This is a genomic window from Deinococcus humi (assembly GCF_014201875.1).
GTDB lineage: Bacteria > Deinococcota > Deinococci > Deinococcales > Deinococcaceae > Deinococcus > Deinococcus humi.
Genome location: NZ_JACHFL010000016.1, coordinates 1 through 113,638 on the forward strand (window position 1 = coordinate 1; position 113,638 = coordinate 113,638).

The following is a 113,638-nucleotide window of genomic DNA, read 5'->3' on the forward strand; positions in this document are numbered from 1 at the left end:
CCCCGCATGCTCAAACAGGTGCTGGTGGAGGATGGCGTCATCAGGTGCGGCTTGGCGGCTGACGGTCATCTGCAGTGGCCTCCGGAACGTAGCGGTGTACCGGAGGCGACGCTCGTCGTGCTCTCCTGTACGCTGGCCCTATCGTCCCAAAGGGTCCGTCACACAACCGTCACCCACTCACGTCAATAAAGAGTGAGCAGACCAGCAAATGTGGTCATCAGCATAAAATTCAGGTTGCTGTTTTCACCCCAAACCTGTTATCCCAGAAACAGCTGCCCGCATCTTCTCCCCAAATAAATGCTGGAGTCGGTAAGGGACGAGCCCCTGCGCCTAGCAATCGTCAGGTTTCGCAAGTGGCCGTGCGTCAAGTGGCTCCCCGCCCCGGTGACATGAAAAAGCCGCGTCAAGGGCAGCAGAAGGAGAACTGAGCGGCGCTGAGCTTGTCAGGTGGTCCCTCCGAGGAAGTGAGGGGCGAGAGGTGACTTCAATCCAAGCGCCGCACCAGAGCAACGTGATCGGCTTGAAAGCCGACACGCTCATAAAAGCTTCGGGCACGCGTGTTGTACCAGGAGGTCTTCAACATGATCTCCACAGCCCCCCTCGAGCGGCTCCACCGCTCTATGGCTTCCATCAGGAATCGCGCTACCCCACTACCCTCCGCATCGGCCGTGACAGCCAGGTCCTTGATGAACACTCCACGTTCAGTGGGATGCCAGTACAGCAGTGTAAAGCCCAGTGGTTGGCCCTCCGTGCCCTCTGCCACCAGAACAGCCGATCCTTCTTCGGGTTCGTGGAGTGCCTGCCTGAACAAGGGTTCGTACCCAGCCGTCATCTGCGCTTGATCCCGCCACGCAGGTGCAGTTGAGGTAAGGCGAGGAGCCAAGCTGAGCATGAACGGCAGGTCATCAGGGGTGGCATCTCGAAGAGTCATCTGAGGCTTCACACCCAGAGTGTAGAGAGGGCAGGATGACTGAGAGAGGACACACTTACGGGCATGGCATAGACGATGGAGCAGCTTGGTAGAAGGAGAAACACAGCTCGCGCGCACCAGCGCCCTTATCACGCATGTGACCGCTGGTGACCTTGACTGGCAGATGGACCGTCCACTGCTGTTCGCTTAGGGAGTTGATCAGGGCTAACCAGGGAAGCCCGAGCGGCTTCGGCGTAGGGCATCCCTGTCGCACTTCCTTTTTCCTCACCTGAACCCTCCGGTCAATGCAATGCCCTCCCAGATATGCAGCGGGGGCGTCCATCCCGCGACGCTGGCCGGCCCGTCCAGACTGGTCCGGTCAGCAGGCCAGCCTTCATGGCTTCCGCCAGCCCCGATGCAAGGCGTCCACCGCTTCATGCCCGATAGAGTCCACGAAATTGCCAGACAGGCGAGCAGGGTATTCACCAAGCGCCCTGCTGGGATTCGGCATTCCATGGTGACGGATACCGCTGCCCGGCTGGTCCGGCTTCTCTTTCACGAAGCCGGACACAGTTGCCCCCATGGCTTCACTCACCGGACCAAGTAGGGTTGCCAGGTCTGCCTCAGTGCGTTCTGCGCGTGCCCCAACACCACCCACATCATGCGCTGAGTCTCTTTATCAACAGCGTCCACCAAAGGCCGCAGCCGCAGCGGTTCGGGCCGTATTCCCCTTCCACCAGCAACATCCCATGGGTGGTCAGCGGGGCAGACTTATGGATGTAGACCTTGCACACTAGCACTGGCAGGTCCGCCCCAATGCCTGCGTGAGCACGTTCGGTGGCGTCTAGCTGAGTGGCGATGCGGCCGAACGTACCGAGCAAAATCCCCGCTCCCTTGTATCTGGTGTCGGATGGTCGGGCAGCGGATTGATCGGGTTGCTGTCCGCGTCATACTCCTCGAAAAAAGATGGTTCCGGTCCCTCGGCGCCGACCGGTTCCTGCTAGGCGTGCAGGGTGACCTGCTGGCCCAGCTCGGCGCACAAGACGTCCAGCTCGGGGTGGGCGTCCCCGTGAATCTGCTCGGTCAGGGACCCGGTCACGATTGAGCCTCCGAACCCAGGGGCCAGCTGATCAGGAACTGGGCACCGGTTTGCTCCCGCTGCGCATGGTGGCGAGCGGGGAGCGAATAAGGCCCGTGCGGCGTCTCGCTTCTCGGCTGAGCCGCGCGGCAGCCGCACAGCAGGCTTCACGGAGCGGTAAAACAGGCACGCGAAAGCCCCAAACCTCCATGTCCGGGGTTACCCGTGCCGACTTCACCCGGTCGGTTAAATTGTGGGACAGGAAAAGATTAACCGCTTTGGGGCTATGCCGTGCTGTGCTTGAACCCGAAGGGCACGATGGCCCCGATGGGTCCAGATTCCAGTACCAAGACGTGTTCTCACTTGAAGTGCGTAACGGCTACATCCTCCGATTGCGACTCGTTCGGGATGAGACGCCCTCTGCCACAAGAGGAGCCGCGCCCGATGCCGGCCCCTGGCATCTGGCCGTGGACCTTGAGCACCAGAACCAGACTCATCCGGCCTTCAACTTTCCCAGCTATTCCTCCGCAGAAGAGCGAGATGAAGCACAGCGGCGAGTATGGGCATATATGGATGGACTGCGCCCCAGACCCAGGCAGGTGCCTTCGTATCCGGATCCTTTTGATCGTCGTCAGTCTCCCGCCCCAGAAGGCCCAGCTTCTGACGCAGGATCGCCTCTGAATTGGGATCGTGCGTGATTGCCGCCCACATTCATCAGATTGTCGAGTTGGGCGTTGAGCGTCGCATCCGGTGGTCTGGTTCTAGGCGTGTCCAGGGACAATGGAGTGATCGACCACACTCCCCCCGAAAGGATGCATCTAAGAAATTGCGAATTGTTCAAGGTGGCTCTCCTCTTTACCGTGAAGCAGCCTGATATTCATGGTGATATGGCAACCAAAAACGCGTTCTGGGAACGGCGAAACGGGTATCAAGTGGTGCTGGAACTGTGGCATGATGAGTCGCGCAACGTAGGCGGGGATGTCCCAGATGCCAGGCAGTGGTCATGGATGGCCCGACTGAACGGTAAGGACTGCACAAACGCCGCCCTGGGAGACAGCGAGACGACTTACGCAGACCTGAACGATCAGGAAGTGGCTATCAAACGGCTGAGGGCCTACATTGATTTATTGCCCTCCGGGACTGGTGCCAGGGCCCAACTCTGAGTCCGCCCGCTCGGCGGGCTCAGCTTCTGGGGCAGGCTGGCCTTTAGATTGGGATCGTGCGTGATGCCGCTCGCATTCATCAGGTTGCCGAGCTGCCAGGCATGGCGTCCAGAGCTGCGTCGCTTAGGCCGCCGTGCTCCAACTAAGGCCATAACTCCGGGGCACACCGTTCAAGCGCATCAGGTTGGCGATGCCGAAACGGTTGATCACCAACGCAATGCCGCCCAGGATACCCATCCCAGCCAGTTCAAACTAGCTGGTCAGGCCTGCGCACCTTTACATTCAGATCCGCCCAGCAACAGGCAGTTACTGCCAGGCCGGCCCGCTCAGCTCCGCGTCCTCGCCTTCCTCGGTACGCGCCAGGACGTGCCCCGCCAAGTCATCCGGGTGCCAGCGCGTGTGCGTCAGGACCACCCGGGCGCCGGGAGCCAGGCGAGTCACAAGCGCGGACGTAAACCACTCCCAGACTCCCTCCCGGATCACCTTGGATGCTGCTGCCGTCCTTGAGAGGATCGTCAATGACGGCCACAAAGGCGCCCATCCCGGTGATCGAGCAGCCGACGCCTGCGGCCTGGAAGAAACCTTTCAAGTTGGTGCCCCAATCGGTTGCTCCCTGGGCGTCATCCGTCAGACGCACGTGTGGGAAGAACATTGGGAAGGCCCCCTCATTGCGACTGCTGGTGCGGGCGAGCCGAACTGCGTAGCTGGCATAGATGGCTTCGGCATCCGGATGCTACCCGAACATCCACTCCATCCAGGCTTTCACCATTTCGGTCTTGCTGTTCAATCAGCAGCGCGATATGCGGGGCCAGCTGATAGCGCGGATACCAGGCCTGCCAGTACTGGCTCAGGGTGCGGAGGGTTGCCCCTTCAGTTCGGGATCGGCGGGCGGTTTTCCAGGCTCGAGCCTTGCGCTGGAGCGTTTCCATTCTGGTCAGCATCCCCAGCATTGAGTACCTCCAGGGCCAGCGCGATCTCGCCCAGGTCCTTGCCCGCGGCGATCAGGGTTCGCAGGGCGGGCAGGTTGACCTGCTGTTGCTGGAACCCGCTTTCAGGGTCTCTGACGGTGACCATCGGCTCAATGCACTCGACGATCATGGTGGCCTTGTGCAGGGTGCTCCGCAGGGCGCGGTGGAGCCCCTGATCCAGCTGCCCTCGGCGACGCCCCATCTGCGGGCGAAAAGTTTCGAAAGTTTGGCATCGGATTTCAGCCGGACGCGGTAATTTTCAACTGTCCTGGTAGCGATCTTCGATTTTTTCGCCGCCCTCTCATCTCCGGGGAAGGCCGCGTCCACCAGAATCGCGGCAGCCCGATCAGAGTTCAGGGTATGGGCAATAGGGATCGGCCCCGGTTGTGCTTGGGCGGGTCACCTCCTAAGTTGGGGAAGAGAAGCACCTCCCGCTTCAATGAACAGGCGGTAGTCAATAGGCACAGATGTTGGACACCTTGTCGGGCGTCACCTTAATACGCCCTTTAACGACACTTGAACGTTTAGTCATGGAGGGTGTTGTGATGTGTCTGAAATCACGTCTGACTAGCCTCAATGCATGGGAAAAGTCGCCATTCGTAAGTTTTCTTATTTGGACCACCACAGCGAGATCATCAGAGAACGCAGAAACTTCCCACCCATCTCAACGTTCGAGCCACGGCTAGGCATTCAGGTGCGTTACGGCTTGAAGTTCGACGGTCACATCACGCATTGGACTAATTTTGTGGAAGCCGCGGATGATCAGCTGTCCGCCGAGAGCATTGCGGAGATGGGCGTGCGGCAGGCGCTTGAGCTATACGAAAAGACTGAAAGAGCCTCATCCGCTGCCTGATTGGAGAAAGTGATTTATGGACAAAGAAACACTGGCCGAGTTGAAAGCCCAGACCGAGCACAATGCGGCGGTCCGCACAGGCTGGTTGACCGATCAACCCAGAGCGGAGGCCATGTCCCGTGAACGAGGGGTTGAACGAATGACCAAATTCGTTGCGACGTTTCACCAGGCCTTCTGGAGTCTCGAAGCCATCATTGCCTCCACGCTCAAAGGAAATGCAGAAATCAAGAGCCAGGAGTACATGAGCTACGCCACCGAGGCCCGAATGGAAACCTGGCTGCCTGGACGTGGTGATCGCTGGGTCCATGCTTTTTTGAAAGCAGATTTGGCGCTGAACACCGATATCATTGAGCTTGCGGGTCAATATACCACCGCCAGCCATCCCACGGTCTCCTTGCCTTTCTCTCGCACCTATCACCTCGAGAGTCTTTCGTCGAGACAGATCGAGCAGGATGTCGGCGAACTGCTCAAAGAGCTCCTGACTTAAATCTCAAGTTGATCTCTGGCGGGAGTTCGCGGTTTGCGGTGGAGTCGCCACCTTCTGGTGGGTAGAGTTCCGCTGTGGAAGAGAAGACCATTGGACAACTGGCGGAAGACATCAAAGGGCTCGTCCAACATTTCGAAGCGCTCTGCGCCCGAGCCCTGGCTCACCCGGTGTTCCCTTATCTCCCGGACGCCGCCGAATACGAACAGCTCTTCGTTCTCGGCGAGCAAACCCTGCGTGACGACCTCACGGCAGGCATCGCCAGTCTTGCGCCCGTCATCCAGGAGATCGAAGTGGGGCTGGAGAACATGGAGAAGTACCGAGATCAGGTACCTCAGGAGAGTCTTTCTAACTAACCCCTACACCAGCGACTGGCGGCCTTCACGCTGTAGCGCGAAACAAGAAGGCAGGCTGTCTGAAATTCAGACGGCCTGCCTTCCCAAAGCTCCCTGTTTCCATGACCCCGACCCAGTCAAGATCATCTGCAAGTCGAACTCTTGAACTCCAGACCATGGAGCTCGAGGTCTAGCGGAGCAGTCATGCCACGGCGAACGTGAACGTAAACTAGCCCGAGGCTGTGTCATTGCCAGGAATGAGCTCTTTGCCGTCCTGCTGGTAGGTCAGCTGACCTCCAACACTGAACCCAGCCGCTCTGAAGGACGCTCTGGACGGCAGCAGTTCTTCTATTTCCCATTCTTGTCGTAGATGCCTGGATAGATCAGCACGTCATCCTGCTCGAAGCTCGTGGCTGCCACAGTCTTGCCGTCCGCCTGTTGCACCGCTTTCACCAATGGACTGTTGATCGTGGGGTCTATGACCAGCGGCGTGATAGCAATGCCATCGCGGTCAATGAGGGATTGAAGGGGAGGGTGGTGGGCACTTGAACGCCCAACACAGTTAGGGAGGCGGGGCTGGAGGGAAGGCTGGCCAGAGGAATGGTGGACCGGCTGCAGGAAGACAAGAGAAGGGCGTCTCCAAGCATGATGGCAGCACTCCGCACTTTAACTGACATACTTCTCCTAGGAACATGACAGGACGCGATTGGGAACCGCATGAAAGTTGTATCTGTGTGCTGTCAGCATGGCAGGAGAGAAAAGAGATTTCGCGTCAAATTGATTCTCTTGGTTCTGGTCTAGGGTCATAGCAATGAAGCTTTAGATATAGGCTGAACAGAACAGCGTCAAGAAGCGAAAAACAGCCGATGGTGCTGTTGGGCATCTGGGTTAGGTGGTGATCACGTACCAATAGGTCCTTGTGGGCGGAGCCCCACCGTTGGTGCTCTCGACTTCTCGGGCGATCATGCCCTCATGTTCGAGTTCGTACAGAGCGGCATCAATTTCGTTGTGCGGCCAGCCAGAAAGAGTCTTGGCCAAATCAGCGGCCGTGCTGCGCGTCGAAGGCTTCTGACGAATATGCGCCAGCACGTCATGTTTGCAAGTCGGGAAAGCGCTCATGCAGGAAGTGTATGCCCCTCCTATCTGCGTTTGATCATGACAATCACGCCTTCTTAAAACCTCGATATGCTGCCCACGAACGGCTCTTTGTGCAACACAGTTCGGTCAGGTAGACTGGCTCTCTGACCAGCAAGCGGAATGGGGCAGGCAACCGATCATCAGGTTTCAAGAGATAGACCAGCCTTTGAGAGCAGCGGGCAGCGCGGCTGGTGGCCTTCTTGTTGTGGATCGTTTTGCCTCCCTTCCATAGGGTGGACTGAACGGTGTCTTTTTGATAAGAGAGCTGTAACACAGCTCAATCCCCTAATGGTTACGCTGACGCAATAGACTGGCATTCCATACAGAAGCTCCGTCGTCCGTGCCACGAAACAGAAACCCTCAAAGAGTGCAGGGACGTACCGGGGGAGCTCAACCCAGAAAGCTGCCCAGCCCTTGAAGTTGTTATGGGCCGATGTTCGATGGCCAGATCGAATATTGGAGTGACGTCGTCCGAGCCATAAAGGATAGGTGGTCGCAAGCAAAATCGCGGGCCTGGGCAGGCGACAGGCGCTCCGACTCAGACCAAGAAGAGAGCCGTCCCGCATCTCCAGCCGAGTGAGAGCCACCCTGGTGAGGAGCACCAGAGGGGTTTAGATCTGTTCAACAGTCCGCACCAAAAAAAGCCCCACGCTCTGTGGGACGGTAATTAGGTAGGTCTTGACGCTCGGATCAGTCGGACGTCTCTGCTTTGTGCCGTTACTTGTAAGCGACAGCCTTGGCGCCATCGACGACCTGCATCTTCACGTACATGCCGTTCTGCGCGTGTTTGCCAACCCGGCACAGAATGAAGTAGGTGCCCGAACGGTTGGCGACGAACTTGGCAGGGGCCTCCGTGGCACCGGCGGGTGGGATGACTGGGGTTTGTGCGTTGGCGAAGGCCAGAGGAGCCTTAAAGGGCTCGGCTGGCAACGTGCTGCCGGCGATCACGGCAAAGTCGTGCGGCATACGGCCCGCGTTGTTCAAGTTGACCTCCACGGTCCACCCGAGGGGCACGGTCAGGGTCTTTTCGCCTTTGGCATCGCCATTGTAGTTCAGGCCGTTGTTGTTCATGCCGTGGCCGGCCACGAAGGTCACCTGCACCGTTTTCCCGGCGCTGTCGGCCTTGATGGCCGGGGGCATGTCCATGCCTGTCATGGGCGCCGTGGACGCTGGGGAGGTCTGGGCCAGGGCAGCGGAGGCAAGCAAGAACGCGGTCATCACTGGTTTTTTCATGGTCTTCTCTATTGTGCAGTCTGAGGGCGGGTGCCAGTGTGCCTACCGTACATGGACCTCGCTGATTCGTGCATTGCCTCGGAGTGTTGGCGGCGCAAAGGGGGCCCCAGTGGCGAGTGCTCTGATTACTGGGACGCTCTCGAACCACGTCCGCATCAGTCGTCATCGAGAGGTAACCTCAACAGACCTCCACGCCAGTCCAGATCGCTATTTCTGAACCACACAAAAGTTGTTCCCATCTGGGTCTCTGAGCACCACGAAATCGGGATCTTTGCCGTAGTGCCACGCGACGCGTTGCGCTCCTAGCTCCAGCAGTCGCTCGACTTCTGCGGCCTGATCCGTTGCATACAGGTCCAGATGGTGCCGTTTCGCTTTGTCTGACGTCACCACCTTCAACGCCAACTGCGCTCCGTGACCTGCTTGTGGGATCAGGACGGCCCAATCGTCGTCTGGTTCATTCCGGAGCCGGTAATTTAGCGCCGCTGTCCAGAAGGCAATGGCGCGTTGCAGGTCAGTCACGCCCCAGACCAGTGAGCCAATAGTCAACATGCCTCAGTATGTCGCTGGCTCGAAAATCCTGGTGGCCGCACGAGACGACGAGCGGCTGGCCTTCCCATGAACATAACCGCGGCGAATAGCGCTTCAGTCGTAACTGACGCGCTTGTCAGTAAAGCCCCGCCTTTTGGGTGGGGGGCGTCTTGAAGCTTAAGCAGGGGCAGGAAGCCATTGCTCAGGGTCTTGGGCTCGATCTCTTCACGAGCAGTGCACATTATCTGCTTGCGAGAATCGACTTACCGGGTGGAAGCTCTGCGGCTTGCAAGTGTGCCGACTGGCCCGCGTTCTGCTCACGTTGCCGCTGGACCTCATGCGCTCGCCACCAGCTTTCAAAGTCGGAGGGTGTCAGGGGGGGAGCCAGCAGATACCCCTGAAGATAGTCACAGCCCAGGTCGTGCACGCGCTGGCGCTGTGAGACGGTCTCTATCCCCTCAGCCACCACACTCAGGCCCAGACTATGCGCCAGACTTGTGACTGCCTGCACCACGCGTTCTGTCCCCTGTTCGGAGTTACCTCTTCCCTGAAGCTGCTGCACGAAGCTCCGGTCGATTTTGAGGCCGGTAATGGGGAGACGCAGCAAATATGCGAGGGCCGAATGACCCACGCCGAAATCGTCAATGACGATCCTCACGCCCTGGCGCCCGAGGGTCTCCAGCACGCCGGCGGTCTGCGCTCCATCCTGCACCACGAGGCGTTCGGTAATTTCCAGCTCCAAGGCTTCAGCAGGCAGCTGGGCACGGGCCAGGGCGGCCCACACCTGGTCCGGAAAATCAGCACAAGCGAGCTGGGCAGGCGATACGTTGACGGCGATGCGCAGCGTCAATCCCTGAAGGCGCCACTCTGCTGCCTGACGGCAGGCCTCGCGCAAGACCCATTCGCCGAATGGAACAATCAAGCCCAGATCCTCGGCTACCGGAATAAAGCGTTCTGGGGACACTTCTCCCAGTTCCAGATGTTTCCAGCGCATCAGCGCCTCTGCCCCCACCACCTTGCCGGCGAGGTCACACAACGGTTGGTAGCGCAGCGAAACTTCATTGCGGTCCAGCGCTCCACGAAGGGCGCACTCCAACCCCTGACGAGCCCGCCGATGGGCGTCTAAGTCGGGCGAAAACAGCTGCACATCGTGTTTCCCATGTGCCTTGACGTGATACATGGCGGCGTCCGCGCTGCCAAGCAGCTCCTCGGAATCAGATGCATGGTCAGGCCAGATGCCCACACCAATCGAAGCTCCGACGTTAACGGAGGTCCCATCCAGGATGAAGGGCTCGTCAAGGGCGGCGAGCAGCCGCCGTCCTACCCTTACTGGCGCTTCTGTATCCGGCAAATCAGGCAGTACGACAGCGAACTCATCGCCACTCAACCGAGCGACATGGGCTTCCGGGGGGACGTGGCTGCGCAGCCGGCCTGCAATCTCTTTGAGCGTGGTGTCTCCGGCCGCGTGGCCCAGGGTGTCGTTGATGCGCTTGAAGCCGTCGAGGTCGATGAACAGCACCGCCAGGCGGGAACCGGCGACTTGCGCGCAGCGCACAGCATCATGCAGCTGCATCATCAGCGCACGGCGGTTGGGAAGTTCGGTCAAAGCGTCGTGAAGCGCCAGGTGGGCCACCTGCGCTTCACGGGCAGCCAAGGCGCGATGAAGGCGGGCGTTGTCGGCGAACATCACGATCTGGCGCACCATGACCAGCAAGGTCACCAGGGCGGTGCCCCACAACGCCCCGGTTGCGGCAAGCGAGCGGGCCTCATATACCCTCAGGAGCAACGCGAACGACGATAATAACGCCAGGTAGGGAGCCAACAGTGTGGCATTGAGTTGCAGGGCGCCCACACCGCGCTGTTCCTGAGGTGCACTCCGCATCGCGAGTGCGGCACCGAAGCCCTCAATGACGAAGCTCCAGGCCCACAGCGCGTCAATTGGATTGCCGGTGGCATAGGTGCCCGTGTAGGTGAAGTAGGCAAACAAGTAGTCGCCCACAATATTCAATCCCAGGCCGAAGGCGAACAGCACCTCATGGGGACGCAGCCGCTGCGTGCGAAAGACGGCGAGGAGGAGCAGGCTCAGCAGGAAGAGGTCAAAGATCGGGTAGGCGAGTGACACCAGCCGGGTCAGGAGCGGCTCACCCGGATTGCTGGCGATCTGGGCGAGGAAGAGGTACCAGGAAAAGACACCGACCGCGCCCACCACGATCAGGCTGTCGAGTGCCAGGCGGGCAGTCGACATACTCCGCAAAGGCTGACGTGCGAGCGCCAGAAACGCGCCCCCCTGCAGCAGATAGGCCAGAAAATACAACCCATCCGCTACAGACGGGAAGGGCGGCACTTTGACGATCAGTTCAAGGAAAACCCAGACCGACTCTGCGCCGAAGCGCACAAGGGCGTGTGCGAGAAGCCAGAGGAAGGCCACCCGGAGTCCCTCGGTTCTACGGTGAAACAGCTGAGCCACCACGACCAGAAATAGTCCAGCCACCAGCAGATAATGCAAATCGGAATACCACTCCTGCGCCGCCGCATCGCCCCAGCGAAACACCAGCCAGCCAGTGTGCAGCCCGGCGCTCAGCAGCAACATGGTCAAGCTGACCAGTAACGAACGGGGAAGAGAGGCCAGCATTCAGATTCACTCTGGCTGGGACGACGTGACACGGCTCTGACATAGGCCCGATTAAGAGCTTGTGAACGAAATGGAGCGTGAAAAACAGGCGCGACAGATTTGGGGAGGTCACCGAGGAAATTCGGCCCCGACGAGTCCGTCTCTGCGCCCCCGGTCAAGGGCAGAGACCTGATGGAGATCCTCGAAGGCGTGGCTGACGCCCTGACACAAAATCCAACAGGCTGTGCTTCTGGGACATCTCCACACCCAGAAGCTACTCTTGGAGCCATCAGTAAGCCTGCGTGGTCGTGCATGCCAAGGAGGCGATCTGGAAGCGGCGGGGCGAAGCGTTGGCTTGATCCGGGGCTAAACGTCTGTCAAAGAGCACCTCAAGTCAGAGAGAAGGAGCACAGGGAGTATCAGGCAACACGCTGGGGGCCTGACAGGCAACCCTGAAAGATTCGGTCAGCAGCCCTTCTAAAGCAGCAGTGCGCTCGGGCTGAGCCCGCAGCGTCGCTTGCAAGGTGGCTTTCTCTGCCCTAGTTGCCTCGCGGGATTCCCGCTCACGGGACAGAATTTCCAGTCTGCGGAGGCGCGTGGCATTCGACCACACGTGGTGCAGTTTGGCCGAGATCAGGTTGTTTCTGAAGAAATGCTGTCAAGCCCTCTGCGGAAATGAGGGTGGTGTTACCAGACATCTCCCCTGCGAAACTCGCAGGTTAGAGAAAGGTGCAGATCAACCCCGCCCGCAGGGGCATACACCAGCACTCCATCCTCCTCTTCCGGAGTGGCGCGCAGTCCCAAGGACGTCATCACGCTCAGTGGCCCCTGCCATACCTCCCAGGCGCACGAGCGATAGAGCCCCAGGCCTGCAGCGCTTGTCGATAGTGCCCCGAAGTCGTAGCCCCACGCCACCTGGTGGTTGATTCGCTCCATGATCGCCCGACCGATGCCCTGCCGCTGACAGTCCGGGTGAATGCCCATCGCTTCGAGGTACCCCACCCGTTGAGGGACCTCACCCAGGAGGAAGGCGCGCTGGACCAGGGCCGCGTGCCCCACCAGCCTTTCCTCGAGAAAAGCAAGCGTGTGGAGGCCACCCAGAGCATGATCCCAATCGTCGTCATTGAAGTCACTGTCGAAGGTAAGATCGAGAAGTTCTCGAATAATTGCGCGGATATCAGGGGACAGTTCGGCCGTGTGTGCTACCCGGAGAACCAGGCTGGGGAGCAAAGGCATAGGAGGGGGGGACGGATCCATCCATTTTATTGTGCGCCTGTACAAGAGGAGGGACCAGTGAAGCCTGACAGGATCAAGGTTCGGCGATCAACACTTTCGGCAACGTAAAGCCGAACGTGGCCCCCACCCCCGGCTGCCCCTCGGCCAGCATAGTTCCCCCATGCCGGGTCATGATGCGCCGCGCGTTGGCCAGACTTACGGCCGCCCCCTCGTACTCCTCTAGACGATGCAGCCGCTGAAACATCGTGAACAGCTTGTCGCCGTACTGCGGATTGAAGCCCACACCGTTGTCCCGCACGAGCACCGCCCAGCTCTGCCCACGGTCCTCCGCCCATACCTTGATCAGGGCTCGGTCCCGGGCACGGGTGTACTTCACTGCGTTGTCCACCAGGGCGGTGATCACGCGGCGCAACAATTCGGTGTCCCCCATGACGGTGGGCAGGTCACTGATCTGCCAGTCGATCTGGCGCTGTGGCTGGGCCACTTTGACTTTCTGATGGACCGCTTGGAAGACCCGTCCCAGTTTTACCGGCTCCGCTTTGAGCGGCTGACGCGAGGCCCGCGAGACATTGAGCATGCCGTCGATCATGGTCTCCAGGTGATTGGCGGCGGCCTTGACGATCCCAAAGTACCGCTCAGACTTCTCGTCCAGCGATTCCGGCAGCGAACGGCGCAACAGGTCTCCGAAGCTGATGATATGTCGCACTGGGGTGCGCAGATCGTGTGAAACCGAGTATGTGAACGCTTCCAGGGCCTCGTTCGAGGCCTGCAGCAGCTCCCGCTGGGCCTGGAGTTCAGCGGTGCGGTCTTTAACCTGCTGTTCCACGATGGCCGCTAAGCGGATCCGGCTCAGGGCCAGCGCACACTGTGAGGCCAGGGTCAGCAGGAAAAAGCTTTCGTCCGGGGCGAACTCGTGCGGCTCGTGGAAGTCCAGCACAAGAACTCCCAGCGGAAACCCGCTCTCCTCCATTGGGAACACGGCGCTGGCCACGGCCGCCACCCCGCCCGTGTGTGCCTCAAGGGTTGGATAGGCTGCAGCCAGTTGCCCGCTGTCCCGGAAAAACAGCGGCTGGCCTGAATGCAGAACGTCCGCCGCAGGAGTCGCGTCCCCAAGACGCCCGTCTTGCCAGAGACTGGCATCTGAGTGACCACGCCGCGCCGCGACCAGGAGGTCTGTGTCTTGGACCAGCAGCACGGTGCCACCGACGGCCCCAATGGTGTCCAGGACCTCTCCCAGAATGATGTCAATGGCTGCCTGCTCGCTCCGTACAGCCGCCAGTTGTGCGGTGACCGCCTGGAGGCGAATCATTAGGGCGGAGGTCTTTTCCCGCACCGTCACGTCCATCTGGAAGCCAAAGAAGTGGGTGACGGTTCCCGCCGCGTCCCGGATGGGGCTGATGGTCAACTCGTTGTAGAAGAGGGTGCCGTCCGGACGATAGTTGCGCAGCAGGGTGGTGGTGCTGCGCCCTTCCCTGATGGCCGCCCTAATGGCTGCCCTGGGGACGGGGTTGGGGTCCTGGCCCTGGAGCAAGCGGCAATTGCGCCCGATAATCTCGGACGCCGGATAGCCACTGAGTTGCTCGAAGGCTGGATTGACATAAATGATGGGGAGGTCCGGTTGCTGTGCGTCGGCGATAACGGCGCCGTTGACGCTCGCGTTGAGGGCCTGACTGAGCAGGTGGAGATCAACAGCAGGTAGGGTGGAGTGGGCCATGGGCTTCCAGTGGGCGTTGTAGGTTGGCCGTCATGGAATCAATATAGGGTTTTTGCCCTCTGGCACGATCTAAATCATTGGAAAACATTAAAGGATCTTCCCTGCCCACGTCGGATTCCAGAGGGGTGTAGACAGAGTGCTGTCCATATTGTTGTGTTTCCCTATTTCCCCATGGGCAGCACCTGACTCACTTGTTGAGCCGCGCTGGCGAATCCAATTCCTGGACGTCGCACTCGCTCAGTGGCAAGCGATGGCCCAGGTTTTTGGTTGTGCTGGCTGCTGATCGGAGATCGGTGTCGGTAGGGTTTTGGGGCGTCTCGACGGTTCAAGCTGGCCGGACTCAATTCAGGCAACACAATCCACTTAACACCACATATCTTGCGGATCTCCCTCAATTGCTCTATCAACGCAACATAGGGTCACTCTTATAGGACTACAGAATGTCTTCTTAGCCGAAGCCAGTAGGCTGGCCCCATGTCTTTGTCCATTGGTGACCATGTCCCTGAATTAACCGCGATGCAGGACAACGGGCGGCCGTATACCTCAGGGGCCGGCCGTTGGCAGGTTCTGTTCTTTTTCCCCAAAACAGCCACCATTCACTGCCAGTTGCAGGCTCGGCGCTATCAGGCCGTAGCCGCGGACTTCCAAGCGCTCGGAGTCGACGTCGTGGGCATCAATGGGGACGCCAGACAGGAACAAGCCGTCTTCCGGGACCTGTGCAAGCTCGACTATCCGCTGCTCAATGACCGTGCTCAGACCCTCAGTGCAGCTTTTGGAGTACTAGACGAGCCCTGGCCAGGTGAAGAGGTGCGCCGGCCACGCCGTGATACGTTCCTGGTAGCCCCAGACGGAGTCATCACAGACCATTGGCAGGACGTCAACCCCGGAGAGGACGCCGCCACCGTCCTGGCCCGCGTCCGGGAACGGCTGGAGCTCACCCTGGCCTCGAATCCGAACTCATGCTGACGCCCGATAGCCTGCCAGATGGCCAAGTGACTTGTGGACCGTCCTCCCGACTGACTCTCATGAAAGCGCAGGGCTTTCTTAGATGGAGCGGGAGAGGTAACGCCGCTCTGTGATCCCTGCGCGCCAGCATATGAGGCTGCGTGACCCCCCACTCCATCCGCACCTAGTGCATGACCTTCAGTACCATTTTGACTTAGTTCTCTGCTGATGGAACCCCGACGGAGTTTCCGGTGACAGCTCGACTTTAAGGTATGTGGACGTCAGTGAAGCCAACCTCTGAATTATGGCGGGCAGTCGATGAGCATGGTGTTGGACAAGATTCTTCAGCGTCACTGCGATAGAGGGGCCGCCGTGGCTTTCTTCCGCTGGCTCCTGGGAGAGTACGGCGTACCAGTCAACGTGTAGACCGACAAGCTCTGGGGTTATGGTGTGGCCCTGCGCAAGCTTCACAGACTCCTCGCTGTGAAGCACGTCCGGATCATGGAACGGCCCGATGCAACAAGCTTATCGAGCAATCCCGCCGCCTGACACGTGGACACGAGCAGCGAGAACTCAGATTCAGAGGAAGTGCACAAGGATTTCTGACCTGCACGCCAGCATCACGAATCTGCATCACCCGGCGTGCTCTACTGTTCGCGCTCATCACTAAAACGGGCGTTCATGCTCTGGCACAAAGTCGTGCAGCAGGTGGCCTGAAGTTCAGGCCACCTGCTGCACGGAAACTCTTTCATCACTCTAGCGCCACACACTCGCCACAACTCTGCCTGCTACAGCGGGTTCGAGAGCGGAAATAAGATTAAGTCTTCCTGTATCCAGAGCACCTGCCGCCTGCACAGGGCTTACGCTGAACGCGTACAAATGGAGGTAGACAGATGCGCGCAGAACAGGTGACGGACCCGGTGGCCTACCACGGCGAGGGGCCGGTCTGGTCAGAACGTTGGGGTGGTCTGCGCTGGGTGGACATGCTCGCGGGCGATGTGCTGTCACTGGAGGCGGACGGGACGGTGAGTCGCAGGCATGTCGGCAAGGTGGCCGCCGCACTGCGTCCGCGCCGACAGGGGGGCGCAGTGATTGGGGTGGAGCGGGGCTTCGCGCTGGAGGACGAGGATGGCACGGTGACGCCGATGCCGGAGGTCTGGACCGCCCCCGGCATTCGCATGAACGAGGGTGGCTGCGACCCCGACGGACGCTTCTACTGCGGCTCGATGGCCTACGATCAAACGCCCGGCGCCGCGAAACTGTATCGGCTCGCCCCAGACAGCACAGTCACGGTGGTCCTGGAGGGCGTCACCGTCTCCAATGGCCTGGAATGGAGTCCCGACGGCATGCTGGCGTACTACAACGACACTGCAACCGGCCAGGTCAGTGTCTTCGACTATGCCCGCGAGGTGGGTCTGAGCGGACGACGTACTTTCGTGGACCTCACGAGCGAGGGGCTCCAGCCCGATGGCCTGACGGTGGACGCGCAGGGCGGCGTCTGGGTGGCTCTGGTCAATGGGGGGGCGGTGCGGCACTACACTCCGGACGGCAAGTTGGCAGAGGTGATTGAGGTTCCCGCGCGCAAGGTCACGGCCTGCACATTCGGCGGTCCTGGACTGCAGACGCTCTACATCACCACTTCGCGCGAGGACCTTGATGTGGGGGAAGACCCGCTGGCCGGGTCCCTCTTCCGAGCCGAGGTCGGCGTACGCGGTCAGCCGGTGCGTGAGTTCGCCGGGTAAGTGGGTTTGGGGAAAGAGAGTGGTGGGTGCGGCAACACAAGCGGCGATGGATGTCAAGCCACCCTCAGCTGCCCCGCATTCGCGTGACTTGATAAGGTTATCCGCCTTCCGTCTGCCTCGGTGCTAATACCCCTTCTCCACCCAGTCACGTTTTTCTGGCTTGTCCTGAAGAAAGAAGGGTGGCGCGTGATTCCTCATTTGACTTGTGGGCAACATGCCTTCCTGGCCTGTGCCATCTCGACCCACGCTCACATCTTCCTGCGTGCCGCCGCAAGCGCCCGCAAGACCACCACGCTGCTTAAGGTCGCCTGTCATCTCCACGAGCACGGCGTTAACTTTACTGACAGCAAACATGCGGTCGCCGATTTCCAACCCCGCTTGCCACCTGGGGTCCGCGCCTATACCCCACAGCCACCGTCTGGGTCTCTTCAAAAGTCAGACGGGCGGCCTAAACCTCGTCCGCAACAGGGACACCGCTAGGTGGCCGCCCACAGTGACCAGCTCCTCTCCTCTAGCGCCGTGGATTGAAAGTCTTTATCGGCCCGTTCCTTCTCCCATACAGGAACCTGCCATGCCTGCAGACGGTTCCAAGTCCATCTCTGCTGATGACCTAAGCAGGCTGTTGACTCAAGCGCAGCATGTCTACGACGAGACGCGGGACCTTTGCAACGCAGAGGGAACCGGCCCCCAACTTGAGAACGAATACACTTACCCTGAGTTGATGGCGCCCTGGAAGGATCCTCTCGCCCGAACATTCTGCGCGGCTGAATGTCTGGGCTCGTAGTGGAGACGCCGATCGATTCACCGGAAAATCCCTATCCCTCGTACCTTAGCCTCAGTTTCGAGCTCACCTTCCTTCAGCCGAACCAGGTCAGGCAGTAACCCGCTCAAGGTGTCAACTTACAAATGAGCGTTTATGGACTGCTGCAGACGAACGCCCGCCGCCGCTCGCAATGCCATTGTGGAGGGGAGCCAGCAAAACCTGTTCTGAGGGCACAGGCAAGTCCGGGCCCGCAGTGTTGACGTTCTTACGTTGGGCAGCCCAGAGGCACCGAGATGTTGGTTGGCCCGGCCACGTCATCGCATTGCCAGGAGGGCCCCTTGCGGATTGCCATTTTTGGACGGGTGTTCAAGGTGGCTGTTTGGGTGGATGACGTAACGCCAATTAGTGTCCACATTGAAGATTTGGCGTAGGGTGAAGGCCCGTGACCGCGTCCTCTCAGCCCTGCTCCGCCCGGCCCCTCCCATGACCCTGGTCCGCTCGGGTGACACTCTGGCCCTCACCAACCTTAGCGATCAGGCCCTGCGGGTCCGCGCCGTTGAAGCCGCGAGCACCTACGACGTCGAGACCCTGGTCCAGGTCACTTGGGCGTATATGACCGCCGGCAGTCGCAAGGGGGCCCGAACCAGTCCGAAAACTCTGGCGGCTTACCGCCTGGCCGTGCGCGACTTCGTGCCCTGGGCACAGGAGCATGGTGTGCAACTGCTTCGGCCGGGGCGCCGGGATGGCGGGCGATACGTCGCTCAACTGCAAACGCGGCCCTCGCAGGGGCGTGGGCGCAGGGGAACCCTCTCGGCGTCCACCGTCGCGCAATATGTCGCAGGCGCCCGCGCCCTGTACCGGGCCCTGAGCTGGGCCGGCGCCACCGACGCCCAGCCCTTTCAGGATGCCCACGTCCCGCCGGACCCCACACCGGGCATTGTCAAGAACCCCCCTTACATGCGCGAGATTGATGAGGTGCTCCAGCACTGCGAGCCGCGGCTGGCCACCTTGTTGCTGCTGTGTGCCCACGCCGGCCTGCGGGTCAGCGAGGCGCTGAGCGTCAAGACCGCCGATATTCAGGGCACAACGTTGACCGTGCACGGCAAGGGGGGCAAAATCCGCCGGGTCCCACTGGGGAAACGCGTGCGGGCTGCGATTGCTGGTCTTCCGCCCCTCCGCGCGGACGGCGCCCTGTTCATCTGGACGTATCACCAGGCGAAATACCGGATGTCTACGGCCTTTCGTGCAGCGGGTCAAGGGCACGCTTGGCGGGGTTTTCACGCGGCCAGAAAGCATTCGGGAACGCGCCTGTACCGCGCCACCCGGGATTTTACCCGGGTGGGCCTCTTCCTCGGTCACGCCTCGGTCGATACCACCCGCCGTTACGTGGCATTAGAAGAAAACGACGTCCAGAGTGAGGTGGAAGACTTCTAGTCTTCCAATGTCCCGCTCAGGAGCTGCCGAGAGCGGTCCCATAAGGACACGGCGTGAAATCGGAAAGCAGCGGCAGGGACCCGGCATGATGTCGGCGACACCTGCTTCTCCCCATTACCGTACCGCCTGCTTAGCCCCTAGGATGGGGTTCAGGTTGGTGGGGTGTAGCATCGTCCCCGGCCGCTCAGCCTCATCATCCTGCCTTGGAGAAAGACAACATGGGAAAGGGTGGTGTCATCGGTCAGAAGGTCAGAAGTGGCCACTGTTTGAGGCCCGAATGGCGGCGGCCAGGAGCTTACAGTCACGGCAACCAGCGCTAGCTTGACAGCACGCTTAAGAAGTGGCTTGCCGTTTGAACTGCAAAACCCCTCCGTCGTCCAGCCAGGTGGACCGTGGAGGGGCGTGCCTGAGACGACAGGCGGGTTCAGGAGGAGGGGATGCGCACGCCGCCGCCGATAATCAGCTTCTCGACGGTCTTGATCTGCTGCTGCACCTTGGGCGTGATCAGCGCCTGGTTGTAGCGGTCAATGGCCAGTGAGACCCCGCCGTTGCTCAGGCCGAAGCTGCGGTCACCCTCGTGCCACTCGATGCCACTGGAGACGTCCTTGATGATGCTGTAGACGGCGTTGTCCACCCGCTTGAGCATGCTCGTCAGGCCGTGGTTCATGGTCGCGGGGTTCTTGTCGAAGTCGCCGAGTGCGTTCTGGTTCACGTCCACGCCGATGAAGAATGTCGGGCGGCTTTCACCAGCGCAGGCCTTTTTGTACGCTGCGCTCTTCGGCACTGAAGCGTAGGCATTCGACCGGAACTGCAAGCCTTTGGGCAGGGTCTGCGCTTTCAGGCACGGGCGGGCACGGACCTGGTCGACGGTTCCGACCCCGCTGGCGCCTGCGGCGGTGTAGATGATGTCCACACCGTTGTCCATCATCGCCGAGGCGATTTGGCGGGCGACCTTGGGGTTGTTAAACGCGGCGACGGTGTCGCCGATGTTGGCCGTCCTGACCTGGCAGGTCGGGCAGGCGAACTTCGCGCCAGCACGGAAGCCTACCTTGAAGCGGTTGATCACGGGGATGTCCAGACCCCCAATGAAGCCCACGCGCCCGGTGCTGGTCTGGAGCCCGGCCAGGTAGCCCGCGAGGAAGCTGCCCTCGTTTTCACGGAACCGCAGGCCCATGGTGTTGTTGCCACTGGGCACATCGTCCACGGTCACGAACCTGGTTTTTGGATGCAGCGCGGCCGCCTGGGTGATCGCGTCGTTGTTCGAGAAGCCCACCCCGATCACGAGTTGGTTACCGAGGCTCAGGCCGCTGATTCCGCTGCCGACTTCCTTACGCTCCTTGGGGTCGGAGGTGGTGATTTTGCCGCCGGTGGCCTTGATGGCGCGGAGCGCGCCTTCGTAGGCTCCCTGGTTGAAGCCGCGGTCGTTGCGGCCTCCGATATCGAACGCGAGACCCACGTTGACAGGCGCGGCCTGTGCGGTTCCAAGGGCGAGAATGATGCTGGCGGCAGACAACAGAGGGTACAGTCTGCGGGTAGGTATATTCATACCCACATCATGGTGCGGACGTTTTTCGTTTCTCTGACAACAATCCTGCTTTAGGTCCCCCGTAGCCATCCAGGCCAGCAGATGTCTAGGGGAGTGGCATGCTCACTCTGGCTGAGGCTGGCCGGGCCTACAGTTTGTGTGCTGAAGCGTTCAGATCCATGGAGCTGCGGCACCGAAGATGGATTCAGGACCGCACCCATCACCTGAAACACTCCCGGCTTAGCGTGGAGAGGAGCGCCCTTGACGCCTAGGATTGGCATTCTCGGCACCCGAATGAAGGGCCGTCCGCTGGGCAAACGTTTGGTGGACGCCGGCTACCCCGTGATGTTTGGCTCTTGCACTCCTGAAAAAGCCTAAGCCCTCGTTGAGACCCTAGATTCGCCCGTCCAGGAGCAGTGTGGCCGAGGCGCCCTCCTTTGGTGACCTCGTGACCATAGCATTGGGCTTCGGGCGACTGCCCGCCACGGTAGAGGCCGCCGGGAATCTGGTCAGCAAGGTGCTGCTTGACCTGACCAGTACCTGAGACACTTCCCAGCAACCGGTCCAGCTCGCCGTCGGGCACAGCACGTCTGCGGCAGAGGTAGGGGCCCGGTTGGCTCCGGCCGCGCAGGTGGTCAATCAATCTCCTATACGCCGGAGCGTTGGAACAGCCGACGTTCGATGATGTGGTGACAGACGGGGAGGACATAGGGACCAAACACTGGTTGCGAAGGTCCTGCGTGACCTGTGGTTAGAGTCGCGTGGTGTTGGGCCGCTGTCCAGTTCCCGGTGACTGGAGCTATTGTCGCTGCTGTGGTTGCGTCTGGCACGCTTGCCCGGGGCCGGGCCGTATTCGGCGTTCAAGTTGCTGCACCGGGACGTCCCGGACCCGGTGTGGCCTGGTCCACCGGTATGCGAAGGACCAGAACGCTGCCTCTCACCATGTTCAGTTCTCATCCACAATAGGGAAGGCGACCCGGAGGTCGCCTGTTATTTAACAGAGGGCGGTATGCGCCGAATGTCCAGCTTATGCGTCGAACACACCGGCCATCATCCGAGGCGTTGCCCCTGACGTGATTCGTTGAGGCTTCTGTCGGTTCGGGCCTTAGACCCCAGCAAGATGCTGTCAGACAAGGCCGCAGTCACCCCTGATGGGACGCTGTTTAGCCACTGACCTGACATCAGGTGAAAGGTTGCACTGTCAGACGGTCTGACTGCGTCCTAAAATTCGTGCATGACGACATCTATGCGCGTGTCCGTCTTCCTCGGCCTCAGCCTCGACGGGTTCATCGCCAGTGAGGGTGGGGGTCTGGAGTGGCTTGATGTCGTGCACACCGATCCCCCAGAGGACACGGGTTATCAGGAACTCATGGCCTCCGCCGATGTCCTCGTGCTGGGGCGCTCAACCTATGACGCGGTGATTGGGTTCCCGGAGTGGCCGTATGATGGAAAACGCCTTGTCGTCGTGACACACCGCCCCATAGAAGCGAGGCATGGTGAGCAACGCTTTGAGGGTGAATTGAACGAGTTGTTCAAACAGCTGGCTCAGGAAGGGCACCAGCACGTCTATCTGGATGGCGGCGACGTGGTAAGGCAGGGATTACGGGCGGACAAGGTGACTGACCTGACGCTGTCGTGGTTGCCCATTGTTCTGGGTTCGGGCATCGCCCTGTTTGAGCGTGGCTTGCCGGAACGCCGCTGGCGGCTGGTCAGCAGCCGCGCCTTTCCGAGTGGTCTGATGCAGGCGACGTACCAGGCAAGATAGGTGGGCAACGTTACAGCCCGGTTCGACGAACAAGGGTTGTAACAGCCAGAATGTCGCCAATTGCGGCAGGGTCTACGAACAGGCAGGTTTGGTCCCCGTCATGCGCGGGCGACGCCTGAGCTACGCGCGCACGTGCAGACCAGTGGACACTTTGGTTCTGTGGCCCCATCAGGGCTCCGGCCCCAGCCAGATTGACGCTGCATCTTAAGCCGGGTGGCTTCGGCTGCCGCTCCAAAATCGATCAGGCCTGCCAAGATGTTTTCCACCGTCAGCGGAGGCTGCTTCGTCCCCACTGCACGTCGGGGCAGTATGGATACCAGGCGGTAAAAAGCCGCTGCCTGGCACAGTTCCTCGTAGCGGGCATCTACCTTGCCCGGTAGCCCCTCTGGATTCAACTGACCCACCAGCAGGTATTCCAGGAACGTCGGTTCTCCCCGGTCCTCCACCGGCAGTAGCGTCCCGGCATAGAAGGCGCTGTACGCCCGCCACGCCGACGCCAGGGACCCGCCGGGCCAGTGGGCAAGCTCCGGATGATGGGCGCTCAACTTCTGGAGTTCGTCTCGGGGCAAGGCACTGCGCCCGTATCGTTCTGGATCCAGAGCCAGTGAGGGGCGCACCAGGTCATACAATCCCCGGGCAAGCACACGACACGCCCCTGAGCTTCCCAGACCCGGAGCGTTTTGCGGGTCTGGTGCTGGACATGCGTGGCGCGGGAGCCGTACATCGCCTCGGCCAGTCGCTCCACCGTCATGGGCCAAGCGGCCTGCCGGGCCAGTTGCCAATCGACATCCACCACTTGACCTCGGGTGACCGGACTTGGCACATGTGCAGAGATCAGGTCAGCTGCCGTCACACGGGGTAGGGCGTCAACCGTCTCGACATGGGGTCTTCGATTCAGAGACAAGAAGTGACAGGCGTCATCCAGATGGAGATAACGTGGCGCATTCCGTCCTTGGCTCCGATGTGGTGCGCTCTGGAGATGATGACGACGAATCCAGCGCTTTAACCCAGTGGAGGTCATCCCAGTCAGCTGAGCCAGATCCGCCAGACTGACCCAGCAATACTGGTGGCTCTGAGATCCGTAGAGAAAGTGCGTCGCCTGTTCAAGGGTGCATTCCAGCTACCCGGCGACAAACGCGGGGCTAAGAGGCCCGTAGACGCGTTGTAATTGACGGAGATGTTCTTGAGGCGGGAGAGAGCAGGTGATGTGGTCAGGAATCAAGCTTTGATCTTACCGCTCGGCCAGACCGACTGGCGCCTGTGCCAGTGGCTGCGTCAATCGTTGGGTTCTCCTGGCCCAGGAACGAGGCGCAACCTCGCGCGGGGGATGGCGCAAGGCTACCCCCACCCGCAGAGTATTGAGCCGGTTCAGCTATGGCCAGGATCGCTGTCGTCGCTGGGCCGACCGTGATGTTGGGGTTGCGGTGTCTGGTCCGGTGTATCCGTGCTTGGTGTTTCCGGAGCAGGCTGCTGCTCTACATTATGGTCTGACTCAACCACGCCGTTCTGAGGCGCTTGTGGAGCCTGGGTGGATTTCGTCATGGTGACCTCCTGGAACAAGTGCGGACGATTAGGATGGAAGTTCATAATGTGCCGTCTGGGAGCCCGGTCAGTCCATACTTTGTGAAGCCACCTTGGGATTCAGGTCAGCACCAGCGGCAGGCACAGAAATGTAGACAACGTTGAGCAAACGGTTATGCAACTTGTTTTGGTAAGGTGACGCGGTGCTGGGCAATCAGAAACTGTCGGGCGATCGACTTCCATTAGATGTGTTCGGCCACGCCGCTAATGTGTACCATCGGTTCACGCTGAGTTCTAGCAATGTCGAAGAACTGCTGTTGGAACGCGGAATCGGCGTGACCCGCGAGTCCATCCTCACCTAGAGCATCAACTACAGAGACCTGTTCGCGCACAGCTTAAGCCACAGGGAAGCCGGCCGGAGTTCCCGAAGGCACCTGAATGAGATACACGTGGACGTCGGTGGCATCATTCACTGGCTGGGGCGAACATTCGACAATCATGGAGCCGTGTCGGACATCTTTTTGCAAAACCACCGGGCTCCCGGGGCCGCCCGATTGTTCTTCAGGCAACTGCCGGGCGAAAATGATGTGCCAGAGGTCGTCCATATCGATCAGCTCGGGAGCCACGCCATAGCCCTGAACACCTCTCCCCCTACTCCACAGCGTGAAGCACGTTGGAGTCATCTCAACGGGTCGCCATAGCAACCCCATCGCGCGACACGACGACAGGAACGGTAGCAACCTGGATTCAGGTCACGATAACGGACACAAGGCTTTCTCAACCTGCACGCCCGGACCCACGAACCTGCACCATCCGGCGCGCGGTGCTATTCCCGCTCACAAGAGACATCACCACTAGCAACAGGCGTTTTACTGCTGGCGCGCGGTGATGCAGCAGGCGGCCTCACTTTCGGGCCGCCCGCCGTGCTGCAACTCTTCCGCTTCCCTATTGTCAACAACTTGTCACAACCCAAAGGACTGCGTGGTCCCGGGGTGCGCCTCGGCGACTGGTTGGGTGACAGCCGCCAGCCCTCGCTGGAGCAGCCGAGCCACCGTGCTGGGATGGGCCCCGAACAGGCGGCCGCACTGCTTAGCCGTCCGTCGCCCGGCCTGGATCGACTCGCGGATGTCCTGCTCCTGATGCGAGAACAGTTTGCGGCCCCCGAGACGCCCCGCCAAGCGGACCTTCTTCAGAGCGTCCAATTCGGGTGTCTTGCCCCCTGAGAGCGTCATTTCCGGCAGTTCTGCCCGCCGTCGCACATCTCGCGCGGAGTCCACGGTGCGTCCAGAACACGGTTGGCCAGTTCCGCCGCGAAGGCGGCGGTGTCCTTGACCATCACCAGATCCAAGGTGATGTCCTTGGCGCTGTGATAGTTGATGTCTTCGCCCCGGTACAGGAAGGCCGTCGGGACGCCCCAGCGCATGAACGAGACGTGATCGCTGCTGCCCTGCACATTGCTGGTTCGCCCGAAGGTCACGCGTCTGGGCTGGCCGTCGTCCTTGAACACGCGCAGGTCCGGTCGGATCTGCCGTGCCAGGGCCAGCACCTCGACGTCGCCCGCGACGCCAAGAGGTTCGGCGGCCACGCCCACCATGTCCATGTTCAGCATGGCGCGAGTCTTGCGGATAGGGTACGACGGATCGCGGGCGAAAATGGAACTGCCGTGCAGTCCATATTCCTCAGCGTCGAACAGCACGAACCAGGCGCGCTCCGCAAGGGGGGTGTTCACGGCTCGCCGGGCCAGGTCCACCACAGCGAGGACGCCGCTGGCGTTGTCGTTCGCACCGGGGCTGTCATTTACGCTGTCCAGGTGGGCTCCAAAGACGATCTCAGGCGTGGCACTCACGCGAGCAGCGATCAGGTTGTGTCCCGTGACCTCGCGAAGTTCGACGTTGCAGGTGACGGTGGCCGTCTGTCCGGCCAGTCCGAGCACCTTCAGCCCCTCTGCCCCGCTGATCATCACCAGCGGAAGGGACGTGGCGGCGATTCTTTTGAGCTGTTGAACGGGGCAGTTGTTAACCAACACCAGTCCAAAAGCTCCAGCAGCGATGGAGCGGTCTGCCAGATCACGCCATGAAACCGCGTCACAACTGGCGCCCTCCAGCGCCACCAAAGCAAGCTGCCCACGCAAGCCCGCCGCTTCCATGTCTGCACGAGAGGCGGCAGGAGAGACGCGCACCAGCCGTCCCGTTTGTTCGCCGCCGCCTGCACCGTATATGGCGGCAGCAGACACACTCAGGTTGCCCACTTTGACGGTGCCCCCCTGATCGAAGGGACGTTCCAGGGTCACGGGTTGCCGGGTCACGCGATATCCCAGCGCGGTGAACTGATCTTCCAGCCACGCCACGGCCTGATCGTGACCGGGCGTGCCGACGGGACGCGGGCCAAAGCGCTTGAGGGTACTCCAGTCCTGCACCACGGTACGCCTGGTGGCCGCCGCCTGGGTGGCTGGGTTGCGCGGCCACGTCACAATCCGCCAAATGCCCACCATCAGCAGCACGACCATGGAGATCGCCAAGGCCCACTTCCAGGCGGGCAGCGCGGGCTTGGTGGGCAGACGGCGTGTGCGGGCGTACATACAGGAAAATACGCGGGCGGCGAGGCTCCAGTTTCCAACGGGAGCAAAAGACTCAAGGCATGAATCACAAGACGAGACTGCGATCACGGTGCATCCCGCCCGTCCGGGTCACCCCTGAACCTTGGACCCACTTCCCCTTCCAATGACGTGGAATGGACCACTACTCCCGGAGCATAGGCAACGCCTACCGCGGAGGTTATGGCATCAGAAATCTGGGCTACGGCGGACAGGACTCCGGTGACGCTACGACAGCAAGGGGAGGGCCGACAGGTGGAGCTCTCAGGGACGCGGCGCTCAGGAATGTCTCTCTAGCGTGAGAGCACAGCGAGCGATGTTCTGGCCCACAATTTGAAATTCACCGAACTCAACGGCCGATTGCCACTTTGTCAAGCCTATTCACGGTCATTCAGTCAGAGTCTGTTTCACACGTCCCGATCCGCCGATGTAAACATCCGGCTGGCTGCCGCCGCGTAGCCGGCTGGGGGATGTCCTGGGAAAGCAACAACTTCTGATCATAAGCCAGCGATGGTTTAGGGGCTCCGGGGAAGCGGGCTGTTCGGGCCTCCAACTCCAAAGGCGGGCGGCGGACCTTACCAGTCCGCCGCCCGGGACAGCGCCGCTCAGGGCTGAAGGAGACCCACCAGTCCGTAGATGCCCGAGTCGCCGACGACCACGATGCGGCCGTCCGGCAGGGTCGCCATCCCGCGAATCATCTCGGTGAAGCCGTTGCTTGCGCCCAGCACGCTTTTGCCCCCACTCCCGAAGGCCGCATCGAGCGTGCCGTTCGCGTTGTAGCGCACCACCGCCGCGTCCGTCTTGCCGTCGGGACTGGTTGTGTAGCCCGCTGCGAGCAGCTTGCCATTCGGCTGCATCACGGCGGCATTCGCGCCCGCGTGCCCTGTCCCGACCACCGTCGTAACTTTGCCCCCGCTCCCGAAGGCCGCGTCCACCGTACCGTCCGGGAAGAGTTTTGCCACTGCAAATCGGGATAAGCCCGCCGAATCGAAAATCTGACCTGCCACCCCGATGCGGCCTGCGGAAGCGTTGTACTGCACTGCCCGGGCCACCGTATCGCCCGTGCCGAAGCTCAGGCCGAGGATGCCGTCGCCACCCCCGAAGCTGGGGTCGAGCGTGCCGTCCTCCTTGTAGCGGGTCAGGAACATGCGCTGAATGTTGTTGTGCTTCGCCCACCCCGCAACCAGGGGCCGCGAGTTGACCATCGTGACCGCCGAGGAACTGGCGCCGCCCTCCGAGTTGGGGAGCGTGAGGTAGTGCGCGCCGTCCCCACTGAAGCTCTTGTCGAGCTGGCCTGCGTTCGTGTACGTGGCGATGGTGGGCCGCATCGGGCTGGAGTTGACGTACCCGCTGGTGAACACCCGGTCGGGCGCCACCGCGATGTCGTTGGCGTTACTGAGGACGTTGTCGTTCCCCATCGTCGTCTGCACGATCCCCGTCGAGTTCCAGCCGCCGTCGGCGGAGCCGTCGCTGAGCTTGAAGGCCTCCACGAACTGCTGGCGGGTCCTATACACCGTGCTCGAGGAATCCTCCACCTCCTTTCGGGCGCTGCCCGAGACGAGTACGCGGTTTCCCTGGATCGCCACGCCCGTCACAGTGAACTCGTGCGGGCTGTTGCCAGTCACGATATGGTAGGTGGCCGGGCAAATTGCGCACTGCCACGACGTGCTCTGGTAGATCTCCTGGAGCTTGCGCCAGCCCATCTTGGCAAAGGTGGGGTCGAGCGAGCCGTCTGGCAGGACACGGGCGACAAAGCCGAAATAGCCGCCGTACGCCCCGCTTTCGCGCCCCTCGCCAACGATGAGGATCTTGCCGTCGGCCTGAACCGCCACGTCACGGACGCGGGTATAGAGGTCTCCGAAGTACAGGGCCTTGAGCATCACGAATGAGCCCGGCTTCGGCGTGATGGTTTGGGCGGTCATGTTCTCGGGGGTGCCCTCCTGCACCTGCGAAGCGGGCAGGGCAGGGGACGGCGCCATTGTGCCGCAGGAGGCGAGGGCGGCGGTCAGAGCGAGGAGCGGCAGGGATCTGAGGAGGTGCGGCATGGTCGTTCCTTTTGGGCTGGGTGTGAGGAGGCGGAGAGCCGGGGTCTGTCGGAGGTGGAGACGCGGGAGATTCACCGAATCCCCCGCATGACCGGAAGGGACGGGGGGACAGGAGCCCCCTGGGCAGCCACGCGCATCTCGCCCGAGAGGAGGGCATAGGCGGCGCTCCAAGCCGCCTGAACCTCTGACGTGAACGCCTCGCCAAGTCCCTGCTTCAGCGTCCACAGCAGCGCGCTTCCCACGACCTCGTAGTGCTCGTCGCGGACGCCGTACCCGCCGTGCCGCCGTCCCAGTTCGCGGACGGCTGGAAGAATGGCGTCTGGGGTTCGCAGGCCGCGAACCACCAGACCGAGCGCGGTCATGAGCTTGCGACCCTGCCCGCTCAGGTCGTGCGGAAAGAGGAGGCGCAAGTCTGGGTCCAGCTCGAACAACCGGGCGTAGAAGAGGCGAGAGGCGTCCTCTGCGATCGGTTCTACAAGGCAGAAGGTGGATTGCACGAGGGCGGTCTGGCGACTGTTCATATCGGGCTCCTTTTGATGCGTTCAATGCTGAGGGCACGGTAAGCGGAGTGCCGTCACCGCCCCGTCATCGCGCAGGAACAGCACCCTCACCCGGGTTTGCCCTCGTGTGCGCAGGAGCGGTGGTGCGGCATGTCGTGCCAGGTGCCCTTCACAAGGTTCCAGCGGCGGCCACTTCACCCTTTGGACAGGCGAAAACGCAGGCTTAGAGTGGGGCGGGTTCCAGGGAGAACGTTCCTAGCAAGTGAACGACGTGGAGGGCAACGCTCCTGATAGGGCGCCTGAACTTCAGTCGGCCTGCTGCATGACGTCACCCCAGAGCCGCAGGGCAGGTGTCAAATGGTGTCGCCATGCTGGGGCAGGGACAGTGGTTCGGGTGTGCTGGTGCAGGTTCGAGACCCGGGCGTCCCTCGCCCTACACGCCCGGGTCCGTCGTCCCACCGCGAACAGACGAGTCCCCTCCCGGTGGTGCGGTTTCTCGGTGAGTCAGGGTGCACATTTGATGTCAATTGCCGCTTTTTTCTCGTGGCTGACGGTGATCCCGCACTCAATCAGCACCGCCTGGACGTCTCGCTGGCTGAGGGAGAAACGGTGATCCAGCCGCAGGGCCCAATTGATGACGCCGAGGAAAAACAGTGGCGCCAGCGGCTTCCGGTCAGGCACAGCTCAGCAGCTTACTGGCGTTGAGTTGCCAGAAACCCACCGACTCCTTCAACAGGTGGGGCGGGGCAACCACTTCCGCTTTATACGGCTTACATCCTGTCCAGGACGTCAATGATGCTCATAATCATTGAACTGCCGATCAGTTGCCAAAACCATCTGGCGTCACTGCCGGGACGGCTCGGGACGGGCGCAATGACGGGGTGGTGACGGCCCCCCCGGCACACTCCGGGCAGTCGAATCGACCCGGCAGAGCGCCGAACCGGTTGAGGACACCAAAGGAATGCCTGTGCCACGACCCATCCAGATTACCCCCGTCCTGGTTCTTACCGTCGCCCTCGCCTCCTGTGGAATGAACGCGGTGCCCACGTCCCCGACGCCGGAACTCCAGCAGGAGAGGACCGGCGGCCCCGCGCTGAGCAGCTTGGCCGTCTCCTCCGGCGCTCTCAAGTACGTCAAGTCCTACTCCTTCGGCACTGGCTACACCCGCTTCCGCGATGTGACGCGCCAGAGCGACGGCCGCATCCTCGTGGTGGGCGAGGGGTATGACGCCGCCACAACATCCTCGAAAGCCGGGTACTTCGCCTTCGTGGCACGCTTCACCGCCGCCGGCTACCTAGACACCACCTTTGCCAAGACGGGCTGGCGCAGGCTCAACGTGCCCGTCCGCAAGAAGAGCTGCTACGGCGTCCTGAGCCACGTCTGCACGTCCACCCAGGCGACGCGTGACGGCAATTCCCCCTACGAGTTCCGCGTGGGCGGCGTGGCCCTGCAGGGCGACCGGGTGCTCGTCTCGGGCAGCGTGCGCCGGGAGAACACGACCACCATGAACGGCATTCCGATCACCGGCACGGAGTACGAGGACGCGCACCAGCAGGTCATCGAGTCGTTCAAACTCTCCGATGGCTCTACCGACTGGGCGTTCGGTGCCCAGAACACCGGCTACGCGATGACGGTGATGCAGGACGACCACACCCAGAGCCATATCAACGACCTCGCGGCGACGGGTACCCGGGTGTTCGGCGCCGGGTACGTCAACACCTCGCCCATCCGGGGCATCGCCTCGGTGTACACGGCGGGCGGCGTGCTCGACAAGAGCTTCAGCGGGGACGGCGCCTATGGCCTCAACGTCCCGAACGCCAACGGGGGGGTCAGCCTCGGCGGCGTGACCATGATGAACGCGCGGCCCCTGATGGTCGGCTGGGCGAAACAGAACGGCCGGATGCGCGCGCTCGTCGCCCGCTTCACGGAGGACGGGCTGCCTGATCCCACCTTCGGGGGTGGAGACGGCCTCAAGGGTCTGGAGTTCGGTGCCGGGGACAGCGCCGCCTACGCCGCGCGTTACAACGCGGCCAGCGACCGCATCGCCCTGGCGGGCCGCAGCGTGAACTCTTCTGCCAAGTGGAGTTTCGCCGTCGCCCGGTTGAGGCCCGACGGCACCCCTGACTCGGCCTTCAGCGGGGACGGCCTGGTGACGACCGACTTCGGTACGGGGGATGACAACGCGACGAGCGTACTGATGAACGACAGCGGGCAAGTGTACGCTGGCGGGTACTCCACCCGCCCAGATGGAACGCGGGACTTCGCCATCGCCAAGTACGCGGCCTCTGGCGCCCTGGACACCACCTTCGGCGCAGGCGGCAAGACCACCCTCGACCTGGGTTGGAAGGACGACCTGATCCGCTCGATGGCATTCCAGTACGACGGCACCCTGATCGTGGTGGGTGAATCTGGCCCGAAGGGCATCATCGGCTTCGTGACCCCCTGAGCCTGGCCGACTTGCGCATGGAGGCCGCGCCCCACCCGGGTGGCTGCCTCCCTTACGCCCACTTCCCGATCCGGTAAGCTGGACGACGGAGGTGGGCGGTGCAGGCGAGGCTCCTCGGAACTCCGTTGCTGGTCGTCTCGGGACAGGTGGTGCGCCCCCCCGCGCGCAAGTCGCTCGCCCTGCTCGCCTACGTTGCCCTCGCAGGTCTCACCCCGCGTGAGCGTCTTGCAGGCCTGCTGTGGTTCGACCTGCCGCCGGACGGTGCACGGCACAATCTGCGGCAGGAACTGTACCGCCTGGGCCGCTCGGCCCTGTCGCCCTATGTGGTCGCCACCCCCGAGGCGGTCAGCCTCACACCGGAGGTGCGGGTGGACGCAGTCGACTTCCTGGCGCACGAGGCGGCAGGCGATTACGAGGCGGCTCTGGCGCTGTACGGGGGGCCATTCCTCGATGGCGTTGATCTCGACGGGGCGGAGGGGTTCGAGGAATGGCGGCAATCCCAGCGTGACCGCCTGACCCAGGCGTGGCGCCGCGCAATGAACGCACGCGCCGCCGCCCACGAGAGGGCAGGGAACCTGCGCGGAGCCCTAGACACGCACCTCGACCTGCTCGCCGAGGACGAGTTGCAGGAGACCCACCAGCGGGAGGCGATCCGGCTGCACCACGCGCTGGGCGAGCGGAGACAGGCCCTCGACCGCTTCGAGCGCTTCCGCGACTTGCTTGCCCGGGAGCTCGGCCTGGAGCCGCTGCCCGAGACGGTCGAGGCCGCACTTGCCGGGCCAGTGAGAGTGGGGGCAGAAAACCTGGCATCCACCTCGGAGCCCATTGCGCTACGCCCGCCGCTCGTGGGGCGCGAGGACACCTGGGTTGCGCTGGAGGGGGTGACGGCGGGCTTGGCCCTGCTGGAGGGCGAGGGCGGCGTCGGCAAGACCCGGCTCGCGCTCGCCTTCGCGGCGTCGTTCGGCGTGCCAGTGGTCTGCCGCGCCCTGGAGGTCACCCGCGACACGCCCCTCGCCCCGGTTGCCGGGGCGTTGCGCGTTGCCCTGGAGGACGTTCGCGCCGCCGAACGGCTGCGGGCGCTGCAGGAGCCGTGGTGCGCTGAGGCCGCCCGCCTCGTGCCCGAGCTGGGGACAGGGACGCCGCTGCCCGATGAGAATCGGGCGCGCTTCCTCGAAGGCCTGACGCGCGCCCTGCTCGAGGCGGCCGGGCCAGACGGCGCCCTCGTTTTCGACGACCTCCAGTGGGCGGACGCAAGCACGCTGGAAGTGCTTGCGGGGCTCGCACGGCGAACCCAGACGTCAAACCGGCCTCCGCGGCTTCTCGCCACCGCCCGCACGCCCGACCTCGAACACTCCCCCACCTGCCGCGCGGCGCTCGACGGGTTGAGACGGGACGGCCTGCTCCACATGCTCCCGCTCGACGGCCTGAGCGAGGCCGAGGTTGGCCGCCTCGTGGGGGCGCTGTCCGGAAATCCGGAGGCCGCCCTGTTCCCGGCTCGGCTGCACCGGGCAACCTCAGGCAATCCCCTGTTCCTGATGGAGACGCTGCGGTATCTGCACGCCACGGGCGTCCTGCGGATCGAGGGCGGCGCGTGGAGCACCCCCTACGACGACCAGACGCTTGACTATGCCGAGCTGCCCATCCCCCCCGGAGTGCAGGAGGCGGTGCTGCGCCGGGTCGAGGCGTTCGGACCGCTCGGGCGGCGCTTCCTTGATGCGGCGAGCGTGAGCGCGGAACCCTTCTTCCTGGAGGATCTGGCGGCGGTTGCAGCGGCCTCTGAGTGGGAAGCGTTGGAGACGCTGGAAGGGCTGACGCGCCGCAGCCTGCTGGAGGCCCGTGGGACGGGGTACGCCTTCACCCACGACCTCGTGCGACGCTCGGTGCGGGCGGCAATGTCCTCGGAAAGGGCGCGGCTGCTGCACCGCCGCCTCGCGGATGTGCTGGAGGCGCGGTCAGGCTCCCCAGCACTCATCGCCGAACACCTGGAGGGGGCGGGGCGGCCCCATGAGGCGGCCCGCAGGCATGTCCAGGCGGCGGAAGCGGCCCGCGCCGTGTACGCCTACCGCCAGGCATTCGACCACCTGGGTCATGCCCTGGCCGCCTCCCCGGTGCCCGAAGACGCCTTCGCGTGGCAGCTCCAACGGGTCGAGCTCTGCGTCCATCTGGACGATCGTGAGGAGCGGGGGCGGGAGATCGACGCGTTGGCGGCTCTGGGCGCGCGGCTGGGCACCGCGGAGGCGCAGCTCACCGCCCTGATCCAGCGTGCAGCGTACCTGGAAGATCTGGGGCGGCACGAGGAGATGGCCCGGCTGATGGCAGGGGCGTTCCCACTGCCACAGGTCTCCCCCGAGCTGCGGGCCCACGCCCTGCACCTCGCCGGAACGGCCGAGGCAAATCTGCGGCGGCCCGCGGCGGCGGAGGCGCACCTGCGCGAGGCACTGGAGGTCTCGCCCCTCAGCAACTTGCGCCGCCGGGCCATCCTGGGCTCCCTGTTGCCCGGCCTGCTCGACGCCGGGCGTATGGACGAGGCGCAGACCCTGATTGAGGAGACCCTCGCCCTGGCCCGGGCCGCCCAGGACCGCCAGGCCGTCGCGCTCGTGCTCAACAGCGCGGCCCGCCTGGCGTTCCGACGAGGCGACCTCTCCGGGGCCGTCCGGGATCTGGAGGCCGGGCTGCGCGAGGCGCGCTGCATTCACGATCTGCGGCTGCACAAGGCCTTCCTGATCAACCTCATCCAGGTGCTGGTGCGGGCCGGGCAGCTTGACCCCGCTGTGGCCGCCCTGCAGGAGGGCCTCGACCTTGTGCACGACTCGGCAGATCCCAAGGTGGAGGCGGACTTCCAGCACCGCCTGGGTGACGTACAACTGCTCCGCGGGCGGCTGGGTTCGGCGCTCGGCGCGTATGAAGCCGCCTGCCGCTCGGCGGACGCGCTCGGCCAGCGCACCCAGCAACTCATCCGCCGCGTCAAGCTCGTCCGGTTACTGGTGAGCCTCGGCGACATCGCGGGGGCGCGGGTGGCGGCCGCTGACCTCACCCAGCTGATCGGGGCGGGCGAACACGAGGGGGATGCGCTGACGGGCCGCATCGAGAATGCCCGGGTGCTGCTGGCCGCTGGGGACCCAGGGGAAGCATTGCGCGAGCTGGACGGTGCCCCGGCGCCGGGCTCCTCACCGGAGGGCGCGCAGGAGTGGCACGCCCTCCATGCCGAGGTCCTGCTCGCGCTCGGTCAGGCAGGAGAGGCAGCCCGAACGCTGGACAAAATCACGGAGGGGAGCCTGCGCCCACTTGTCCTCGCGCTGCGGGTCGAAGTGGCGCGGGTCCTGGGGGAGGACGTGGCCACCCCCCTGGTTGAGGTTCAGGCGGCGCTGAACCTCGGCACCCCGCCCCCCTTGGAACGGCTCCGGCTGCACCTGCTGAACCCTGACGACCCGGGCGGTTCCGGCCTCGCGCGCAGCCTGGCAGCGACCCTGCCCCCCGAACGTCGCCCCGCCTTCCTGGCCTATTGGGGTGTGCCCGAGGTGGCGGTCCTAGAGAACGGGGCCCCCGCGTGACCCCCACCCCTTTCCTCACCGAGGCGCAGGAGGCGCTCGTGAGGGCATCGCTCGCCCGGCTCCTCCTCGACCCGGACGAGGCCGCGCGGGACTTTTACAACCGGCTCTTCGCCGCCGACCCGGACGTGCGGGCCCTGTTTCGCAACGGCCTGCACGCCCAGGGCCAGAAGTTCATCGCCACCCTTGACGTGTTCGCCGGGGACCTCTCCCGGTTCGGCGCGCTGCGGGCATCGGTCAGGCGGCTGGGCGTTCGCCACGCCGAGTACGGGGTGCGGCCCGAGCAGTACGCCACCGTAGGCGAGGTGCTGATGGAGACCCTGGAGGCGCGGCTAGGACCCGCCTTCACACCCGAGGTGCGGAATGCCTGGGCGCTCACGTACGCGCTCCTGGCCGGCGAAATGCTGGCGGGAGCGCCCGCCCCGAGGGAGTAGAAGGAAACGCCCTGGGCCCGAGCCGCTCGCTCCTACGCTCGCCTCCCGAACGGGCGAAATCAGAAACGCGCCCGCCTGCGGGCATGCCACCGCCTGCTCCAGACTCAAGACCAGCCTGAGATTGCAGGGAACTCGCCATGTCACGCCCGTGTCACTGAGGCCCTGGCAAGCTGCCTCCACGCTGCGCCCACCGCCGGAAAAGCTGGGACGCGGCTCCTCTCCCCCATTCCAGGAGTCTCAGAAGATGCACCCACTGTCTGCCCTGCCCCCGCGTTCCTCCACCCACCTCGCACGCTGTGCTCTCACCGCATTCCTGTCTCTCTGGTTGGCTCTTCCGGGCGGTGCCTGGGCAACTTCCGGACAGACCCTCCCGGACAGCCTGTCTGGGCCGGACACCGATAGCAATGGAATACGCGACGATCTTGACGTGTTCATCTCGGCCACCTACCCGGCAGCCGAACAGCGCTCCCGTGCCGACGCCCTGCGTGACTATGCGCGCAGCCTCCAGAGGGCCACCGTGGCAAACGAGAGGCCGAATGAACTCTGGCTCGGCGTGCAGGCCCTGGTCGGACTCCAGGCACGGGGAGAGGCGCGCTGGATCTCTTTGGCTGCTGAAGTCCGGTCCCGCACGCTGAACACCACGCCGCGTCTGAATGCCTATGCGGCATTTCAGGGCCGGGTAAGTGCCCAGAGCGGTCTGATCCCCTTGGCGGGCGCTTCCAGTGAGAGTGGAACGCTGGATCATTGCCAGCGCGACTGCACGATCATTCTGTTTCAGAATGGAATCTTGACGCCGGAAGAACGGGCGCTCAGCAGCGTCTGGCAGCTTCAGAAGCTGCTGGGCAACAGCTACCGGGGGCAGCGGCTGATCTACGGTTTGAACTACAACCCCACCGACGGGTTGGCAGACTTCCTGGAGGTGTTCCGGCAGAAGCTGGGCGAGCGTCTAGGGGGAGCGTCCGAGTTCGGCCGCGACTACGGCGCTCCTGATGGGGTGGAGCAGGCGATACGCGACTTTCTGACCTCCAAACTCTCGCAGGCGGTCAAGGTTCCCACGTCTCCCGGCGGACTACTGGCCGCGCTGTCCAATCCCACGTCGCTGCTGCAGCCACAGGCGGCTGTGCCCTCTCAGCAGGAAGTGACAGGAGCCGTCGAAGACTACGCGCGGACTTACCTCGACCGGCTGGTCAAGACGACGGTCAAAATTCGCACGGCCACACAGGCATCCACCTATACAGATGCGCGCATCGCTCCACTGACCGACAATATCGAGACCCTGCTCCGCCAGGGGCTTCCCGTCGTGCTGGTGGCCCACAGTCAGGGCAACCTGTACGCAGAGGTGGTGATCCGGGAATTGCAACGGCGACAGGTGCCGCTGGAACGCTTCCGCATGGTGGGGGTGGCGGTGCCGAACGATCATGTTCCGCTGGGGTCCCGCTACATCACCACGCGCTCGGACCTGGTGATCGCAGCCCTGGGCCTCGTGTTTCCGGTGCTGGCGACGAACGACACATCTGTGCCGCCGATGCAGCAGGGCGGTGCATTCATGGGACACGCTTTTACCGAGGTGTACACGAATACCGGACATCAAGTGGCTCTCACCCTCAAGCAGGCGATTGAGGACGCCATTGCTCAGGTCAATCCTTGAACGCCCGAAACGCGCGGTCCCTTTGCCACACGGTGTCCTGCCAGGTGTTTAGCGCTCGCCACGCTCCCACCGCACAGCTGGAGAGGATCGCTTGATTCGGGCGCTATCGCCCCAGTGGGTCGTGGCCGGCCAACCATCCAACAGGCCTGCGGCCGCCACGATCGCAGCGCCCGCACAGATACCCAGGACCAGGCTCTGTTCCTGGCCATGCCGCTTGAGCCATAGCCGCAGGGCCTCATTGGCCTCGATGTAGGGCACATGCGGCACCACAATCACATCTGGGCCCCTCCTGAGCTGCGCGCCGAGCTGAGCAAAGGTGGAGTGCGGCACCACGTTGAAGGCGCCGGCAGCCTGAAAGACGGCGTACGGGGCGAGCACGTCAGCCACCTCGGTCAGGTCATGGCCCACCACCACGGCGACGGTGGGTTTGGCAGGATCGAAGACGGGTGAGGCGGGGCTGGCAGCGGTGGCATGGGGGAGTGCCGGAGCAGCCAGATACGAGGCGCCCTTCGAGACGCTGACCACCCACAGCGTCTTGATCGGCGCCTGTTGGTCAGTGCCCATTCCCGCACCGCCCCACACGGTCTCAGCGATCACCCAGGCTCGGACGCCCCCCACACGCCTTCAGCGCCCCGCTTCTCTCACGCACCCCGGTTCACCGACTGGGACGGAGGCCATATGACCCAGACCCGCCAATTGATGCGCCTGACCTTGAACCCTTCACCCGGTGTACCTGCGGCACCCGACAGCCTACGAGCCGTTGAGCCGCAGGACGTGCCTGCACTCGCGGCCCTGATGCTCGATGCCTACCGGGGCACCGTGGATTTTGAAGAGGACGCCACGCTCGAGGACGCCAGGGCGGAACTGCAGCGCCTTATGCAGGGCGAGTACGGCACCCCCCTGCTGGGCGCCTCACGCGTCGCCGTGCTGAACGGACGCGTGGTGGGCGCCGTGTTGCTGACCCGCTGGGGCCCGGAAGCCTTCCCGTTCGTGGCGTTCACCATGACCGCCGCGGCATTCAAAGGGCAGGGGATTGCGCTCGGCGCTATGGAGGCGGTCATCGCGGGCCTGTCCGCCGCTGGCGAAGACTGCCTGCAGCTGGTGGTCACCACCGCCAACACCCCCGCCGTCCGGCTCTACAAGCGACTGGGCTTCCAGGTCGTGCCCCCCGAGACCCCCACACCGGAGACGAACCCCACCGCGAACTGAAGGCCAGGGCAGCGCCGCGGCAGGAGCGGCCTTGCGTTCGCCAGGTTCGCTGAAGGGCAGTCCTCCCCAGCTGGCCGCTTCAGATGACGGACCTGACGGCTCCTTGATGGTTACCTTGTTCCGCGGTATGAACTTTCAAGACATCCAATTCATTTACGCCGGGCTCCAAGTCGACGAGGCCGGCGCGCAGCGCCCACCGGGTGGCATGAACACGGTTACCGACCCCGAGCGTTGCATAAATAGTACAGAGTTGGTTCCGGACGGTCTTCTCGGACAAGTACAGCTGAAGGCCAATTTCCTGATTGGAAAAGCCTTGCGCCACTCTCCGAAGAATTTCAATCTGCCGCACAGAGAAGAGGTTGCTATAGGGATACGTGGTCAGCTTCATGGTCGTTCCTCATGCCCTGTCGGCGGTGGGCGTATCAGGGCAGAAAAGCCATGGGTGAGGCCTTGATGCCCCACCCATGGCTCTGATGTGTGCTGCTAGAAATCAGCGCAGATCGTTCAGATTGCTTTGAATGCGGTAAGCCTTCCCTCGGCTGTCCGTGAACGCCAGTGTCGCCGTACCGGTAGACGGGAGAGAGGGAATGTTAAAGGTGTAGAACACAACACCGAGATTGCGGAAATCCGATTCTCCACTCGGCAGAACAAAATTGTCGCGGTAGGGGCCGTCGACCACGGGCTGCGCGGTATAGGTCTTCCCGGCTACTGTCAGCGTGGCCGCTTTGTAAAAATCCAGGTAGCTTTTTTCCCGTTGCGGCGTGAGTGCGATCTTGTCAGTGAGATACGCCTGTTGCCACTGCTCCAGTTCGTCATCGACCGCGTACGGACTATGCGAGTAGAGCCTGACGACGAGTTTTCCAGCATACGATTTCGCCAATGTGGAGGCCTGTGCATCGGTCAACAGCTTGTTTTCGAGATGCGCCAGATAGGCTTCATACCGCAGCCGTTCATACGGCGTACTCAGCACCACGCCGTCTACCTCGGGCGAGTTGGGCTTGAGAATCAGGTCGTCGTTGTAGGTCTTCACCAGATACTTGCCGACGATATAGCCACCTTCACGCGTGCTCATGGCTTCGCCTTCGCGCTTGGCTTCCTGAATCTGTGCTGGGGTCAGCGAGGGCAACGTGGCCGAGGCCAGACCGCCCAGGGTCAGCGCCGCAACAGAGAGAGCGATGCGCCGCATATCAGGGAAGCGTGTAGATCGCGATCCGCGATCCCACGTTTTTGACGCCAGCCGTGCCCTTGGACGTGTTGCCGGCAGCAATCGCCATGTATTGCTTCCCACCAATTTCATAGGTCGAGACGCCGCCGCCCACAGGGGCTTTATCGACGTTGTCCTTGAACACGACCTTGCCGGTACGGGAATCCAGCGCGTAGAACGTTCCGTCCATCGAGCCGGCGAGCACCAGATTGCCCGCGGTGGACGTCACGCCACCGACAATCCGGATCGACGGTAGCTCGTAGCTCCACTTCGGCTTGCCGGTGGCCGCGTCAAATGCGGCAGTCTTACCGATGGCCTTGTTGGCCGGATCCAGTTGCATGGCGCCACCGAAGAACAGCTGCCCTTTAATCAGGCGCACTTCTCCAAGTTTGACATTGCCGCACCAGTCCACCGAGTTGACGTACAAAGTCTTGCTGACGGGATCGTAGGAGGGTCCGGACCACTGGGAACCGGCACTGTAGTTCGGGCAAATATCCAGGCCTTCGCGAGTGGTGGGTTTTTCCTGGTTGGTGACCTTGATCATGGCCTGCTTGAAGATCTGCTTCTGGGCCGCTTCGTCGTAACTGAAGAGCCAGCCGGCCTTGGTGGCCACCGCCATGCGTTTCACTCCATCAACCTCGTAGAGGACCGGTGCTGCGGAGGTGTCGTAGTCCTTGTCGTCGTTGGGAATCTGCTGGTAATGGTGGCTGTATTCGCCGGTGTCCGCGTTCAGCACGGTCACGGTGTTGGTGTAGAGGTTGTCACCAGGACGGTACTGTGCGGCAAAGTCCGGGGCAGGGTTGCCTACCGAGATGTACACCTCGCCGGTGTCGGCGTCGAGGGTGTAACTTGACCAGGTGCTGCCGCCCCCGGTGGCCGTCGATGCGGCGCGCTGCCAGGTCTCGGCGCCTTTCTGGGAACCCGTGGGGATCAGGTCAAAGGTCCAGGCCTTCTTGCCGGTTTTGGCGTCAAAGGCGTACATGTGGGCCTTGACCCCCCAGTCGGCGCCCGCTTCCCCGATCAAGATTTTGCCGTTGTAGTAGATGGGTGCGGCGCTCAGGAAGTAGCCAAGGGTAGAGTCGGCGACTTTGGTGTCCCAGAGCTGTTTGCCGGTGCCGGCATCTAAGGCGATCAGGTGGGCATTCGGGGTGCCGCGGTAGATGACGCCATCGGCAATGGCCACGCCCCGGTTGGTCATCAGCACGGAGGAGGTGTCCATCTTGTACTTGTGAACCCATAGGGCTTTACAGGTTCGGGCGTCCACTGCAAAGGTCCGGTTGGCTTGGGTAAAGAACAGAACGCCGTTATACATCTGAGGCGTGACTTGGAACCCGCCATCATCACCGGTCTCGAAGGTGCAGGTGCGCTTCATCTGCGCGACGTTGTCGGCGTTGATCTGATCAAGGCTGGAATAGCGCTGGGCCTTATAGCCTTTGTTGTACATCAGCCAGGAATCGGTTGCCGCGTCCGCATTGTTCAGTTGTTCCTGGGTAGGGCCGGTGACGGCCGAGGCCGAACTCATCAACAAGCCAAGGCAAGTGGCCAGCCAGAAACCTTTTGTTTTGCTGTTCATAGTTCTCCTTTGTCAACGTTATTTTTTGAAGGTGTAGGCTTTCAGGTTCTTGAGGGCCAGTCCGTCCTTGCCCGGCTTGAAGCCGTTTTCTTGCAGGATGTAGGCCAGAACGCTCAGGTACTCGGATTCCTTGAGCGCACCTGGTTTGGTCATGGGCATGGTGGTCGACATAATGAAGTGGAAGTCATCCAGGGTGTTGCTGTCCCACTTCTTCAGGAATTCGGGGCCCGCCAGCTTGGGTGCGCCGCCGTCACTGAGCTTGGCGCCGTGGCAGGCCGCGCATTGGGCCTTGTAGACCTTGGCACCGGCATCGGCTTGGGCCTTGGTGAAAGCCGGAGGCTTGGCCAGGGCGGTGGACGCCAGACCGAGCAGAACGAGAGTCGACAATCGCTTATTCATGAGGTGCCTCCTGAATCTTTGAGCATGGGAAAAATCAACTGAGTCAATTCATGGATGGTGTCTTCGATGGAGGCATTCCCGAGGTACAACCTCGTCTGGAAGAAGCGGTCCAACAAAGCGAATACGGCTTGGGCCAGGGTCTCGGCCGGCAGCCGAGTGGTCACCCAGCCCTCGTGTTGCGCCCTCTGAAATAATTCCTCATAGGCCTGGAGAAATGGCCGAAGCCAGTCTGGGTCGTCTTTGGTGGCATTCAGGACTAGGCGGGTGAGGTCAAAGTCATGGGTAATGAGTCGGAACAGTTGATCGAGACCCCGCGTAAAGCGCTCTTCAAACGCCCACTCATCCGGTCCATCCAGCAACAGGCGGGTGGCAACTTGCCACGACTGGATAGTGGCCGTCACAAGTTCCGCGTAGGCCGCTTCCTTGCTAGGCCAGGTGCGGTAGAACGAGGGTTGTGCTAACTGGGCTGCCGCCACAATATTGCTGACCTTCGCGCCATGGAGTCCATGTCGCGCGAACTCATGGATGGCCGCAGCGCGCAGACGCTTGCCATTTTCTATATGACGCCGCGTCTGAGGATGCAGCGGAGTTAGAGCTGGACGCTCTATAGAGCTCACCTCCTTTTCGTGTTAATGGATTCAATCTAGGACCGAATAGGTGTACTCTCAAGTACCCATTCAGTACCTTTAGCCCCAGTTCTCATCCGTGACTGACTCAGGGAGCTTCCTGAAGACCTCTCTGTCGCCTGAGGGTGAACTGGTTTGGTGGAGTTGGAGATAAGCCCCCAGGATAGGGGCCCCATCATGGGTGAACGAAGATTCCATGCCGCCGAGTTCAAGCTGGATACTGTGTGACTGGCCCAAGTCAGCGTCAACCTTGCTCGCACCGCGCGTGTTTCGGTCCAATGCTGACCAGACAGCGGGAGGCCACCTGCCAGCCTGTCGAACAACAGTGGAATGGCTGAGCTGGACTCCGGCCGTCCAGATGTGGCCGCGAAGGGTCGAGCGCTAAATATGCAGGATCAGAAGGCCTAAGCCCGTTGTTGTCGCTGAGTCTGGATTGAGCGTGTGTCTGTGGCCCAGCTGGCCAGCTTTTCAGTGAGCCTCCCAACTTGTGCTTGCAGCCACGATCAGTGACGAGGCCCGGTGGTCAGGCGTGTCCTTGGTGGCCTCTGGTCCGTCACAACTCAGCAGCCAACCTCGCTTCAGTTGTCAGAAGTTCTCAGGTTGAAATAGACGGCTTCACCTCGTTGTGTTCCCAGTTTTTAAACTTGAAGAGATCTCCAATCATATTCAATTTATGAAAATCTCTTTAAGTTGGTCACCACAGTGCACTGCATCCTGACTTTTACAGTTGATGGGCACAGCAAAACAAAGCGGCTCTTCACCCCTCTTCGGAGCACGCGACTCACTCTGCAGTGGCTCATGTGTTTGCTCCGACTCTGGCTTTCAGGAGGAAGACATGGTTGACCCCGTCTCCCCGTCTCGTCGATCACGGGCGCCCGCAGGCGCGTTCGCGATCCTGCTCATTGCCCTGGTGGGCTGCCAACAGGAGTTGCCCACCCCAGACCTCGCGGGCACGTCAATAGAAGCTCAAAAGGCCCGTGATTCCCGTCCGGGCACGTACCATAACGCTCTGACGATCAATGCCGGGCCGCTCGGCAAGGTGGAAACCTGTGCTGACCCTGATATCGTGCGCGGTCAACAACCGGGTGACCGTCATTGGTACCTGTACTGCACGACCGATCCTCTGAACGCCAAGGATCGCGACGCGAATGGCAACTTCAACTTCCGCCTCATCACGATGGCGAAGTCTACGGACCTCGTCAATTGGACGTATGTCGGCGACGCCTTCACGCAGCGCCCGGCATGGGTCCGTCCGGACGCGGGCCTGTGGGCACCGGAAGTTGTGTACCTCAACGGGAAGTACCACCTGTACTACACGGCAAGCGACACCGTGGCGGGCGGCAGCGCGATCGGCGTAGCCACAAGCGAGTCGCCGACCGGGCCGTGGGTGGACAGCGGCGGCCCTGCTGTAGAGCCGCACCCTGCGCCATGTTGCGCAGACAGTCGCCGCTGGACTTTTGACGCGGACGTCATTCAAGACTCCTCCGGGCAAAACTGGATCTATTACGGCTCCTACTTCGGCGGTATCTCTGTGCGCCAACTGTCTGCGGACGGTCTCCGCTCCGACCCGGCCACCCAGAAAGAAGTCGCCTCTGCCAACCGCTACGAGGGCAGCAACATCTTCGTGAAAGATGGTTGGTACTACCTGTTCGTGTCCGCCACGGACTGCTGCCGTGGCCCGCTGGCAGGCTACAGCGTGTTTGTGGGCCGCTCGCTGACGCCCGAGGGACCATTTCTCGATCGCGACGGCGTGGACTTGAACGCCACGTATGTAGGCGGAACGCCCGTGCTGACCATGAACGGCAACCGCTGGGTCGGACTTGGGCACAACGCGGTCTTCACGGATGCGGCGGGGCAAGACTGGACGGTGTATCACGCCATTGACCGCCGTGACCCGTACCTCGCCGAGCCCGGCGGTCTGAACAAGCGGCCCGCGCTGCTTGACCCGGTTGATTGGGAGGGCGGCTGGCCTACCGTGCGCGGCGGTCTGGGCGCGTCCGACGAAGTCATGCCTGCCCCGGCATCACAACCGGGCCAACGCAGCACCTACCGCGTGGCAAAAGAGAAAGTGGCTGAACCTAGCAAGCTGCTCACTGCCTACAGCGACGAGTTCAACGGCACGGTTCTGGACAAGGCCTGGACGTGGGTGCGTCCGCCGGCGCCTGCTGCCGCAAGCCTCGAAGGCGGTGCGCTGCGCTTCGACACGCAGGCGGCTGACCTGTTCGAGGACAGCAATAATGCCTCCGTACTTACCCGTCCTGTCCCGCAAGGAGACTACCTCGTTGAAGTCAAGCTCAGCATCAACCTTCCGGATTCGGGCTGCTGCTTTAACTTCAGCCAGGCAGGCCTGGTTATGTACGGTGACGACGACAACTTCGTAAAACTCACGCAGGCGAGCATCTGGGAAACGCGTCAGATTGAGTTTGGCAAGGAGCAAGCCCCAGTGCCCCCGGGCTTCCCAAGGTACGGCAACACAGTTCTCAGCGCTGCCGCGCCCAACGCGATCTGGTTGCGCATTGCGAAGACGACCGACAACGGCGAAGAACTTTACACGGCCTCCACCAGCCGCGACGGCACGACGTGGACGCGCGGTAGTACCTGGACGCACCAGCTCGGCAGCAATCCCCGCGTCGGCCTTGTGTCGATGGGCGGCGCCGGCTTTACCGCGCGCTTCGACTACGTGCGCGTGTACAACGTCAAGCAGAAGTTCCCGAAGTAGAAGCGGGGGCCGCTCATCGCTTCCCAAGCCCTCTCGCACACAAAGGCGAGGGGGCTTGTCGTGGTCTGTCTTGAAGGACGGTTCGGGCAAGTCAAGGCGAGTAGGGTGGTGGGCGGTGAGGATTCTGGCAATTAAGCTCGGTAGGCTGGTGAGGTGTCACGGCCAGCCGCCTGAGTGAAGGCTGGCTCAGGTCGCACCGCTGCGCCGCGCGGGTCAAGTAGAGCTCCTCTGTCACGGCGATCGTCGCCCCAGCTGACGGAGCTCTGAGCTCTACGGCTGGGGGCGGGGACGTGGCCTGGCGTGACGGCCCGTCAGGTAGATCACACTCCCTGATGGGGCGCGTGCTCGTCGCCCTGCGGACAGGATCGGGTTACGTCGGAATCCCTGGGTCCTCACCTCGCTGACCTCCTGATGGAATGCCCGAGTGTGCGCCGCCCCAGACGAGCCCTAGAGACGCTAATCCAACGTGCCTGAGCTCGCGGCGGGCGTGACAGTCCCTCTGAACCGCCGGAAGGCTGTCTGGAAGCCCGTAGGTGGCCTCTTCCCCGCAGGCGAACAAGACACATGCTGACCGCCCGTCCTGGTCGCTAGTGGCCAGGTGATTCCCAGCGGTGACCCTCGTGACACTGACCCACCGTGGTGGACCCGGTTGTGGACGCATCAGGTCCGGATGATTTACGGGTGGCGGCCACGCTCGGTGGCCCCGGGTCTCGTTCATTCCGGCCGTGCAGGGAAAGCGGTGGGAAAGACACGCCTACCCGAGCAGCACAGGCGCGCTTGTGCAGGTCATCCAGACGCGGCCGCGGCCTCCAGAGACGTTCGCGCCAGCAGGTCGGCAAAGTCGTCGTCGAGGGGAGCATTCTGGACCAGCAGCCGATACCACATCGGACCGAGAATCAGATCGACTAGCGTCTCCAGCTGCTGGTCGCCGAGTTCAGGCTGTTGACGTTCCAGAATGCGGCGCAGCTGGCGGCGGCGTTTGACCAGGTGGCGCTCGCGCAGTTCGACCAGAAATTCCGGCGACTGAAGGGCCTCGGCCATCAACGCACGGTTGGTGGCGCCGCACTGGCCGGTGAGGGCGCGGCAGGTGGCGCGGGTAAAGGCGCGAAGTTCTTCCTCAGGATCTGCGGTGGTGGGCAGTGGGGGCAGGTGATCGGCCTGTTCGGCGAAGGCATCCAGGATCAGGGCGCGCTTGTGTTTCCAGCGCCGGTACAGCGTTTGCTTGGCAATGCCAGTGCGCTCGGCGACCGCTTCCATGTTGATGGAGGCATAGCCGTGTTCCCTGAGCAGGTCAAGGGCCGCCTGCCGGGCCAGGGCAGAATGCTCGGCGTTGCGTGGGCGTCCAGCGGTGCGGGGCGGCGCGGTCATGGGCTCAGTCTAGCACTTGACAATTCGTTACGGTGCGTATTTAATCCAATTATGCAACGATCAGTCACAAAATCACCGGACGACCGCCAGCAGCGGCCGCTGCTCGCCCTGGCCTTCGCATTTTTCAGCGTGGGTCTGGCCTCGCTGTCCGTGGTGGGTTTGGGCCGCGCGATCAGCGCCGAACTCCACATCATGGCCAGTCAGACGGCACTGCTGGTCGCCGCCTTTGCCGTGATCTACGCCCTGGCGGCGTTGCTGGTCCAGAGTGTGTTCGGCCACTGGTCGCGGCGCCGCCTGCTCATCACCGGACTGGGGATTTTGAGTGTTGGCCTGTTGCTGAGTGCTGGAGCGGGAAGCTTCGCGCTGCTGATGGTGGCCCGGGCCGTCACGGCGGTGGGAGGCGCGATGGTCGGTCCAGTCGCCTCCGCCACCGGCAGCTTGCTGGTGCGGCCTGAGCGTCAAGGTCAGGCGCTGGCGACAGTGTTCGGTGGCTTCACGGTGGCCTCGGTGCTGGGAGCGCCGCTCGCGTCCGTTCTGGCACCCACCATCGGCTGGCGTGGGGTCTTTCTGGCGCTCGCCGGGGTCGGGCTGCTGGGCGCGCTGCTGATCACGCGCCATCTGCCGCCAGTGGTCTCGGGTCAGCGGGTCACCCTCAACACCTACCGCCAGGGGCTGAGCATCCGGGGGGTCCGCTCAACCCTGCTGGTCACCCTGCTGCAGATGGCAGCGCTCTTCAGCGTCTACGCCGTCGCGGGTAGTTACCTGGGCGGCCGCTTTGGCAGCTCGGCAGGGTGGATCTCAGTTACACTGCTGGGTTTCGGCCTCGGCGGGATCGTCGGCAATGCGCTTTCAAGCCGGGCGGTCACCCGGTTCGGCAGCCACAACACGCTGCTGTTCACCTTGCTCGCCTCCGCCGCGCTGGTAGCAAGTCTGCTGATCGCGCCGACCGTCCCCTGGCTGGGCCTGGCGGTGTTCTTCCTGTGGTCGGCCTGCGCGAACATGTTCCAGGCTCCGCAGCAAGCTCGCCTGATCAACCTGCATCCCGCAGAGCGCGGTCTGATGCTGGCCCTCAACGCCAGCATCCTGTATCTGGGAATCAGCGTGGGGTCGTGGCTGGGCAGCGGGCTGCTGCCGCACCTGGGGGTTCACCACCTGGTCTGGCCCGCGCTGCTGCTCCTGCTACTCGCCGCCGTGATCGGCCATCATGGCAGTCGATCCGCCAGCCCGGCCACGCCTGCGTTGCAGTGATCATTGTAGGAGGCGGGGCCTTCCAGCGTGTTGCCGCACCTAGCGACCATGATGCTGAATTTTGAAGAGTAATCAGGGGTGGTGCGCTATGACTGAAATCCCTGCTGCTAACGTTTTCTCCTCAGCGCCGTCGGGCGGCGACTTAGGGAGTATCCCGGTACTCCACCGATGCCCCGCAGCCAACAGGACGTGCAGGAGATGAGCATCAATACTGGCGCAGGGGATGGATAAAGCTGGGGACGTCGGCAACACGGCTTAGTCCGGCTTGGCCGTCACCAATACGGCTATCCGGAGAACTTCCCGTGCTCCACAGCGCGGACCACGTTCAGGTCGTCTCCATCGAACGGGCAACGCGCAACCCCATGTCCTGCCCCGGACCCAGAGCCTGCACCAGCACTGTGACTTCAGCCGCTCAACCCACCCTGGGCAGCGAGCTGAACGAGCAGTCCCTCCACCCGCCGCCTGGCCTCGCCGTCCAGCGGTTCTTCACCAGTCAGGGCGCGGTCGCGCTCCAGCGCCGCAGCGATCTGCGCCACGCCTGCGTGCCCCAGCGTGCCGGCGGTGCCGACCAGGCGGTGACCCTGCCGGGACAGCTCAGTCGCGTCTCCCTCACCGCGCTGCACGGCTGCCCAGGTGGCCCACAACCCTGTCATGAGCGCGGGGAACTCCTGTAAGAAGCTGGCGCTGAGCTTCGCCACTTCCGCCCGGAAGACCCGCTCATCTTCCGCTTCCCGTTCTGAGTGGTGGATCTGCACCAGGCCTCGCAAGTCATCGGCGAGGGTCATCGGCTCGAAGGGTTTGGGAATCACGCCAGCCGCGCCCAGTTCCAGGTACTTCTGGACCTCTCCCTTCTGCACTTTGGCGGTCATGAACACCACCGGCACCCTGTACCCGCCGGGCAGGGCACGCAGCGCCGCGAGTGTCTCGGGGCCGGACATACCCGGCATCATCACGTCTAGCAGCACGAGGTCCGGGTTGAAGGCCGCGAACCGTTCCAGCGCCTCCGAACCGCTGTCACAGGCCTGCACCTGCAGGCCGCCGATATCCTCCAGCGCGATCAGCGCGACGGCCTGGATATCCGGGTCATCCTCAACCAGCAAGACGCGTCGTAGTTCTTCAATCATGGGAGGCTCCAGTGCTCAATGGGCGAATCAGGGCGCGGATGGTTTCCACCAACTGCTCGTTTGAAGTGCGGGACTTCACTAGCGCCACCGTCACCTGTTCGGCGCTCATCCGGTCGAGCTCCCCCGCCGAGAACACCAGAATCGGCAACGACGGGTAAGCCTCCCGCAACTCGGGCAGCAGGTCCAGACCGTTGCCGTCCGGCAGGCCAGGATCGAGCAGCACCAGGTCGAATGCCTCGCCGCGGAGGGCCTCCCGCGCCAGCTTGAGGTTCTGCGCAGCTTCGACGCTCGCCGCGTTGCGTAAGACCTCCTGCACCACCTGACGCAGGTCGGCGTCATCCTCGACGTGCAGAATACGGGGAAGACGGTCCATCTTGTACTGCGTGACCACCCCCACTGCGGCCAGCAGCCGGCCCGTATCCAGCGGTTTGTTGATCCAGGCTACGACTGAAACGGCATCCCCGTTGATCTGGCCCCGACGATCGTCGGCAACGGCAGACACCACGATCACAGGCAGGCCGGCTGTCTCTGGCTTGAGCCGCAGCTGCTGGATCAATCTCACCCCGTCCCGGTCGGGCAGTAGCAGGTCCAGCACCAGCGCGTCGTACGGCTGCCTGGCCAGCCTGTCCTCGGCCTCCCCTGCAGTATGCGCAACATCCGAGCCGAAGCCCGCCTGACGGAGGATCATTTGCAGCAAAGACGCGATGTCGCGGTCGTCGTCGCACACCAGGACGTGGCCATTCAGAGGGCGCGAGCCGTTGGCGGGGATTGGCTCCCGCACGGGCTCGGCCAGTGGCAGCTCGACGGTGAAGACTGTGCCACCCCCCGGATGGTCCTCGAAGGACAGGCGGCCCATGTGCCGCTCCACAATGGCCTTGCTGATGCTGAGCCCCAGGCCCGTCCCCCCCTTCTCGCGGGTGAGAGAAGAATCGGCCTGTGCGAAGCGCCCGAAGATGCGGTGGCGGAACTCCAGCGGAATGCCGGGACCGCAGTCGCGCACGGCCACCTGCACCCGGTCGTCGGTCACATCGGTCGAGATGGTCACGGCGCTGTCCCTGGGGGAGAACTTCACGGCGTTGGAGATCAGGTTGGTCAGAACCTGCAGCAACCGGTCCTCGTCCCCGGACACCACGACAGACGCTGGTGAAACGCGGGCCTCCAGCACCACGCCGAACTCCTGGGCGTAGGCGCGGTTGTCCTCGGCGGCCCGCTGGACCAGGGCGGGAATCTCCAACGGCCGCATCTGGAACTCCAGTTGGCCAGATTCAATCTTCTCCATATCCAACAGGTCGTTGATCAGCCGCACCAGTCGCTCGCTGTTGTTCAGTCCGATCTGCACCAGTTTCGTGCCGCGCGGCTGCAATTCTCCTAGCGCGCCGCTCGCAATCAGGCTCAATGCGCCCCGGATAGACGTCAGGGGGGTGCGCAGCTCATGGCTGACAGTAGAGACGAACTCGTTTTTCAGGCGCTCGACGCGTTTGAGTTCGGTGATGTCCCGCGCGATGACCAGAACCTCCTGACCAGAGATGGGAACCATGCGGGCCTCGAAGTCGAGCGCAGCCGGGGTGGCGGGTGTCGCGGCGGACATGTCCATCGTGAACTCGGTGGACTGCGGCTTCCCCGTGCGCAGGCTGCTGCCCACCCCTTCCATCAACAGACCCGCCACGTGGGGCGGCAGGACGTCCGGGATGCGGTGACCGACCATGGCGTCCACTCACGCCTGGTTCCCGGCCTCGACTGGCGGCTTGAAAGACCGGATCTCGCCCCCGGCATTCACGGTGAGCAGGATGTCCGGCACGCCGGCGATCAGGGCCCGGTGCCGTGCCTCGCTGTCGCTCAGGTCCGCCAACGAAGCGTCCCGTTCGCGTTCGCGGCTTATCAGGGCACGGGCCATCGTGTCGAGGTTGGCGGCGAGGACCGCGACCTCCGTGATCGCGTGCGGGGGCAGCGGCTCTTCGATCTCGCCGTGAGCGATGCCGGCAGTGGTTCCGGAAAGGTTGCGCAGCAGCCGGGCAACGCTCGATGCGGTTCGCGCCGACACCAGATACAGCACCAGCACGGCCAGCAGAACCCCCAGCACCGTGACGACGAGCGCGGTCTGTAGCGCGGATGAACTTGCCCGTGCGAGCTGGCGCTGCTGGGCGAGTTCATCCTCCTGGAGAGCAGCGACGTTTCCCCGGATGGCGTCGACTAGACGCTTACCCTACCCGCTTTTCACATGCTGCACAGCGGCGGGATAGTCCGTGCGGGCCAGCCGCAACGCCAGGCCACCACCGCTTCGCTCCCATTCTTTGATGAGCTGCTCGACGCGGTCGACGCGCTGGACCTGCCTTTCCCTGCCCACACCCGGTCCCGTCCGCAGCGCACGCCTGAGGTCCAGCAGATGTTGGGGGAGCCGGGCCTGCGCCCTCGTGTACGGTTCCAGGAACTGCGGGTCGAGCGTGATGACAAACCCGCGCTGACCGGTTTCCAGGTCGATGACGTCGGTCAGGACGTTCTCCGCGAGCGTCAGGTTTTCCTGCGACTGCTGGACGAGGTCGGCGAACTGGGCATTGCGGATGACCGACCACGCCACGGTAAACGTGACCAGCAGCAGCAGCAGCAGGGGCAACCACAGCGGGCGCAAAAGGAAGGCCCGCAGCGGCCGGCGTCGGAGCAACAGTCCGCGCGATGTCCCCAGAACCTCGGGAAGACGCGAAGGGGGATCATCGGCTTGCAACATGTTGAGAAAGCATCCTTCAAACGGAGGGCGACAGCAGGCGCTGGAATGGGCGGGGCAGAAACGGATTCAGAACGCAGTATAGAGGGTCCTTTCCGGCCAGGTGCCTCCGGCTGGATGGAAAGCATGAATCACCGATTCGTGCCGGGAACGGGCTGACGGACACCGCTGTTGTCCGTCAGCCTGGCTGGCGGCTAGGGCGAACGGCTGTCGCCAGCCCACCCTGTGACATCACTGCAACAGCGCTGGCGGTAGAACGGTTTCAGAAAGGCGCTGCCCGACGTTCCCTGACCGAAGAGGCCACTCCATGACGCTTTCCCCCCACAGCTCAACCGTGACCGTCTTGCTGGTAGAGGACGACGTCGTGATCCGCACCCTGCAGCGCTTCGTGCTGACCCGGGCGGGCCTGAGCGTGGTGGAGTGCGCCGATCTCTCGGACGCGGAAACCTATCTGCGTGCCCACACACCAGACGTGATCGTGCTGGATCTCAACCTTCCTGGCGGTCACGGCCTCAACCTACTGCCCGAGATCGACCGCCACCGCACGGCGGTGCTGGTGATGACCTCCATGGGTCAGCAGCACACCCAGAACACCAGTGGGGACCTCGGCGACGACTTCATGACCAAGCCATTTGACCCGAAAACCTTCGTCCTGCGCATTCAGAAGCTGGCGCGGCGGTGGCAGGTATGAAAGGCCACCGGCTACTGCTGGGGTTCGGGATTCTCAGCCTGGGGATCAGCCTCGCGCTGACCCTGCTGATCCTGGCCACGGGCGTGACCCTGCTTACCGACCATCTGCATCTAGGGGCCCGGAGCATCTGGCCGGTGCTGATCTTCACCTGCGTGATCGGCGGGCTGAGCTGCGTGATCCTGAGCACGCTGCAATTCGTTCAGCTGGGTGCGCTGCGGGACGCCGAGCTGAGCGCCGCTGTGAAAGAAGCCCGGTGGAGCGAGGCCCTGCTCGCCTGGGCGTACGCGGACGGCCCGCTGCCTGGGCGCCTGGATGACGCCGGCGTTCAGACTCTGCTCAAGCTACGCGATAGCCTGAGCGGCGAGGTCGCTGACCGCCTTCAGGGCCTGTACAGTGACCAGGGCTGGCTGTCGCGCGATATGCGCGTCCTGGCCGGCCGCTCGGCGTCGGTGGTGGCCCGTGCGGAGGCCATCGAACGCCTGGCCCTGCTGCGCGAACCGCTCGCCCTGGACGCTCTGCAGCGGGAGCTACGCCACTGGCACCCCGAGATCCGTGCGCTCGCCCTGCTGGCGTTGTCACGCAGCGTCGGGCGCCTCGAGCTGCAGCGCACCGAACGCACCTCGCGCGTGCTGGCGCTGCACAGCGCCATCGCCAGAGGCGAGTTCAGCGTCGGACAGGTGCAAGAAGCCCTGACGCTGCTGGGCGGGGCGGGGCGAGTTCTGGTGCAAGAGTTGTTGCTGGGTGCACCCGATATCCTGCGCGCCGCCACGCTCGACGTGCTGGCCCGGCAACGCACCGGAATGCTGGAGCGTGAAGTGCTGACGCTGCTCTCGAGCGCCAACGCGGAACTCCGTGCCGGTGCCCTGCGGGTGCTCGTCAGCAGCACGCAGGTTCCGGCTGAAAGCGCCCAGACGGTCATGGACCTGACCGAGGATCCCACGGCATTCGTTCGTCTTCAGGCCACCAAGGCTGCCGCGTACCTTGACCCGGTGCCTGCAGGACGCCTGTGGGCCCTGCTGGGCGACCCGCACTGGTGGGTGCGGCGGGCCGCTGCTCAGTCCCTGCTCTGTGTTCCTGATGGAGAGCGTCTGCTCAGCGACGCGGCGGTCAGCCACGCCGACCGCTACGCACGTGACATCGCCCGCACCGCACTGCAGGAATATAGCGAGCGTCAGCCGAAGGTCGCCCTGAACCTCCAGCCGGTTTGTTCCCCGGTGGCGTACGCCCCGGCGGGCAGATGACCAGTTCAGTCCTCGACGCCATTGAATTGCTGATCCTGCTGTATTTCACGGCGCTGAACAGCTTCTACGCGGTGGCGGTCTACGTGGCCACCCGCGAACTGGGGCGTCACGTCCGCCGGCGCCAGAGCGTCGGGTTGAGCGAACTCCTCAACCGCGAGTTCTACAAGCCGGTGAGCATCCTGGTGCCTGCTTACGGGGAGGAGGAAACCATCGAGGCATCGGTCAACTCCTTCCTGGCGCTGCACTACCCGGAGTTCGAGGTGATTGTCGTCAACGACGGCAGCAAGGACGGTACCCTGCAGGCCTTGATTGACGCGTACGACCTGGTACCCACCGAACGCCACCCCAGCCGCGTGCTGCACACCAGACCTGTTCGCGGTGTCTACCGCTCGCGGCGCATTCCCAGGCTCACGGTGGTGGACAAGGAAAACGGCGGCAAGGCCGACGCGCTGAATGTCGGGCTGACCTACGCGACGTTTCCGCTGTTCTGCGCGGTGGACGCCGACAGTCTGCTGGACGCCGAAGCGCTGCTGCGGCTCGCCCGACGGTTTATCGAGAACGACAGGCTGGTGGCCGCCGGCGGAAGCGTCCGGATCATGAACGGCGGGGTGATGAAAGACGGACGCGTCACAGAACTGCGCCTGCCCGCCACCTGGATTGAGCGCGTACAGGTCGTTGAATACGCCCGTGCCTTTCTGGCTGGACGAACCACCTTCAGCGCGCTGGGCCTGCTCCTGGTAATCAGCGGGGCGTTCGGGCTGTTCAAGCGGAGCGACGTGATGGACGTGGGTGGCTTCCTGGAGGGCACCGTTGGCGAAGACATGGAACTGGTCTTGCGGCTTCACCGACACATGCGTGAGCAAAGAAGGCCGTATGACATCGAGTTCGATGTGGACCCGGTGTGCTGGACGCAATGCCCGGACAGCACCAAAGTTCTGGGAGCGCAGCGTGACCGCTGGCAGCGTGGGCTGTGGGAAGGCCTGTGGGCCCACCGAAAGATGTGGTTCAATCCCCGCTACGGAAGAATCGGCATGGTGGCGCTGCCGTACTACCTGCTGTTTGAGGCCCTGGCCCCCGTCATTGAAGTGCTCGGATACGCCTTCATGATCGTCCTGGCCCTGACGGGCCGCCTGGACGGCACCTTCGTTGCCCTGTTCCTGCTGCTGGCCCTGCTGTACGGCACGGTGGTCAGCGTGGCGGCACTCAGCATCGAACTGTTCATGCGCGTGCATTTCCGTCGTCCAGGCGACCGGGTCATGCTGCTGCTCACGGCGCTCGGCGAGAACTTCGGCTTCCGCCAGTGGCACGCCTGGGTGCGTTTCCGGGCGACACTGAAACTGGGTCAGAAAAAGGGTCAGTGGGGCACCATGACCCGCACACGGATTCAGGCGAAATAAGGCGCACCGCACACCCGCAGCCCTGCACCTGTTGGGCTGCCATCAGGCGGGGCGCCATTTCGCGGTTGCCCCGAGAGTGGCACGCCCATCACCCGCCACCACACGGCCGGAAGGTCCTGAGCGGTTCTGCCAAGTTAACCTCGATATGGTCTTGAGCGCTGAGTAACCGGAAGCCGCACTGCCACCGTTTTCGTCTCAGCGTCTTTGGGTCCGCCCTGTGGCTGTATCACCGCTTTCCACTGGACCAACGTAACGTTCAGGAACGCCTCGACGAGCGTAGTATTCACGTCAGTCACGAGACGCTCAGGCAGTGGAACATTCAATTCGGAGACTGCCAGTTTGGGTCGTCCTCAATTTGCTGGCGGCTTCACATTTTCTCGCGATCATAGGATCTGAAGCTGCCGGAACCAGCGATGTGAGCGTCCATATCCTGGAGAAAGCGGCCGCAGGTCCGTCTAGGTTCGTCTTTTAGCTCTGTTCAAGCGTAAGTTCTCTCTAGTTCTCCTGTTTCACTGCCATGAGCGCTTCCAGTTGCGCCACATCCGTCTGACTGGTATGCACCTCCAGGGCACCAGTCCTTCCCGCAGCGCGATAACCCGCTGACCCAGCATGGCTTCCCCAACTGATGCGTGACAAAGACGATGATCACACCGGCCTGGCGCCAGATGTCGATGTCTCGCCATTAGCCCCGTAACGCAGGCCATCCATCAACAGGTCAAGCAGCCGCTCCGCCTGGTCCCGCCATTCGCGTTCAGCGCTCACCAGCCAGACACCGCTCATCGCCTGCATCACGTCTGACACCTTGGCGTCTGGCCGAATCACTCCGGCCTGGATCGCATGACGCAGCAGGGAATCCAGCGCGCCGTGGATCTGTGCGCGGAGATCCGTGAAGTACTCGTCGTCTGAGGACAACACGGTGCGGAGGATGGGGGCCATGCCGCGTTTGGCCGCAACGTACCCGACAAAGCGGCCCATCCACTCCCGCAGGGCCTGATCCGGTGGAAGGGCGCTGGCCAGTTCCGCTGCTTTCTCGCAGAGCTGTTCCACTTCGTGTCGGTAGGCGGCAACCGCCAGGGCTTCACGGGTGGGAAAGTGACGGTAAAGCGTGCCGATGCCAACCCCAGCCTGCCGGGCGATAGCTTCGAGCGAGGCGTCCAAGCCAGCTTGGGAAAAGGTATCGACGGCAACGGCCAGAATAGTCTCGCGGTTGCGTTGGGCGTCCTGGCGTTTGGGGCGGGGAGTGCGGGTCTGGGTCATCGTGATTTATTTCCTCTTGTAAAACGGAGGGTCCTCCACTAACCTGAAGCTTAAAGCGGAGATGCCTCCACTTAATTCAGTGTATCAAAGGAGCAGCCCATGACCCACATCCATACCCCTTACGGCTTTCACACCACGACTGACGAAGTACTTCAAGGGATCGACCTTACCGGCAAACGCGCCCTGGTCACCGGCGCCGCCTCCGGGATCGGCGTTGAAACGGCACGCGCCCTGGCCAGTGTCGGTGCTCAGGTCACTCTCGCCGTCCGCAACACCGTGGCGGGTCAGGCTGTCGCCGACATCATCAGGGCCGCTACCGGCAACCCACACATCCAGGTGGTTCCACTTGACCTCGCCAACCAGACTTCCGTGCGCGCCTTGACCGAGGCCTGGACAAGCCCACTGCACATCCTGGTCAACAATGCCGGCATCATGGCCCTTCCGAATCTGGAACAGAGTCCCGAAGGCTGGGAACTGCAGTTCGCCACCAACTACCTCGGGCACTTCGCCTTGACCCAGGGCCTTTACCACGCCCTCGCCGCTGCCAACGGCGCACGGATTGTTTCGCTGGCCTCCAATGGACACCTTTTCTCTCCCGTGGTTTTCGACGACCTGCACTACCGCTTCAGGCCCTATGATCCCTGGACTGCCTACGGTCAGTCCAAGACTGCCGCCATCCTGCTGGCCGTGGAGGCCTCCCGGCGCTGGGGGGAGGACGGCATCATGGCCAATGCCCTGAATCCTGGGGCGATCGCCACCAACTTGCAAAAACATACCGGCGGACTCAGGACCCCAGTAGAACGCCAGAAAACCGTGCGGCAAGGTGCGGCTACCTCGGTGATGCTGGCTGCCTCTCCCCTTCTGGACGGCATCGGTGGGCGCTACTTTGAGGATCTCAATGAAGCCGAGCTGGTCACCCAACGCCCAGCCGACTATCTCGGAGTGGCCCCCTATGCACTCGATCCGGAGAATGCCCGTCGCCTCTGGGACGTCGCTACTGACCTTATTCACTAACACCTGATTCGCAGGAGCCTCCCATGGCCTAGATTTCACCCCTACAGGTGGGCTTCATCGGCCTGGGTGACCAGTACCGTTCGATAGCCCAGGCCATTGCTGATCGCGGCTTCCACTTGCACATCTGGGGCCGTCGCCCAGCCTCACTGAGCGCCTTGCTGATGTGAATTACACGGCCTATCCTGATATCCCTGCGCTGGCGTCCGCCTCAAACCTGATCGCCCTGTGCCTGCGCGACGACGCGGATCTTGGGGACATCTTTGGTGGCCAGGGCCTCCTGGCCGCTCTCCGGCCCGGTACCATCGTCGTGAATCACGCCACCGGGGATTCCAGCTGAAGCGATTCGGTTGGCCGCAGCGGGCGGCGGGCTGCTCGATACGCCTGTCAGTGGCGGCAACCCGGGCGCCACCCCGCGCACGCGCATCACGTTCGTTGGATTTGATCAGTTGGCTTACGAGGCCAGCCGCCCCGTCTTCGAATCGTTCACCACCACGGTGCGTCGCATGGGTGATGTGGGCAGCGGGCAATAGATGGAACTGTTGAACAGTGCCCTCACCATCAGCAACCTGCATAACGCATCCAAAGTTTTGACCATCGCTCCCGAGCTCGGCCGGGATATGCACGCTGATGGAGATCATCCTGGTCAGCAGCGGCGCCAGTTTCACTCTTGATGTTTTGGAGCAACAGATCACCCCAAAACTAGCCCCACACCTCCAGGGCTTGATGCGCAAATATATGGGACACTTCGCCGATACGGTTCGCAGTGAATTGGGGCCAAATTGCTCTCTATACGCGTGGCCTAGCTGCTGCCGCCGTGGTACGCTGCGCGCTTTAATGACAGTAAATACCCTGTGAGCCGGAATTGGCTTCCGGGGTGTAACCGTTGGCGCTGGTCGAACCCCTAGGGGCGGCGCGAGAATATCCGTATTGATCCCAAGCTGAATGGATCGTCCTGACTCGAACTTGAGACTGGCCAAGGCGCGTGACAACAAAAGATTTCATCCTTTGGGAAGATCATCTCCTTGACCTCCTGCTCGTTTAGGCGGACATCAATCTCACTTGTTGACCATACGTTTCTAGAGATAGGTGACTAGTGAGTCATTCCAAATCCAGGGAAGCTATATGGACACCCCATTCCATGAAGGCGAACTGGCAGCCAGGAGCGTGTGGGAATGCGCGACATGGCCGAGCGTCCTGGGCACAACATCAACGCCCCATTACATTGGTCAATCTCCACTCGCTGCTTGTCTGACTGCATCGTCCTCGCTGAGCTCAATGCCGTGCTTCTTCGCAACCGCCACAATATGCTGAGCGGCCTGATGCTTTGCTTCTGCGCTCTCGAACCCGGTCTGTGCGAAGCGGCCCACTGCATTTCTAGCGTGGGACTCGTCATGAATCGGCAGGTGACGTCCTCCGTCTTTGTCGATATATGCGAAGGCTTTATCATTCAGGTCGTTACGCTCTTCCGTGGTTAAGTCCGACATACTTTTCCTTCCCTGTCCTTTCAGGCTCCGGAACTGTCCGTCGTACCCTTATCGGCATCCTCGTTTTCTGGCTCGCTGTAGTCCATTCCCAGAGAGTGGGTCAGGACCTGTCCGAGGCTAGGAGTTCCATCGAAATCGATGTGTTCGCTCGCAGGTGTCGGATGAAGAATGCCTGTCAACAGCCCACCCTGCGCCTGTGAAGGCTGCCCGGCGCCATACTCAATCTCTTCCACTGAGCGGCCTAGAGGAGTTGTATCCTCGAGTTTACGGTCCATGGCTGATCGTTCCACGCGGGCCCCCTGCGTGAGTTAGTGGACTATTCAATGACCTTTAGACCCCTAACGGCACATCCCATACCTATAGGCCTCACGCATTTTACCGCCGTTTTTCCACTCGTACGGACCATGCCAAGGGTCAGCCAACGACGTGGCAGCATGGGATCATGTCGGTTGGGTTGCCTTCACTGAGTCAGGGGTAGGCGAAGCCCAGGGAGGGTCTGAAAACCAGACCCTCCCTTCTGTGACCTCACGCCAGGTCTGAAAGGCCTGCTTTCGGTGGCATCGTCTGATGTCTGCAGGAACAGTAGTGCGAGTATGGGAGTGAAGGTTGGCTATCCGGGCATGGAGATTCAGGAACTTCTGGGCCCGCTCCGGACGCCTGAACCCAAGCCGACTTCGTTCCTGTTGTCGTGTGTAACGGTAAGATTACTTGACGAGATTGTTGCAGCGGGCAGTGTAAGCTCCCTCCTGGTGCTCCACGGGGCAGAGCACCAGCAATTCTCGGATCGGGGCGCTATAGCTTCTGAGTTGGTCAGTATGGATGGCCTCTGGAGCGGTGTATTTCCCCAGCAAACGGATGAGGAAGGACTTCGTCGCCCCCGTATCACGCTGCGTTTGAAGTAAGCCGTCCAGGACAGCGCCGTACTCGTCCGCGGCTCTCCAGAGCCAATGGGTCACGCCACCTACTTTCACGCAGACCTATTTCAGAAACCACCGGCAACAGAGGCGTCCCATCCCGCTGGCGCAGCTCCTCGGTGAGTAGCGGAGCAAATTTGATGCTCCAATGCTCCACTTCCGGATGGTTCCGTGACTGACCTCTCTTCCGCGTTGATGGAGGAGGTCCTGCATATCGCGGTAGCTCAGTGCAAAACGGTGGTACAGCCGGAGGGCATAGCCAATGATGTTCATGGAGAAATGGTGGCTGCAGCGGCTTTCGGTCGGTCACGGGTAGGCGGCCTATCGGTGTTAACTTGCCAGAACAGCTCAAACAGCAATACCCGGACGTCCCGCTGGCTGAGAGGGAAGGGGGGATCCAGCCAGAGCGCGTTCCCGATGAGAAAGGATTGCGGTACAGCTTTGGGTTGCTCACGGCTCAGCGCCCCAACTGACTGACTTTCCAGGATCCTTCCAGCATAGGCCGCTGGACGCAGGAGGTCATCCGCCATTATGAGGAGGCGCGCGCCGCGCGGCGGGATTACGGTGGGTGCATGCAACTTTTTCTCTGTGGCGCGGACGTGGCCATTCCCGTCACGTACTGCGGCAGCGAGGCGAGCATGCCCAGCTGGCCTGCGGCGTGCGAACGGACGGCGGGGCGCCCGTGGGGTCCATTCGCTCAGGCCCCGATGAGCAACTCGACTGGCACCCGGCGTCATCGGCGCAACTCCCTGATGATGCTCGTCGGAGCTGGATGGCTGGAGGGGCGTGACGGGCTGCGCGTCCCGATCACGGCTGGCCAGGCAGTCGCTCTTAGTGGCCGGAGCGAAACACACAATCAGAAAGGGCTCCGGCCTCATCGCTGTGATCGCGGAAGCCGCCGAGCTGGACCTGGGGCGCTTCCTGCCCGCGTCCACGCCGCAAGCCCTCGAATGAGACAATTCAGCGTGCTGAGCCGACCGCCCCAGTGGGGCGCGACTGGTACGTGCCTGCTCACTCCTGCGCAGGAAAGCGCGCACCCATGACGTGGGGCGCACCTGTCTCAGCACCGTACACCGTGGAATCTGCCCTGCCGCTCGCGGTGCCCGCCCTGTCGAACGCGCTGGCCGAGGGTTTCGAGGGGTACGCCGTATCTATTCCCGACGACCCGGTGGCTTTCGCGCAGCGCCTGCGCGGCGAGCAGATTGACCTCGCGTCGAGTCTTGTCGCGGTCGTGGCGACGCGGCCAGTCGGGCTGGCCTTGATCGCGCGCCGATCGGACACGGCCCGGATCGCCGCGCTCGGTGTCTCGGTGTCGTGGCGGCGTCATGGTGTGGGCGCGGCGTTAATGCGCGCCAGTCTCGCAGCCGCTGCCGCACGGGGAGAAACCCGGGTGATGCTGGAAGTTATCGAGGGCAACGACCGGGCCCTGCAGCTGTACCGGTCTTTAGGGTTCGAGGTGCAGCGGCGGCTGGTCGGCTACGAGCGACCGGCCGGGTCGGGCGTGGCGGCGCCCATCTGCGAGGAGAGGGTCAACCTGGTCGCGCGGGATGTTGTGGCCCATATGAAGGAGGAGTTGCCCTGGCCGCTGGCCGTACCGTCGATGCTCGTAAGCGGCCCGCAGGCTCGGGCGGTGCGGCTGGGACCAGCCAGCGCGCTCATTTCAGTGAGCGCGCAGAGCATTGTGCTACGCGCGTTGGTGGTGCCGTGGGAGCAGCGCGGTCAGGGCCACGCCACACGGTTGCTGCGCGCCCTGGCTGCCGAGTACCCGGACCACCGCTGGGTGGTGCCACCTTTGATTCCGGAGTCGTGGGGCCGCCGCTTTTTCACCCGCAACGGCTTCCACGAGCAACCGCTCAGCCAGCTTGAGATGATGGTCTCGCTCTGAAGCGCCTCCAGATGGTGACCTCAACTGTGCGGAGCGGTTATGGCAACTCAACGCCAGTAAGTTGCTGAGCTGTGCCTGATCGGAAGCCGGTATGGCCACCGTTTTCCCTCAGCATCATCGAGGACGCCCTGTGGCCATTTCACCGCTTCCCCCTCAGCCAGCGAGACATTCAGATGGCGTTGTTTGAGGGCGGGATCGCCGTGCGTCACGAGAAGAAGGCGGCATTGGAACATCAAATGTGTACCCTGACTCACCGAGAAACCGCGCCACCGGGAGGGAACGCGTCTGTTCCCGGTGGGACGACGGACCCAAGCGTGCCTCGCCCTGCACGCCCGAGTCTTGAACCTGCACCAGCACACCTGAACCACCGTCCCTGCCCCAGCATGGCGACACCATTCGACACCTGCCCTGCGGGTCTGGGGTGACGTCATGCAGCAGGCCGCCTGAACTTCAGGCGGCCTGTCAGGAACGTTGCCCTCCACCTCGTTTACTGGCCAGAACCCTCCGGTCAATGAGACAACGTGGCCGGGCCAATCAGTCCATCTCGCGAATCAGCGCAGCCCCATGCTGATGAACCTGAGAGGCGCAAATGCCGTGCAAAGTCGTTCGGTTAATCTCCACTCTCGAATTCAGTGCACCCAGCTATGGGCATTACCCCATGCAGTCTGCGAGAATTCCACCGTGAAATCGTCGTGAGCACCCTGGGCTTCACTCCACCACAGCAGTCGGGGCTTTGCCGCGTGCCCATCACCCACGGCGAACATAAGAAGACGGCCTTGGGTAGCCCTGTTTTCTTCCTTGACGAGAACCCCATGGTCTTCCCGCATGGGCGGTGAAGTTCCCGCCAAAGTTGTTTCTGCTTCGGCAGCAGTGATTGGCGCGCTGGCTTTCGTGCTCATGGGAGGCGTGCAGGCCCTTTACGGCCCGTCCCTGCCTGGTTTCAGCCAACAGTTCAGTCTGCCCGTCAGCACGGCAGGACTGGTTGTCAGTGCACACGGCCTCGGAGCCCTCACTGGTGTTCTCAGCACCGTGCTCCTGTCCGGTTATCCCCTGGCCCGGTACCGGACAGGTGTCGCCGTCACCCTGCTGGCCGCAGGAGCACTCCTGTTGGGTTCGACGTCTGTGTGGCCTGTCGCATTGCTGGGCGCGCTGATTGTCGGGCTGGGGTACGGGGTACTGACGGTTGGACTCAACAGCCTGTTTGCGGTGGGATTCGGTCAGCGGAGTGCGGCGATGGTCAATCTTCTCAACGCCGTCTTTGGAATTGGCGCCATTTTGGGGCCGTTGCTGGTCGGAGGGGACGGTGGAAATGTCAACTGGCCCTTTCTCGTGATTGCTCTGGGGGGTGGACTGCTCGCTCCATTCGCGTTTTCCATTGATGATCGGCTTCCCGTTCCAACAGTCACGCAGGCAGGCTCAGAACATCAGAGCAAGGGGCTCGTGGTGGGCTTTCTGGTGCTGTTGGCACTGGTGGTGGGTCTGGAGGCCAGCAGTAGCGGATGGAACGCCACATACCTCGTGGCCCTGGGGCAGACGCCAGCATCCGCCGCGAGTTTCGCGTCATTGTTCTACCTAGTGTTCACCGCAGCGCGTCTGGTCGCGGTGCCCCTGAGCCTGCGCCTATCGGCGTTCACGCTGGTGGCTGCGTCACTCGCACTTGGCGCGGTGTTGCTATTCCTCGCCCAGATATCGGCGCTTGCACCATATGTGCTCGCCTCGCTGGGAGGGGCGGTGGCCCTCCTCTTTCCCAATACCTTTACGTGGCTCGCGCGTACGGTGCCGGGAGCGCGAGGTGGGACAGCGCTGATGATTGCTGGTGGCCTGCTCGGAGGCGCTCTGTTTCCAGCCTTGATTGGTCAAGCGGTGGCCGTTTTCGGTGAGCGCATTCTGCCCCACGCCATGCTGCTGCTGACCGTGTTGGCATTGATCCTCGCAGTGTGGCTTCGCCGGCAGTCGAGGCGTCTCAAGATCTATAGCCAGGGTCGAGCACATCTCTGAACACACTTGGAATCCCATTGACCGTCCAAATCATCGAAAACCCGTATTCAAATCACTCGGTACAATTGCGGCGCCCATTTGTGGAACCACAAGGTCGTGGTCTATAGAGACTTGATCGAACCGTTGGTGGCGCCCACCAGCAGATGTTGCCCTGGCACGCCACCCATCTGGCCCCTTCCCCACAAGAACAGCACGCCACTTCCCTCTATTCCCGACCTGTCGGTGGCAAGTCCAATGTCTTGCCCATGTCAGCGGCCAGAGCGGCCGCAGAGAGATAAGCAGCACAGAACAGGCATTACTCTCTGTCTGGATCGTAATTAATGCTATGATTACGTTGTCATGGAAGTTCCGGAGCAGGCGGTGAGGGCTGTATTCACGTCAACGCGCGAACCATCCCATCCTGGGTGCGCCCCTGATGTGCCAACACCGTTGAGGTATGCCGAAGCACTGCCATCATCAACCGGGGGGTTCCGCGCCAGGGCATTTCATCCACGATGATCACACCCCAGCTCTCCACGTCCGGCATCGTGTCCGTCCACGCCACGGCGGACGGCCACGTTATCGTCTGGCGACGCCACCTCGCCACCGGCGCCCTTGAGACGGAAACCACCCGGCAGCGCGGATGGATCTTCGCGCGAAACCTGCAGGACGTCCAGCATCTGGGCGACCAGCTCAGCATCACCCCGGAGCCCGCAGCCCCAGGCGCGACCTATCACGCCCACGACCTTGCCCCGGACGGATGCCTCGACGACCGCGCCTATCGCTACCTGCTCAGCGGCCCCAGCCCCCGGCACCTCGAAACCGAGATCCAGCGTGGCGCCCTGAGCGCACGTGGCCTGAGTGCCCGCCCCTCACTCGGTGACCTCAGCGGGTACGTGCGACTCGGCTACACCGAGCAGTACCTCATCTCCACCCGACAGACGTACCATCAGGGCCTGACGTTCGATCAGCCGGTCCGTCTTCAATTCGACCTGGAGACCACGGCGCTCAGCCCTGAAGAGGGCCGCATCTTCCTGATCGCGGTGCGGGACAACCAGGGCCTGGAGACCCTCTTGGAAGCCCGTCAGGCGGCCCAGGAAGGTGAGATGATCGAAGCGTTCCTCGACCTCGTCCAGAAACGAAACCCCGACATGATCGAGAACCACTTCATTCACGGGTTCGACCTGCCGTTCATCACCGCCCGCGCCCGCAAGCTCGGCATCCCCTTCCGGCTCGGTCGGGCCTGTGACGGCCAGCCCTGGACGGTCGACGACGGAAGTCGCACGCCTCTCTGGGCCTGCCCTGGACGGGAAATCCTGGACACGCTCGATGCCGTTTGCCGCCTTCACCTGCCCTCCAGTAGCCTGAAAGCCGTGGCGCAGCATTACGGGATCGCCCCTGAGGACCGGGTGTACCTCGAAGGTGCCGAGATCGTCCACACGTACCGCGACCACCCGAAACTCGTCCGGCAGTACGCCCTGCAAGACGTCCAGGAGGTGGAAGCCCTGGCACGAATCGTCCTTGCGCCGAGCTTCGCCCTGGCTCGCCTGACGCCCCGGCCGTACCACAAGCTCACGCGGGCCGGGCCAGCCAAGGGCGTGCTCGAACCTATGTTGATCCGTGCGTATTACGAGGCGGCGCGCCCGTTCCCGGCATCGGAGAAAGGCCACCAGGACCCCCACCGCGGGGGCCACGTTCAGTTGCATGCAGAAGGGATCTTGAACCACGTCGTCAAAGCGGATGTCGCCAGCATGTACCCCAGCATTATCCGCGCTGAGGGCATTGGTCCACAGCAGGATGGGTTGAAGGTCTTCAACCGCATCGTGAGTGACCTGACCACCCAGCGCCTGGAACACAAACGCCTGGCCCGAAATGCCGCCCTGACCGAAGGGGAGCGGCGCGAGCATCACGCCATGCAGGACGCCATGAAGCTGATCGTCAATGCGGCCTACGGTTACCTGGGGGCGGGCCGTCTCGCGCGCATGGGGGACCGGGGCGCAGCCGATCGGGTGACCGCCAGGGGACGGGAACTCCTGCAACAGGTCACGGCAGCGCTGGAGGCCAGTGGTGTGCAGCTCATCGAGTCGGATACCGACGGCGTGTACTTCAGCACGCGTGAGTCCATCGGAGAGCAGGCCGAAAGGGCGCTGATCGCGTCCGTCTCGGCCACGCTGCCTGAAGGCATCACGCTGGAGTTTGACGGCCGGGCCCAGGCGATGCTGAGCCACCAGGTCAAGAACTACGTGCTGCTGCGCTATGACGGCACGCTGGAACTCAGCGGCGCGTCCTTCGAATCAAGTCGCTCGGAGCGCTACGGCATGACCTTCCTGCGAACGGCGCTCCTGGCGCTGCTGCGGGGTGATGTCCCGGGGGCACAGGCGGCCTTCGTCGACGTGATGGACTGCCTCTCCAGCCGAACCTACAACAATGCGGACGTCAGCACGCGCGTTCGGATCAGCAAAACCCGGGAGGCTTACGCCCAGACGCGAGAAAAGCGCAGGGAAGCGCATCTGGAAGCCGCCTGGCAGACTGGTCTCCCCTTCAGGGTGGGGGACCGCGTGGAGTTGTATGTTCGCGAAGGGCACGGCCAGACAGTCATGACGGATCCGGATAAGCACGATTACGATGTCAAGCACTACCAGGCGGCGCTGGTGCAGAACTACGCTACGCGGCTGCGCAAGGCATTGGACCCGGCGGATTGGAGCCAGTTGTTCGGCGGCCGCGGTGCGGGACTCTTTGACCGTCCGGTGCAGGACATGCAGGTGCAGTGGAGACTGGTCCCAGACGAAGACCGTGCGGAAGAGCCGTGACGCCTGACACCCCCTGACCAGCTTCCGCGCGTCAGCGGATGAACTGAACAACAGCCGCCGAACAGCAGTGTCCTTGGTTGGTTTTCCAACACATCTATGGTAAAATTATGTTCTTAGCGTAATTACCTAGCCCGATTCAGCAGGAGGTCCCCGTATGTGCGGCCGCATTGAATTCACCCTTTCCGAACGCATGCACCACACCCTGCGCGATACTTTCCAGATTGACGCCGCGTGGCCCAAGCAGCCTGAGATCAGTCCCACCCAGCAGACGGTGTTCCTAACCCGCGAGGACGCCTGGACCGTCCATACCGGACGCTGGGGCCTCGTCCCTCCCGGGATGGACCTGCAGACTGCCAGGAAGTACGCCACTTTCAACGCCCGCATCGAAACCGTCGAGCGCAGCAAATCCTTCAAGGACGCCTTCAGGGCGGGTGGCCGCTGTGTGCTGCCCCTGAGTGCGTTCTTCGAATGGCCGAACAAGAGCAAGGTCCGCATCGCACGTCCCGACAACCGCCCCCTGATTGCCGCGGGGCTGTGGAGTCAGCAGGACACGCCGGACGGTCCTCTGGTGAGTTGCACGGTCATGACGCGGCCACCCACGAAAGACCTCACTGAGATCCACGACCGCATGCCGGCTCTGCTGCTGACCAAGGACTTGGACGCCTGGCTGCAGGCCACGCCCGCAGAGGCCAAAGCGGTGGCTACCGGCAGCTGGCGTCCCGGGCTGCTCACGGTTGCGGCCGCCTCCTGAGTCCAAGGGCACAAGTTCGAGCCCTTCATCTCTCCCGACACCACCCAGGTGATTGCGGATTGCTGAGGAGAAGCGCGGCTACGCAGGACTCAATTCTGCGCTCGTGGCAGCAATCACGCAGTCTTTGACCAGGAAGCGTAAACAGCGCCCACAAAGATTGCGGAAGTGTCAGGGCTGCCCGGTCATCGATCGAAACCGTAGGCTGAATGTTCTGGCTTCGTCCCGCTTCCTCTTTCGGCCTCCCCTCCGGATCGAAAAGGAACGCAGGGACCAGCGCTACAACTCATCTTCACTATCGAAGCAGCTTTAAATATGCCTTGACGACACGCTCCTAGAGATGGGATGGGGCGCGACGGCGTTCTTCCACCTGCGGAAGCTCGTACATTCTGCCGGTCAACCGGGACTTCCTGGTACGGCACGTCCTGGCGCACCGCGTGCGGGGCAGTTATAACGAGACATGCAACTGCAAGTGGAAGTGTGTCAGGTGGGGGTCAGCACCGCTGAAGGTGGCGTGCGTGGGCACCGCGTCCTGGTGGACCGCCCCGCCGAAAAGGGAGGATCAGACCTGGGCATGATGGGGGGCGAGTACCTGCTCGTCGCCCTCGGCGGATGCTTCATCAGCAATCTCCTGGCAGCTGTGCGTACCCGTGAAGCGGACATCCGGGACGTGCAGGTGAGCGTCACTGGAACCCTCGAGGGAACACCCGCGCGCCTGGTCCGGGCGGACGTACGTGTGCGCGCCCAGACGCTGGATGGTGACCAGCTTGAAAAACTCGTGTTGATGGCTGATCGGGCGTGTATCGTCGCGAATACCCTACGCGGAACGGTTGAACTGCACTTCAAGTCGGAGGTGAAGGGCGCAAGCTGAAGCGGGAGTCATGCCGTCAATGCGGCTGGGCAAGACGTGTTAGGTGGTGCACGGCGACTGCGGCGTCCTGACCACCGCGGAGTGTGGTGGACGCCAGGTGGACGCTGAGGTCCGCGAAAGAGAAACCTGGGACGGCCAAGCTGCGCCCGAGCCGCTGCAGGGCTTGTCCTTGTGTATCCAGTGCACCTGTGCCGCGCAGAAAGTCAAGGTTCGCGCAGTACCTAGGCGCGCAAATCGTGGCATCCACCGGTTCCACGTAACCGTCCGACCAACGCACTGCTGTTTCGTCCGTTTTCCTGACCCACCCTGGCGCCCCTCACGCCGCGTTTTGCAGGGAAGTCAATTCTCGAGGATACGCGCCAGAGAACCTGTTCTCCGTGGGCAAGTTAAAGCGGCTATATTGAAGCCCCGAAGCTCCGCCTCCCAGGGACTGTGTCTATTGGTTTCGACTTCAATTTAATCCACCTGACGCTTTGGAAGGTACAAGGACTAGGGGGAGCTGGCTGAGTGCCTCTCCATCGGGCCTTAAGCCCCCTTCCATTGAACGCCCAGAGATTCACCGGGACACTGCAGCCGCCCACACGAGCTTGATGGATGGGGCGCTGTCGCGCGAGACCCGTATGGTCCAGCACCCCACAAGTGCCTCTTCCGTTTGGGCTATTCGTTCCATGCCATCGGCGCATGGCATCGAATCGTCACACGTCACATCGGAGTCTCAACCGCCCAGGTAGGCGTGCAACACCCGCTCATCGCTCACCAGGTCGGCGCTATTCCCGTTGAAAGTCATCTGCCCAGCCTCCAGGACGTAGGTCCGGTGACTGGACTGCATCGCCAGCTTGGCGTTCTGTTCCACCAGCAAGATGGTCACGCCCTGCTCGTTGAGCTCGCGAACGATCGCAAAAATCTCGCGGACGATGATGGGAGCAAGTCCCAGCGACGGCTCGTCGAGCAGCAGCAGTTTGGGTCGGCTCATCAGGGCGCGGGCAATCGCCAGCATCTGCTGTTCGCCGCCGGACAAGGTTCCGGCCAACTGCGTCCGCCGCTCGCCAAGACGCGGAAAGCGCCCGAACATTTTCTCGATGTCCGCGCGCATCTCGGCGCGGCTGCTCCGCGTAAAGGCGCCCAGTTCCAGGTTGTCCTGGATGCTCTGGCGGGCCAAGACCTGCCGCCCCTCGGGACTCTGGGCGATGCCGATCTTCACGGCCTCAGCGGGCGGCAGCCGGGTGATGTCGCGCCCACCAAACAGAATGCGACCCGTCACCGGGCGCAGGATGCGCGATACCGCGCGCAGGGTGGTGGTCTTGCCCGCGCCGTTGGCCCCGATCAGCGTGACCACCTCGCCCTCGTTGACCTCCAGCGTCAGGCCGCGCACCGCTTGGATCGCGCCGTAGTTGACGCTCAGGTCCTCGATTTCAAGCAGGGCCATCCTACTCACCTCCCAGGTAGGCTTCGATCACTTTCGGATCGCGCTGCACGTGGGCCGGTTCGCCCACGGCGATCAGTTGTCCGAAGTTCAACACGGCCACCCGGTCACACAGATTCATGACCAGCGGCACGTGGTGTTCGATGATCAGCACGGTCAGGTCGAATTGATCGCGGACCTGACGGATAAAACCAGTGAGCTGACCTTTCTCGGCCGTGTTCATGCCCGCTGCGGGTTCGTCAAGCAACAGCACCTGTGGCTCGGTGGCCAGGGCGCGGGCAATTTCGAGCCTGCGCTGATCGCCGTAGCTGAAATTGGCAGCCAGTTCGCCTGCCCGGTCGCTCAGGCCCACCAGATCCAGCAGGGCCCAGGCGCGGCGTTCCACCTGCAACTCTTCCTGGCGCGACGAGCCGAAAACGCCCTGCCACAGCCCAGCGCGGGTCCGGATGTGCTGCGCGATCTTGACATTTTCCAGCGCCGAGAGGCCCTTGAACAGCCGGATGTTCTGGAAGGTGCGGCTCAGCCCCAGTCCGGCGACGCGGTACGGCGCCAGCCCGGTCACGGTGCGTCCCCTGTAGGTGAGGGTGCCGCTGCTGGGCGGCGTCAGCCCGGTCATCAGATTAAAGAGGGTGGTCTTGCCGGCGCCGTTGGGGCCGATCAGACCGAAGATCTCGCCCTCACGCACATCGAAGGACACGTCATTTACGGCGACCAGGCCGCCGAAACGCCGGGTCATGTTGCGCGCCTCCAGGACGACCGCGCGTTCAGTCGCGGGCGGTGTGGGGTGCATAGACGGAGCCGGTTGAGAAGCGGTCATGGTCTGTTCTCCGCGGTGTTGGAGTTGTGGCTGGAGCTGATCTTTTCCGTGTTGGGGCCGGCTGGCGCAGGATCAGGCCGTTTTGGCGGCTTGCCTCCCCGGCTCAGCGTGCCCACGATGCCCTGCGGCAGATACAGGCTCGCCAGCACCAGCACCAGCCCGTTAATCACCAGTCGCCAGTCGGCCAGCGGGCGCAGCACTTCGGGGATGGCAGTTAGCAGCGCGCCGCCCACCACCGGTCCCCAGATGTTGCGGGAGCCGCCGATGAGGACGAAAGCCAGGATGGCGATTGAGGCATCGAAGGTCCCCTGCTTGGCATTCCAGGTGTTCAGGAACGGCGCGCTCATGGCCCCCACGATGCCGGCCAGCACCGCCCCGATCACGAAGGCCTGCACCTTGTAACGGGTGGGCGAAACGCCCATGGCGTCGGCGGCCAGTTCATCCTCGCGCACGGCGCGGAAGGCGCGGCCCACCCGCGAGCGCTCCAGCTGGGCAGCAAAGATCAGCGTAAGGATCAGCAGCGGTCCAAACAGGAACAGGTACTGCCAGCGGTCCTGGAAGCCGAAGGCCTGAGGGATACCGAAGATGCCGATGGCTCCGCCAGTGATCGACAGGTTGAGCGAGACCACTCGCAGGATCTCGACAAAGGCGATCGTGGCTAGCGCCAGGTAAATCCCGCGCAGCCGCAGGGCGGGCACGCCCACCACAAGACCCAGGAGCCCGCTGAGCACGGCGGCCACCAGCCAGGTCAGCGGAAAAACGCTGTTCCCCAGCGCGTCCCGCAGCCCACCAAAGGCTGGATTGGTCAGCATGATGGCCGCCACGTAGCCGCCAAGCGCGTAGAAGCCGGGGCTGGCCAGACTCAGTTGCCCGGCCTGCAGCGGAAAATACAGGCTCAGGCCCAGCAGTGCGGCCTGGACCATCGTCACCAGCAAAAAGCCGTAGCTCTGAAAGAAGTTGTCCATGGCCTACACCTTCTGCGCGGCGTTCTGGCCGAGCAGCCCCTGGGGACGCACCAGCAAGATGACAAACAGCAGCGCAAAGGCCACCGCATCCTTGTATGCGCTGTAGTCGCTGGGCACAAACGCCTCGGCCAGTCCAATGACCAGGCCGCCCAGCACCGCGCCGGGAATGCTGCCCAGGCCGCCCAGCACGATCACGGCCAGCCCCTTGAGGCCATAGGTCACGCCGAAATAGGGGCCAGCCACGCCGAAGGCGGTGCCCACCAGGGTGCCAGCCAGCCCGCCCAGGAAACCCGAGAGGAAAAAGGTGATCACGATGAACCTGTCCACGCTGATGCCCAGCAGGCTGGCGGTGGTGGGATTCTCGGCCACCGCCCGGAGCGCCTTGCCGATCTTGGTGCGCCCGATCACGTACCCCAGCACCGCCAGGATCGCCAGACTGACTCCGAAGATGATCACCTGCACGGTTCGGATCACCACGATCTTGTCGCCGATGGCAAACGACAGCGCGGGGCGCAGCTCTCCGTAGGCATTGGACGGAAAGTTGTAGATCTCGGCGCCCACCAGCAACTGAATGAGATTGACAATCACCAGGGCCACGCCCAGCGAGCTGACCAGCGCCAGCAGGGGGTCTGCGCCGCGCGCCCGCATAGGCCGGAAGGCAAGCCGCTCGATCAGCACCGAGATCAGCCCGGCCCCCACCGCCCCCAGCAGGGTGGCCGCCGCGAAGACCCAGGGGCTGCCCGACAACGGTGAACCGGCAGGAAACAGGTTAATGCCCTTGAGTAGACCGTTGTTTTCGAACTGCCCGGCAACCAGCGTGTAGGTGAAGTAAGCCCCCAGCGTGAACACGGCGCCGTGTGCAAAATTGATGATGCCCAGAATGGAGAACACCAGGGTGTAGCCCAGCGCGAAGATGGCGTACACGCTGCCAATCGCCAGGCCGTTCATTAAGTTCTGTACCAACCCGCTCAATTCCATGCGTCCTCCTGCAGTGTGTCGTGGCTTGACGCGCCGCTGCCCACCGAATAAATCAAAAGAAGTCGCCAGCTCCTAAACCGCTGAATGCTGGCGACTTCGACTTGAGTGGTGGTTGTGTCCTGATCAGCGCAACGGCTTACTTTAAGAAGACGAACGAGCCGTTCTTGGCATCGGCCATCTTGATCTGGGCAACGTAAAATTCTTTCTGTTGCACTTCACCCTCCTTGTCGAAGCTGATCGGCCCCAGCGGCGTGTTGTAGGTGCCTAGCAGAATCTGTTTGTTCAGGGCGTTGCGCAGTTCTCCCAGGTCCCACTGGCTGAGCTTCTTCTTACGGTCGATGGCTTTCAAGGCTTCTACCATGACCTGCACGCCCGCGTAGGCCTGCGCCGCGAATTGGGGCGGGTCTTTCTTATACTGGGCGCGGTATTCCTTGACGAACACCTGGTTCACCGCGCTGGGCTGGGCGGGGCTATACGCCTGCGCGATGATCACACCGTCACACAGCTTCTGGCAGACCGGGAACATGTTGCTGGTGTTCAGGCCGTTGCCGCCGATAATCAGGCCCTTGTAGCCCAGTTGGCGCAACTGCTTGACCAGGTTACCGCCGTCCGCGGCCAGACCCGAGATGATGACCAGATCGACTTTCTCGTTGAGCACCGACGTCACCTGCGTGGTGAAATCGCTGTCGGTGGTCTGGAACTTCTGCACGGTGGCGACGGTCAGGCCCTGATCCTTGGCGGTCTGCTGAAAGGTCCCCGTCTCGCTGGTGGAAAAGGCATCGTTCTGCGCGTACAGGACAGCCACCCGCTTGATCTTGGGGTCGAGTTTGAGCGCCTGCCGCACGGCGTTGGGCGCCACAATGGAAACCGGCGCAGAGACGCGGGCCACGTACTCCCCGATCTCTGGCACGCCTTTGGCGGTGTTGCTTGGCCCCAGGACCGGAACCTTGGCACGCTCTGCGATGGGATCGGCCGCAAAAGCCTGCTGCGAGAGTGTGGGGCCGACGATGCCAACCGCTTTGGCCTGGGTGATCAAATTCTGAAAGGCGTTGATGGCCCCGGCCTCGTCCCCACCCGTGTCCTGGAATACCAGTTTAAAAGGCGTGCCATTGATGCCTCCGCGCGCGTTCAGGAACTTCTCGGCAAATTTTGCTCCAATGACCTGCTCCTGGCCGAGCAACGCGGTATTGCTGGTCTGCGCCACAGCCACACCGATGACCACCGGTGTCTCGACTTTCTGAGCTGCGGCCAGACTGCCCAGCGTCAGGAGGGCGGTCTGCAGGGCAAGGGCAGCTTTCGTGCTTTGTTTCATGAGGACTCCTGGCCGGGCGATGGGCGCGGCGGATGAGGGTATGCATGGGCAGACGGAGAAAACGAGCGATCCTAGAGCGCATGACCTGAAAATCACTTCTTCAGGCTGAACAGGATGACGTGGTTATCCTACTCAGCCACCGAGAGCGACAGGCGATCGTCCGGAGGGCTGTGATGCTCGAGAGTTGCGATTTGTAACTCAGTGAGTGTAAGGTGGGTTTGTCTTAAAAGTCAACTGTTCGAATGTTCGAATCATTGGACCGAGTTTAAAATTCAAGCCGTCAATCAACACTGCAGGTCGTTCTTGGGAGGAAGGGGAGGAGGATGGACAGATCAGCACGTCTTCAACGGGAGAAGGCTCAGTGCAGTGCGCCTGCTTAGGGCGTAGTGCGTTCCCGTGTCCTGCTCTCATCCTGTCGGGATGTGCGGCGTCTTTATGGCTGCGGGCGCTGCTGAGCACCACGGAGCACCCGTGACCCTGAATTCCCCGGCCTCCCACCGCCCAGCCCAGCGCCAGCGCTCCCTGTGGCGGGGCCGCCGCAGCCTGCGCTCCAAGGCAGTCCTGGTAACGGTCCTGCCCATTCTCGCGTTGGCCCTGTTGACGGCCGTCATCCTCACTGTGCAGCGCCGAGCCACGCTGGACGCGATCGCGCGTAATCTGAGTCAATCGGTGGCCTCGGTGCTGGCCACCAGTCTGGACGTGCGGGACCTGCCCCTGGTCAACACCCAGCTCCGCGCCGCCGTCACTTCGCCCAGCGTGGCCTTCGTGGACGTGCAGCCTGCAGGTCAGGAACTACGCTATTTCACCTCCGCGCAACCAGACACCGACTGGCTCCTGCGCGCCCAGTACGACGCCTTTGTGAATGCCTTCCCCCACAAGGCGCAGTTCCAGCCCAGTGACCGTGTCTCCGCCTACAACGACGCCCTGAAAGCCCTGCAGCCGGGCACGCCGGACAGCGTCCGGCAGCATCTGAGGGAGGCGACTGCGACGCTGGCGGCCCAACCCCATTCGTCTCCCGTCGAGCTGACGCGACTGGATGTGTACGAACTGCCCAACGGCGCGCGTCAGCTGCGCTTTGCGGGTGACCCGCAGCCGCGCGGCACCCTGCTGTTCACCATGGGCATCGGGGTCGCACTCGGCGACCTGCACGCCGTCCTGAACCGGCAGCTGCAACTGGTGCTGCTCACCTGCACGCTGGTGGGATTGGTGGCGGCCCTGAGCGCCTACCTTGCTGTGCGGCGGCTGGTGCAGACCATCCTGATCATCACCGAGGCCGCCGAGCAGGCCAGTCTAGGCCGGATACACGACGCCCTGAAGGTAGACAGTAACGACGAACTGGAGGATCTGGCCGGGGCCATCGAACGCCTGCGGGTCAGCATGCAGTTGGCGCTGAGCCGCTTGTTACCTGGCGGGCGTGCGCAGTGAGCCAGGGGAGCCGTGTTTTTGGCGGCGCCCTAAGCGGCGCTGACGTCTTTCAGATCGAGGCGGTCGAAAAACTCTCCTTGGGCGAGCACATCGCGCGCCACATCCAGGGCCTGTTGGTCAGCGGTCAGATTTCTCCGGGCGACTATCTGCCCAGCCAGCGTGAACTGGCCGCCCGTTACGGCACCAGCGTGGCGGCAGTACGTGAGGCCATCAGCATCCTGTCGGCCGCTGGCGTCCTCGACGCCCGGCCCGGACGCGGCACGGTAGTGCTGCCGGTCTCGGAACAAGCTCCCAGCATCAACCTGTGGATGGGCGTGGTTCACAACGAGGCCGAAGCCTTAGCTTTCCTCGACACCCGGCGTCTCCTTGAGCATTACACCATCGCCCACGCGGTCACGAATGCCAGTGCTGAGCAGCGCGCCGGGTTGCTACGGTTGCTCGAAAAGCTGCGTCAGACCCGGGCCGAACCGGAGGCCTTCGTGCAGGCTGATCTGCAGCTCCACCACGCCATTGCGCAGGCGGCGGGCAATCCGGTGGTGCTGCGGCTGCTCGAAGCCCTCCGGATCCCACTGGCGAATGTCATGCGCGCAGCCATCGGTGAGTTGATGAGCCAGGGGCACTTCGACTCGGTCTACGCCGTTCACGAGGAGATCGTGCGAAGCATTCTGAACGGCGACGTGCCCCAGGCCACCGACGCCTTTGACCGGATGCTTGCACAGACCATCGAAGACGGCGCGCTGGGCCGTGCATTAGGCCGTCCGGAAGACGCCGAGCCCGCCCTGGGGCCTGAATTCTCAGAAGATCTGCACTGGAACCTGACCCGCCTGATTGGTCCGATGGCTGACGTTTTGATCCCCGAAACCGCCGCTGAGCTCGGTCTGGACGTTGGGAGCATGACACGGAGGCATCTGAGCCGTTACCTGCCTCATCTGTCCCACCACCTGCCAGCCGCCAAACGTGATGAATGGCGCGCCCTGAGTGAGCTGTTGCTGCGCCGTTACGCGCCGGACTAAAGCAGGCAAGAGAGGTCAAGGCCCCTAAACAGGTGAGCCGCACTCGCTGAGCTGTTCCCCATAGGCGTAGGGGTGAACCATTCACTGGTAGGCGCTGACGTGAGGACTTTGCATCAGTCACGGTCGGTGAGCTGAACCCAGACGAATCAGGGCACCATCGTTCTGGAACTCCTTCTTGGCTTCACACGGCGGTGGCCAACAGCTCCATACGCCCCGCCCGACGTCCATTGCATCGCCGCTCATCCGTTCTAGAGGCGGCGGCCCAGCGCGCGGGCGGGGCTGTGCGACCGCCGCTGAAACGCGACGCTCGGCTCGACCGTGCCGCGCTCGCCCAATCGCTGGGCATGCCCAGCGGCGATTACTTCGATCATATCTCGGCGCTTGACGGATCCACGCCGCACCAGCGGGTGAAGGCGGCTGGCGCGCAGCCGGGCGCCGTGGCCGAGAACATCGCTTGCGGCCAGGAAAGCCCGCAGGAAGTAGTTGACGGGTGGCTGCACCCATCCGGCCACTGCCGGAACATCATGGGCGATTTCAGCCTGATCGGCCTGAGCGCCGTGGGCGGCGGCGAGGGTCCATATTGGACGCAGGTGTTCGCACTGCCTTAACGGGCGCATCTGTCACAGCGTGACTCACCCCACAGGCGGGCACAATCCACGCCGCCCCAGCCTCAACGCAAGGGACGTTCGCGCAACGCCCCGGCATGAGACAGGACACACGGCCCTCTTCGCGGTCCGTCTGCATTTCATAAATGCTGGAAGGTCGGCGCGCTGGGCATGCATCCTATCTTCTTTGCAATGTGCGGCTGGACTCAGGAGCCGCAGGAGGTGTCATCCATGACTTCCCGTTCACCACTTCGCTGGCTGGCCTTGCCTGCGGTGGCCCTGGTCGCCTACCTCCTGCGGGGGCCTTCAGACCCGCTGCGCCCCTCCGGGCCGGAAGATGGGGTCGGTCCCATGACCCGCCGCCGATACTGGGTGGAAGTCGAGGCCGCTCACCGCAGTCCCGAGGAGGTCGCAACCCACTGGCGTGACCACCTGCCGGACCATGCGCCGAAGTGGCTTGCCTGGTTCCGGGGTTTGGATCACCCGATCCCTCCAGTGCGCCTTGGCGACCGCCTTCAGATCCAGATGCTGCTGATCCGCCGTGGGCGAGTCGTCGTCGAGCACGTCGACCCCCTGGGCTTCCGCGTTCGAACGCTCCGCCTGCACCCGGACGCGGGCACCTCCGACTTCCGGGTTTATCCGAACGACCAGGCGGGTAGGATGGTGTTGCAGATCGAATCACTGCTCAGAACCAATTCGCACTTTGACCGACTGGCCTACATCTTCGGTGTTCATGCAGCGCAGCGCCGCAACTGGGAACTCACGCTCACCAGCGTGGCGAGGTATGCCGGCGGACGCCTTGTCAACCGGGGGCACGAGTCCCTGGAAATGCCTCAGTTGGCACACTCATACAACCTTCCTGCAGTGCCCGAGACTCCGGTTGGGACTACGGGCGAAGCCGGCGAGCATCGCTGAGCACCGGATTCTGGCAACTTAACATTGAGCAGGCTGGATCTACGCAGTGGCGGTCTGAAGTTCAGACCGCCACTGCAACAGCTCCATGTCTTTAAGCGAAGCAAGGGCTTGAATGGCCGCCCATCGCTCTAGAGCTTGTCCTTGTAATCTTCAGCGAGGAGCGGTGCGAACGGGAAATTCCCTGTCATAGGGCTACGTGACCGACGATCACGCGCGCTGATGCGACAGTTTTTTGACATAGCGCTCGCTCAAGGTAAACCGGTGGGACAGCCATAAGGCGGGCCCAATGATGCTCATGGGAGAACAGTGTCGGCGGGGCTGGCTGTCAGTCACGGAAGATCAGCCGACTGCAGTCTGGTTGCCAGAACCTATCGGATTGAGTTTGAACCGTTCAGGGAAGGGGGCTGGGCGTAACCCCTCCGCAGGGAACCACTCAATCTCCAACCGCAGACCACCCACATCTATCGGACCACATCTTGACCCGCGCCAAGGGGAGCCCCGAGCTTGGGAACCGATCTACTGGTTGTAGTTGAACGTTGAGGTACAGCCGCCGTCCACGGTCACAATCGATCCGGTCATGAAAGAACTCGACTCAGAGGCCAGGAACGCCACCACACGGGCCACCTCGTCCACGTGGGCCTGACGGCCCAAAGGCTGGCGGGCAGCATTGCCCTCACGCCGTTCGAGTGCCGCCGCAGCCTGTGGGGGAACCATCCGGCTTCGCTGGCCCCCCATGTCGGTGTCCACGTAGCCAGGGCACACAGCGTTCACACGGACACCACTGGGGCCGTAATCCACAGCGAGTTGCCGGGTGAGATTGACCACCCCACCCTTTGAAGCGCAGTAGGCGGGAGCCTGAGGCGCGCCAATCAGGCCATAGGTCGAGGCGATGTTGACCATGACGCCTCTGCGGTTCATCAGATGGGGAAGGGCATACTTGGCGCACAGAAAGAGGCCGCGGAGATTGACTGCCAGCACGCGGTCCCAGTCGTCGACCTCCAGTTCATGCAGTCGCTTTGCACTTCCCGCGATGCCAGCATTGTTGACCAACACATCCAGGTGACCAAGGGTGGCCACGGTCTGTTCCAGGAGGGCACGGACCTCCTCGGGGTCTGAAACATCGCAGGCGATGAATTGTGCGGTTGCTCCCTCGTCACGAAGGGCGAGGGCTGTCTCTTCTCCAGCGGCGACCTCCACGTCGGCGATGACCACCTGAGCGCCCGCCGCAGCCAGTGCCCGGGCAGTGGCCCTTCCGATCCCACCCGATGCTCCGGTCACCAGGGCCACGCGGCCATTCAACTGCCCCAGCATTAAGGAGCGTTCGCCTTCGGGATTGAGGATCATAGGTCATGACTGTAGCGCCCCTCCGGAGGCCCAGGCGGCTGTCCGACCTGAAGGAGCCCCTATCGTTCGGAGGGTAACCTTGCCCCATTCACCGTGCCCACCCGCCTCGCAGCAGGGCGTGGGTTTCCGCCATCGCCACGGCCCAGATGGCCTGCTTTTCCCCATCAGGCCGCTGAAACAGACTTTCGTGCCCTCGCCCAGAGAGTCACGCAGGACTTCCGGGGCAAGTAGATCCCTATAATCGAGGTCCATCCCCGTCTTTCCATGTCCGGCGTCTTCACACCGTCCAGCCGTGGCTGGGGAGAGTTCTTCATCCATGAAGCGTGGCCGGTTGGTGACGCCCTCTCCACGTCACCCCTGTCGAGGAGCTATTGATGGCCTATTTCGATCTGCCTGAAGCGGAATTGCGGACCTATCGCCCCGAACGCCACGAGCCCGCCGACTTCGATGCCTTCTGGGCTCAGACGCTCAACGAGGCGCGTGAACACGCCCGCGCCACTCAATTCGAGCTGGTTCAGGTGCCGCTGACCACCGTCGAGGTTTTCGATGTCACCTTCAGCGGCGCAGCAGGCATGCCGGTGCGGGGTTGGCTGGTGTTGCCGAGAGCGCGGCGCGAACCGTTGCCCTGCGTGGTGGAATTTCTCGGCTACGGTGGAGGGCGTGGCCTGGCGCACGAATGGCTGCTGTACGCCAGTGCCGGGTATGCACACTTCATCATGGACACACGCGGTCAGGGCAGTGCCTGGCGCAGTGGGGACACCGCCGATGCGGGTAGTGGAGGAGAGCCTCACCTGCCCGGCTTCATGACCCTGGGCATCCGCGATCCCCACAGCTACTACTACCGCCGCCTCTACACCGACGCCGCCCGTGCCGTCGAGATGATTCGCTCGCATCCAGCCGTAGACGCTGCCCGAGTCGCCGTCACCGGGGGCAGCCAGGGCGGCGGCCTGGCCCTCGCCGCTGCCGGCCTGATTCCGGACGTGGTTGCGTGTCTGCCCGACGTCCCGTTCCTGTGTCACTTCGAGCGGGCCGTGCGCATCACCGACAGCCTGCCGTACGGAGAGATCGCGCAGTTCATGCGGGTGCAGCGTCACGCGATCACCGACGTCATGTCCACGCTGAGCTACTTTGACGGCCTGCACTTCGCCGCGCGGGCACAGGCACAGGCCCTCTTCAGCGTCGGGCTGATGGACGACGTCTGCCCGCCGAGCACGGTCTATGCCGCATTCAACCACTACGCCGGTACGAAGCAGATCGAGGAATATCCTTTCAATCGACACGAGGGCGGACAGGCGCATCACGATCTGAAGAAGCTAACGTTCCTGAACGAGGTGCTGTAACGTCTGACTGGTCTAGATCCGGGAGGACATGTTCGGCAGTCCGTCTCTGTTCCACTCCCTTGCCGCCACCGATCTCAGGGAGACGTTGAGGAAACAGGGGCCGTTTGCGTGGGGTATCCCGGTATGACTGTCTCTGGCACGCAGCCGTGGCAGCTGCGGCAGTGTATCGCTCCGCTTTCACCCTCTGTCCTGCCTGACAACCGAATTGCACGCCGCGCTCCCTTGCCGCCGTAACTCCCGACTTCATTCACTCCCGCAACAGGTCCCGCCCGAACCCCGCCAGCGCGATCAGTGAGACGCCGCAGGTCCACCTCACGGCTGCGGCATGAAGCGAAGTTCAGTGCTCACGAATTTGCTCTATTGCACGCCCTGAACGTCTCGCACTAAACCAAGCGTGGCTACTGGAGGGAAAGCCGTTGTGCCGCGCTGCGGGGCAGTGGATGGTCCGTTGTTAGCCGCCCGTCGCCCAAGGGGTGCCGGGTAAGATGAAGATTTGGTGAACATCTTTCCGTCAGTCTTCTCACATGAGGCACAGGAATGCTGAAGGGGCCATTGCGGGCACGCCCTCTGGCCCAGGAGTTCACCATGCCAGACAAAGATTCTCACGCCGGTTGGTCCATGACCGATCCCGCTGCCGCCCTCTCCTCTTTTCTCGCTGCCCTGCCTGCTCAGCCCCAACTGCTGGGGCTCGGCGAACCCACCCACGGCGTCGAGGTGTTCCCCCTCTGGCGCAACCGCATCTTCCAGACCCTCGTGGAAACACAGGGCTTCCGCTCCATCGCCATCGAGAGCGACATCATCGCTGGCCTGCAGGTGGATGCTTACGTTGCCTCCGGCCAGGACACCCTTGATGAGGTGCTAACGAGCGGGTTCAGCCACGGCTTTGGAAGAGTCCAGGCCAACCGGGACCTAGTGGTCTGGATGCGTGGGTTCAACGCGGGCCGGGACGAAATGGACCGTCTGAAGTTTTACGGCTTCGATCCACCCGTTGAGAACATGTGGGCGGCCAGTCCACGACACAGCCTGCTCGCCCTGCACGATTTCCTGTCCACGCGCTTTCCCCACCTGCCCATCTACAGGGCTGCGCTGGAGCAGCTCTGTGGAGACGACGCCCGCTGGACGAACCCGGCTGCCGCGCTGGACCCTAGCCAGTCTGTCGGGGCCACAGCAGACGCCTGGCACCTGCGGGCACTGACCGATGACCTGCTGGGGTTTCTCGAAACCCAGCGCCCTGGACTCGGGGTGCAGACTGATCTGTGGGAAGCTCAATTACACGCCCGGATAGCCCAGGGCCTTCTTCGTTATCACGCCAACCTCGCTACCCCTTCGCCAGACCGCATTTCCCAGATGCTGGCCCTGCGCGCGGTGATGATGACAGGAAATCTCCTTGCTATTGCCGAACGGGAAGCGCAGCGCGGTCCCACGCTGATCTTCGCCCACAACTCGCACCTGCAACGCGGGGCCAGTCAGATCAGGATGGACACCATGAAGGCCGACTGGTGGCCTGCCGGGGCACATCTCTTGCATGGGGTCGGCGCGCAGTACGCCGTCATTGCCATGACCAGCAGTGAGGGCGCAGATTTACTCCCCCTGGAGGCTGTGGAAGACCGTCGACACTGTGGGCCACGCCTGCTTGCCACACTAGGACGCTTGGAAGGGGACGGAATATTGTTCACTGCCAAGCCCATAGAGCCTGGCTGAGACGAGAGAACAGCTTGACGTCGATGGGGCTTAAGAACTTGTTCTCTCTCAAGCCAGCGTCCGCTTCAGAAACGCTCGCGTCACGGCCAGAAACTCCTGAGTCTGCTCGACAAAGGGCATGTGTCCGCTCTCCTCGAAGATGTGAAGTTCCGCGTTCGGAGTTCGTGCTGCGATCAGCTCGCCCGCTTCTGGCGGGCAAGTGCGGTCATGTCGTCCGCTCAGCACCAGCAACGGCTGGGACACCCCGCCCAGTTCATCTTCAACCTCAATTCCACCGTATCCCGCCGCGCTGAACTGCCGCAGCACGTCCGGCGCATAACGAGGATTCATGGCGTCGACGCGGGCATTGAACTCTGCGATCCGCGGGTCGCGCGGATCACTGAAGTGCCAGGGCATCTGCTCATGCATCAGCCGGGCGAAATCCGCTTCGGTGTGGACGTTGACCTCATCCACCCACGAGCGGCGCACCTGTTCCCGCAAGTCGAGTGGCTCGAACGATTCCAGCTTTGCGGACACGTCTGCCAGCCAGCGTGACGATCCCACCCCACAGCAGGCGATGGTTGCTGCAGCGTCAGGGTAGGTCACGGCATGCTGCAAAGCCACAAACGCGCCGTAGGAGTGCCCGAGCACCGCATACTTTTCCGCGCCCATCGCTTCAGCCACAGCCGACACATCGGCAGCCATCTGTTCCAGCGTCCAGGTCTCTTGCGGTGCCTGCCGGTCGCTCCGGCCCTGTGCCCGCTGATCAATCAGGACCAGACGCACGGTATCGGAAAGTGGGTCAAGGTAATCCGCGAATTCTGTGTGATCCAGGCCAGGGCCACCGTGTAAGCAGATCAGCGGCGGCCGATCTGCAGCTCCGACGATCCGGGCGAAGAGCCGGGTGTCACGAACAGTGAGCATCTGGGTGGTGACCATGGAGCAAGTGTAGACCTCCTTCAGAAGGTGTCTCTGTGTGAGGGCGGCAAAGTGCTGGGGGTCCTGGTGAACCTGCCTGGTCAGATCACGCTGGAGTAGGCTCCTGAATACCAATTGAGCCGGGCCAAGCGACATCCCTCCTGACCAGAAAATGCTGCTCAGTCGCGCTGAAACTGCCCAATGACCCTGTCCAACGGCATTTGCGTTCTTCAAACACTGTCGAAGACCTCCACGAGTTCGCCACTCCATGCCACCTCAGGCAAAATAGGCTGCTGGTCGAACCTCGGGCGAAAGAATCGAGACAACACTCCACGCGTCCATCCAGCTCACTGTCCGTTCAATTGGAGATGCGTAGCGTGCCGCGGAGTTACATTGGGATAGCAATCCACTTTAAGATCCTGACCGATCTTTCACTACCGACCCGCCAGCGCGTGGAGTTGGCCTGCCTGTCTCTGCTCGCCGTTGCTCCAGGCTCAAGGGTTAATCAGTCGCTGCAGCCGCCACCATCACTGCTGTCACAACTGGACTCAGCTGCGCTGGTGTCAGAACTGAAGTCACCGGTGCTGGCGCCCCCGCCATGAGACCCATTCCGCGCAGGCTGACGCTTTGCCCCGCTCTTGATGGCAAGCAGCATCAGCATGACGAACACAACGCCAATGAACAGCAGGGGAATGAGGTCTGCCATGGCTCATGATAGAGCGAAGTCTTCAAAGGAGTGTCAGGGCGGAGGAATGGCATGACCTGGCGCAGACGATCTACCACTGACCTGCTCTCAGTGCCGAGGAATGAGTCGTCGCTTGTGGGGGCTGATGACTGATAGGGGCGTGGGGGCGGAGCGCCCCCGAGGCCTCCATGTTCTGGCAGCCTCCCAGCGTCAATAGCAACCATCCCAGCCCACGTCACCATGCCGTGGCTACCGTCCAGGCCCACCCCGCCGCTTATGCCGGTACATGGCCTGATCTGCCCGTGACAGCCAGGTGTCCGCCGACTCCCCCGCCCGGTGGCGCGTTGCGCCCACACTCGCCCCAGCCACCGAATACACCGCCTGGATCTGCAGCGTGACCCGCTCCACCACCGTCTCGGCGGGCAGTTGGCCCTCCCCAAACAGCAGCGCAAACTCGTCGCCGCTGATGCGGTAGACCTGCCCGTCCGGCCCGGCCCCTGCAGCGAAGCCGTGGGCGAAGCGGCGCAGCAGATCGTCCCCCGCGGCGTGGCCCAGCCGGTCATTGACACTCTTCAGACCGTCCACGTCCACCACGGCCAGCCGCCAGTTCCTGGACGGTTCCGTGACGGCGTGAGCCAGATCCCGCTCCAGTGCGCGGCGGTTGGGCAGGTCCGTCAACGGGTCTTGATGCGCCAATTCATGCGCGGCCTGGATGCGGCCCTCGGCCAGCGCGAGCTGATCGCGCACCGCGCTGAAGGCCCGCAGCACCACGATCAGCGCGCCGTGGGAAAACAGGATGGTGAACAGCAGCGTCACGCCGTCAAAGGCCCCGGTCTCGCCCAGCGTACATGCAGCGTGCGGCAGGGTCATGATCAGCTGTGTCAGCAGCACGCCCACCGCCCAGCGTGTGGCCCGCTCAGGGGGGCGCTGCGCGAACAGAAACACGTAGACCATGGTGAGGTACAGCGCCACCGACAGCCGAACCATCGCGGTTGCAGGGTGCTGAGGCAGCAGGTACAGCGCGGCTCCCCAGGCCATGAGCAACACCGCAGCGTAACTGAGCGGCGCGTGGTTCAGCAGGAGTGCCCGCAGGCGAGGGGGGCCAAACAGCGCCAGACCGGTATAGAGCATGATCGCCGCCAGAATGCCCAGGTACAGCGTGGCCGCCAAGTCCAGAGTGATCAGGATGACCGCTCCCGTCAGCGCGGCCAGCAGCGGAATCCACAGCAGCAACCGGGCCGGGTCGATGGCATCGAGTGCGGAGCGTGGGGGCTGGGCAGGCCGCAAGGCGTTGTCTGGGGGACGAAAGGGCCGACGGGTGGCGATAGCGGATCACCTCGGGAACAAAGGGGCGATGACGGCTGGGCACATGACCGTGCACCCGGTTCAGAACTGCCACCAAGGTTAAATGTTGAACAATCGCCTTTCGGCCATATGGGCTGGGGCACATTCTTCATGAAGATGCCTGTGTGCCGTCGGCACCCCTGGTGCGACTGAGGCTCCACTCCCCAGCGCAGCCACGAAAAGGGCCAGTCAGCGGCTCTCACGCCTCCCCTCGAGCTGCGGCTGCGCTACAGGGTGTGGGGTAAGTCGGTCTGCGGCATAGTCAGCAGGAAACGGAGGGTATGCAGTGGGCAGCCTATCGACGTCCCAGCCTCCCATCCAGGCATGTGGACGATACGTCCACTAAGCACCAGTGCAGTCCACCCTAAGGAGCGCAGCATGTGCCGAACCGGGTCTTTACGTTGTACGGCGTCCTTGGGACGGAGCAGCAGATACGCGAGGAAAAACAGTGAGGTGGGCACGCCTGGCTGAGCCTGTACCCTCCCCACTGTCGTGGTCAGGGCACGCTGCCAGGCCAGATGCGGCCCCGATTCATCGGCCCAATGTGGGCATGAATCAGGTTGCCTTCTGCATATCCCATGTCCCCAGTCCAGATCAGGGGGTACCGTGATCGTCACGGTCTGTCAGCAGGTCACCAGAGCGCCCTCCACAATTTCCTTGACGCCAGCAACCTGACACAACCGTTTGAGCCGCAGATGGTGTCGGACCCTTCTGGGAAAGTCAGTTTGAACGAACCATTACCGGCTCCCGCGAATATGTCTCCTGTCTGGTTCTGCAGCGTGGAAATGGAAGCGCCTCTGCCCGTCTTTAGAGGCCAGTTGCGCGACCTCGAGCAGGCCCGCGGCTTCGTAGGCCGCGCGCTGGGCTTCGGCACCTCGCCGGGAGCCGAACAGCACACCCCCGAACCACCACTCCCGTGCCAACCAATCCTGCACTGCTTGCAGCAGGGCCAGTTCCAGATCACGGGAAGTGCCTCGGCGCAGCCAGTATTCGACACGCACCTGCGCCGCGGCCAGGATCGCGCGATCAGCATCGCTGACCACGTAGTTGTCGATGAAAGGCGCGACCTCGCTCAGGTAGAGCGAGCCCAGCACGGTCTGGCCATCCGGTGTGAAGATGCTGAAGCCGTAGGCCTCGTCGCGGTCATGCTCGCAAATATGCATGTGCAGGTCCTCAAGGTTGGCCTGAAGTGTGAAATCGTCCTCTGGCCATTCGGAGTCGCTCCAGCAGCGCAGTTCCTGGCGCGAGTCCATTACCGCAGCGTAGTCGGCTTCATTGTGCCCGACCGTCTGGCGATGGAGCTCGAACAGGGGTGTAATGAAAGAAGTGGGGACAGGCTGCCGGTCAGGATTCAGGGTCATGTCCTCAGGTTAAACAGGCGGGCATGGCCGGAGCATGGCATAGCACCCCCGTCTATTAGGCACAATCACGGCAGTGCCCTTTTCGTTCGCGCTTCCCGCCCTGTTCTTCTACAGGCGGGTCGCCACGCCGCCCTGATGTTTGCCGCGCTTCTCCCTGGCGGACTCATGCTGGGTCTACCAGACGCTCCTCCGGAATCAGGACAGGGGCAACCCGTCAGAGGGTGTGGAGGCTATGACCCACAACATCGTGCTCAGCGATCTAAATATGGTGACCCAGGCCAGGACTCAGAGACGAACTCAGCTGGCCCAACCGCACAGGGCAGCCCGAAGATGCTCTGCGCGTCCGTCCGCCGCTCCACAGGCGGACCAGATCCCTCAGTTCATTGTTTCCCCGAATCGACGACGCCGTCTTTTTTGTGTGCGGTGCTGCACGCGAACTCCTGTGTCACCTTCGAGACAGGCGGGAGGGAAGGAACGTTGAGGGACTACGCCTACGCTCCTTCTTCTCATCCGTTAGGTTCTCACCGAAATGCAGTCCAAACGAAAATCTGGGTGTTTCTACTGGAGCCCGGCCAACGTCGCACGGGAACCACCGTGCTGCCCAGCCGCCTCAAGTGCGCCTGCCGCTTCCAGGTCGTACACCTCCGCTTCAGGAAAACGGTAGGCTCCCCGCGCTGCCTCGGCCGCCTGAAGGAACCAGGGAGCTGCCTCGCGGGGCTCCCCCCCCTCCTTCCAGTGTCGGGCCACAAGCGCAGGTGGGGCACGGTGCGCCGCCAGGATCCGGGCTGCCGAGCGGTGCAGCAACCGCCGCACGCTGCCTGGCACGCCTGCTAGGGCTGCTTCGGCGATCAGGTCGTGTTCGAATGACGAACCCCGCATGATCTGCGCCGCTTCCAACTCTTCCCATGCAGCAGCGGTCTCGAGAAGTGGGACCCCCAGCACCTGCGCGATGAGATCGGGATCGAAGTCGCTGCCCAGCACTGCAGCGGCGCGGGCAACGTGCAGGGCGGTTGACGAGAGCCGCGTGAGCCGTGAGGCCATCACTCGCCCCGCGGAGTCGGGGAGAGGCAAGCGCCCATCCCCCTGGATCCCCAACTCATGTAAGCTGCGCGCTGTTTCCAGCAGCAGAAGAGGATTGCCGCCAGTGTAGTGAACAAGATCGGCAGCGAGGCCACCTTGCGGCAGTTGCAGTGCGGCGGCCAGTTGCTGGGCGTGGGCCCCGCCCAGCGGTTCCAGGTTCACGAGCGTCACAAGCCCTGCACCGACCATCGCTTCGAGAATGCCCTGCTGAAAGGGGCTCAGTTCCCCTTCGCGAAAGCAGTGGATGGTGCGGTAGGGCGCGCCTGGATCACCCCAGCCCAGGTGTGCGAAGACGAAGGCCCCAGCCTCAATGCTGGCCTGATCCATGAACTGGGTGTCGTCGAAGACCATGCAGCGCAGGCCTTGACCGATGGCAGCGCCGAGGGTTTCGGCCTTGGCCTGCCAGAACCGGGTGCGCTGCTCATCACTGTTGATCGGCTCCGGGGTGTGCCCAAGCTGCGGCAGGATCCGGGCGAGTTCTTCCCACACCCAGGTGGGAAGGTCAAGGGCCGGATACGCCGTCAGCACCTGCCGATAAGTGCGGGCATGGGTTGCGTATGGGAGCCCCGCGTCCCCCAGACAGCCCCGGAATCGCATGCCGCCCCCGTGGGCTTCGAGAAAATCCAGTGCCAGGCGCGTTTTGCCCACGCCTGGCTCACCAGTCAGGACGATGCCCCGTCCTTGTGCCCACGCCTCCTCCATCTGGGCCCAGGCATCTTCACGTCCGATCAGAGGAGGCTGCGTGAAGGATTGGGCGAGCGGAATTCTGGGAAAGGACGCGTGGCGTGGCTTCACGCCGCGCTCTATGTCCTGGGCCAGCGCCCGCGTCTCGGGCAATGGGTCATTTCCAAAGGCCGCGCGCAGCTGTTGCGCGCCGACGTGGTAGACCGCAAGGGCCTGGCTGGGCTCGCCCAGCAGGTACAGGAGCCGCATCTCCCGGCGCAGGGCGTCCTCAGAGGTGGGATACAGGGCGCGCAGGCGCGCCACTATCTTCAGCGCCTCGGCCCACTCGCCCGCGTCCTCCAGGCGCTGGGCTTCCTCCCGCCAGCGCCCTGCACGCTCGCCTGCCAGGCGCTCGCGCTGCGCAAGCAACCAGTCCTCCAATTCGGGCAGCTCTGGCCATGAAACGCCACTGAGCAGTTCGCCGACACTGTCACTGCCCGGCACATCCACCATCACTTCAGGGGCAAGAGACAGCATGTCGCCCAGCGACACAAGGTCAGCACCTAGGTGCGCTTTCATCCGCCGCAGCAGATGAACTAGGTTGTTGCGTGCCCCGGTCTCCAACGTGTCCGGCCACAACAGTCCGGCCAGGCGGCTGCGGGACACTGGGCCGTCCAGCGCTAGAACGGCGAGAGTTGCCAGCATCTTGCCCTCACAACGTGGTGTGCGTCCGTCGGGCGCCTGGAGCCTAGGTTCACCCAGCAGCGTGAGCTGCCACATGAGCGTAGAATGTGACATACCTCAACTATACCGAGCAGACGGGTCAGCTGTTAAGACGCTCCGCTGTTCCTGAGCGCAGCCGCATACGCGTCACGAGCGACCTTCTCGCCCTCTGGATCATCCAGGGCGGTATACAGTTCAGCCGCCGAGGCGTAGAAACCCGCAGCCTCAGCGTGACGCAAGGTCTGAATGGCAACCTCGCCGGCTTGCATCATCCACGGAACGGCCTGCCGGAAGTCACCTGCCTCCTGCCAGTGACGCGCCACACGACCGGGGTGGACCGTGTGCCGGGCGAGCACCCGCGCGCTCGCCCGATGCAACAGGGCCAGGACAGGGGCGGGGAGGCCGTCAAGAAGAGCCTCACGCACGAGGTCGTGGCTGAAGCCCTCCCCGGAGACGACCTGGGCCGCTTCGAGCTCCTCCCAGGCACCCGCAATGTCGAGCAACCCAATGCCGAGAACCTCGGACAGCCGCTCAAGCGTGAGGCTGTCCCCCAGCACGGCGGCGGCCCGGGCCGCCTGGAGCGCTTCGCTGGTGAGGTGCCCCAGCCGCTGTGCGATCAGCGATACCGCGCCCGCCGGGCGCCCCCTCAGGGCGTCATTCACCCGGAACTCGCCGGAGTGGTACATGTGGCGCAGGACCTCCAGAACGAATTGCGGATTGCCGCCCGTGAGGTGGTGCAGTTCCTGAGACAGCTCCGCCGCTCCCTCTATCTCCAGGGTACCCAGCAGCGCCGCGACGCCACCGCCGTCCAGAGGCTCGAGTTCGATCATCGCAGCGGTGCCTGACGCCACCAGGGCGGCAATCCGGGCCGCCGTGAGCGGGGGGAGCGTTCCCCTGCGGTAGGTGATGATGTGGCGCGGCACCTCGCCGTCCTCGCCCAGCACTGGGCCTTGCGTCAGGAAAAAGGCCCCCAGCTCTACGGTGGCAGCGTCGTAATGCTGCACATCGTCGGTGATCACGGCGGCAAAGCCCGGGGCGGTGAGACGCACGACCTCCAGGTGGGCCAGAAAGTAGTGCAGCCGCGCGGCCTCCGAGTCGATCGGTGTCACTGGTTCCTGGCCGCGCAACTCGGGCAGCACCCGGGAGAGTTCGCGCCGCACCCACTGCGGAAGTTGCACATGAGGCGCCGCGGCCATCCGGGCCCGGACGTTGTGGGCTGCGGCGGCGAAAGGGACATCCGCGCTGCCAGGGTGGCCCGGCAGATACATGGCACGGCCCTTGCTGGCCACGAAGTCCTGTACCAGCCGGGTCTTCCCCACTCCAGCGTCACCGGTGACATAGATCGTTTTGCCGGCCTCCCAGGCTTCTTCCAGGCGGGCCCAGGCCGCCTCACGTCCCACCAGGGTGGGCGGCCTCAGAACCCCCAGAGGCAGCGCAAGGGCGCGGGTCGGGACTGCGCCGGGCAGTTCTTCTCCGTGGTCGATGCGGTGGGCGAGCGCCCGGGTCTGTTCCCCAAGCTCGACACCCAGTTCGCGCATCAGGAATTCCTGACCGCGCGCGTAGGCACGCAGGGCCGCTGGACGGTCTCCCGCAAGGTAGTGCAGCCGCATGACGCGCTGCAGCGCTTCTTCCGAGAATGGATCGAGCGCCTGGATCTGGCCGGCCACTCTCAGGGCCTCTGCCCAAGCCCCAAGTGACTCGTGCCGCGCCGCAGCATGTGCAAGGTTGGCGAGGCGCCGGACGTCGAGATCTTCTCTCCAAGCCGCCACCCAGTCGGCGAAGTCAGGCAGATCGTCGAAGTCCATCCCCGCCAGAAAGGCGCCGAGCGGCACTTCCCCGTCCCCGGGTGCCTTCAGCACGAACACTGCGTCCACCCATAGGGTCGAAGTGAGCACCAGCGCATCCGTACCGTGCACCAGGTCCACACCGCAGAGTCCTTTCAGGCGGCGCAGCAGGTGCACGAGGTTGTTCCTGGCCGCCGCCCGTGGTGTCTGCGGCCAAAGCAGCTCGGAGAGGCGCGAGCGGGGAGTGCATCCCTCCAGTGCCAGGTAGGCCAGGAGTGCCAACGTTTTGCGCTCCAGATGCCACTCCTGGCCTTGCGGCGAGGCGAGGCGAGGCGTCCCGATCACGTGGAGAGTCCACTGGGTTGACATAGGATGAGGTCACGTTAGCAGAAGGAAGCCTGGGTTCGCGCTGCCGTTGAGAAGCGTGCGGCAACCAGTGCGCGTCGGGCGGCGCTCGGCGCGGGGAAGGCGAGGCACGCGCTAATCGCATTGGCGCTGGGATCGACGTGCAGACGCAGCCCGCGACAGGTGTCGTGACGCTGCTGACTGTGACCCTTCAGATGGGCGACACGCGTTATTCCGATACAAACGACGCTGGTGGGCATGTGGGGCATGCGAACGGTGGGCGTGTACCTGCTGGGGTTGCTGTGGGTCTGCGGCGACTGTGGGAATAAGGAAGCCTAGGGGAAGGACGATGAACAAGGTGCAGGCGGAGGCGTTTATGCCTAGCAATGTGTTGGGCGCAAAGTGTTGGGCAGATAACCGGCAGGCCGGACGCCTCGTCGGGCTCGTCACGGCGGTGGAAGAGAACGGCGCGCCGCCGCACGCGCCTGGGGTGCCCGTGGATCGTTGTGCTCCAGAACGTCCGCGTAAACCACCAGAAGGTGGGCAGACGACACCAGCAGCGAGAAGGCCCCGCACAGTCCCAGCGCCGCGTTTGCACCAGCTGACGTCACGGCGCAAGCACCGCCTGCGCACCGTGACCAGAACGTCGTGCTCTCCCCTGCCATGAGCCAGCCATGCTCCCCCTCCTAACGTGACACCACGCTCGCCCCAGGCGAGTCCGTCAAGGAGACCATCATGAAGACGAAAGCAATCCAGACCCTTTCCGCCTTGCTGCTCACCACCGTGCTCGCCGGATGCGGCGGGTACAGCCCTCCCGGCACCGGGGACACGGGCACGCCCCCTGGGGATACGCCTGGGGGAGGAACCGGTGGGGGAAGCTCTACCGTACCCGACGTGGTGCAGGGCGACTGGCAGGCGGGCGAAGCGGCGCCTGTCGGGTATTACGACCCCAACAGCGGGGCGTGGCAGGGCGCGACGGGCAGCAGTTTCATCCTCAAGCTGCGGGCAGACGGGTCGTATCAGTACACCGGCCTGCTGGCGGTGGACACGGGCTCATGCCGGAGCAAGATCCTCAGCTACGAGAAGGGCCGCGTTACCTTTGAGGGCGGCAAGATGGCCTTTACGCCCACCGAGGGTGACGTGCAATCGACCGTATGTAATGGTCCTATCAAGCACGCCCCCGTCACTCCCACCGTTCGCCGCTGGGCGCTGAGCGTGGACAACTCCGGCAAGCAGGCGCTGTTTGCCCAGCTCCAGGATGGTTCAGGCGCGCCAACCGCCTTCTACCGCACCGATCAGCCGAGCAAAACATTTCCCAAGATCGGCATTCAGGGCACCGTGACTGCGCCGCAGGGCCGCAGCGTGGCGGGCACCCTGGTCGTCGCGTGCTACGTGGAAGACCCCACTTGCCAGAGCCCGGCCACCAAGATCCAGCCGGTCCAGGGGAGCGGCGGCAGCGGCACCTTCGCCTTCCCGGCGCTAGAGGACCGGGCCTACGTGTTGAGCGCCATTCAGGACGCCAACGGCAATGGCGTCGTGGACTCGGGCGATCTGGTGGACGTGTACAGCACCACGGACGCCCCCGGACCCCGGTCCAGTCTCCGTCCACCTGCGAACGGCGTGAGCCTTGAGCTTGTTTCGGTCCAGTGAAGTGATCATCATCTCCGGCAGAGTTGCGCCTGGCCAGCTCCGGAGTGCTAGAGACGGCCACGTCGTTCTTCGGGTCGATGTTCAGGTGAAGATCACGTCTCAAAGGTAGTCCACACCAGCAAAATTCCGAGCTCCAGCGCGGTGACCTGTGCCTTACTCCACCTTATGAAGCACGTTCGGGTAGAGTCTCCAGCTCGCCGCGATGCGCTGACCCTGCTCTCCCATCGACTCACACGGCAACAGGCAAGACGTCAGCCCGGCTTCAACTACTGAAGCCGGGCTGACGTCTTGCCTTCCGTACTGGATTTTTGATCCCTCACCGTCGTCCCTAAGCCACCGTCCCCGCCACCATTCGACGAAGTCATTCGTTCGCAAGATCTCTGCTCTGGCGTGAGACGATCTGCTGGAAATATCCACTCCATCCGGTGAATAGCCAGGACTGGCGCGTGCCCGGACACCAGGCGCGGGTCTTTGCCGCAGCCTTGCCCGGGGACGGTGCTGTCTTTTGAGGCCCTATGCTCTCCGAGCGTTTCCGGCGTCGGGAAGTGCTGGGCAAACCTCGTCAGGGTTCCCCTGATGGGCACGACCTGCATCTGGACGGGCTGACGCTGCTGATCTACATGGCACTCGAAGGTCCACGTCCCGGTGCCGCCTCGTAGGGTCGCTTCGGCCCGAGTGCCCAAGAGCGCGGCACGCAACAACATCGCGTACCTGATTCGGTCCACCAACGACGTCCATGGCTGGAAATCCTGCTTGTCGGCGACCTCATGAGCCTGGTCAAGGATGCGAGTGTCGATGCCCTCGCCGCGCAGGAGTTCGGCGGCGTCCTGCTCGGCGGGTCCGCTGCTCGAGGAGATGGGATGCGGCGATCGTCCGGATCTGACCGCCAGGCTGGGCGCGTGACGCGAGCGGCCGGACGGGCTGAGGGCCGAATAGCTGCCCCGGCTCGCGGCCTGGCAGAACGAGACAGGCGACCTCACGGGGCCTTGCTGACCCCTGGCCGCCTGTTCGACCTCAACCCAGTGTCTGAGGAGGCCAGGTGCCGCATGATGCGCTTGCGTGCCCGCGCATCATGCCCCGGTCATCCACCGCTCGCCACACTGTCTCCATGGACGCCCTGATCGACCTGAGCCTGCGTGCCGCGCTGCTGATCCTCATCCATCCCCTTTCCCGGGGTCTGTTCTTCGTGCTCGCGGCCATGTACGGCGCAGGCAGCGGCTGGCCTGGGTGGGCCACGGGGTTGTGTGGGGCCCTGGGCGTGGGATCGTGGCTCGCTCCGCTGTGGGCGCTGTGGCGAGACAGGGCCCGGCGGGAACATCACCGGCAGTCCTGAGCTCCTGATGCGCAGGCATATGGGAGTCAGGGGCGCCGCGGCGAAGAAAGGCCAAGAAGATTGGAAATGGCGTGATCGGCCAACCGCCGGTCCCTGCATCATCCTCCAGCCATTTCCCCGGTGCTGAGATAGATCCATGTTGACCACCCCATCCCGCCGTCACCTGCTCGCCGCCGCGCTGCTGCTGGCCCTGACCCCTGCCGGGGCCGCGCAGGGCGCTTTCAATCCCGAGTGGGTCAACCCCATCGGCTCGGCCACCTACGACGCCGTCGCAGGGCTCGCCAGCGATCCGCAGGGCAACGTGATCGTCGCTGGCTCAACGGGAAGTGACTGGCTGGGCACCCTGGGCAACCGGGAGGGATTTGTCCGCAAGCTCTCTCCGGCCGGCAAGGTGCTTTGGACGACGCTGATCTCGACCCTGGAGAAAGATGACATCTTCGGAATGACGGCCGACGCCGCGGGAAACATCTACGTTGCTGGTGGGACAGGCGGTGAATTGCAGTCCGGCGGACAGGTTGGAAGACAGGACGCCTTCGTCGCCAAGTTGACCCCCGGGGGCAAGGTGGTGTGGATCAAGCAGTTCGGCTCGTCTGAGGACGACTCGGTGCGGGCCGTGGCCCTGGGGCCGAAGGGGGCGCTCTCCATCATGGGCATCACGAAGGGAACGTTGCCGGGCGGCGAGTCCGAGGGTGGGCAGGACACTTTCGTCGCCCAGCTCTCTGAGAGCGGCGAGCTGGTGTGGATGCATCAGCTCGGCAACGAATTCGACGACGTGGCTGGGGGCATTGCGGTGGATGAGGTAGGGCACGTGTACGCTGCCGGGAGCATCGGCACGAATGATATCGCCAACCTCGACGGGTTCCTCGCGCAGTTCGACGCAGCGGGCCGCCCCCTCTGGGCGAAGACGTATGCCACGGGTGGGCAATCCTACATCCAAGGCCTGGCGGTGCGCGGTGACACTGTCGTCCTCGTGGGCAACACGACCACCGTACTGCCAGGACAGCAGTCGGCGGGGCCGGGCGAGTACGGGACCAACAACGACGCCTTCGTGATTCGGGTGGACCCGAAGGGCGCGACGAAGTGGATTCGGCAATTCGGCGGCCGGGGCACGGACAGCGCGTACGGGGTGACGATCGCCGGAAACGGGGACGTGCTTGTGACAGGAGAAGCCGACGGTGGGCTGTTTGACCAGAAGGGGCAGGGCGAGTACGACGTGTTCGTCAGCCGGTACACGGCGGGCGGCGAGCGGCTGTGGACGCGCCTGTTTGGGACGCCGCAATCGGACTACGGCTTTCGGGTCCTGCCGACGAATGACGCCCTCTTCGTGGCCGGCGTCTCGTTCGGCCCGATCAGCGGCAAGCCTGCCGTGAAGGACGTGGACGCCTTTGTGGCCCGCCTGCCCGTGGTGCCCGCCGGGCGCTGAGGTCTGCCATCGGCCAGCCATCTCCCGCCCCATAGCCTCGTCCAGAGGAAGCGACCCGGAGCGGTCGCCCAAGGAGAACGACCATGCACAAGACGAATTTTGCTGCCCTCGCCCTGCTGAGCGCCGCCTGCCTGACCGGGATGTCCAGCGCCGCCACTCCCGCCCAGAAGGGCTTTATCACCGGAACTGTCGTCAACGAGCAGGGCAAGCCCCTGCCCGGCGTCGAGATCGACGTGGACAACACGCTCTCCTACGACAGCAGCCTCATCACGTACACGGACGCCAAGGGCCAGTACCGGGTGGACGTCCGCAAGCTCCCCTTCACTTTTCAGGTCTACGCCAAGATGAAGCTCAAGTACGGGGACTCCACGGTCAACGTGGAACTCGTGCCCAACAACCCCGACGCAGTGGCTGGGCTGGCGGGCGGCGTGCGTGACTTCGTCTTCAAGCCCAAGCCGGTCACCGCTGAGGACCCCTACGGCAACCTGGGACGGGTCTTCGTGGAGCGCGGAATCGGTGAATACGACGTGGACACGGCGCAGGTGCAGGTGACGCTCACGCCAGTGGGTACCCTGGCCGACGGCTCGGCGGGGAAGGCGCGCACCTTCAAGCTGCTGCCCAGCGGAGGTGGCCCGGTGATTCCAAATGTCATGTGGGGCAAGTACCAGGTGACGGCCACGCTGAATGGCAAAGCGCTGCAGATCCGCCAGCGGACGGATGGCCGCACACCCGCCACATGGGGCGCAGCCTACACCGGCGGCTTCACCCGCGACTACAACGCGCTCACGCCCAGCATGTTCCTCGAAGTGCGGGTGCCCAGGGCGGGCGATTGATGGGTGCGTGCCAGCATCCCCACCGTTTTCAGCGGAGGTAAACCATGACCACAATCGCGGATCAGTTGCCCGTCCCCCTCTTGCGGTCCCTGCGGGTGCTGCCGCTGCTGTCGGCGCTGCTGCTGGGCGGCGCGCTGGGCGTGACTGGAGGCGGCTTCGGCGGCACCACCGCCCATCCAGCCCCTGCCGCCGCGCCCCCGCCGGGCCGCCCAGCCTCGGTGCCTTCCTCCACGTACAGTACGTCCTCTCCCGCCCCCGCCGGCCCGCAGGCGAGCGCCACGTCGACAGCCGGTACCTCCTGGGGCCTCGTGGTTGGGCTCGGCGTGGTCGGGGCGCTGCTGGCCTTTGGGTTCGTCTGTGCGCTGTACGAGGAAGGAGCGGGGCAGCCCCGGGGGGCCCAGGCAGTTCGGGTTCAGGTGCTGTTCGAGAACGGAGAGAACGTGAAGCGGCAGCTGCAACTCCTCGCCCGCCGCCACGACCCAGACGCTCCAGGGGCACTCGCGACGCTGCTGCGGGAAAGCGCGTTGCTGCTGCTGCGCCACAAGGCGGACTGGGCGTACGGCACCGCCGAGCGCCGCGCCGCGCCGGGCGAGAACGAGGCGAACTCGCTCGTGGGGCAGTGGGCGACCGCGGCCCGCGCCGCCTTCGAGACGCAGACCACCAGCCAGTACCAGAACGGCGACGTGGCGGGCGGCCACGAGCATGTGGTGGTCCCCGCCCGTACAGGTGGGCTCTACCTCGCCGTCACCCTGGCTGTGTCGGCCACTGGGCTGGAAGCCGCCCAGGAGATGGGCGGACCTGCCCGAGACGTGGAGGCCGCGCTGCTGGCCCTGTCCAGCGTAGGCAGCGAACACCTGCTGCGCCTGGAGGCCGTCTGGAGCCCCGACGGCGAGGGCGAGTTCCTGAGCGAGACGCAGGCCATCCTGCGCTACCCCACCCTGGCACCGCTGTAGAGCAAGCTCAACCCCAGCTTCACTGTGCGGTGTCAACCAGTCAAGATCGCTCAGGGCGTGAGCAGCTTCCAACGCCCCTCGGAAACCACTTCGACGACGCTGCCAGCCACCTTGATGGCCGTCTGATCGTCAATTACGTAGGCCGGCCCCTGAAGCTCAGCCGCCCACCGTTCTGCGGTGGCCAGGGTGTTGTCTGGCAGCTGTGGATGGTCCAGATGCGGGAAGATCGAGAAGTCGACGAGACCCAGCGTCTCATCCCTTCCGGTGGGCGACGGCCACTCGACGAAGTCCTGTCCGATCCGTGGGGTCATCACCATGCTGCCCGCGCTCAACCCCACCCAGACGGTCTCTTGCAACGACGCCAGGAGATCTGCCAACCCAGACTCCCGCATCCAGTGGCACAGATACATCGCGTCACCGCCGTTCACCAGCAAGACATCCGCATTTCGCACCCATGGAACCCAGCGGTCTTTGCCGATGCTGGGCAATGCTGTGAGTTCCAGGACGCCCACGGATTTCCAGCCCAGCTCGGTCATCGGGCACTCGTCGTGTCCGCTGATGAAACGCCAGGCATGGGTAGGATTGGTCTGGGGATGACCGTACCCCGCTGTGGGAATGCACAGGGCATTGGCCTCCGCGATTGGCTTGCCCAGGAGATCAACCAGGGCCTGGTGGATGCTCGGATTTTGAATCCCAGCCGAAGTGAGCAGAAGTTTCATCACGCCTCCCATCCGATATGGTCTTGCTCTGACGGAATTGTAAGGCTTGATTTCGCCTTTGGCGAATTCTTTGCTCTTCCTGCTGAGAAATGATTGCTGGGCTAATTCTGTGTGGGCTCAGGTGTTTCAGTTCTCCACCCTTGGGCAAGCGCATGTCACCAAGCTCATTTCTGGATGACCTGTACCTGCACCCTGCCACTCCTTCGTGACGCTTACGGCAGGGGCTAGAGCTCCTTAAGACTTGGCTGCGCGCGTTGTGAGCATGGCAAACCATCGCGGCCCCTCTGGCCTCATTATGTTGCCAGCGCCTGTCTTCCCGTTGAGGGTAATGTGATCCCGGCTCCTGTCCTCCATCAAACGCGTGGTACAAGCTCCCGGCCTAGTGTTCCTGCGACCTTCACTGGTGGCTTTCATTCCACGACATGCTGGGCTTCAGGTGGAGTTCTGGCCACTTGTTCTTAGCGAAACCGGAATAGCTCAGCAGGTGCCATGGTTCTCAGGCCACGCCTGTTTTTCACATGCCGTCCGGTAAGTTAAGGCAACGCAAGCAGCAGACTTCTAAAAAGCACTGTGAGGAGAACCTCGTCTCCCCCACAGTGCCTTTGCCTCAAGATCCTTACCTGAGGAGTGAAGCTCCTCCGTCCACGTAGATTTCCACGCCCGATACATGTCGGCCTAGGTCGGAGGCGAGGAACAGGCATGTATCAGCCACATCGATCGGCTCGCCCTGACCTTCATTCAGAGCTGGGCTGCCCTCAGGAAGTTCAACCTCTATTCCGAGTTTTTCCGTGTCGCGGTTTTCCGTGCGCTCCTCGATGTTCGTGTGGATGGCTCCAGGGCAAACCGCGTTGCAGCGGATGTGATCGCGTCCCAGTTCCAGGGCAATCATCTTCATAAAAGCGACCTGTCCAGCTTTGGATGTGCTGTACGCACTTGCGCCCGGGCTGGAGAAGGTGCGGTTGCCATTCACGCTGCTCGTGATGATGATGCTCCCGCCGCCCGCCTTTTTCAGGTGCGGCACGGCGTAGTGAATGGTCAGGTATGTTCCACGAAGGTTGATATTCAGCGTTTTGTCCCATTCTTCAGGCTGCAACTCATCAATAGGGGTCCAGACGCCGTTGATCCCAGCATTGGCGACGACGATGTCGAGTCGGCCGAACTTCTCGATGGTTTCTGTAATGGCCTGCTGAACCGATTGAGCGTCGCGTACATCGCAGTTCACGTACAAGGCCTGGCCCCCCCCTTGTTCAATCTCGTTCTGGACGGCCTCACCTTCCTTGGTCTGTGTGTCGGCCAGGATCACATGAGCGCCCTCCTGCGCGAAGCGCCTGGCCGTTCCCGCGCCAATTCCGCTCGCTCCACCGGTGATGAACGCCACTTTGCCTTCAAGCATGCCCATACGGTTTCCCCCTGACGGGATGATTTGTCGTCCTACGCGAGGGCACAGTACGATGATCGCCAAGATAAAATTTCTTGCCGGGCTTGTTGATACCGTTAAAAACGGTTTAAAAAAACATCATTTTCGTGGGCAGTTTTTTCTGATGTGCTTGGATGCGGCTGTTAACGTCGGCGAACGGCTGGTTCTTGAGCTCTTCCACTGAGATGTTCGCGCGCCAGCTCACGGTCCGCGTCCTCACCACCCCCAGTGACCCGTCCGGCGTGCAGGACTACTGTGCCCTCCTGCGGTCAAGTTGCTGCAACCCTCCCCATGCGGTAGCACCCTGTCAAGATCACCATCGGCTTCTTCCGGTAGAGCGGCAAGTTCTGAAACCCGTCACCTTCAGACGCCGTCGTACAAGCTCAGGCCGAGCGCCGCACCGCCACGGCAGCAGAACTCCACAGGAACCAGCTCGGCAGTGCACGCTCCAGGGCCGGCAGGGCACGCACCTGGATCTGGCCTGTTTCCACGGCCTCCGCGTAGGACACCCGGCCCAACCACACCTGGTACATCGTCCGGAGAGTGGTGGTCAGCCAGACATCGGTTTCGAAATCGGGTGGGTGCAAGCAGACGGACACGTCTCGCCGGCCCAGCACCAGCCAGAACCCCCGGCCCGGCTCCTCCTCGAACGTGAACTCCACGACCACCCGCTGCTCAGGCAGATGCTCGTGGCAGACGCGACGATGCATCCACCACATCAGCACCACGGGGTCGAGTTCCTGCGCCCGTGGCTCGCCGAACGCCCAGGCGCTGCCCCACTCCAGGAGCGCCTCGATGATGGGCACCAGCGCCGCTCCCGCAGGCGTGAGCTGGTATTCGCTCCTGCGGCCTGCCTGCCTGGAAGGGCACGTCAGAATGCCGGCGTGCTCCAGCTCTCGCAGGCGCCGGGCCAGCAGGCCACGCGAGAGCCGGGGCAGCCCGCGCGACAGGTCATTAAAGTGCGAGACTCCGTCCACCACCATGTCCCGGACGATCAACAGCGTCCACCGGTCGCCCAGCAGCTCGGCGGCGCGGCTGACCGGACAGTACTGCCCGTAATGCTCCATCCCCGCATTGTGATCGGTCAGTGACTGCCTGACCAGTGCACGTTCTGCACTGGAAGTCGAGGGAAGGACAGATCTACGATCGCCAGAGAAACGCCACGGGACAGACCATGCCGGACCTGCAAACCAGGACCCTGCCCCACGTTTCAGGAGGAGGCCATGACACATCCCGATGTAGCCCCACCGCTGCCCACCCCTGACGCCGCTTCCTGGCGGGCCACCGTGCTTGGCTTGGGACCGCAACTGGAAGAGCGGGCTGCCCGGCACGATGCGCAGAACACCTTCGTGGCTGAGAGCGTCGCTGAATTGCGGGCGGCAGGCTTTCTGGCGGTGGGCATTCCAACCGAGCTCGGGGGCGCGGGGCTGACGCAGGCCGAGGTTGCCGAACTGCTGCGCGAGATGGCGCAGTTCTGTCCGGCCACCGCACTGACCCTGGCCATGCATCAGCACCTTGTGGGGGCAGCCGTCTGGCGCTTCCGTCATGGTCAGCCCGGCGAAGCGCTGCTGCGGCGCGTGGCTGGCGAGCACCTGCTGCTGATCAGCACTGGGGCGCGCGACTGGCTGCGCTCCAGTGGCCTCATCACGCCTGTGGAGGGTGGATACCGCGTGCAGGCACGCAAAGCATTCGCCAGTGGCTGTCTGAGCGGCGATCTGTTGTTGACGAGCGCCGTTCTGAGCTGCAGCGAACAGGTTGCCCATTTTGTGGTCTCGCTGAGCGCGCCCGGCGTGAGCATCGAGGAGGACTGGAACAGCCTGGGAATGCGCGGCACCGGTTCACACACCGCCGTCCTGGAGGACGTGTTCGTGCCTGAGAAGGCCGTGTCTCTGACGCGCCCACGGGGGGAGTGGCATCCCAGCTGGAGCGTCGTCCTGGGCGCCGCCCTGCCGCTGATCATGGCGGTGTACGTGGGTGTGGCCGAGGCTGCTGCCGCAAAAGCGACGGCCAGGGCGCGGCAGGCGCCGCCCACGCCTGAACGGCTCCTGTCGCTGGGTGAAATGGTCAACGCCCTCACCACTGCGCAGCTGGCGTCGGCGGATCTGCTGCGCCTGGCGGACAACTACCGGTTCGACGCAGGCCTTGCCCTGGCTGACGCCGTGCTGGTCCGCAAGTCCATCTGCGCGCGGGCCGTGTTGGATACGGTTCACCGTGCGCTGGAGACGGTCGGTGGAGTGGGGCTCTTCCGCACCTTCGGCCTTGAACGCCTGCTGCGTGACGCGCACGGCGCGGCGTTTCACCCTCTCCCCGAGCGGGCACAGCAACTGTTTACGGCCCGCGTGGCGCTGGGTCTCGATGTGGCGGCCCCCTGGCAACAGACTGCAGTCGACCCGGAAGTACATCCTGCACAGAGCAACATCAGCGGACTGCCGTGAATGGAGTCAAGACAGAATTGTGGAGTGTTGCACCGAAAGCAGAATCACGCGCCAGCACCGCGTTCACAGCCTGTTTAACCGCCCTAGCGGCCACAATAGCGCCATATGCAACCTCCACTTCTTGAGCTTGGACGGCGCCGACGAGGTGGGGGGCAGACACTCACCTCTAACGCCTAGCCGAGGGCAGGACCAGGATTGCGTGATTTGACTCCCCGGCGCCCCCGCGGCGATGGTGGCCAGGCCCGTCGTCAGTGGTTGCGGGCCTGAAGCCGCTTGACAACCTGCGGAACGACGCTGCGCGGCAGAAAACGGGGGGTCAGCGTCTGCACTTTGTTCATCAGACCGACCACCCGGACCGCCTGCCCGGCGAACATCGCATCCACGCCCTCCCGGGCCACCGCGTCGGCGCTCATCATCGGCGAGAGCAGCGGGTTTGATCCAGCAATCAGCCGGCTGTCCTGCATCTGCGCGCGGTTCTGGAAGCCAGTCTCCACTGGACCAGGGCACAGCGCCGTGACGTGCACGCCGGAATCCCGGAGTTCCTCGTTGAGCGCTTCGGAGAAGCTCAGTACGTACGCTTTGCTGGCGTAGTACACCGCCATCAGCGGTCCGGGGAGGAACGCGGCGGTGCTGGCCACATTCAGCACCCGACCCCGGCGACGTTCGACCATGCCTGGCAGAAAGCGGTGTGTCAGTTCGGTCAGCGCCGTGATGTTCACCTGGATCATGTCCAGCTCGTGTTGACGAGGCAAGGTGTGAAATTCGCCGTACGAAGCGAACCCAGCGTTATTGACCAGGAAGTCGACAGTCAGGCCCAGCTCCTGAACATGGGTTTCGATGCGCTGAGCGGCGTCCTGGGCGGTCAGGTCCTGGGCAAAAACGGTGGCCTGAACGCCGGAGGTCGAGCGCAGCTCGCTCGCCAGCGCTTCGAGTTTGCTGACGGTCCTTGCTACCAGGATGACGTTGATCTTTCGCGCGGCGAGCTGGCGGGCGAGGCTTTCACCGATGCCGCCGCTGGCACCGGTGATTAGGGCGGTGAGCTGGGGGGCGTCCGAGGGGGAATGTGTCATGGGGCTTCTCCTGTGCTGAAGGGGCAGATGGTGAACTGGACTTCCAGTATCATGACTAACCGGCGGTCAATAACAAGTTAATTGACCGCCGGTAGATTTGTCAAGGGCGACGCGGACGGGATCGAGAGCTTGAGAATCTCAACGAGCCGCCGTATGATTGACCGATGGTTAATCAGCGGCGTGCCCGCACAGGAACGGCCAAAGCTGCCCGCCGGGCCCACATCCTTGAGCAGGCCCGCCAGCTGCTGAGCACTGCCCGTTACCCGGCCCTGACTCTCACCGACATCGCTGCGCGGGTCGGTCTGACCAAAGCTGCCCTGTTCGCCTATTTCTCCAGCAAAGAGGCGTTGTTCCTCGAGCTGTACGAATTGCTGCTGGGCCACTGGCTGGACACCCTGGAAAAACACCTGCAGTTGGGCGGCACCCACACGCCACGCAGTCTGGCGACGCTGGTCACTTCGGTGTGCGAAGAGCACCCGGACCTGCTGCGCCTAATCCCGCTGCTGGCCGGCCTGCTCGAACACAACATCAGCGTGGACCGGGCGGCACAGCACAAGCGCTGGCTGGCCGAGCGGCTTCAGACCGTCACGCCCCTGCTGGAGCAGAGGCTACCCGGACTTCCAGTGGGGGGCGGCCTGCGGCTGCTCACCTACACCCAGGCGTTGATTGCTGGGCTGCAACCGATGAGTGAGCCCGCCCCGGCGGTCCGGGAGGCTTTCGCCACCCACGGACTGGACCTGATGCATGTGGACCTTTCAACGGCGCTTCAGGACAGCCTCGAAGCCCTTTACCAGGGATTGAGTGCACCTCAGGCTCCTACAGACGCGTAAGCCTGCGCAAGAGAAGAATGGCGGTTTGATCAAACGTCTCTTGGGCGAGGGCTGGGAACCATGGGCGGCGCGGTCGCCAACCCCCCATTAACGGCGTCCCTTGAGGCCCACAAAGAGCTTTCTATTGAGGCCACACCCTGAGCACAACGCAGAAAAAATTCAGCCAACGTTGTGATTCGGGTCAGCAACCTCGTCTGGGCGCCCATACTGCTCGACCATGCCAACCTCCCCCACGTTTTCCGGCTTCGTGCAGGTGCGCGGGGCTCGGGAGCACAATCTCAAGAATCTTTCGGTACAACTGCCACGTGACGCACTGGTGGTGTTCACTGGAGTGTCCGGCTCAGGCAAATCCTCGCTGGCCTTCGGGACGCTGTACGCCGAGGCGCAGCGGCGGTACCTCGAATCCGTCTCGCCCTACGCCCGTCGGCTGTTTCATCAGGTGGGAGCACCCGATGTAGACGCCATTGATGGCTTGCCACCAGCCGTTGCCCTACAACAGCAGCGGGGCACCCCCACGGCGCGTTCATCGGTCGGCAGCGTCACCACCCTGTCCAATCTGGTTCGGATGCTGTACTCCCGCGCCGGAACATATCCACCAGGACAGGACATCGTCTACGCCGAGGGTTTCTCGCCCAATACCCCTGAAGGAGCCTGCCCCAACTGCCACGGCCTGGGCCGGGTATACGAGGTCACCGAGGCGTCCATGGTGCCCGATCCATCGCTGACCATCCGGGAGCGGGCAGTCGCGGCCTGGCCCCAGGCATGGGGCGGGCAGAATCAGCGGGACATCCTGGTCTCGCTGGGCATTGACGTGGATGTGCCGTGGCGTGAGCTGCCGCAGGAGACACGTGACTGGATCCTGTTCAGCGAGGAGCAACCGGTGGTGCCGGTGTATCCCGGCCTGAGTCCCGAGGAAACCAAGCGGGCCGTGAGGCGCAAACTTGACCCCGACTACATGGGCACCTTCAGCAGCGCCCGACGGCATGTTCTGCACACCTTCGCCACCACCGAGAGCGCGGCCATGAAACGGCGTGTGCAGGCGTACATGATCTCGGCGGAGTGCCCCGCCTGCCACGGCAAGAGGCTGCGTCCCGAGGCCCTGGCAGTCACGTTCGCAGGGCACGACATCACTGAGTTCTCCCGACTGCCCCTGAAACAGGTCGCCGCGCTGCTGCGCCCCTACGTCAGCGGCCAAGAGAAGGGTCACACGCAGCTCGTCGAGCGCCAGCCAGAACAGGCGCTGGCACAACAGCACCTGAGCGGGGATCTGGTCGCGCGATTAAATGTGCTGCTGGACCTGGGACTGGGATACCTGCAGCTTGAACGTTCGACGCCCTCCCTGTCGCCTGGCGAATTGCAGCGGCTGCGCCTGGCCACCCAGCTGTATTCCAATCTGTTCGGCGTGGTGTACGTTCTAGATGAGCCCTCGGCTGGCCTGCATCCGGCCGATACCGAGGCGCTGCTGAAGGCCCTGGGCGGCCTGAAGGCAGCCGGCAACTCATTGTTCGTCGTGGAACATGATCTGGACGTGGTGCGCCACGCCGACTGGCTGGTGGATGTCGGCCCCGGTGCTGGGGAACAGGGCGGCCAGATCCTTTACAGCGGTCCGCCAGAGGGACTGCGACAGGTTCAGGACTCCAGTACCGCCGAGTACCTGTTCAGGACGGTATCACCCGAAACGCACCCACCGCGCACGCCTTCCGGCTGGCTGAAGCTGGAAGGCGTGACGCGCCACAACCTCAAAGACCTGAGCGTCCGGTTTCCACTGGGCGCACTGACCTGCGTGACCGGCGTCTCCGGCTCGGGCAAATCCACGCTGGTCAGTCAGGTGCTGGCCGAAACACTGGCCGTTCATTACGGTCAACCGAACGTTCTCCAGACCACCGATTTCTTGGATGACGAAGACCCTAGCGATACTCCAGCGGCCACCACCGTCGCGCGACTGGGGGGCGACGTGGCCTCGTTGTCAAGGCTGGTACAGGTGGACCAGAGACCGATTGGCCGCACGCCCAGAAGCAATATGGCCACCTATACCGGCCTGTTTGATCACGTCCGCAAGCTTTTCGCCGCCACACCGCTCGCCCGCGAGAACGGCTTTGGGCCTGGGCGCTTTTCCTTCAACGTCCGGGGTGGGCGCTGTGAACATTGCCAGGGTGAGGGCTGGGTGATGGTGGAGCTGCTGTTCCTACCCAGCGTATATGCGCCGTGCCCGGTGTGCCACGGGGCGCGTTACAACGCCGAGACGCTGAAGGTTCAGTACCGGGGGCGCAACGTCGCCGAGGTGCTGGGCATGACGGTGGACGACGCCTGGGACTTCTTCCGGGACGACGCGGCCGTTTTCCGCAGTCTGGATACCCTGCGCGAGGTGGGGCTGGGGTATCTGCGGCTGGGGCAGCCCGCCACTGAACTGTCGGGCGGTGAGGCGCAGCGCATCAAACTGGCCACCGAGCTGCAACGCGCCGGACGGGGACGGACGCTCTACATCCTGGATGAGCCCACCACGGGTCTGCACCCTGCCGACGTGGAGCGTCTGGCGCGTCAACTGGACCGGCTGGTCGACGCCGGACACACTGTGATCGCCGTGGAGCATGACATGCAGCTGGTCGTCGGCAGCGACTGGGTCATTGATGTCGGGCCTGGCGCGGGGGACGAGGGCGGCCAGATCGTGGCGCAGGGCACGCCCCTGGAGGTGGCGCAGGCCGGAGGCAGCCGAACCGCACCGTACCTGGCGCGGGCGCTGGACACCGCCGAAGGGGCAGCGGTGAGGCATTGAAGGGGACGGACCGTAAGAGGTGAAACATTCCTGGGGCATCCTCATCCCACTCTGCTTAACCGCACCAAGCGGCTCGTTCAGCCAGGAGATCGGGCATCTTGTCAGGAAGATCGGGGGCCTACGGGCGCTCCTCACCTGACGCTGTTCGCTTCATCCGACACAGCAATGACGCACGAACCCACGGTGGTCGGCAGGAGGAATCAGTGTTACGGGTTGAAACGCAGCCAGCATCCAGAATCGTGCTGAACCACGGAACTTAAAGAAACCAGGGCAGGCCCGGCGCATCTCCTTTGCCGTGCCTTGGGGCATAGTGACCCCATGTCAACTGCCAGATCACAGGTCGAGCGCGCTGGCCGCCAGGTTGCCCCTTGGCTGGAGGCCCTGGCCCGGTTCGGGTATGCCAGCAAGGGCGTGGTGTACGGCACGATAGGCTTTCTGGCCCTGAGTCTCGTGCTGGGCGCTGGCGGTACCACCACCGACACCAGGGGGGCGCTGCTACGCCTGCAGGACCTTCCGGGGGGCAGCGTCCTGCTGTGGGTGCTGGTGGTGGGCCTGACCGGCTACGCACTGTGGCAGCTGCTGCGGGCGGTGCTGGATCCAGAACACCAGGGCACCCAGGCCAAGGGACTGGTAAAACGCGCGGGCTACGCGATCAGTGGCGTCGCCTATCTGGTCCTGGCCGTGTTCAGCGCCCGCATTGCGGCCCAGGGCAGTGCCCCACGAGATCAGAACAGCGAAGCCCAGACCGCCTCACAAGTGCTCCAACTTCCAGGCGGTCAATTGCTGCTTGGCCTCGCCGGCGTGGTCCTGCTGGCGGTCGCAGCCAATCAGTTGTACAGCGCCTACGGCGCCAAGTTTATGAAACGGATGGCCTTCACCGATGTGGGCGCCCAGTACCAGGGCACCCTGAAACGCATCGGGCAGGTGGGTGTGGCGGCGCGCGGGCTGCTGCTGACCATTGTAGGAATCTTCCTGCTGGTCGCCGCCTGGCGGAACAAGGCCAGCATTGTGATCGGCACCTCGGAGGCGCTGGCCTGGCTGCGCGATCAACCTGCCGGGCAGTTTCTGTTGGGAGCGGTAGCGCTGGGAACCCTGTGTTATGGCGTGTGGTGCGTGACGCAGGCCCTGTACCGCCGCATCAACGTCATCGACTGAGCGCGTAAGGGGTTGAAGCGGGCATGGTGATGCCACAGCGACAAGAACTGACCTTCGGACTGGCAGCGTCAAGCTCAGCTGCTCAACCGACGAGACATTCAGGGGACTTTCAGCTCAAGACGCTTCGAGCGGATGTCCCTAAGACGACTGGCAATGGGCGGGCATGCGATGAGGTCAAGACGACTGTGTAGGTGGCGAGAGACTCTTCCGTAGAGATCTAGACGCGCCGACAGTCCGGCAAGGCACACACTGGACCTGCCCAACAGTCTAATCTCAGCACTCTTCCGACACCGAGGCCGCAGAGGAGATCATCCCCAGCGCCCTGTGTGGATGCCTCGGTGGCCACCTACAAAGACAAGGGGTCTTTGCCTTGCCCGGGCTATCACCCATCTGCCCGCTAAGGTGGGCACCCCACCTCTCCCCACGGGTTCTCTACAGCGTATTCCTCCATAGGAAGGCTAGCTGTCAGACAGCGGATAGACGTTGGACGCCAGCATAGACACCATGACCGCCGCGCCTCTCTCCCATGACGAGTACGTGCGGCTGCTGGATCTGGCACGCTACGACATTCTCGATACCCCCCGTGAGGAGGTCTTTGACCGGATTACCCGGCTGGCCGCCCGCCTGCTGGATACTCCGGTGGCGGCCATCAATTTTGTCGACCAGGATCGGCAATGGGGCAAATCCAACGTGGGCCTGGGCGATACCGCCGCCCCGCGCCGCGATTCGTTCTGCGCCTGGACGATCCTGCAAGACGGGCCCCTGGTCATCGAGAACACCCAGGCCGATCCGCGCTTCGTCCATAATCCGATGGTGACCGGGGAGCCGCATATCCGCATGTACGCGGGCACACCGCTGACCACGCCAGCAGGCCAGCGGATCGGGACGCTGTGCGTGGCCGATGATCAGCTTCATCCGCTGAGCGCGGGCGACTTGCAGGCCCTGCAGGACCTGGCCGCTCTGGCGATGGGCGAGCTGGAACTGCGCGCACGCACGCTGGAGCTGGCCCGCGAGCTGAACGCGCAGCAACGCCACAACGCGGACTTGAACCGCAGCCTTGATCACGCCCATATCCTGGAAGGCATCACCAGTCTGATGGATCTGGACCTGACCCCCGAGGAGACCACCCTGAATGCCGCGGCCCTGCTGGGCGAGGCGCTGAACGCCGATTACATCGGTCTGCTGATTTTCGAGGGCGGACAGGTCCGTGTGGAGGCCGCCCACCAGACCCCCCAGATATCGCCCGCCGTAAGGGCATTGCCTTCTCCCCTACCCGACTGGTCCAACTCGGTCACGCAGACCCTGATTCACCTGAGCCAACCCCGCTACGTCGAGGACTATCCGGCCCTGCCCGGCGCACTGGCGGCTATGGTAGAGGCCGGGGTCCAGCAGATCGCCTGGAAACCGCTGGGCACTCGCAACGGGGTCACCTCGCTGCTGATGGCGGTGCGGCAGCGAGACAACGCCGTTACGCGCTGGCGGGGCAGTGACCGCGCACTGCTGGAGGCGGCGGGGCGCAGCGTGCGCAGTGCCCTGAACCGCAGGCTGGAATTCGAGCTGGCCTGCCAGGAGGCCCGGCGCGACCCGCTGACCGGCCTGCTCAACCGCCGCGCACTGGAGCAGGATCTGTGCCAGCGGCTGCAGAGTGCCCGTTCCTTCGTGTTGGCCGGGCTGGACCTCGACGGGCTGAAGGCACTCAATGACCAGGAGGGCCATGCACAGGGCGACAAACTATTGCAGGTGTTCGCCCGTACGCTGAAGACGGAACTGAGCGAAGCAGGTGAGGTCTACCGGCTGGGCGGCGACGAGTTCGTGGTGCTTGAGGACGCGAGCGAGGAATCAATCCACCACGCGGTAGAGCGGGCAGTGCTGGCCGCGCGGCAGGTTGGCGCGCTGAATGGAGCCAGCGTGGGCATCGCGCATAGCCACGAGGGCGACGGAGAAACGCTGCTGGCGCTGGCGGACGAGCGCATGTACGTGGTCAAACGGCGGCGGCAGGTGGCCCTTTCATCCTGAGCGGCTGACTCTCGTGCCCCTATAGCCCAGTCCCGTTGGCCTGAACCAGTGGTCTGGTTCACCCTCCGCAACATGTTGCCAAAGAGCTTGGACACGGGCTCGTTCAGTGGGAGGGTCAGGCCTGAACTCACCGCCGGACCATCGGGCGCCCCATCCGTCCGGTACCGATCAAGGCCACTTTCAGCCGGGCATCTGGCAGAGCGATCACGCCGTCGCGCCGCGCACATTCACCTCAATGCGGTAGAGACTGGTGCTGGCCGCGATGAAAAGAGTGGTGCCGGCAGGACCGCCGAACGTCAGATTGCCGCTGACCTCTGGTACCTTGATCTCGCCCAGACGGGTGCCGTCCGGCGCGAAGACCTGCACGCCGCTGCCGCTGCTGGTCCACAGATTGCCGTGGACGTCTACGCGGAAACCATCGGGAAAACCCGGCGAGACCTCGGCGAACAGGCGGGCACGGGTCGCCACACCGTCCACCAGATCGTAGGCCAGGATGTGATGGTGCCGCTCGGGCCAGTATTGCTCGCCCGTGTGCGTACCCGCCGTGTCGCCCACGTACAGCACCGTCTCGTCCGGGTTGAAGGCCAGCCCATTCGGACAGACCATGCCGCGCACCACCACGCGCAGGTCCCCGGTGTCCGGGTCAAAGCGGTAGACTTCCTGGCCCGGCTGCTCCTGCACGCCGCCGTAGCCCTCCTGCGGCTGAATCAGACCGTACGGCGGATCGGTAAACCAGATGCTGCCGTCACGCGCCACCACCACATCGTTGGGGCTGTTGAAGCGTTTGCCCCCGTACTCGCCCACCAGCACCTTCCAGCCACCGTCATGTTCCTGGCGAACAATCGCCCGTTCACCATGTGAGCAGCCGATGATGCGCCCCTGGTGATCTAAGGCATGGCCGTTCTGGAAGTGAGAGGGGTTGAGGTACTCCCGCACCGCTTGTCCCTCCTGCCACACCATCAGGCGGTTGCCGGGAATGTCGCTCCAGACCAGACGGCCATCCGGCAGGTACACCGGTCCCTCGCCCCAGGTGGACCCTGTCCACAGGCATTCCAACGTGGCCGCCTCTTTCAGCAAGGGCCTCAGGCGCTCGTCCGCCAGCTCGATTCTCGTTTCGGGTGTCTTCAAGAGTAGTCCGCCCCCTGTTTGGTGCTGGTTTGTCCGGTTTCAGCATAACCTGTGCCCCCTGACCTCCAGACCCGCACTCACCACCCACCCACAACATGAAACGCTGACTGCGCCTCTGAGTACCATCAATGCTGGAGCCGCAGAGGCGTACACCCTCCCTCTGTCTCCAAACTCAAGTGCCAGGACACCATCCATCACGATGAACACTTGGGTGGGTAAGGCTGGAGGAGCCAGAGGTCTGGCGAGTGAAGTTGGGACAATTGGACACAGCACTCCCTGACAGGAGCACCGCTGAAAGTCCCCAGCGACTTCCTCCGTCCTCAGGGATTTCGATGGACTTCACTAGCCACTGTTGCCATCGGCTTACGGGCTTCGCATCGCTCGACTATTTCGTCAATCCAACTTGACGTTACGCCCAGTCAACGTTACGCTCAGGCATGTCTTCCGTGCAGGGCGCTTTGCGCTCCTCCGTCCAGGAGCACCGTAAAGCAGCTGGTCTGGGAGCTGCCGATCTGGCCCGCCGGGCGGGCATCACCCGTCAGGCGCTGCACAACATCGAAACAGGCCATTCGGTCCCCACCACCGTGGTGGCGCTGCGGCTGGCCCAGGCGCTGGGCTGCCGCGTCGATGAGCTGTTCAGCCTGACCCCCGGCACCGTACACGCACATCTGATCGGCGACGCCGCGCCAGGGGGCCGCGTTCGCCTGGCGCGCCTGGACCACGAGCTGATGGCCGTTCCATTGCAGGGTGCGGCGGGCCTAGGCCACCGGGCTGACGGCATGATCACGGCCCGACGTGAAGCCGAAGTGGAGGTGGAACTGAGTGGGGATCTGGAGCTGGCCGAACGCTCGGTCATCCTGAGCGGCTGCGATCCGTCGCTGGAACTGCTGGCCGCGCACACCGCGAAGAGTGCGCCGGACCTGCGGGTGATCACCTGCCCGGCCTCCAGTCAGGCAGCGCTGGCGGGTCTGGCGGCCGGGCAGGCCCATCTGGCCGGCATTCATCTGTGGGACGCCGGGAGCCAGGAGTCCAATCTGCCCTTCGTGCGGCAGCTGGGGCTGGCTCAATCGGTGCACGTCATTGCGCTCTGGACCTGGGAGCAGGGCCTGCTGACGGCGGCGGGCAATCCTGGGGGCATCCGGGGCGTGGACGAACTGCGCAGCGGCGGCCTGCGCCTGATCAACCGCGACCCCGGTTCGGGCAGTCGCCTGATGCTGGACGCATGGCTCGATGCGGCCAACTTCAGCGGGGCGGAGCGTCAGGCACTGCCCGGCTACCAGGATGAGGTGGCCTCCCCCCTGGAAGCCGCGCGCCGGATTCAGTCGGGTGCGGCCGATCTGGCCCCTGGCCCCCGCGTGGCCGCGCAGGCCCTGGGTCTGGATTTTGTGCCTCTGCAACGCGAGCACTTCGATCTGATCGTTCCCGAAGCGTATCAAAGCCATCCGGCCGTGCGCGCTTTGCTGCACACCGCTCGCAGCGACGCTTTTCTGTGGGAGCTGGCTGCACTGGGCGGCTACGACGCCGCGCAGGTGGGGCAACTCCGGGGCATCGTCACCTGACTGCCATTGCAGAGCGGCCAGTTCATCTGAGGTTCAACATGATCTTGAAACTTCTCGCTTCCACCCTCCTTCTGACGCTGGGCAGCGCCAGTGCGGCCAGTCTGACCGTGTTCGCCGCCGCCTCGCTGACTGACGCCTTCGCCGAAATCGGCAGATCTTTCGATGCAGCCACCGGAAACACCACCACCTTTCAGTTCGCCGGGTCACAGGCGCTCAGGACACAACTCGACAACGGGGCGCGGCCCGACGTGTACGCCAGTGCCAACAATGCCCAGTTCGATCCACTGGTGAAATCCGGTCTGCTGAGCAGCGGTCAGCCATTCCTGAGCAACCGACTGGCGGTGATCGCGCCGAGGAACAACGTCAAGATTCAGACTCTGCTGGACCTGAGCAAGCCAGGGGTCAGGCTGGTGATCGCCGATAAGGCGGTTCCCGTTGGCGATTACACCCGCCGGATGATCAGTGCCATCGACAAATCAGGCGCGTATGGTAAGGATTTCTCCGGGAAATTTCTGAAGAACGTGGTCAGTGAAGAGCCGAATGTTCGTCAGGTGGCCCTGAAGGTGCAACTGGGCGAGGCCGATGCCGCCGTCGTGTACAGCTCGGACGTGACCCCCGCCCTGCGGCCCAGCGTGCGCGTGATTGCGCTGCCCACCCGCTTCAATCAGAGCGCGAGTTATCCCATCGGCATACTCAAAAACTCTGCCCATCCGGAGGCGGCACAGGCGTTCGTGAAGTTCGTGCTGTCGGCCGAGGGACAGGCCATCCTGAAGAAGTGGGGGTTCCTGAAGCCGCCGGCACAGCCAGCCACGCGCATCAGCAGCGTAGCGGTGCGCGCCGCCATCATGGGGGATGACGCCATGCCCACGGTGAGGGCGAGGAAATGACCCGTCCTCTGGCAGGTGGACCCAACTGACCACCCATCCCAGCCGCGAGAGCCGGTCTGCCCGTCTGGGCGGGCGGACCGGGCGGCATGGCGTGCCCGCCCTTCCGTTGGCCCTGAGTGTCCTTCTGGTGCTGTTTCTGGTGCTGCCGTTGCTGGCGCTGCTGTTACGTGGGCTGAACGCCCAATTCCTGCCCACCCTGCTGGGGCCAGTGGTGCTTGATGCCCTGCAGGTCAGCCTGCTGACCACCAGTTGCACGATGATCCTGACTGTGCTGCTCGGCACGCCCGTGGCCTGGCTGCTGGCCCGCCACGATTTCGCTGGGAAGACGGCGCTGGACACCCTGCTGGACCTGCCCATCGTGCTGCCGCCGGTGGTGGCCGGGGTGGGGCTGCTGCTGGCCTTTGGGCGAAATGGTCTGCTAGGCGCTCCGCTGGAACTGGCAGGCATCAGCGTGGCCTTTTCCCCTGCTGCAGTGGTCCTGGCACAACTGTTCGTGGCTGCTCCGTTTTACCTGCGGACCGCCAAGGCAGGCTTCATGGCCGTGGACCGCGACGTCGAGGACGCCGCCCGCACTGATGGGGCAGACCGCTGGACGGTCTTTCGGTACATCACCTGGCCGCTGGCGTTCGCGTTCCTGCTTGAGGGCCTGGTCCTGACGTGGGCGCGGGCGTTGGGTGAATTCGGGGCCACCATCCTGTTCGCCGGATCGCTGCAGGGCAAAACGCGGACCATTACGCTGGCGATCTACTCCGCTCTGGAATCCGATCTTGCCCCGGCGCTGGTGCTGTCGGCGGTGATGGTGGTCGTGGCTTTCACGGTCCTGGTCGTGGTGCGGAGACTGGGCAGTGCCCACACCTCACGTTGATGGCGAAATCGTTCAGGGCATTTCGAAATTTTTTCGAAATGCCCTGAAACCCGGTGCAGTTCACGTCTAAGACTCCCTGCATAGGAGCGTTTCGTTCAGCTCACCATGTCACCCAGTTGGCTTCGGAAAAGAATGGATGACTCATCCTTTCATTCCGGTGAGGACGATGCCCTCGATGATCTGTTTCTGGAAGATGGCGAAGACGATCAGCACTGGAATCACCGCCAGGCTGCTG

96 protein-coding genes and 2 pseudogenes are annotated in these 113,638 nt (G+C 63.3%); 49 read left to right on the forward strand and 49 right to left on the reverse strand.

Translation table 11 applies throughout. The features are described 5' to 3' along the window. Positions 1-484: 484 nt before the first annotated feature. Positions 485-943, reverse strand: coding sequence for a GNAT family N-acetyltransferase (locus HNQ08_RS20925; RefSeq protein WP_184136506.1), 459 nt, complete (start codon positions 941-943; stop codon positions 485-487). A gap of 1,905 nt (positions 944-2,848) precedes the next feature. Between HNQ08_RS20925 and HNQ08_RS20930 the strand changes: the two genes are divergently transcribed. Then, positions 2,849-3,151 (forward strand): hypothetical protein, encoded by a 303-nt coding sequence (locus tag HNQ08_RS20930; protein ID WP_184136508.1) that lies wholly within the window; start codon positions 2,849-2,851, stop codon positions 3,149-3,151. A gap of 306 nt (positions 3,152-3,457) precedes the next feature. On the opposite strand, the gene HNQ08_RS28000 is transcribed toward HNQ08_RS20930, so the two are convergent. After that, on the reverse strand, positions 3,458-3,592 hold the full coding sequence (locus HNQ08_RS28000; protein WP_268240026.1) for a hypothetical protein: 135 nt from the start codon (positions 3,590-3,592) through the stop codon (positions 3,458-3,460). Positions 3,593-4,021: 429 nt separating this feature from the next. Next, the gene (locus tag HNQ08_RS20935) at positions 4,022-4,321 is read right to left on the reverse strand and encodes a hypothetical protein (RefSeq protein WP_184136510.1); all 300 of its coding nucleotides are present in this window, start codon (positions 4,319-4,321) and stop codon (positions 4,022-4,024) included. Between the two features lie 378 nt (positions 4,322-4,699). Here HNQ08_RS20935 and HNQ08_RS20940 point away from each other — a divergent pair, with 378 nt between their 5' ends. The 3 genes from HNQ08_RS20940 (at position 4,700) to HNQ08_RS20950 (ending at position 5,812) form a co-directional block, all read left to right on the forward strand. Continuing rightward, on the forward strand, positions 4,700-4,972 hold the full coding sequence (locus HNQ08_RS20940) for a hypothetical protein (protein WP_184136512.1): 273 nt from the start codon (positions 4,700-4,702) through the stop codon (positions 4,970-4,972). A 16-nt stretch (positions 4,973-4,988) separates the two neighbouring features. Beyond that, complete coding sequence (locus tag HNQ08_RS20945; RefSeq protein ID WP_184136514.1) at positions 4,989-5,459, forward strand: hypothetical protein; 471 nt, start codon at positions 4,989-4,991, stop codon at positions 5,457-5,459. 74 nt (positions 5,460-5,533) lie between these two features. Further along, entirely contained in the window at positions 5,534-5,812 is a 279-nt protein-coding gene (locus HNQ08_RS20950; RefSeq protein WP_184136516.1) for a hypothetical protein, read from the forward strand. An 867-nt stretch (positions 5,813-6,679) separates the two neighbouring features. On the opposite strand, the gene HNQ08_RS20955 is transcribed toward HNQ08_RS20950, so the two are convergent. From HNQ08_RS20955 to HNQ08_RS20980, 6 genes are all read right to left on the reverse strand, one after another. Next, the gene (locus HNQ08_RS20955) at positions 6,680-6,910 is read right to left on the reverse strand and encodes a hypothetical protein (protein WP_184136518.1); all 231 of its coding nucleotides are present in this window, start codon (positions 6,908-6,910) and stop codon (positions 6,680-6,682) included. 735 nt (positions 6,911-7,645) lie between these two features. Further along, on the reverse strand, positions 7,646-8,161 hold the full coding sequence (locus HNQ08_RS20960; RefSeq protein WP_184136520.1) for a sulfocyanin-like copper-binding protein: 516 nt from the start codon (positions 8,159-8,161) through the stop codon (positions 7,646-7,648). Between the two features lie 207 nt (positions 8,162-8,368). After that, positions 8,369-8,710: a VOC family protein gene (locus HNQ08_RS20965; protein WP_184136522.1), complete on the reverse strand. Its 342-nt coding sequence runs from the start codon at positions 8,708-8,710 to the stop codon at positions 8,369-8,371. A 220-nt stretch (positions 8,711-8,930) separates the two neighbouring features. Continuing rightward, positions 8,931-11,321: a putative bifunctional diguanylate cyclase/phosphodiesterase gene (locus tag HNQ08_RS20970; RefSeq protein ID WP_184136524.1), complete on the reverse strand. Its 2,391-nt coding sequence runs from the start codon at positions 11,319-11,321 to the stop codon at positions 8,931-8,933. A gap of 666 nt (positions 11,322-11,987) precedes the next feature. Further along, entirely contained in the window at positions 11,988-12,557 is a 570-nt protein-coding gene (locus HNQ08_RS20975) for a GNAT family N-acetyltransferase (protein ID WP_184136526.1), read from the reverse strand. Positions 12,558-12,609: 52 nt separating this feature from the next. Beyond that, positions 12,610-14,250: a PAS domain-containing protein gene (locus HNQ08_RS20980; protein WP_184136528.1), complete on the reverse strand. Its 1,641-nt coding sequence runs from the start codon at positions 14,248-14,250 to the stop codon at positions 12,610-12,612. A 474-nt stretch (positions 14,251-14,724) separates the two neighbouring features. Between HNQ08_RS20980 and HNQ08_RS20985 the strand changes: the two genes are divergently transcribed. Together HNQ08_RS20985 and HNQ08_RS20990 are read left to right on the forward strand one after the other, a co-directional pair. Continuing rightward, positions 14,725-15,216 (forward strand): peroxiredoxin, encoded by a 492-nt coding sequence (locus tag HNQ08_RS20985; RefSeq protein ID WP_184136531.1) that lies wholly within the window; start codon positions 14,725-14,727, stop codon positions 15,214-15,216. Between the two features lie 872 nt (positions 15,217-16,088). Then, positions 16,089-16,937 carry an SMP-30/gluconolactonase/LRE family protein gene (locus HNQ08_RS20990; protein WP_184136533.1) on the forward strand — a complete coding sequence of 283 codons (849 nt, stop codon included), beginning with the start codon at positions 16,089-16,091 and terminating at the stop codon, positions 16,935-16,937. A 123-nt stretch (positions 16,938-17,060) separates the two neighbouring features. Here the strand turns inward: HNQ08_RS20990 and HNQ08_RS20995 are convergent, their stop codons facing one another. Beyond that, complete coding sequence (locus tag HNQ08_RS20995; RefSeq protein WP_184136535.1) at positions 17,061-17,309, reverse strand: hypothetical protein; 249 nt, start codon at positions 17,307-17,309, stop codon at positions 17,061-17,063. Between the two features lie 874 nt (positions 17,310-18,183). Between HNQ08_RS20995 and HNQ08_RS21000 the strand changes: the two genes are divergently transcribed. After that, positions 18,184-19,134, forward strand: coding sequence for a tyrosine-type recombinase/integrase (locus HNQ08_RS21000; RefSeq protein ID WP_184136537.1), 951 nt, complete (start codon positions 18,184-18,186; stop codon positions 19,132-19,134). A gap of 424 nt (positions 19,135-19,558) precedes the next feature. On the opposite strand, the gene HNQ08_RS21005 is transcribed toward HNQ08_RS21000, so the two are convergent. Next, a complete protein-coding gene (locus tag HNQ08_RS21005) occupies positions 19,559-20,647 on the reverse strand; it encodes a BMP family lipoprotein (protein ID WP_229790160.1) in 1,089 nt (362 codons plus the stop codon). A 1,246-nt stretch (positions 20,648-21,893) separates the two neighbouring features. On the opposite strand from HNQ08_RS21005, the gene HNQ08_RS21010 reads away from it, so the two are divergent. After that, a complete protein-coding gene (locus HNQ08_RS21010) occupies positions 21,894-22,424 on the forward strand; it encodes a dihydrofolate reductase family protein (RefSeq protein ID WP_184136541.1) in 531 nt (176 codons plus the stop codon). 98 nt (positions 22,425-22,522) lie between these two features. Here HNQ08_RS21010 and HNQ08_RS21015 read toward each other — a convergent pair whose 3' ends face one another. Continuing rightward, positions 22,523-22,993 carry a hypothetical protein gene (locus HNQ08_RS21015; protein ID WP_184136543.1) on the reverse strand — a complete coding sequence of 157 codons (471 nt, stop codon included), beginning with the start codon at positions 22,991-22,993 and terminating at the stop codon, positions 22,523-22,525. Between the two features lie 799 nt (positions 22,994-23,792). After that, positions 23,793-23,966 carry a hypothetical protein gene (locus HNQ08_RS21020; protein ID WP_184136545.1) on the reverse strand — a complete coding sequence of 58 codons (174 nt, stop codon included), beginning with the start codon at positions 23,964-23,966 and terminating at the stop codon, positions 23,793-23,795. A 428-nt stretch (positions 23,967-24,394) separates the two neighbouring features. Here HNQ08_RS21020 and HNQ08_RS28305 point away from each other — a divergent pair, with 428 nt between their 5' ends. Continuing rightward, a complete protein-coding gene (locus HNQ08_RS28305; protein ID WP_184136547.1) occupies positions 24,395-24,646 on the forward strand; it encodes a DDE-type integrase/transposase/recombinase in 252 nt (83 codons plus the stop codon). Positions 24,647-24,907: 261 nt separating this feature from the next. Here HNQ08_RS28305 and HNQ08_RS21030 read toward each other — a convergent pair whose 3' ends face one another. The 5 genes from HNQ08_RS21030 to HNQ08_RS21050 form a co-directional block, all read right to left on the reverse strand. Continuing rightward, a complete protein-coding gene (locus tag HNQ08_RS21030) occupies positions 24,908-25,177 on the reverse strand; it encodes a hypothetical protein (protein ID WP_184136549.1) in 270 nt (89 codons plus the stop codon). Then, on the reverse strand, positions 25,174-26,523 hold the full coding sequence (locus tag HNQ08_RS21035) for a M28 family metallopeptidase (protein ID WP_184136551.1): 1,350 nt from the start codon (positions 26,521-26,523) through the stop codon (positions 25,174-25,176). Before HNQ08_RS21035 ends, HNQ08_RS21030 begins: the two co-directional genes overlap by 4 nt. Positions 26,524-27,143: 620 nt before the next feature. Beyond that, positions 27,144-28,583 carry a hypothetical protein gene (locus HNQ08_RS21040; RefSeq protein WP_184136553.1) on the reverse strand — a complete coding sequence of 480 codons (1,440 nt, stop codon included), beginning with the start codon at positions 28,581-28,583 and terminating at the stop codon, positions 27,144-27,146. Positions 28,584-28,654: 71 nt separating this feature from the next. After that, positions 28,655-29,104 carry a globin family protein gene (locus tag HNQ08_RS21045; RefSeq protein WP_184136555.1) on the reverse strand — a complete coding sequence of 150 codons (450 nt, stop codon included), beginning with the start codon at positions 29,102-29,104 and terminating at the stop codon, positions 28,655-28,657. Between the two features lie 483 nt (positions 29,105-29,587). After that, positions 29,588-29,764: a hypothetical protein gene (locus HNQ08_RS21050; RefSeq protein ID WP_184136557.1), complete on the reverse strand. Its 177-nt coding sequence runs from the start codon at positions 29,762-29,764 to the stop codon at positions 29,588-29,590. Positions 29,765-30,050: 286 nt separating this feature from the next. On the opposite strand from HNQ08_RS21050, the gene HNQ08_RS21055 reads away from it, so the two are divergent. The 4 genes from HNQ08_RS21055 (at position 30,051) to HNQ08_RS21070 (ending at position 37,159) form a co-directional block, all read left to right on the forward strand. After that, on the forward strand, positions 30,051-31,529 hold the full coding sequence (locus HNQ08_RS21055) for an NHL repeat-containing protein (RefSeq protein ID WP_184136560.1): 1,479 nt from the start codon (positions 30,051-30,053) through the stop codon (positions 31,527-31,529). Between the two features lie 125 nt (positions 31,530-31,654). Continuing rightward, positions 31,655-35,080 (forward strand): ATP-binding protein, encoded by a 3,426-nt coding sequence (locus tag HNQ08_RS28005; RefSeq protein WP_184136562.1) that lies wholly within the window; start codon positions 31,655-31,657, stop codon positions 35,078-35,080. Positions 35,081-35,118: 38 nt separating this feature from the next. Beyond that, entirely contained in the window at positions 35,119-35,511 is a 393-nt protein-coding gene (locus HNQ08_RS21065) for a globin domain-containing protein (protein WP_184136564.1), read from the forward strand. A gap of 244 nt (positions 35,512-35,755) precedes the next feature. Further along, on the forward strand, positions 35,756-37,159 hold the full coding sequence (locus tag HNQ08_RS21070; protein ID WP_184136566.1) for a hypothetical protein: 1,404 nt from the start codon (positions 35,756-35,758) through the stop codon (positions 37,157-37,159). A gap of 48 nt (positions 37,160-37,207) precedes the next feature. Here HNQ08_RS21070 and HNQ08_RS21075 read toward each other — a convergent pair whose 3' ends face one another. Continuing rightward, positions 37,208-37,756 (reverse strand): helix-turn-helix domain-containing protein, encoded by a 549-nt coding sequence (locus HNQ08_RS21075; RefSeq protein WP_184136568.1) that lies wholly within the window; start codon positions 37,754-37,756, stop codon positions 37,208-37,210. A gap of 102 nt (positions 37,757-37,858) precedes the next feature. Between HNQ08_RS21075 and HNQ08_RS21080 the strand changes: the two genes are divergently transcribed. Next, the gene (locus HNQ08_RS21080; RefSeq protein ID WP_268240028.1) at positions 37,859-38,368 is read left to right on the forward strand and encodes a GNAT family N-acetyltransferase; all 510 of its coding nucleotides are present in this window, start codon (positions 37,859-37,861) and stop codon (positions 38,366-38,368) included. A gap of 79 nt (positions 38,369-38,447) precedes the next feature. On the opposite strand, the gene HNQ08_RS21085 is transcribed toward HNQ08_RS21080, so the two are convergent. The 5 genes from HNQ08_RS21085 to HNQ08_RS21105 form a co-directional block, all read right to left on the reverse strand. Further along, positions 38,448-38,756: a helix-turn-helix domain-containing protein gene (locus HNQ08_RS21085; protein ID WP_184136572.1), complete on the reverse strand. Its 309-nt coding sequence runs from the start codon at positions 38,754-38,756 to the stop codon at positions 38,448-38,450. A 102-nt stretch (positions 38,757-38,858) separates the two neighbouring features. After that, the gene (locus HNQ08_RS21090; RefSeq protein WP_184136574.1) at positions 38,859-39,554 is read right to left on the reverse strand and encodes a hypothetical protein; all 696 of its coding nucleotides are present in this window, start codon (positions 39,552-39,554) and stop codon (positions 38,859-38,861) included. 1 nt (position 39,555) lies between these two features. Next, on the reverse strand, positions 39,556-41,145 hold the full coding sequence (locus tag HNQ08_RS21095; protein WP_184136576.1) for a pyrroloquinoline quinone-dependent dehydrogenase: 1,590 nt from the start codon (positions 41,143-41,145) through the stop codon (positions 39,556-39,558). An 18-nt stretch (positions 41,146-41,163) separates the two neighbouring features. Next, on the reverse strand, positions 41,164-41,544 hold the full coding sequence (locus HNQ08_RS21100; RefSeq protein ID WP_184136578.1) for a c-type cytochrome: 381 nt from the start codon (positions 41,542-41,544) through the stop codon (positions 41,164-41,166). Beyond that, positions 41,541-42,161, reverse strand: coding sequence for a TetR family transcriptional regulator (locus tag HNQ08_RS21105; protein WP_184136580.1), 621 nt, complete (start codon positions 42,159-42,161; stop codon positions 41,541-41,543). Before HNQ08_RS21105 ends, HNQ08_RS21100 begins: the two co-directional genes overlap by 4 nt. 844 nt (positions 42,162-43,005) lie before the next feature. On the opposite strand from HNQ08_RS21105, the gene HNQ08_RS21110 reads away from it, so the two are divergent. Continuing rightward, entirely contained in the window at positions 43,006-44,889 is a 1,884-nt protein-coding gene (locus HNQ08_RS21110) for a glycoside hydrolase family 43 protein (protein WP_184136582.1), read from the forward strand. Between the two features lie 786 nt (positions 44,890-45,675). Here HNQ08_RS21110 and HNQ08_RS21115 read toward each other — a convergent pair. Beyond that, the gene (locus tag HNQ08_RS21115) at positions 45,676-46,257 is read right to left on the reverse strand and encodes a TetR/AcrR family transcriptional regulator (protein WP_184136584.1); all 582 of its coding nucleotides are present in this window, start codon (positions 46,255-46,257) and stop codon (positions 45,676-45,678) included. Positions 46,258-46,308: 51 nt separating this feature from the next. Here HNQ08_RS21115 and HNQ08_RS21120 point away from each other — a divergent pair, with 51 nt between their 5' ends. Then, the gene (locus HNQ08_RS21120) at positions 46,309-47,505 is read left to right on the forward strand and encodes an MFS transporter (protein WP_184136586.1); all 1,197 of its coding nucleotides are present in this window, start codon (positions 46,309-46,311) and stop codon (positions 47,503-47,505) included. A 404-nt stretch (positions 47,506-47,909) separates the two neighbouring features. Here the strand turns inward: HNQ08_RS21120 and HNQ08_RS21125 are convergent, their stop codons facing one another. The 4 genes from HNQ08_RS21125 to HNQ08_RS21140 all read right to left on the reverse strand — a co-directional run bounded on the left by HNQ08_RS21125 (position 47,910) and on the right by HNQ08_RS21140 (position 51,351). After that, on the reverse strand, positions 47,910-48,629 hold the full coding sequence (locus HNQ08_RS21125; RefSeq protein WP_184136587.1) for a response regulator: 720 nt from the start codon (positions 48,627-48,629) through the stop codon (positions 47,910-47,912). Beyond that, positions 48,622-50,334 carry an ATP-binding protein gene (locus HNQ08_RS21130; protein ID WP_184136589.1) on the reverse strand — a complete coding sequence of 571 codons (1,713 nt, stop codon included), beginning with the start codon at positions 50,332-50,334 and terminating at the stop codon, positions 48,622-48,624. The genes HNQ08_RS21125 and HNQ08_RS21130 overlap by 8 nt, the downstream gene beginning before the upstream one ends. A 9-nt stretch (positions 50,335-50,343) precedes the next feature. Further along, a complete protein-coding gene (locus HNQ08_RS21135; RefSeq protein ID WP_184136592.1) occupies positions 50,344-50,709 on the reverse strand; it encodes a HAMP domain-containing protein in 366 nt (121 codons plus the stop codon). 123 nt (positions 50,710-50,832) lie between these two features. Further along, positions 50,833-51,351, reverse strand: a complete 519-nt coding sequence (locus HNQ08_RS21140) for a CHASE3 domain-containing protein (RefSeq protein WP_184136594.1) — start codon at positions 51,349-51,351, stop codon at positions 50,833-50,835. A gap of 304 nt (positions 51,352-51,655) precedes the next feature. On the opposite strand from HNQ08_RS21140, the gene HNQ08_RS21145 reads away from it, so the two are divergent. The 4 genes and pseudogenes from HNQ08_RS21145 to HNQ08_RS27560 all read left to right on the forward strand — a co-directional run. Further along, positions 51,656-52,039, forward strand: coding sequence for a response regulator transcription factor (locus HNQ08_RS21145; protein WP_184136596.1), 384 nt, complete (start codon positions 51,656-51,658; stop codon positions 52,037-52,039). After that, positions 52,036-53,280, forward strand: a complete 1,245-nt coding sequence (locus HNQ08_RS21150) for a HEAT repeat domain-containing protein (protein WP_184136598.1) — start codon at positions 52,036-52,038, stop codon at positions 53,278-53,280. Before HNQ08_RS21145 ends, HNQ08_RS21150 begins: the two co-directional genes overlap by 4 nt. Then, positions 53,277-54,677 carry a glycosyltransferase family 2 protein gene (locus tag HNQ08_RS21155; protein WP_184136600.1) on the forward strand — a complete coding sequence of 467 codons (1,401 nt, stop codon included), beginning with the start codon at positions 53,277-53,279 and terminating at the stop codon, positions 54,675-54,677. The genes HNQ08_RS21150 and HNQ08_RS21155 overlap by 4 nt, the downstream gene beginning before the upstream one ends. A gap of 158 nt (positions 54,678-54,835) precedes the next feature. Then, positions 54,836-55,003, forward strand: a pseudogene (locus HNQ08_RS27560) (IS6 family transposase); the annotation flags it as partial. A 319-nt stretch (positions 55,004-55,322) separates the two neighbouring features. On the opposite strand, the gene HNQ08_RS21160 reads toward HNQ08_RS27560, so the two are convergent. Further along, a complete protein-coding gene (locus tag HNQ08_RS21160) occupies positions 55,323-55,934 on the reverse strand; it encodes a TetR/AcrR family transcriptional regulator (protein ID WP_184136602.1) in 612 nt (203 codons plus the stop codon). Between the two features lie 99 nt (positions 55,935-56,033). Between HNQ08_RS21160 and HNQ08_RS21165 the strand changes: the two genes are divergently transcribed. The 3 genes from HNQ08_RS21165 (at position 56,034) to HNQ08_RS28315 (ending at position 57,478) form a co-directional block, all read left to right on the forward strand. After that, positions 56,034-56,948, forward strand: a complete 915-nt coding sequence (locus HNQ08_RS21165; protein WP_184136604.1) for an SDR family NAD(P)-dependent oxidoreductase — start codon at positions 56,034-56,036, stop codon at positions 56,946-56,948. Positions 56,949-57,111: 163 nt separating this feature from the next. Continuing rightward, a complete protein-coding gene (locus HNQ08_RS28310) occupies positions 57,112-57,285 on the forward strand; it encodes a hypothetical protein (protein ID WP_425321365.1) in 174 nt (57 codons plus the stop codon). A 10-nt stretch (positions 57,286-57,295) separates the two neighbouring features. Next, positions 57,296-57,478, forward strand: coding sequence for an NAD(P)-binding domain-containing protein (locus HNQ08_RS28315; RefSeq protein WP_184136606.1), 183 nt, complete (start codon positions 57,296-57,298; stop codon positions 57,476-57,478). 696 nt (positions 57,479-58,174) lie between these two features. Here the strand turns inward: HNQ08_RS28315 and HNQ08_RS21175 are convergent. Then, positions 58,175-58,432: a DUF6582 domain-containing protein gene (locus HNQ08_RS21175; protein WP_184136608.1), complete on the reverse strand. Its 258-nt coding sequence runs from the start codon at positions 58,430-58,432 to the stop codon at positions 58,175-58,177. A gap of 542 nt (positions 58,433-58,974) precedes the next feature. Then, a pseudogene (locus HNQ08_RS21180) lies at positions 58,975-59,656 on the reverse strand (IS6 family transposase); the annotation flags it as partial. 693 nt (positions 59,657-60,349) lie between these two features. Here HNQ08_RS21180 and HNQ08_RS21185 point away from each other — a divergent pair. From HNQ08_RS21185 to HNQ08_RS21205, 5 genes are all read left to right on the forward strand, one after another. Beyond that, positions 60,350-61,231: a GNAT family N-acetyltransferase gene (locus HNQ08_RS21185; RefSeq protein WP_184136610.1), complete on the forward strand. Its 882-nt coding sequence runs from the start codon at positions 60,350-60,352 to the stop codon at positions 61,229-61,231. Between the two features lie 825 nt (positions 61,232-62,056). Next, on the forward strand, positions 62,057-63,229 hold the full coding sequence (locus HNQ08_RS21190) for an MFS transporter (protein ID WP_184136612.1): 1,173 nt from the start codon (positions 62,057-62,059) through the stop codon (positions 63,227-63,229). Between the two features lie 494 nt (positions 63,230-63,723). Further along, positions 63,724-66,018, forward strand: coding sequence for a DNA polymerase domain-containing protein (locus HNQ08_RS21195; RefSeq protein ID WP_184136614.1), 2,295 nt, complete (start codon positions 63,724-63,726; stop codon positions 66,016-66,018). Positions 66,019-66,172: 154 nt separating this feature from the next. Then, positions 66,173-66,769, forward strand: coding sequence for an SOS response-associated peptidase (locus HNQ08_RS21200; RefSeq protein WP_184136616.1), 597 nt, complete (start codon positions 66,173-66,175; stop codon positions 66,767-66,769). 457 nt (positions 66,770-67,226) lie between these two features. Then, on the forward strand, positions 67,227-67,637 hold the full coding sequence (locus HNQ08_RS21205) for an OsmC family protein (RefSeq protein ID WP_184136618.1): 411 nt from the start codon (positions 67,227-67,229) through the stop codon (positions 67,635-67,637). A gap of 715 nt (positions 67,638-68,352) precedes the next feature. Here the strand turns inward: HNQ08_RS21205 and HNQ08_RS21210 are convergent. From HNQ08_RS21210 to HNQ08_RS21230, 5 genes are all read right to left on the reverse strand, one after another. Next, entirely contained in the window at positions 68,353-69,063 is a 711-nt protein-coding gene (locus HNQ08_RS21210) for an ABC transporter ATP-binding protein (protein ID WP_184136621.1), read from the reverse strand. A gap of 1 nt (position 69,064) precedes the next feature. Next, positions 69,065-69,877, reverse strand: a complete 813-nt coding sequence (locus tag HNQ08_RS21215; RefSeq protein WP_425321366.1) for an ABC transporter ATP-binding protein — start codon at positions 69,875-69,877, stop codon at positions 69,065-69,067. After that, positions 69,874-70,842, reverse strand: coding sequence for a branched-chain amino acid ABC transporter permease (locus HNQ08_RS21220; RefSeq protein WP_229790162.1), 969 nt, complete (start codon positions 70,840-70,842; stop codon positions 69,874-69,876). Before HNQ08_RS21220 ends, HNQ08_RS21215 begins: the two co-directional genes overlap by 4 nt. Before the next feature lie 3 nt (positions 70,843-70,845). Further along, positions 70,846-71,820 carry a branched-chain amino acid ABC transporter permease gene (locus HNQ08_RS21225; RefSeq protein ID WP_184136623.1) on the reverse strand — a complete coding sequence of 325 codons (975 nt, stop codon included), beginning with the start codon at positions 71,818-71,820 and terminating at the stop codon, positions 70,846-70,848. A gap of 136 nt (positions 71,821-71,956) precedes the next feature. Beyond that, positions 71,957-73,132 (reverse strand): ABC transporter substrate-binding protein, encoded by a 1,176-nt coding sequence (locus HNQ08_RS21230; protein ID WP_184136625.1) that lies wholly within the window; start codon positions 73,130-73,132, stop codon positions 71,957-71,959. Positions 73,133-73,603: 471 nt separating this feature from the next. On the opposite strand from HNQ08_RS21230, the gene HNQ08_RS21235 reads away from it, so the two are divergent. From HNQ08_RS21235 to HNQ08_RS21250, 4 genes are all read left to right on the forward strand, one after another. Further along, positions 73,604-74,557: a methyl-accepting chemotaxis protein gene (locus HNQ08_RS21235; RefSeq protein ID WP_184136627.1), complete on the forward strand. Its 954-nt coding sequence runs from the start codon at positions 73,604-73,606 to the stop codon at positions 74,555-74,557. Between the two features lie 77 nt (positions 74,558-74,634). Beyond that, a complete protein-coding gene (locus tag HNQ08_RS21240; RefSeq protein WP_221284350.1) occupies positions 74,635-75,570 on the forward strand; it encodes a FadR/GntR family transcriptional regulator in 936 nt (311 codons plus the stop codon). Between the two features lie 344 nt (positions 75,571-75,914). Next, complete coding sequence (locus HNQ08_RS27570) at positions 75,915-76,178, forward strand: CAP domain-containing protein (RefSeq protein ID WP_229790164.1); 264 nt, start codon at positions 75,915-75,917, stop codon at positions 76,176-76,178. 228 nt (positions 76,179-76,406) lie between these two features. Continuing rightward, positions 76,407-77,090: a DUF1990 family protein gene (locus tag HNQ08_RS21250; protein WP_184136631.1), complete on the forward strand. Its 684-nt coding sequence runs from the start codon at positions 76,407-76,409 to the stop codon at positions 77,088-77,090. A gap of 516 nt (positions 77,091-77,606) precedes the next feature. Here HNQ08_RS21250 and HNQ08_RS21255 read toward each other — a convergent pair. Beyond that, positions 77,607-78,434, reverse strand: a complete 828-nt coding sequence (locus tag HNQ08_RS21255) for an SDR family NAD(P)-dependent oxidoreductase (RefSeq protein WP_184136633.1) — start codon at positions 78,432-78,434, stop codon at positions 77,607-77,609. 374 nt (positions 78,435-78,808) lie between these two features. On the opposite strand from HNQ08_RS21255, the gene HNQ08_RS21260 reads away from it, so the two are divergent. After that, the gene (locus HNQ08_RS21260; RefSeq protein ID WP_184136635.1) at positions 78,809-79,774 is read left to right on the forward strand and encodes an acetylxylan esterase; all 966 of its coding nucleotides are present in this window, start codon (positions 78,809-78,811) and stop codon (positions 79,772-79,774) included. Positions 79,775-80,359: 585 nt separating this feature from the next. Then, positions 80,360-81,475: an erythromycin esterase family protein gene (locus HNQ08_RS21265; RefSeq protein ID WP_184136637.1), complete on the forward strand. Its 1,116-nt coding sequence runs from the start codon at positions 80,360-80,362 to the stop codon at positions 81,473-81,475. Between the two features lie 48 nt (positions 81,476-81,523). On the opposite strand, the gene HNQ08_RS21270 is transcribed toward HNQ08_RS21265, so the two are convergent. From HNQ08_RS21270 to HNQ08_RS21295, 6 genes are all read right to left on the reverse strand, one after another. Further along, positions 81,524-82,393, reverse strand: a complete 870-nt coding sequence (locus HNQ08_RS21270) for an alpha/beta fold hydrolase (protein ID WP_184136639.1) — start codon at positions 82,391-82,393, stop codon at positions 81,524-81,526. Between the two features lie 913 nt (positions 82,394-83,306). Continuing rightward, on the reverse strand, positions 83,307-84,344 hold the full coding sequence (locus HNQ08_RS21275; protein ID WP_229790163.1) for a GGDEF domain-containing protein: 1,038 nt from the start codon (positions 84,342-84,344) through the stop codon (positions 83,307-83,309). A gap of 794 nt (positions 84,345-85,138) precedes the next feature. Next, on the reverse strand, positions 85,139-85,762 hold the full coding sequence (locus tag HNQ08_RS21280) for a hypothetical protein (protein ID WP_184136641.1): 624 nt from the start codon (positions 85,760-85,762) through the stop codon (positions 85,139-85,141). A gap of 558 nt (positions 85,763-86,320) precedes the next feature. Next, complete coding sequence (locus tag HNQ08_RS21285) at positions 86,321-88,303, reverse strand: ATP-binding protein (protein WP_184136643.1); 1,983 nt, start codon at positions 88,301-88,303, stop codon at positions 86,321-86,323. A gap of 32 nt (positions 88,304-88,335) precedes the next feature. Then, the gene (locus HNQ08_RS21290) at positions 88,336-90,357 is read right to left on the reverse strand and encodes an AAA family ATPase (RefSeq protein WP_184136645.1); all 2,022 of its coding nucleotides are present in this window, start codon (positions 90,355-90,357) and stop codon (positions 88,336-88,338) included. Positions 90,358-90,803: 446 nt separating this feature from the next. Continuing rightward, positions 90,804-90,968 carry a hypothetical protein gene (locus HNQ08_RS21295; protein WP_184136647.1) on the reverse strand — a complete coding sequence of 55 codons (165 nt, stop codon included), beginning with the start codon at positions 90,966-90,968 and terminating at the stop codon, positions 90,804-90,806. 124 nt (positions 90,969-91,092) lie between these two features. Between HNQ08_RS21295 and HNQ08_RS21300 the strand changes: the two genes are divergently transcribed. The 6 genes from HNQ08_RS21300 (at position 91,093) to HNQ08_RS21325 (ending at position 96,549) form a co-directional block, all read left to right on the forward strand. Then, positions 91,093-92,007: a hypothetical protein gene (locus HNQ08_RS21300; RefSeq protein WP_184136649.1), complete on the forward strand. Its 915-nt coding sequence runs from the start codon at positions 91,093-91,095 to the stop codon at positions 92,005-92,007. A gap of 515 nt (positions 92,008-92,522) precedes the next feature. Continuing rightward, positions 92,523-92,666: a hypothetical protein gene (locus tag HNQ08_RS21305; RefSeq protein WP_184136651.1), complete on the forward strand. Its 144-nt coding sequence runs from the start codon at positions 92,523-92,525 to the stop codon at positions 92,664-92,666. A 449-nt stretch (positions 92,667-93,115) separates the two neighbouring features. Then, on the forward strand, positions 93,116-93,340 hold the full coding sequence (locus HNQ08_RS21310) for a hypothetical protein (RefSeq protein ID WP_184136653.1): 225 nt from the start codon (positions 93,116-93,118) through the stop codon (positions 93,338-93,340). 136 nt (positions 93,341-93,476) lie between these two features. Next, positions 93,477-94,763, forward strand: a complete 1,287-nt coding sequence (locus tag HNQ08_RS21315) for an SBBP repeat-containing protein (RefSeq protein WP_184136655.1) — start codon at positions 93,477-93,479, stop codon at positions 94,761-94,763. Positions 94,764-94,846: 83 nt separating this feature from the next. Further along, a complete protein-coding gene (locus HNQ08_RS21320) occupies positions 94,847-95,596 on the forward strand; it encodes a carboxypeptidase-like regulatory domain-containing protein (protein WP_184136657.1) in 750 nt (249 codons plus the stop codon). 44 nt (positions 95,597-95,640) lie between these two features. Beyond that, the gene (locus HNQ08_RS21325; protein ID WP_184136659.1) at positions 95,641-96,549 is read left to right on the forward strand and encodes a DUF1517 domain-containing protein; all 909 of its coding nucleotides are present in this window, start codon (positions 95,641-95,643) and stop codon (positions 96,547-96,549) included. 50 nt (positions 96,550-96,599) lie between these two features. Here the strand turns inward: HNQ08_RS21325 and HNQ08_RS21330 are convergent, their stop codons facing one another. Further along, on the reverse strand, positions 96,600-97,268 hold the full coding sequence (locus HNQ08_RS21330; RefSeq protein WP_184136660.1) for a Type 1 glutamine amidotransferase-like domain-containing protein: 669 nt from the start codon (positions 97,266-97,268) through the stop codon (positions 96,600-96,602). 616 nt (positions 97,269-97,884) lie between these two features. Continuing rightward, positions 97,885-98,667, reverse strand: a complete 783-nt coding sequence (locus tag HNQ08_RS21335) for an SDR family oxidoreductase (RefSeq protein WP_184136662.1) — start codon at positions 98,665-98,667, stop codon at positions 97,885-97,887. Between the two features lie 52 nt (positions 98,668-98,719). On the opposite strand from HNQ08_RS21335, the gene HNQ08_RS21340 reads away from it, so the two are divergent. After that, positions 98,720-98,869: a hypothetical protein gene (locus HNQ08_RS21340; protein ID WP_184136664.1), complete on the forward strand. Its 150-nt coding sequence runs from the start codon at positions 98,720-98,722 to the stop codon at positions 98,867-98,869. Positions 98,870-99,068: 199 nt separating this feature from the next. Here HNQ08_RS21340 and HNQ08_RS21345 read toward each other — a convergent pair whose 3' ends face one another. Beyond that, positions 99,069-99,752, reverse strand: a complete 684-nt coding sequence (locus HNQ08_RS21345; protein WP_184136666.1) for a winged helix-turn-helix transcriptional regulator — start codon at positions 99,750-99,752, stop codon at positions 99,069-99,071. A gap of 156 nt (positions 99,753-99,908) precedes the next feature. On the opposite strand from HNQ08_RS21345, the gene HNQ08_RS21350 reads away from it, so the two are divergent. Next, entirely contained in the window at positions 99,909-101,120 is a 1,212-nt protein-coding gene (locus tag HNQ08_RS21350) for an acyl-CoA dehydrogenase family protein (protein WP_184136668.1), read from the forward strand. A 248-nt stretch (positions 101,121-101,368) separates the two neighbouring features. Here the strand turns inward: HNQ08_RS21350 and HNQ08_RS21355 are convergent, their stop codons facing one another. Continuing rightward, on the reverse strand, positions 101,369-102,190 hold the full coding sequence (locus HNQ08_RS21355; RefSeq protein WP_184136670.1) for an SDR family NAD(P)-dependent oxidoreductase: 822 nt from the start codon (positions 102,188-102,190) through the stop codon (positions 101,369-101,371). Positions 102,191-102,354: 164 nt separating this feature from the next. On the opposite strand from HNQ08_RS21355, the gene HNQ08_RS21360 reads away from it, so the two are divergent. The 4 genes from HNQ08_RS21360 (at position 102,355) to HNQ08_RS21375 (ending at position 108,964) form a co-directional block, all read left to right on the forward strand. Further along, positions 102,355-103,020, forward strand: a complete 666-nt coding sequence (locus tag HNQ08_RS21360; protein WP_184136672.1) for a TetR/AcrR family transcriptional regulator — start codon at positions 102,355-102,357, stop codon at positions 103,018-103,020. Between the two features lie 217 nt (positions 103,021-103,237). Beyond that, positions 103,238-105,793: an excinuclease ABC subunit UvrA gene (uvrA, locus tag HNQ08_RS21365; protein ID WP_184136674.1), complete on the forward strand. Its 2,556-nt coding sequence runs from the start codon at positions 103,238-103,240 to the stop codon at positions 105,791-105,793. A 318-nt stretch (positions 105,794-106,111) separates the two neighbouring features. Next, positions 106,112-106,948 carry a DUF1206 domain-containing protein gene (locus tag HNQ08_RS21370; RefSeq protein ID WP_184136676.1) on the forward strand — a complete coding sequence of 279 codons (837 nt, stop codon included), beginning with the start codon at positions 106,112-106,114 and terminating at the stop codon, positions 106,946-106,948. Between the two features lie 504 nt (positions 106,949-107,452). Further along, positions 107,453-108,964 (forward strand): sensor domain-containing diguanylate cyclase, encoded by a 1,512-nt coding sequence (locus HNQ08_RS21375; protein ID WP_184136678.1) that lies wholly within the window; start codon positions 107,453-107,455, stop codon positions 108,962-108,964. Between the two features lie 204 nt (positions 108,965-109,168). Here the strand turns inward: HNQ08_RS21375 and HNQ08_RS21380 are convergent, their stop codons facing one another. Continuing rightward, positions 109,169-110,092, reverse strand: a complete 924-nt coding sequence (locus HNQ08_RS21380) for an SMP-30/gluconolactonase/LRE family protein (protein WP_184136680.1) — start codon at positions 110,090-110,092, stop codon at positions 109,169-109,171. 437 nt (positions 110,093-110,529) lie between these two features. Between HNQ08_RS21380 and HNQ08_RS21385 the strand changes: the two genes are divergently transcribed. The 3 genes from HNQ08_RS21385 to HNQ08_RS21395 all read left to right on the forward strand — a co-directional run bounded on the left by HNQ08_RS21385 (position 110,530) and on the right by HNQ08_RS21395 (position 113,403). Next, a complete protein-coding gene (locus HNQ08_RS21385) occupies positions 110,530-111,651 on the forward strand; it encodes a substrate-binding domain-containing protein (RefSeq protein ID WP_184136682.1) in 1,122 nt (373 codons plus the stop codon). A 38-nt stretch (positions 111,652-111,689) separates the two neighbouring features. Then, positions 111,690-112,538, forward strand: a complete 849-nt coding sequence (gene modA / locus HNQ08_RS21390; protein WP_184136685.1) for a molybdate ABC transporter substrate-binding protein — start codon at positions 111,690-111,692, stop codon at positions 112,536-112,538. 91 nt (positions 112,539-112,629) lie between these two features. Continuing rightward, on the forward strand, positions 112,630-113,403 hold the full coding sequence (locus HNQ08_RS21395) for an ABC transporter permease (RefSeq protein WP_184136687.1): 774 nt from the start codon (positions 112,630-112,632) through the stop codon (positions 113,401-113,403). Positions 113,404-113,638: the final 235 nt, after the last annotated feature.

Excerpts from the sequence above, each read along its gene's own strand:
- HNQ08_RS20935 (WP_184136510.1), bottom strand. The coding sequence starts at position 4,321 with ATGGGGCGTCGCCGAGGGCAGCTGGATCAGGGGCTCCACCGCGCCCTG.
- HNQ08_RS20940 (WP_184136512.1), top strand. The coding sequence starts at position 4,700 with ATGGGAAAAGTCGCCATTCGTAAGTTTTCTTATTTGGACCACCACAGC.
- HNQ08_RS20945 (WP_184136514.1), top strand. The coding sequence starts at position 4,989 with ATGGACAAAGAAACACTGGCCGAGTTGAAAGCCCAGACCGAGCACAAT.
- HNQ08_RS20955 (WP_184136518.1), bottom strand. The coding sequence starts at position 6,910 with ATGAGCGCTTTCCCGACTTGCAAACATGACGTGCTGGCGCATATTCGT.
- HNQ08_RS20960 (WP_184136520.1), bottom strand. The coding sequence starts at position 8,161 with ATGAAAAAACCAGTGATGACCGCGTTCTTGCTTGCCTCCGCTGCCCTG.
- HNQ08_RS20965 (WP_184136522.1), bottom strand. The coding sequence starts at position 8,710 with ATGTTGACTATTGGCTCACTGGTCTGGGGCGTGACTGACCTGCAACGC.
- HNQ08_RS20970 (WP_184136524.1), bottom strand. The coding sequence starts at position 11,321 with ATGCTGGCCTCTCTTCCCCGTTCGTTACTGGTCAGCTTGACCATGTTG.
- HNQ08_RS20975 (WP_184136526.1), bottom strand. The coding sequence starts at position 12,557 with ATGGATCCGTCCCCCCCTCCTATGCCTTTGCTCCCCAGCCTGGTTCTC.
- HNQ08_RS20980 (WP_184136528.1), bottom strand. The coding sequence starts at position 14,250 with ATGGCCCACTCCACCCTACCTGCTGTTGATCTCCACCTGCTCAGTCAG.
- HNQ08_RS20985 (WP_184136531.1), top strand. The coding sequence starts at position 14,725 with ATGTCTTTGTCCATTGGTGACCATGTCCCTGAATTAACCGCGATGCAG.
- HNQ08_RS20990 (WP_184136533.1), top strand. The coding sequence starts at position 16,089 with ATGCGCGCAGAACAGGTGACGGACCCGGTGGCCTACCACGGCGAGGGG.
- HNQ08_RS21000 (WP_184136537.1), top strand. The coding sequence starts at position 18,184 with ATGACCCTGGTCCGCTCGGGTGACACTCTGGCCCTCACCAACCTTAGC.
- HNQ08_RS21010 (WP_184136541.1), top strand. The coding sequence starts at position 21,894 with ATGACGACATCTATGCGCGTGTCCGTCTTCCTCGGCCTCAGCCTCGAC.
- HNQ08_RS21020 (WP_184136545.1), bottom strand. The coding sequence starts at position 23,966 with ATGACGAAATCCACCCAGGCTCCACAAGCGCCTCAGAACGGCGTGGTT.
- HNQ08_RS21030 (WP_184136549.1), bottom strand. The coding sequence starts at position 25,177 with ATGACGCTCTCAGGGGGCAAGACACCCGAATTGGACGCTCTGAAGAAG.
- HNQ08_RS21035 (WP_184136551.1), bottom strand. The coding sequence starts at position 26,523 with ATGTACGCCCGCACACGCCGTCTGCCCACCAAGCCCGCGCTGCCCGCC.
- HNQ08_RS21040 (WP_184136553.1), bottom strand. The coding sequence starts at position 28,583 with ATGCCGCACCTCCTCAGATCCCTGCCGCTCCTCGCTCTGACCGCCGCC.
- HNQ08_RS21045 (WP_184136555.1), bottom strand. The coding sequence starts at position 29,104 with ATGAACAGTCGCCAGACCGCCCTCGTGCAATCCACCTTCTGCCTTGTA.
- HNQ08_RS21070 (WP_184136566.1), top strand. The coding sequence starts at position 35,756 with ATGCACCCACTGTCTGCCCTGCCCCCGCGTTCCTCCACCCACCTCGCA.
- HNQ08_RS21080 (WP_268240028.1), top strand. The coding sequence starts at position 37,859 with ATGCGCCTGACCTTGAACCCTTCACCCGGTGTACCTGCGGCACCCGAC.
- HNQ08_RS21085 (WP_184136572.1), bottom strand. The coding sequence starts at position 38,756 with ATGAAGCTGACCACGTATCCCTATAGCAACCTCTTCTCTGTGCGGCAG.
- HNQ08_RS21090 (WP_184136574.1), bottom strand. The coding sequence starts at position 39,554 with ATGCGGCGCATCGCTCTCTCTGTTGCGGCGCTGACCCTGGGCGGTCTG.
- HNQ08_RS21095 (WP_184136576.1), bottom strand. The coding sequence starts at position 41,145 with ATGAACAGCAAAACAAAAGGTTTCTGGCTGGCCACTTGCCTTGGCTTG.
- HNQ08_RS21100 (WP_184136578.1), bottom strand. The coding sequence starts at position 41,544 with ATGAATAAGCGATTGTCGACTCTCGTTCTGCTCGGTCTGGCGTCCACC.
- HNQ08_RS21110 (WP_184136582.1), top strand. The coding sequence starts at position 43,006 with ATGGTTGACCCCGTCTCCCCGTCTCGTCGATCACGGGCGCCCGCAGGC.
- HNQ08_RS21115 (WP_184136584.1), bottom strand. The coding sequence starts at position 46,257 with ATGACCGCGCCGCCCCGCACCGCTGGACGCCCACGCAACGCCGAGCAT.
- HNQ08_RS21120 (WP_184136586.1), top strand. The coding sequence starts at position 46,309 with ATGCAACGATCAGTCACAAAATCACCGGACGACCGCCAGCAGCGGCCG.
- HNQ08_RS21125 (WP_184136587.1), bottom strand. The coding sequence starts at position 48,629 with ATGATTGAAGAACTACGACGCGTCTTGCTGGTTGAGGATGACCCGGAT.
- HNQ08_RS21130 (WP_184136589.1), bottom strand. The coding sequence starts at position 50,334 with ATGGTCGGTCACCGCATCCCGGACGTCCTGCCGCCCCACGTGGCGGGT.
- HNQ08_RS21140 (WP_184136594.1), bottom strand. The coding sequence starts at position 51,351 with ATGTTGCAAGCCGATGATCCCCCTTCGCGTCTTCCCGAGGTTCTGGGG.
- HNQ08_RS21145 (WP_184136596.1), top strand. The coding sequence starts at position 51,656 with ATGACGCTTTCCCCCCACAGCTCAACCGTGACCGTCTTGCTGGTAGAG.
- HNQ08_RS21150 (WP_184136598.1), top strand. The coding sequence starts at position 52,036 with ATGAAAGGCCACCGGCTACTGCTGGGGTTCGGGATTCTCAGCCTGGGG.
- HNQ08_RS21155 (WP_184136600.1), top strand. The coding sequence starts at position 53,277 with ATGACCAGTTCAGTCCTCGACGCCATTGAATTGCTGATCCTGCTGTAT.
- HNQ08_RS21160 (WP_184136602.1), bottom strand. The coding sequence starts at position 55,934 with ATGACCCAGACCCGCACTCCCCGCCCCAAACGCCAGGACGCCCAACGC.
- HNQ08_RS21165 (WP_184136604.1), top strand. The coding sequence starts at position 56,034 with ATGACCCACATCCATACCCCTTACGGCTTTCACACCACGACTGACGAA.
- HNQ08_RS21175 (WP_184136608.1), bottom strand. The coding sequence starts at position 58,432 with ATGTCGGACTTAACCACGGAAGAGCGTAACGACCTGAATGATAAAGCC.
- HNQ08_RS21190 (WP_184136612.1), top strand. The coding sequence starts at position 62,057 with ATGGGCGGTGAAGTTCCCGCCAAAGTTGTTTCTGCTTCGGCAGCAGTG.
- HNQ08_RS21195 (WP_184136614.1), top strand. The coding sequence starts at position 63,724 with ATGATCACACCCCAGCTCTCCACGTCCGGCATCGTGTCCGTCCACGCC.
- HNQ08_RS21200 (WP_184136616.1), top strand. The coding sequence starts at position 66,173 with ATGTGCGGCCGCATTGAATTCACCCTTTCCGAACGCATGCACCACACC.
- HNQ08_RS21205 (WP_184136618.1), top strand. The coding sequence starts at position 67,227 with ATGCAACTGCAAGTGGAAGTGTGTCAGGTGGGGGTCAGCACCGCTGAA.
- HNQ08_RS21210 (WP_184136621.1), bottom strand. The coding sequence starts at position 69,063 with ATGGCCCTGCTTGAAATCGAGGACCTGAGCGTCAACTACGGCGCGATC.
- HNQ08_RS21215 (WP_425321366.1), bottom strand. The coding sequence starts at position 69,877 with ATGACCGCTTCTCAACCGGCTCCGTCTATGCACCCCACACCGCCCGCG.
- HNQ08_RS21220 (WP_229790162.1), bottom strand. The coding sequence starts at position 70,842 with ATGGACAACTTCTTTCAGAGCTACGGCTTTTTGCTGGTGACGATGGTC.
- HNQ08_RS21225 (WP_184136623.1), bottom strand. The coding sequence starts at position 71,820 with ATGGAATTGAGCGGGTTGGTACAGAACTTAATGAACGGCCTGGCGATT.
- HNQ08_RS21230 (WP_184136625.1), bottom strand. The coding sequence starts at position 73,132 with ATGAAACAAAGCACGAAAGCTGCCCTTGCCCTGCAGACCGCCCTCCTG.
- HNQ08_RS27570 (WP_229790164.1), top strand. The coding sequence starts at position 75,915 with ATGCCCAGCGGCGATTACTTCGATCATATCTCGGCGCTTGACGGATCC.
- HNQ08_RS21250 (WP_184136631.1), top strand. The coding sequence starts at position 76,407 with ATGACTTCCCGTTCACCACTTCGCTGGCTGGCCTTGCCTGCGGTGGCC.
- HNQ08_RS21255 (WP_184136633.1), bottom strand. The coding sequence starts at position 78,434 with ATGATCCTCAATCCCGAAGGCGAACGCTCCTTAATGCTGGGGCAGTTG.
- HNQ08_RS21260 (WP_184136635.1), top strand. The coding sequence starts at position 78,809 with ATGGCCTATTTCGATCTGCCTGAAGCGGAATTGCGGACCTATCGCCCC.
- HNQ08_RS21265 (WP_184136637.1), top strand. The coding sequence starts at position 80,360 with ATGCCAGACAAAGATTCTCACGCCGGTTGGTCCATGACCGATCCCGCT.
- HNQ08_RS21270 (WP_184136639.1), bottom strand. The coding sequence starts at position 82,393 with ATGGTCACCACCCAGATGCTCACTGTTCGTGACACCCGGCTCTTCGCC.
- HNQ08_RS21280 (WP_184136641.1), bottom strand. The coding sequence starts at position 85,762 with ATGACCCTGAATCCTGACCGGCAGCCTGTCCCCACTTCTTTCATTACA.
- HNQ08_RS21285 (WP_184136643.1), bottom strand. The coding sequence starts at position 88,303 with ATGTCACATTCTACGCTCATGTGGCAGCTCACGCTGCTGGGTGAACCT.
- HNQ08_RS21300 (WP_184136649.1), top strand. The coding sequence starts at position 91,093 with ATGAAGACGAAAGCAATCCAGACCCTTTCCGCCTTGCTGCTCACCACC.
- HNQ08_RS21305 (WP_184136651.1), top strand. The coding sequence starts at position 92,523 with ATGCTCTCCGAGCGTTTCCGGCGTCGGGAAGTGCTGGGCAAACCTCGT.
- HNQ08_RS21310 (WP_184136653.1), top strand. The coding sequence starts at position 93,116 with ATGGACGCCCTGATCGACCTGAGCCTGCGTGCCGCGCTGCTGATCCTC.
- HNQ08_RS21315 (WP_184136655.1), top strand. The coding sequence starts at position 93,477 with ATGTTGACCACCCCATCCCGCCGTCACCTGCTCGCCGCCGCGCTGCTG.
- HNQ08_RS21320 (WP_184136657.1), top strand. The coding sequence starts at position 94,847 with ATGCACAAGACGAATTTTGCTGCCCTCGCCCTGCTGAGCGCCGCCTGC.
- HNQ08_RS21325 (WP_184136659.1), top strand. The coding sequence starts at position 95,641 with ATGACCACAATCGCGGATCAGTTGCCCGTCCCCCTCTTGCGGTCCCTG.
- HNQ08_RS21330 (WP_184136660.1), bottom strand. The coding sequence starts at position 97,268 with ATGAAACTTCTGCTCACTTCGGCTGGGATTCAAAATCCGAGCATCCAC.
- HNQ08_RS21335 (WP_184136662.1), bottom strand. The coding sequence starts at position 98,667 with ATGGGCATGCTTGAAGGCAAAGTGGCGTTCATCACCGGTGGAGCGAGC.
- HNQ08_RS21340 (WP_184136664.1), top strand. The coding sequence starts at position 98,720 with ATGATCGCCAAGATAAAATTTCTTGCCGGGCTTGTTGATACCGTTAAA.
- HNQ08_RS21345 (WP_184136666.1), bottom strand. The coding sequence starts at position 99,752 with ATGGAGCATTACGGGCAGTACTGTCCGGTCAGCCGCGCCGCCGAGCTG.
- HNQ08_RS21350 (WP_184136668.1), top strand. The coding sequence starts at position 99,909 with ATGACACATCCCGATGTAGCCCCACCGCTGCCCACCCCTGACGCCGCT.
- HNQ08_RS21355 (WP_184136670.1), bottom strand. The coding sequence starts at position 102,190 with ATGACACATTCCCCCTCGGACGCCCCCCAGCTCACCGCCCTAATCACC.
- HNQ08_RS21360 (WP_184136672.1), top strand. The coding sequence starts at position 102,355 with ATGGTTAATCAGCGGCGTGCCCGCACAGGAACGGCCAAAGCTGCCCGC.
- uvrA (WP_184136674.1), top strand. The coding sequence starts at position 103,238 with ATGCCAACCTCCCCCACGTTTTCCGGCTTCGTGCAGGTGCGCGGGGCT.
- HNQ08_RS21370 (WP_184136676.1), top strand. The coding sequence starts at position 106,112 with ATGTCAACTGCCAGATCACAGGTCGAGCGCGCTGGCCGCCAGGTTGCC.
- HNQ08_RS21375 (WP_184136678.1), top strand. The coding sequence starts at position 107,453 with ATGACCGCCGCGCCTCTCTCCCATGACGAGTACGTGCGGCTGCTGGAT.
- HNQ08_RS21385 (WP_184136682.1), top strand. The coding sequence starts at position 110,530 with ATGTCTTCCGTGCAGGGCGCTTTGCGCTCCTCCGTCCAGGAGCACCGT.
- modA (WP_184136685.1), top strand. The coding sequence starts at position 111,690 with ATGATCTTGAAACTTCTCGCTTCCACCCTCCTTCTGACGCTGGGCAGC.